We start from the raw sequence: 107,373 nt of genomic DNA, 5'->3' as shown, positions 1-107,373 counted from the left end.
ACTTCGGAGCCAATCCGGTCGGGCAGGACTTGCTCAATATCACGGCGCTGGGGATCAACAGCGCGACGTTCGCTGCCAACGTGACCATCACGGCTAACGGGGCAGACACGGTGGTAGGGATCGGGGCAGATACCATTCACCTTGTCGGTGTCAACAGCGCGGCCGTTGATCAGACGGACTTCATCCTGGCCACTTGAGGTCCTGGCCAGTACTGTCGCAGGGAGCGTGGACCATGGAGGGGAGGGCAATGGATGCCCTCCCTTTTTCCTTCCACTCAATGACCCATGGTGAATCGGGGGGCCAGCAGCGTACTGGAGCTCACTAACGCAGGTTGGAACCGGGCTCCTGGTCTGGCCCGCGCATTCCAAATTCTGGTGCCACCGTTTTACCTTCTGCTGAATGCCTACGCATTGCACATTGCGTTCAGCTGCCGCTGTGCTCAATTATAAGTTGGCGTAATACTTCGAATAATAAATAGAAAATTGACTAATCATGGTCCCGGAACGAAAAATCATCCCCAGACCGGCGCCGTCAGAGCGCCGCGGATTTGCCGTTTCCCTCCTGCCAGAAAAATAACCAAAGGAGCCCGACCCATGAAGCCTCAAGCTTCGTCCCAGCCGCGCCGTGCGGCAGCCGCTGCCTTTATTGGCACCATGATCGAGTGGTACGACTTTTACATCTACGCCACCGCCAGCCGCGCTGGTGTTCGGCGCGCTGTTCTTCCCCTCCGACGACAAACTGTTCAGCACCATGGCGGCATTCGGCACCTTTGCCGTGGGCTTCTTTGCGCGGCCGTTGGGCGGGATCGTCTTCGGCCATATCGGTGACCGCATCGGCCGCAAGAAGTCGCTGATCATCACCTTGTTGATGATGGGCGTGGTCACGGTGTGCATCGGCTTGCTGCCGACCTACGCGCAAATCGGCGCGGCGGCGCCGGTGCTCCTTATTTTGCTGCGCATCGTCCAGGGCATCGCCGTGGGTGGCGAGTGGGGCGGGGCGGTGTTGATGGCCGGCGAGCATGCGCCGAAAGGCCGGCGCAATTTCTTCGCCTCGTTTGCACAACTGGGCAGCCCGGCGGGATTGATCCTCTCGCTGCTGGCCTTCAGCGCCGTCACCCGTCTGCCGGAAGAAGACTTGATGAGCTGGGGCTGGCGCTTGCCGTTCCTCGCCAGTTCGCTGTTGCTGCTGGTGGGCCTGGCGATTCGCCTGGGGGTGAATGAGTCGCCGGAATTTCTCGCCAGCCGCGAGCAAGCCAGTAAAAACCAGCGCAAGGAACAGGCGCCGGTCATGGAAGTACTGCGTACCGCGTGGCGTCCGCTGTTGCTGTGCATCGGCGCCAACACCCTGGGGATCGCCGGGGTGTATTTCACCAACACCTTCATGATCGCCTACACCACCCAGCAACTTGAACTTCCTCGCTCGCTGATTCTGGAGTGCCTGTTCTTCGTCGCGATCATCCAGTTCTGCATTCAGCCGCTGGCGGCCTGGATCGCCGAGAAGATCGGCGCGACCCGCTTCCTGTGCCTGGTGTCGCTGCTGGCCATGGCCTCGCCATACCCGATGTTCGTGCTGGTCAGTTCGGCCCAGGCGCCGCTGATCATCCTTGGCATTGCGTTGGCCGTGGTGTGCATGGCGTCGTTCTACGCGGTGATCGCCGGCTACGTCAGCGGCATGTTCGAGACCCGCGTGCGCTACACCGCGATTTCCCTGGCATATCAGATTTGCGGTGCGCTGGCCGGTGGTCTGACACCGCTGATCGGCACCATGCTGGCGCACAGGTTCACTGGCCAATGGTGGCCGATGGCGGTGTTCTACAGCCTGATCGCCGCGACTTCGCTGCTGTGTGTCCTGTCCCTCGCCCGTCGCCATGCCAGCGCTGAACGCCTGGAACTGGCCAAGGCCTGAAACGAATATTCCTGGAGAACTCATGTTGAAGATTAATGGCGAACGCCTCTGGGCGAGTCTGATGGCAATGGCCGAAATCGGCGCCACCGCCCGTGGCGGCAGCTGCCGCCTGGCCCTGAGCGACGAGGACAAGGCCGGTCGCGAACTCTTTGCCCACTGGTGCCGCGAAGCCGGCATGACCCTGAGTGTGGATGCCATCGGCAACCTGTTCGCCCGTCGCGCCGGCACTGATCCTGACGCGGCACCGGTGATGATGGGCAGTCACCTCGACACCCAGCCCGAAGGCGGGCGGTTCGATGGCGTGTACGGCGTGCTCGCCGGCCTGGAAGTGGTGCGTTGCCTGAACGATTTGGGGATCCAGACCCGCAAGCCACTGGAAGTGGCGGTGTGGACCAACGAAGAAGGCGCACGCTTCACCCCGGCGATGTTCGGCTCGGCGGTGTTCACCGGCATCATGGCGCTGGACGCCGCGCTGGCGGTGCGCGACATCGATGGCATCAGCGTCGCCGAGGCACTGCAGCACACCGGTTATGCCGGCGAGCGCCCGCTGGGGGGCGCGGTGGATGCCTACTTTGAAGCCCACATCGAGCAAGGGCCGATCCTCGAAGACAACGCCAAGAGCATCGGCGTCGTCAGCGGCGGCCAGGCGATTCGCTGGCTCGACGTGCGGGTCGAAGGCATGGCGGCCCACGCCGGCACCACGCCTATGCCGCTGCGCAAGGATGCCTTGTACGGCGTGGCGCAGATGATCCAGGCCATCGAAGCCCTGGCGGCGGACTTCGCCCCCGAAGGCCTGACCACCGTTGGCGAGTTGAGCATCAACAAATCGTCACGCAATACCATTCCGGGGCTGGTGAATTTCACCGTCGACCTGCGTCATCACCGTGACGAAACCATCGAGGCGATGGAGCAACAGGTCCGTGCGCGGCTTCAGGCGATAGCCGACAGTCGCGGTTTGAAACTGGCGATCACCCCGCACTGGATCAGCCCGGCAACGCCGTTCGACGCGGACTGCGTGGCGGCGGTGCAACAGGCCGTGGATGGGCTGGGCTACGCTCAGCAATCGATTGTCAGCGGCGCCGGGCATGACGCGATCCACCTGGCGAGGTTCTGCCCGACGGCGATGGTGTTCATCCCGTGGGTGGGCGGATTGAGCCACAACGAAGCGGAAGACGTGTTGCCTGAGGATGTGCGGCAGGGTACGGATGTGTTGCTCAATGCGGTGCTGTCTCGTGCCGAGAAAATCGACTAAACGCAATCCCTGTGGGAGCGAGCCTGCTCGCGATAACGGTGTGTCATTCAGCAGTGATGGTGGCTGACACTCTGCATTCGCGAGCAAGCTCGCTCCCACACTGACAGGTATGCATTCCATGCGCAGTTTTTTCCACCCAGAACAATTGCTCCACCATCCACGCAGTTACTACTCCCGTGGCCAGATGCGCACGCCGCAGGAAGTGCCGGAGCGTGCGCAGCGCCTGGTGCAGGCGTCTCATGCCTTGGGTTTCAAGGTCGAGCAACCGGCCGACGCCGGGCTCGCTCCACTGCTTGCGGTGCATGGCGCACCGTACCTGCAGTTTTTGCAGGAAGCCCATCAGCGCTGGAAAGAGATTCCCGAGGATTGGGGCGATGAGGTGATGTCGAACATCTTCGTCCGCGAACCGAATGCCCTGCGCGGGATACTCGCCCAGGCTGCGCGTTATCTGGCCGATGGCAGTTGCCCGGTGGGTGAGCAGACCTGGCGTTCGGCCTACTGGTCGGCGCAAAGCGCCATCGCCGGCGCCCGGGCGTTGCTCGATGGCGAGCCGGCAGCCTATGCCTTGTGCCGTCCACCGGGCCACCACGCCCGGGCCGAAGCGGCGGGTGGTTTCTGCTATGTGAACAACGCGGCCGTGGCGGCCCAGGTATTGCGCGAAGGGTTCGCACGGGTGGCGGTGCTCGACACCGACATGCACCATGGTCAGGGCATTCAGGAGATTTTCTACGACCGTGACGACGTGCTCTACGTTTCGGTGCACGGCGATCCGACCAACTTCTATCCGGGTGTCGCAGGCTTTGCCGAAGAACGCGGTACCGGGGCGGGCGAGGGTTTCAACCTCAACCTGCCGATGGCCCATGGCGCCAGCGAGGCCGACTTTCTCGAACAACTGGAGGTAGCGCTGAAGGCGGTGACGGACTTCGGTGCCGAGGTGCTGGTGCTGTCCCTGGGCTTCGATATTTTCAAACTGGACCCGCAAAGCAAAGTGGCGGTGACCCGCGAAGGGTTTGCCGTGCTCGGCGAGCGGATCCGCAGCCTCGGGTTGCCGTGCCTGATCGTGCAGGAGGGCGGGTATCACCTGGAGAGTCTGGAGGATAATGCCAAGGCGTTTTTTGTGAGCCCTGAGGTGTGGCAGCTCTGAGTTTGTGGCGAGGGGGCTTGCCCCCGTTGGGCTGCGCAGCAGCCCTAAAACCAGCGACCTTTTGCTCACGGAAATACGACGTTCGTCGGTTTACGACTGCTGCGCAGCCGAACGGGGGCAAGCCCCCTCGCCACAGGACTTGCCATAGCCCTTACGTTAACGTAAAGATTGCGGCAGGGCGCCGACGTATGAAGGCGCAAGGGCGGACGACCCGGAGCGCTTGATGACGCTAATAAAAACAAACTCCCCCAAACTGCATCGCGAAGCCCGGCTGGCCCGGGAAAAGCTGCACCTGGAAGGCGAAGTGCCGGATGGCGTCCTGCGTGCGGAAATCGATGCCTCGTGGCGACGCAGTCTGAGCCATGGCGTGCATTTCAATGCCACGCACGAGCTGGCGCTGGAATCGAGCGCCAGCCTGGACCTGTTGTTGGCCAGCAATCGCCTGCTGATCGACGCCGCGTTGCCGGCCATCGATTACCTGGCCGAGCGTCAGGGCAAGGAAGGGCTGATCATCCTCGCCAATTCCGACGCCACCATCCTCGCCGTCGAAGGCCGCGCCGACCGCCTCAAGGGCAGTGGTCTGCAAGACATCACCCTCGGTGCCTGCTGGAGCGAAGCGGTCCGTGGCACCAACGCCCTCGGCACGGCACTGGTGGAAGCCCGGCCGACTCTGATCGATTGCGGCGAACATTATCTGGACCGTCTCAGTGATTTTTCCTGCACCTCGGTGCCGATCCATTGCCCACAAGGCGACATCCTTGGCGTTCTCGACCTGACCCGCGAAGGCCCGCTCGGCCGCGCCCACGACAGCACGGCGCTGCTGGCCATGGCCGTCAGCCAGATCGAAAGCCGGGTGTTCAACGCCAGTTATCCGGACGAAATCGTCCTCGCCTTCCACAGCCGTCGCCAATACCTCGAATCCCCGTGGCAAGGCTTGCTGGCGGTGAGCCTTGGCGGGCAGATCCTCGCGGTCAGCGCCCAGGCTTGTCAGTTGCTCCACGCCGAGCGCTCGGCCCTGGTCGGTCGGCGCTGCGAGGAGTTTCTCGGTGTCGACGGCCTGCAATTGTTGGCGCGCCTGCATCAGGGCGGCACCGGCAGCCTGCAGACCGCCAAGGGTGAATTCTTCTATAAAACCCTGCGCGCGCCACAACGCTCGATCAACGTCGGCAGCCCGCCGCGCACTGTGGCGAAACCGGCCAAGGCGCAACCGGATCTGGAAGCGCTCGCCGGCAGCAACAGCCGTTACGCCCGAGCCCTGCGCATGGCCCGTCAAGGGCTGGCCAACGAACTGCCGGTGTTGTTATTGGGCGAAACCGGCACCGGTAAAGAGGTGATCGCCCGCGCCCTGCACATGGCCGGCGCGCGCTGCGACAAACCCTTCGTAGCGGTGAACTGCGCGGCCATTCCCGAGGGCCTGATCGAGTCCGAACTGTTCGGCTACCGCGAAGGCGCGTTCACCGGTTCACGCCGGGGCGGCATGATCGGCCGCCTGCAACAGGCCCATGGCGGCACCTTGTTCCTCGATGAAATCGGCGACATGCCCTTGGCCTTGCAGGCCCGACTGTTGCGGGTGTTGCAGGATCGCAAGGTCGCGCCACTGGGCGCCGGCGAAGAGCAGGACATCGACGTCGCGCTGATCTGCGCCACCCACCGCGACCTCAAGCGGCTGGTGGAAGATAAACACTTTCGCGAGGACCTGTTCTACCGGGTCAACGGCATCAGCGTGATGCTCCCGGCCCTGCGCGAACGCGAAGATTTCGCCGCGCTGGTCAGCCGCCTGCTGGGGACACTGGGCGCACCCGCCGTGGTCCTGCACGATGATCTCGATCGCTTGCTCAGCGGCTATCACTGGCCGGGCAATATCCGCCAGCTGGAGATGGTCCTGCGCACCGCGCTGGCCATGCGCGAACCGGGTGAAACCGTGCTGACCCTCGACCACCTGCCCGACAGCATGCTCGACGAATTGACCGCCAGCGAACGGCCCCAGGCCGGCAGCATCCGGGAAAATGAACTGGAGCTGATCCGTCAGTCCCTGGACACGCATCAGGGCAACGTCTCGGCCGCCGCCGACGCCCTGGGCATCAGCCGCGCGACCCTGTATCGCAAGCTCAAACAGTTGCGCTCCTGATGCAACGCCTGATCGTCCGGCTGATCGACAGCCAGAACCCCGAGGCCTTGCAGGCGTCGCTGCGCTGGCTGTACAGCTTCGTGCGCCCCCATCGGTTGGCGATTGCCGGGCTGCTGGGCTTGTCGGTCTGCGCTTCGGCGTTGGTGCTGGTGCAACCATGGCTGACCAAGCTGTTGATCGACGACGGCCTGCTGGCGCGCAACTTCCCGATGCTGGTGCTGATCGCCGGGCTGATGATCGTTGCCGGGCTATTAGGCACGGCGCTTTCGGGCATCAACCGCTACCTGCACACGCGACTGTCCGGGCGCATGCTGTTTGCCTTGCGCGATGACCTGTACCGGCATCTGCAAACCCTGTCGCCGAGCTTTTACGGTCAGCGGCGCATCGGCGACCTGATGTCGCGCCTCGATGGCGACGTCGCGGAGATTCAGAGGTTCGCCGTGGACTCGCTGTTCTCGGCGGTGTCGAGCGTGATTGGCCTGGTGGTTGCCATCGCGATGCTGGTGACGCTGTCGTGGAAGCTCTCGCTGCTGGCCCTGGTACTGATCCCCCTCGATGTCCTCTGGCTGCGCTGGATGCGGCGCAAGGTCGAGCGCGATGTGCGGCAGTTGCGCGAGCGCTCGGCGGACATGTCGTCGTTCATGGTCGAGACCTTGCCGGTGATGAAGTTCATCCAGTCTGCCGGCCAGCAACAGCGCGAAGCGCGGCGCCTCGAAACGCTGGGGCAGGGCTACATGAGCCAGTTGCTGCGCCTGCAAGTCACCGAGTTTTTCACCCAGGCCGTGCCGGGTACGCTGACCTCGCTGTCCCGGGCCTGCGCCTTTTTGATCGGCGGATACTGGGTGGTGCAGGGCACCTGGCAGCTCGGTGCGCTGATTGCGTTTTCCACCTACCTGGGGATGGCCGTGGGGCCGGTACAGAGCCTGCTCGGGCTCTACGTGGCGATTCAGCGGATGACCGTCAGCCTCGGCCGGGTCATGGAGTTGCGCGGCGAACAGCCGACCGTGTCGACGCCTGCCAGGCCACGGCCGATGCCCGATGGCGGCGATCTCTGGTTCGACAACGTGCACTTCGCCCATCCCGGTCGCCAATCGACCCTGCGCGGTATCGAAGCGCGGATTCCCTACGGTTTGAAAGTGGCCCTCAGCGGCGGTTCGGGCGTCGGTAAATCTACCCTGATCGACCTGCTGCAACGGCATCACGATCCGCAATCGGGCCGGGTCCTGCTGGGCGACGTCGATGTGCGCGAGCTGGACCTGTTCCAGTTGCGTCGGCGCATTGCCATCGTCAGCCAGGACATCGTGCTGTTTCGCGGCAGCCTCGCCGACAACCTGGCTTATGCGGTGCCGGACGCCAGTCGCGAAGCGATTGCCGAAGTGGCGCGCCTGGCGCAACTCGACAGCCTGATCGAGTCCTTGCCCGAGGGCCTCGACAGTCCGCTGGGCGAGCGCGGCCAGCAGTTGTCCGGTGGACAGAAGCAGCGCATCGCGATTGCCCGGGCGCTGTTGCAGGACCCTTTAATTCTGGTGCTCGATGAAGCGACCTCAGCGGTGGACGAAGCCACCGAGCGCGAAGTCATCGACGCCATCGACCGCTTGTTTGCCGCACGCACGCGCATCCTGATCAGCCATCGCCCTTCAACCCTGGCCGATGCCAATCTGCGTTTCGAATTGCTCGACGGCGTGCTGACCTCGAAAACGGTGCTGCATGAAACCTGAGTTGCGCGTGGGTGTGGTGGACAGCGGCCATTCGGCGGCGCAACGGGTGCAAGTGATCGCCGGTCGGCGCTTTTCATTGCTCGAAGACGGCCTGGCCGAGGGCGACTTGCGCGAGGATCCGCTGGGGCATGGCAGTGCGGTGATCGAGGCGATTGGCCGGCGTGCACCCTCGGCGCTGTTCTGCGTGGCCCAGGTGTTCGACCAGCGCGGTGTCACCAGCGCCTTGCAGATCGCCACCGCGATTGACTGGCTGGTGGCGCAGAACGTGCGACTGATCAATCTGAGCCTCGGCCTGCGCCAGGATCGCAGCCTGTTGCGCGCGGCCTGCGCGGCAGCGGTGGCACGGGGCGTGCTGTTGTGTGCGTCGAGTCCGGCCCAGGGCGAAGGGGTGTTTCCGGCCAACTATCCGCAGGTGCTGCGGGTGACCGGCGATGCGCGCTGCTCCGAACAGGAATGGTCGTGGCTCAACAGCGCCCAGGCGGATTTCGCCGCCTGTGTGCATGGCACGTACCCGGGGCAATCCGGGGCGAGCCTCGGTTGCGCCGCGTTGAGCGGGCACATCGCCGGGTTCCTCGTCGAGCAGCCTGATGCCTGCAACGAGCAGATCATCGAGTTTCTGCGACAGAACGCACGTTATCGTGGCCCCGAACGGCGTTTCGGGCCATGACAGCGATTGTGATTCTGGGTGCGGGGCCGGCGGGCGCGGCGGTGGCCTTGGGGCTGCGGCGAATGGGTTACGCCGTGACACTGGTCAGCGAGTGGCGCCGCTTTGCTGCGCTGGAAGGCGTGTCCGTGCGGGTGTTGGAAGCGTTACGCGGCGCGGGCCTGCAACAGGCGTTAGCGCAAGCGGCGTTGCCTTCGCAGCGACAGGTGAACTGGAACGGCCAGCAGCATGCGCAGAACGTTGAATACCTGCTTGATCGCCCGACCTTTGATCGCGGCTTGCGCGAGGATTTGCGCTTGGCTGGAGTTGATCTTGTTGAAGGTCGAGTGCTGTCGGTACAGACCTGCGCAACCGGACATCAAATTGAAATCGACGGCCACGAGTCGCTGGTAGCGGACTTTCTGGTGGAGGCCCGCGGACGCCAGGCGCCGACCCTCGGTAAAGGCTTGCGCGGACCGGAGACCGTCAGCCTGCTCAATCGCTGGCAGGGCACGCCGGGCAGCACCGCCAGCGCCGTGGAAAGCCTTGCCGACGGCTGGGCATGGATGGCGCGCCGGGCCGACGGCCAGTGTTACTGGCAATGGACGGTGGATGTGGCCAGTGCCGGGTTGCCGGGCAAGGCCATGTTGCTCGATTACTGCCGGCAAAAACGTGGGGAGTCGGCAGTGGCCCGTGGTTTTTTCGGCGGCGAACCGGAGCTGGATTTGCAGCTGCATGCCCGCAGCAGCACGGCGATTCTCCACCCGCAGGTGTGCGGCGATAACTGGATTCGGGTCGGCGATGCGGCGATGGCCGTGGACCCGTTGTCGGGCAATGGCGTCTTTCAATCGCTCTCCTCGGCGTTGCAGGCACCGACGGTGATCAACACGCTGTTGTGCAAGCCTGAGCGAGCGGCACTGGCCCGGCGCTTCCACCAGCAGCGGGTGGAACAGCTGTTCCTGCGGTTCGCGCGGATCGGCCGGGATTTCTATGCCGATGAGCAGCGTTGGCTGGATCAGCCATTCTGGCAGGCCCGACGGCAATGGCCGGATGCTGAAATCGCCCATGCCGAGGCGGATTTCAATGCGCTGAGGATTGAGTGGGCGCCGGTGTTGCGTGATGGGTTGGTCGATGAGGCCGAGGTGGTGATCACGGCGGATCAGCCGTTGGGCATTTGGCATGTGCATGGGGTTGAGGTGGCGGCGTTGGTGCAGAGGTTAAAGCAGGGAGAGCCGGCGGATCAGGTACTGGCCGGGTTGACGGTGCAGCAGGGGCGGATGGTTCGCAGCTGGTTGCTGGGCCAGGGATTCAAACCTTGAATGAAGAACGTCCGGATCCGGCGAAAAAGCCTGTTCTCCCAGCACAAAGCATCGTAGTTTACGCGCCATAACGACAAGGATTTTTGGGGTGTAAGTGGGAGCCTATCGTCTGCTACTGGCCGTTCTGGTGGCCGTTTCTCATATGGGCAAGACGTTCATGGGGCTAAACCCCGGCGTGATTGCCGTGATTTCCTTCCTGATCATCAGCGGTTTCGTGATGACCTCGCTGATCGAACGCAACTACGAGGCACCGGAGAAAGTCGGCCTGTTCTACCTGGACCGTGCCCTGCGGCTCTATCCTCAATTCCTGTTTTACTTCGTGGTTTCCTGTGGGGTGATCTATTTCCTGTTGCCCGGCACGCCTCAAGCCGCCGAGTTGACGCTGCGCAACATCGCCGCAAGCCTGGCTATTGTGCCACTCGACTTCTACATGTTTGGAGCAGCGGGATCGTGGATCTTGCCGCCGGCCTGGTCTTTGGGGCTAGAGATGTGCTTCTACCTGGTGATCCCTTTCCTGATCATCTACAGGGCGCGAGGCGTTGCGTTTGCTCTATCCGTTGTGGTCTTCATGGCCGCGTGCCTGGGTTTCATCAACACCGACCTTTACGGCTACCGTCTATTGCCAGGTGTGCTGTTCATGTTCCTGTGCGGCAGCTACCTGTACAAAGCGCAGCCGAAGGCGTTAGCGATCGCTGCTGGCACCGCCGTGACGGCGGCCCTGATGTTTGTGGCCATCATGGCGGGGTGGATAGAGCGCCGACCGTTCAATGCAGAAGTGACCGCCGGCATAGCGTTGGGCGTGCCCGCCGTGTACCTGCTGACAAAGCTCAAGTTTCACCGGATTGACGAGTTCCTCGGCAATATCAGCTACGGGGTGTTCCTGAATCACTATGTGGTGATGTACTTCCTGCACGCTGTCTGGTCGGTTGCCTACGATTGGGCCATTGTTGCAACAGTGCTGTCCTTGTCGTTGCTGCTCAGCGGCGTTTCGTACTACTGCGTCGAACGGCCGGCCCTGAAGCTTCGTCACGCGCTTCGGGCCGGCGTAAAATATGGAGTGGGTCAACCGCAGGGCCGCGAAACAGCGGCGTAGTGGCTGGGGGGCGCCTTCGCGGGCAAGCCCGCTCCCACCGGGGAACACATTTCAATGTGGGAGCGGGCTTGCCCGCGAAAACGGACTAAAGAACGCCGCAAATTACAGCTTGATCAACACCGACTTCAGCTCGGTGTAATGCTCGATCGCCGCATACCCCATTTCACGCCCGACCCCGGACATCTTGTAGCCGCCGAACGGCAACGCCGGGTCCAGCGCGCTGTGGCAGTTGACCCACACCGATCCCGACTTGATGCGCGGAATCATCCGGTGCACCGCCGCCAGATCATTCGACCAGATGCTCGCCCCCAGGCCGTAGGGGCTGTCATTGGCCATGCGCAGGGCATCGGCTTCGTCATCGAAGGGAATCGCCACCAGCACCGGGCCGAAGATTTCTTCCTGCACCAATGAGTGCTTCTGATCGACATCGACAATCACAGTCGGCTTGACGAAGAACCCCGGCCCGAACTGTTCACCACCGCAGGTGATGGTCGCGCCGCTTTCCCGGCCCTTTTCGATGTACCCGTACACTCGCTCCTGCTGGCGCGCCGAGATCAAGGGGCCCATGTCGACGCTCGGGTCCAGGCCATTACCGAGTTTCATCGCGTTGGCGATGTCGCTGATATCAGCCACCACATTGTCGAAATGCTTGCGCTGCACATACAGCCGCGAACCTGCGCAGCAGACCTGGCCCTGGTTGAAGAAAATCGCGCTGGCAGCCCCGGCCGCGGCAGTTTTCAGGTCGGCGTCGGCCATGACGATGGTCGGCGACTTGCCGCCCAGTTCCAGGGTGACCCGGGTCATGGAGTCCATGGCGATCTTGCCGATCTGCTTGCCCACCGCGGTGGAGCCCGTGAAGGTCAGTTTGTCCACCAGCGGATTGTGGGTCAGGGCGGAACCTGCGGTGATGCCGGTGCCGGTGACCACGTTGAACACGCCTTCGGGATAACCGGCCTCCAGCACCAGCTCCGCGAGTTTCAGTGCGGTCAGCGGGGTTTCATCGGCGGGTTTGAGCACCACGGTACAACCGGTGGCCAGGGCCGGGCCGAGTTTCCAGCAGGCCAGCAGCAGCGGGAAGTTCCAGGCAACGATGGCACCGACCACGCCCACCGCTTCACGACGGATGAAGCTGTGGAACTGATCGTCGGGCATCAGCGGTGCCGACACGTCAACCGTCGAGCCTTCGATCTTGGTCGCCCAGCCGGCCATGTAACGCAGGAAGTCGATGGCCAGTTGCACGTCCATCACCTGGGCCACGGCCGCGCTTTTACCGTTGTTCAGGCATTCCAGTTGCGCCAGCAACTCGGCGTCGCGCTGCATCAGGTCGGCGAGTTTCCACAACAGGTTCTGCCGCTCCCGGGGGCGGGTGCGGGTCCAGGACGAATCGTCGAATGCCTGGCGTGCGGCGAGTACGGCACGATCGACATCCTCCGGCGTTGCCCGTGGCACCACGCACAGCACTTCACCGGTGGCCGGATTGTGCAGGGGCATGGTCTGGCCGTCGGCGGCCTCGACCCAGTCGCCGCCGATGAGCATGCGTGGGGCGCGCTGGATGAACGCCGAAGTGGCGGGAAGCAGGTGTGGGAGCGACATGATGAAACCTCGTCTTGTTCGTGTGGCGAGGTCTTTCGCAATGGCTGTGCCAGTTGTGCTTGTTTGATTGGAACCCTGATCGGATGGGCCTCTTGGGCTATTTGCCGATGACAGGGGAACAAGTGAGCGTCGCAAATTGCGACAGTGAGGATCAAAAGATCGCAGCCTGCGGCAGCTCCTACACTGGAATCGGCGTGCACCTGTAGGAGCTGCCGCAGGCTGCGATCTTTTGATCTTGATCCTATGCTTGTCTCAGAGTGAAACAACTGTCGCGAAATTGGACGCCTGTCGTCTGCTTCAGAAGGCGTCAATAGCCCTGTATTTCAACTAAATGCTTGATAAAGAACACTATTCATAAGCTGGCACGCTCCGTGTATTGCTCATCGCAGACGTTTCTCTTGCCTCCGTCAGCGGTTCACCGCCGGCGGCAGAAACCATAAAAACGCTAAGTCACAACAATAAGAACGCACCGTGCGAGGTTCGACGTTGATGAAGAGAAAACTCCGATCAGGCATGAGCGCCAGCCTGCTGGCCGTAGCGGCTTGCGTAGCGCTGCATTCGCCCTATAGCCTGGCAGCCCGCGACGCCCAGACCATCCTCAAGGAAACCTGTCAGGGCTGTCATACCCCCGAAACCGATAACGCCCTGAGCCGCATCAGCCACCAGCGCAAGACGCCGGAAGGCTGGCTGATGAGCATTGCCCGCATGCAGACCATGCACGGGTTGCAGATCAGCGACGACGACCGTCGCACGCTGGTCAAATACCTGGCCGATACCCAGGGCCTGGCGCCGAGCGAAACCGACGGCGTGCGTTATGCGCTGGAGCGCCGGCTCAATACCGTTGAGCAATTCGATGAGCAGACCAGCCAGATGTGCGGCCGCTGCCACTCCGGTGCGCGGGTGGCCCTGCAACGGCGTCCGGCCCAGGAATGGGAGCGCCTGGTGAACTTCCACCTCGGCCAATGGCCGTCGCTGGAATACCAGGCCATGTCCCGCGACCGCGACTGGTTCGATCTGGCCCGCAAAGAGATGGTGCCGCTGCTGGCCAAGCGTTATCCGCTGGACAACCCGGCCTGGAAAAAATGGCAGAGCGCCGCACCGAAAAGCGAAGCCCTGGCGGGTGACTGGAGCTTCAGCGGCCACTTGCCGGGCAAAGGCGAGCTGGCCGGTGTCATGAGCGTAACCGCCGACGGCAGCGACACCTTCAAGGTCAACGTCAAAGGCCAGTATGCCGACGGCACGCCATTCAACGGCGACGGCAGCGCGATTCTCTACACCGGCTATGAATGGCGCGGCAACGTGACCATCGATGGCGTGACCATGCGCCAGGTGTTCGCCGCGCAAGGCAATGCCATGCAGGGCCGGATGTTCGAGGCCGAGCACGACGAACGCGGCCTGGACTTCGTCGCCGCCAAACAGGGCTCCCAACGTTTGCTGGCGGTGCAACCGGGCTACGTGAAGGCCGGCAGCGAAACCGAAGTGACCCTGATCGGCAGTGGTCTTTCCGGCAAGCCGAATTTCGGCAAAGGCGTGGAAGTGGTCGAAGTCGTCTCGCAGAGCCCGGAGCAGATCAAGGTCAAGCTCAAGGCCGCCGCCAATGCCCAGCCGGGCGCGCGTGCAGTCACCGTCGGCACGCTGAAAGGCCCGAGCCTGTCGGTGTACAGCAAGATCGACGCAGTCAAGGTCGTGCCTGAGTTCTCGGTGGCACGGATCGGCGAGGGTGGCGGTTCGACGCCGAAAGTCCAGGGCCGTTTCGATGCTGAGGCCTGGGGCAAGGGCGCCGATGGCAAGCCGTACCGCATCGGCGTGTTCCCGGCGCAGTGGAAGGTCGAAGCCTTCGACGACCGCGCCAAGGAAGACGAAGACGTCAAGTTCGCCGGCACCATGCAGGCCGACGCGGGCGTATTCACACCGGGCGATGCCGGGCCGAACCCGGCACGCAAGATGTCCACCAACAATGCCGGCAACCTCAAGGTGATCGCCGCCGTCGACGACGCAGGGAAATCCCTGACCGGCGAAGGCCACATGATCGTGACCGTGCAACGCTGGAACAATCCACCCATTCCATGAGTTGACTGATCTCTCACGGTTTCAGACATCTTTTTGGAATGACCGCAGGCCCCGCCAAGCGGGGCCTGCACAGGAGGTTGGCAATGGGCGCTATCTTGAATCTGGTCGAACGCAACCTGCACGAAGTGCAGGTCGATGCCGACCGCATGCTGTTTCACATCCCCAGCAGTTCGCTGTTCGCCAGCGATGAACTGACGGGCACCATCATCGATACCCTGCGCGGTCCCGGCTGTTCCTCGGACGACCTGATCCAGCGCCTGGCGGCGCGCTTCAACGGCGAGGAAATCACCGAGACCCTGCGCGAACTGATGGCCCTGGAACTGGTCAGCGACGGTTCGCCGCTGACCCCGGACATCGCCACCAAACGGGTCGAGCGCACGGCGATCAACACCGTGGTGCTGAACGTCAACACCGGCTGCAACCTGAGCTGCACCTACTGCTACAAGGAAGACCTCGACAAGCCGTCGGCCGGCAAGAAGATGGACGTCGAAACGGCCATCGCCTCGGTGGAAATGCTGCTGCGCGAATCGCCGGACGAAGAGCGTTTCACCGTGGTGTTCTTCGGCGGCGAACCGCTGAGCAACCGCAAGCTGATCGAGTACATGGTCGATTACTGTGAGAAGCGTTTTCGCGAGGCCGGCAAGTTCGTCGAATTCGTCATGACCACCAACGCCACGCTGCTCACCGAAGAAACCGTGGACTACCTCAATGCCCACCGTTTCGGGCTGTCGGTGAGCATCGATGGGCCGAAGACCGTGCACGACCGCAACCGCATCACCGTGGGCGGGCAGGGCACCTATGACGTGGTGCGGCGCAAGGCCGAGATGCTGCTGTCACGCTACAACAGCCGTCCGGTGGGCGCGCGCGTGACCTTGACCACCGGCGTCACCGATGTCGAGACCATCTGGGATCACTTGTTCAACGAACTGGGTTTCGCCGAAGTCGGCTTTGCCCCGGTGACGTCGGGCGATATCAGCAGCTTCAACCTGACCAGCGACGAGTTGATCGAAGTCTTCGCCAACATGAAAAAACTCGGTCGGCGCTATCTGGAAGCGGCGCTGGAGCACCGCAACATCGGGTTCTCCAACCTGCACCAGTTGATCACTGACATCCACGAAGGCCACAAAAAGGCCCTGCCGTGCGGTGCGGGCCTGAAGATGCTGGCGGTCGATCACAAGGGCGAGTTGAACCTGTGCCACCGCTTTACCGGTTCGAGCCTGCCGACCTTCGGCAACGTGCACAGCGGCGTCAAGCAGGTGGAGTTGAACGACTTCCTGTCCCAGCGCCTGGACCGCACCAACACCGGTTGCGAAGATTGCCAGATCCGCAACCTGTGCTCCGGCGGTTGCTACCACGAGAGCTACGCCCGCTACGGCGACCCGACGCACCCGACCTATCACTACTGCGAACTGATGCGTGACTGGGTCGACTTCGGCATCGAGGTTTACACCCGGATCATGGCCCATAACCCTGCGTTCATCAGCAGTTACATCACTCCGCGCAAGGCTCACTGATATGAAACATCTCAAGGCAATCAATAACAAAGCGTTGAAGCTGGATCAGGCCGCGGACGAGAACCGCATTGAGGAAGTGGTGGCCATGAGCTCCGTGGCGGGCTGTGCCTCGACCACCGACCCGGGCTGGGAAATCGATGCGTTCGGCGGTGTGTCGTCACTGTGCCAGCCGATGGAGGCCGACCTCTACGGGTGCTCCGACCCTTGCTGGTGGCCGGCCCAGGTGCCCGACATGATGAGCACCTACCCGGACTGGAACAAGGATGCCCAGGCGTCCAACGAAAACTGGCGCAACCTCGGCACTGTCTTCCCCAAGGACAAGTGATGCCCTTGAAAGCAGCGTATAACAAGAAGGATTCCAGCATGCACAGCATCAAAGCCTGCGGCCTGGCCGCGTTTGCCGTCCTGAGCAGTTGTTCGGTCAGTGTCCTGGCCGATGAAAACACCGCGCTGCAGGACGGTCACGAATACATGTTGACCACCAACTACCCCAACAACCTGCACGTGATCGACCTGGCCACCGACACCTTGTACAAGACCTGCAAGATGCCCGATGCCTTCGGCCCCGGCACCGTGCAACTGTCGCCGGACCGCAAGACCGCCTACGTGCTGAACAACCACTACGCGGATGTCTACGGCGTCGAACTGGACAGTTGCAAACAGGTGTTCCACGCCAGCATCACCCAGAAGCCGGGTGAGAAGGCCAGGTCGATGTTCGCCTTCACCCTCAGCCACGACGGCAAGGAGCTGTTCACCATCGCCAACCCGACGCTGATGATGAACGACCGCTACGAAGTGCAGCAGCCCCGGCTCGACGTGTACAAGACCGACGCCGGCATGGATGCCAAACCGGTGCGCAGCTTCCCGGCGCCAAGGCAGCTGACCATCATGCAGAGTGGCGACGACGGCACCCTGTATGTGGCGGGGGCGGACGTCTACAAGGTCAATGTGCAGACCGGCAAGTTCGACGTGCTGATCCCCAGCCGTCACTGGAAACGCCCGAACTACAGCGCGCCGGACGTGCTCTACGTGTGGAACCAGCAGACGTATCGGCACGACTTCTCGCTGCTCTACACCGCCGCGAAATTCAAGGACAAGAAGCAGGACCCGGCCACCGCCGAATACCTGTACGGCCTGTTCAGCGTCGACCTGAAAACCGGCAAGACCGAAACCACCGACTTCGGGCCGCTGACGGAAATCTATTTCAGCGGCATGCGCTCGCCCAAGGACCCGAACCTGATGTTCGGCGTGCTCAATCGCCTGGCCAAGTACGACATCAAGGAGAAGAAAATGCTCCAGGCGGCGACGCTTGATCACTCCTACTACTGCATTTCCTTCAACAAGGACGGCAGCAAGATCTACCTGGCCGGGACGTTCAACGACGTGGCGATCTTCGATGCCGACAGCCTGAAACAGACGGGCAGCATCAAATTGCCGGGCGGGGACATGGCGATTACCACGGCGCAGATTTTCGTCCGGTAATTGCGGCGACTGAACTGACGCCTTCGCGGGCAAGCCCGCTCCCACAGTGGATTTGTGGTGTGGTCACTATTGTGTAAACACCGCTGAACCCTGTGGGAGCGGGCTTGCCCGCGAAGAGGCCCGCAAAAACACTGAAAATCTCAGCCCCCTGGCACCGGACAACTCATATCCCCCTCCTGGCATTTCAGGTAGTTCTTGAACGTCTGCACCCGCGCCTTGGTCAATTCCGTCACGCAGTTGCTGTAGATCAGCGGATACACACTCCCGCCTTCCACCCCGGACGCCGAGAACTTGCACTCGGCATCGCGGAACGCCACCCACGCCCGCTGCGCACCCACCAGCAGCTTCTTGTTGTCCGGGTTGCCCTTGAATCGCGAAGTGATCTGCTGGTACAGCGCATTCAATTCCTTGTCGGCGGCCGCATTCTGTTGCGCCGCGCACTGGTTCATCGTCGCCTGGTCGCTGGCGTTGTCGCAGTCCACGGCGACCGCCATGGAGGTGAACAGCAGAGGCGTCAATGCCAATAGTAAGCGTGGGTTCATGCCGGATTACTCGCTGTGACCGAATGTTGAGGTGCAGTGTAGCCTTGTGACGGATTCAGTCCGCTACGCTTGCCACTGCAAATGCTTTCACCAGCGATTGCCATTCGATGCTTTTCAGCAGAGAGCGTAAGCAGTTTCGAGCCTCTGACTTTGTGATTGCCCCAGAACTTATCCGCGCAAATGCAACCGAATATCTCATGCATGGTTGATTGCGCATCCCGATTGGTACAACTTTAGGGTTGGTCTTGTGGTCTTACTGACCTACTGTTCAAGTACAGGAGGTGACTTATGAACCCAGCATCTGATCGCATCGAAAGGAAAATCCTGCTCAAGGCCAAGCGTTCGCAGGTCTGGCGCGTGCTGGCCAATGCCGAAGAGTTCGGACAGTGGTTTGGCGTGGCGCTGCAAGGCAAGCGTTTTGTGGCAGGCGAGTGGACCCAGGGGCAGATTACCTACCCCGGTTATGAGCATTTGCGCTGGAATGTACTGGTGGAGCGGGTCGAGCCGGAACGGCTGTTTTCGTTTCGCTGGCACCCTTATGCGATAGAGCCGGAGTTCGATTACTCCCAGGAACCCACCACCCTGGTGAAATTCGAACTTGAAGACATGGATGAAGGCACGCTTCTCAAGGTGTCCGAGTCGGGTTTCGACCACATTCCCCAGCATCGTCGCCTCAAGGCGTTCCGTATGGACAGCCGTGGTTGGGATGAGCAGATGAGCAACATCGAACAGTTTCTTGTGGAAAAGGCCAAGGCCCACGAGCTTCAGGGTGACTGACCAGTGCCTGGCCGTCGAAAGTCAGCTGGAGGCCTTTAAGCTCGAGGCTTCCAGGCCAGGTGCCTGAGGCGTCTAAGGGTTTTCGGAAGGTGGCTTATAGCGAATGTCTTACACGCGATGGTAGTGATATCGCCTGTTACAATTTGGATCCGATGCGTATTCTGGCCTCACCCACTGAAGCACAGGATGTGCTCAGGATCACGGATGATCGACCATATGCAAGGAACGCTGCGACAAGGAGTCGTCATGGTCTTGGAAAAACCCGCTTCGGCGGGTTTTTTTGTGACCGCAGGAAAGGTCGGGGCGGCAGCAAGCGGATGTCCGCCGCCGTTTTCTTACTGACGATCGAGTTTCGCCGCTGCGCGCTCGGTGATTTCCGCCCGCAGCTTCAATGACCCCGCAGCCCGCTGGCGAGCCTCTTCCAGCACACTGGCCGGCGCCGTCTCGGGGCTGCCCGCCGTAAACGGCGGGGCCGGAGCGTATTCCAGTTGCAACTGCACCAACTTGGCGGTGGCCGGGTCGAACAGCTCGGCGGCCAGGGTCAGGGCGAAGTCGATACCGGCGGTGATCCCGCCACCGGTCAACAGATGGCCGTCGCGAACCACCCGATCCTTTACCGGGATTGCGCCCAGCGGCTTGAGCAACTCGTGATAGGCCCAGTGAGTGGTGGCGCGTTTGCCCTTGAGCAATCCCGCCGCGCCCAGTACCAGTGCGCCGGTGCACACTGAGGTGATGTACCGGGCGTTGGCGGCCTGGGCCCTGAGGAAGTCCAGGGTCTGGTCATCTTCCATCAACGGCCCCACGCCACTGCCACCGGGTACGCAGATCACGTCCAGTGCCGGGCAATCGTCGAAGGTGGTCGTCGGTTTCAACAGCAGGCCGGTGCTGGCGGTGACCGGCATCAGGTCCTTCCAGATCAGATGCACTTTCACATCCGGCAGCGAGGCCAGTACGTCATAAGGGCCGGTCAGGTCCAGTTGCTGAACCTGTGGAAACAACAGAAAGCCGATCTGCAACGTCATGGTGTTTTTCTCGTGAAGTGGGTGGACGGTTCAACTGTAGGCTCGTAGGATTTGGCGTATACGCCAATATCCCCACGAATTACGCCAAATGTCGAAAACCATCCATGTACTCGCGTTCGCCAACGTGCAATTGCTCGACGTTACCGGGCCGTTGCAGGTCTTCGCCTCGGCCAACGACATTGCCCGTCAGCAAGGCCTGCCGCCACCCTACGCGCCGACGGTGATTGCCAGCGGCGGTGGGGCGGTGATGTCGTCGGCGGGCCTGGCGCTGTTGGCCGAACCCTTACCGGATGACGGCACTGACACCCTGATCATCGCCGGTGGCTGGGGTGTCTACGCGGCGGCGCAAGATGCGCCGTTGGTCACCTGGGTGCGCGAGCATGCCCGTGGCTGCCGACGGATTTCCTCGGTGTGTACCGGTGCGTTTCTGCTGGCGGCCAGCGGCTGGCTCGATGGCCGGCGGGTGGTCACCCACTGGACCCGCTGCGAGCAACTGGCGCAACAGCACCCGCGCTTGCAGGTCGAACCCAACCCGATCTTCATCAACGACGGCCCGGTCTGGACCTCGGCCGGCGTGACGGCCGGCATCGACCTGGCGCTGGCCATGGTCGAACAGGACCTGGGGCGCAACATGGCCCTGGAAGTCGCCCGACAACTGGTGGTGTTTCTCAAGCGTCCGGGAGGCCAGTCGCAATTCAGCGTGACTTTGTCCCTGCAACAGGAAGGCCAGCGATTCGACGAACTTCACGCCTGGATCAGCGAAAACCTGACCAAGGACCTTGGTATCCCGACCCTGGCCTTGCAGGCCGGCATGAGCGAACGCAGCTTCGTGCGCCACTACCGCGCCGACACCGGCCAGACCCCGGCCCGGGCCATCGAACTGATCCGCGTCGAAACCGCACGGCGTCTGCTCAGCGATACCGGTGTGCCGATCAAACGGGTGGCGGTGCAATGCGGCTTCGGTAGCGAAGAAACCCTGCGCCGCAGCTTCCTGCGGGCCATGGGGGTGACACCGCAGGCTTATCGGGAGCGGTTTTCGGTCAGTGCCGGAGTAGATCCAGTAGTGCCTTGAGTCACTTACTGCCTGAACTCGAACATTGTTTGATCCGTACTCAAGGCTGCCAAACAACCTTCTCCCCACTCAACCTGCGATCCAGAAAACACGCCGCACTGATCAACGCCAGATGCGTCAGCGCCTGCGGCGTGTTGCCCATGTGCCGCCCATGACTGTCGAACTCTTCGGCATACAACCCCAGCGGGTTGGCGTACCTGAGCAGCTGTTCGAACTCCAGGTGGGCCTTGTCGAGCTGGCCGGCGCGGGCCAGGCATTCGACGTACCAGAACGAGCAGGCGGCGAAAGCGCCTTCGCTGCCGGGCAGGCCGTCGATCCGGCTGTCGTCGTTGCGGTAGCGGTAGATCATGCCGTCGCGCACCAGGTTCTTTTCGATGGCTTGCAGGGTCGCCAGCCAGCGCGGGTCGCGGGCGCTGACGAAGCGCACCAGCGGCATCAGCAGCATCGAACCGTCCAGGCCGGTGCCGCCGATGTGCTGGACGAAATGCCCGCGCTCCTCATTCCAGAAGTTCTCCCAGATGTCGGCATGGATCGCCTGGCGGGTCTGGTCCCAGCGGGCGAACGGGGCGGGCAGCGAGCGTTTGGACGCGAGGCGGATGGCGCGGTCCAGGGCGACCCAGCACATCAGCCGTGAATGCAGGAAGTGGTACTGCTCACCGCGCATTTCCCAGATGCCGACGTCTTTTTGCTCCCAGGTTTCGCAGACCTGGTCGATGACTTCCACCGTGTGTTTCCACCCTTCATGGGAGATGGCTTCGCCGTACTTGTTGACCAGGTAAATCGCGTCCATCAGTTCGCCAAAGATGTCGAGCTGGACCTGTTGGTACGCCTGGTTGCCGATACGCACCGGTTGTGCGCCACCATGACCCGACAGGTGCGTCAGCTCGATTTCCGGCAACTCCTGGCGACCGTCGATGGCATACAGGATGTTGAGTTTCATCGGCTTGCCCCGACAGTCGCTGACCCGCCCGCGCAACCAGCGCATGTAGGCGTTGGCCTCTTCGACGAAGCCCAGGCGCATGAACGCATAGACGGTGAACGAGGCGTCGCGGATCCAGGTGAAGCGATAGTCCCAGTTGCGCTCGCCACCGGGGCTTTCCGGCAGGCCGAAAGTAGCCGCGGCGAGAATGGCGCCGTGCTTGCGCGAGGTCAGCAGCTTCATGGCCAGTGCCGAGCGGTTGACCCTCTCGCGCCAGCGCCCGCGGTAGTTGGACTGGCCGATCCAGTCGCGCCAGAACTTCAGGGTGCGTGTCAGGCACAGATCGGCGGCACCCTCCTTGAAGCGTGGGTCGCCAGGCGCACCGAGCAGGAACTGGGCGGTCTGGTCTTGCTCAAGGGTGAACTGCGCGACCGCCCCATTGGCATCAATGTGCATGGCTTGATCGGCGCACAGGCGCAGGGACGGCTGGTCGGCAGCCGCGAAGATCACGTCATTCTTATCCATGCTCGCGCGGGTGCTGGCGCGGGCGTAGTCATGGCGCACCGCGCAACGCATGTGGAAGGTGGCGCGGCCGTTGACCACGCGGATCCGCCGCATCAGCAGTGGCAGGTCGTCTTCGGTGTCGCCGACGGGCAGCAGGTCGGTGAGCTCGACCACCGCCCGGTCACTGAGCCAGCGGGTTTGCAGCACGTTGGTGTCGGGCAGGTAAATCTGTTCGCGTCGGGCGTCGGGCAAGTCCGGTGACAACTGGAAAATCCCCGCCTCGGGGGTGTCCAGCAGCGAGCAGAAGATCGACGGACTGTCGAACTCCGGCCAACAGAAAAAATCCACGCTGCCCTTGTCGTTGACCAGCGCCGCGCTGCGCATGTCGCCGATGATGCCGTGGGCGTCGATGGGGCTTTGGCGTTCGGGGTGATCAGCCATTGTCGCGCAACTCCGGGAGTCTGGGGCCTATTTAGCTGACTGGTCCGGGTGGTCGAGAGTTCATTTGGCGGGGAATGTGAGTTGTCTGTGAGGGCCTCTTCGCGGGCAAGCCCGCTCCCACATTGGACGGCGTACACAAATCAACTGTGGGAGCGGGCTTGCTCGCGAAGGGGCCTTCACATTCAACCAACAATTCCACGCTTCCCCCGCAATCAGCCGTTATGGCAACGTGCAGTCCCCTGATGAGACCTGACCCATGGCAAACCCCTATCGCGAGTTGTTCAAAGCCCCTGGCAGCGGCGCATTCGTGCTGGCCGGCATGCTCGCGCGCATGCCGATTTCCATGACCGGCATCGGCCTGATCACCATTCTCTCGCAGTTGCAGGGTGGCTACGGTCTGGCGGGCGCGGTGGCGGCGACGTTTGCCCTGGCCACGGCCTTTTGTGCGCCGCAGGTCTCGCGGCTGGTGGATCGGTATGGCCAGGGGCGGATTCTGCCGGTGGCGGCGCTGCTCGGCGGCGGGGCGCTGTTGTTGCTGTTGCTGTGCACGCGGTTGCAGGCGCCGCACTGGACGCTGTTTGTCTTCGCCGCGCTGGCCGGTTGCATGCCGAGCATGTCGGCGATGGTGCGGGCGCGTTGGACCGAGGTGTATCGCGGTCGCCCCGAGCTGCAGACTGCCTACGCTCTGGAATCGGTACTGGATGAAGTCTGCTTCATCGTCGGGCCGCCGCTTTCCGTTGGCCTGTGTGTGGTGGCGTTTCCCGAGGCCGGGCCATTGGCGGCCTTGCTGGCGCTGGCCGTCGGCGTCACCGCGTTCGTGTTGCAGCGCAGCACGGAGCCGCCGGTACATCCCCACGAAGATCACCATCAAGGCTCGATCATTCGCTCGCGCGACATTCAATTGCTGATGCTGTTGATGGTCGCCATGGGCACCATCGTCGGCGTGGTGGACGTGGTCAGCGTCGCCTTCGCCCAGCAGCAGGGCCAACCGGCGGCGGCGAGCATCGTGCTGTCGGTCTACGCCATCGGCTCGTGCCTGGCCGGGCTGGCCTTCGGCGCACTGCGTTCGAAAGTACCGCTGGCGCGCCTGTTCCTGTACGGCGGCGTGGCAACGGCGGTGACCACCTTACCGTTGTTGCTGGCGGCGAACATTCTCGGCTTGTCGCTGGCGGTGTTTGTCGCGGGGCTGTTTTTTGCCCCGACGCTGATCGTCGCCATGGCCCTGGTGGAACAGATCGTGCCGCCGGCCAAACTCACCGAAGGCCTGACCTGGCTGGTCACCGGGCTGAGCATCGGCGTAGCGATCGGCGCCGCCGGCTCCGGCTGGCTGGTGGACGCCTTCGGCGCGCGCAGCGGGTTCTGGCTGGCGATTGCGGCGGGGGCGCTGGTACTCGGCTCCGCGATCCCGAGCTATCGCCATCTGAAGTAAGGCCAACACAGTACCTGTGGCGAGGGAGCTTGCTCCCGTCGGGTTGCGCAGCGACCCAAAACATTCGTCCAGTTACACCGGATTCGCCGGTTTTACGACTGCTTCGCAGCCGAGCGGGAGCAAGCTCCCTCGCCACAGGTCTGAGTGCAGATCGACTCCGATGGGCGACTAATTCCCCGCGTGCCTCATCCGTTCTCCATACAGACAAACTTCGAGGAAATCCCGGTGACCCCGCTGACATTGCTGTGCCTGCCCTATTCGGGCGCGAGTGCCATGGTCTATAGCCGCTGGCGCCGCAATCTGCCGGAATGGCTCAAGCTGCAACCGGTGGAATTGCCGGGGCGGGGCGCGCGCTATGGCGAGCCCCTGCACACCGACATGCACCGCCTGGCGCTGCAGCTGGCCCACGAACAGAAGGCCACGCTCAAGGCCCCGTATGCGTTGTTCGGCCACAGCATGGGGGCGTTGCTGGCCTGCGAGATGGCCCACGCGTTCCGCTCCCTGGGTTGCCCGGAACCGGTCGCGCTGTTCGCCTCGGGCACCGCCGCGCCGACCCTGCGCGCCGACTACGACCGCGACTTTGCCCAGCCGAAAACCGATGCCGAGCTGATCGAGCAATTGCGCACCCTCAACGGCACCCGCGAAGAGATCCTGGCCAATGAAGAGTTGATGAGCCTGACCCTGCCGGTGCTGCGCGCGGACTTCCTGTTGTGCGGGCGTTTCGCACCGATCCAGCGCCCGTTGCTCAAGTGCCCGGTGCACGTGCTCGGCGGCAAGGCCGACCGCGCCACCACTGAGCAGTTGATCGGCTGGAGCCAGGAAACCTGCGGCAGTTTCTCGGTGGACATGCTGGCCGGCGGGCACTTTTTCATCCATGAGCAGGAGGCCAAGGTGCTGCGGGTGATCAAGGACCAGCTTGAGGGGCATCATCGGCGGCATTCCATGGCTGCCGTGGGTTAACACCACTCCCGAACTTCACCAGCCCCCTGTGGGAGCGGGCTTGCTCGCGAAGAGGGAGTGTCAGCAACATACCCGTTGCCTGACACACCGCCTTCGCGAGCAAGCCCGCTCCCACAGGGGTATTTATCAACCTGTTTTTCCGCGCTTCGCCTTTCGCCTGATCCGCTAATTTTTCCCGCCTGCATTCGTTTTACAGGGACGACGCGCCCTTGCGCCTGCTGCCTACTGATGCGGATGCCGATAGATGAATGCTGAAGACTCCTTGAAACTTGCTCGCCGGTTTATCGGGTTGCCCCTGGAAAAACGTCAGATGTTCCTGGCGGCCTTGCACAAGGAGGGCGTGGATTTCGCCCGTTTCCCGATCCCGGCCGGCATCGAGGCCGAGGATCGCCAGGCGTTGTCGTACGCCCAGCAACGTATGTGGTTCCTCTGGCAACTGGACCCGCGCAGCGGCGCCTACAACCTGCCGGGCGCGGTGCGGCTGACCGGGCACTTGAACCTGGCGGCGCTGGAGCAGGCGTTCGCCAGCCTGGTGGCGCGGCATGAAACCCTGCGCACGGTGTTCCAGCGTCAGGTCGACGACAGCTTGCAGCAAGTTCCGGCCACGGCGCCGCTGCTGATCGAACAGGTGGATTTCAGCGCACTGCCCGCCGAGGAACGCGAACGGGCCGTGGCGCACACCGCCGAGCAGCAATCGATGCTGCCGTTCGATCTGTCGACCGGTCCGCTGCTGCGGGTCACCTTGCTCAAGCTCGCAGAACTTGAGCACGTGCTGTTGCTGACCCTGCACCACATCGTCTCCGACGGCTGGTCGATGAACGTGCTGATCGACGAATTCATCCGCTGCTACGACGCCTTCGATGCGGGCACGCAGCCGCAGCTGGCAGCGTTGCCGATCCAGTACGGCGACTACGCCCTGTGGCAGCGCCGCTGGCTGGAGGCGGGCGAGCAGGCGCGGCAACTGGCGTACTGGCAGGCGCAACTGGGCGATGAACACCCGGTGCTGGAATTGCCCCTGGATCATTCGCGCCCGGCGATGCCGAGCTATCGCGGCACCCGCTACGAATTCGCGGTCCAAGCGCAACTGGCCGAACAACTGCGCAGCACCGCGCAGAAGCACAACATCACCCTGTTCATGCTGTTGCTCGGCGCCTTCAACGCGTTGCTGCATCGCTACACCGGGCAGACCGACATCCGCGTCGGCGTGCCCATCGCCAACCGCAACCGTGCGGAAATCGAAGGCCTGATCGGTTTCTTCGTCAACACCCAGGTGCTGCGTACCCAACTGGACGGCCAGACCCGGGTCGACGACCTGCTGCGCGCCGTCAAGGAAACCGCCCTCGGCGCCCAGGCCCATCAGGACCTGCCGTTCGAGCGTCTGGTTGAAGCGTTGAAACTGGAGCGCAGCCTCAGTCACACGCCGTTGTTCCAGGTGATGTACAACCACCAGCCGCACGTGGCCGACATGGCCTCGGTCAGCACTACCTCCGGCCTGGTCCTGGGCAGCCTCGACTGGCAAAGCCGCACCACCCAGTTCGACCTCACCCTCGACACCTGGGAGAAGGGCGGCAAGCTGCACGCCGCGCTGACCTATGCCAACGACCTGTTCGAAGTCGACACCATCGCACGCATGGCCCGGCACTGGACGCGCCTGCTGCAGGCGTTAGTCGACGATTCGACGCAAAAAATCGGTGAGTTGCCGATGCTGAGCGCCGATGAGCAACAGGTGCTGGTGCAGGACTGGAACCGCACCGCCGAGGTCTATCCCGTCGAGCAGTGCATGCATCAGCTGATCCAGGCCCAGGCCCGACGCACGCCCGAGGCACCGGCGCTGGTGTTTGGCGAGCGCCAGCTGAGCTACGCGCAACTCGATGCCCGCACCAACCAACTGGCCAATTACCTGCGCGAGCAGGGCGTTGGCCCGGATGTACTGGTGGGGATCTGCGTCGAGCGTTCGCTGGACATGGTCATTGGCCTGTTGGCCATTCACAAGGCCGGGGGGGCCTACGTACCGCTGGACCCGGAGTACCCGGCCGAACGTCTGGCCTACATGATCGACGACAGCGCGATTGGACTGCTGCTCACGCAAGGCAATCTGCTCGGCGCGCTGCCCACCGACGGCGTCAAGATCATCGCCCTGGACCAGCCGCACGACTGGCTCGACGGCTACAGCGACACCTGCCCGCAGGTCGAGGTGCATCCGTTGAACCTGGCCTATGTGATCTACACCTCCGGTTCCACCGGTAAGCCCAAAGGCGCCGGCAACAGTCACGCGGCGCTGGTCAACCGCCTGTGCTGGATGCAGCAGGCCTACGGGCTCGATGGCAGCGATTCGGTATTGCAGAAAACCCCGTTCAGTTTCGACGTGTCGGTCTGGGAGTTCTTCTGGCCGCTGATGACCGGCGCGCGTCTGGTGGTGGCGCCACCGGGCGCACATCGGGAACCGGCGCAGTTGATCCGCCTCATCGCCGACCACGGCATCAGCACGCTGCACTTTGTGCCGTCGATGCTCCAGGCGTTCATCCACGAACCGGGTGTCGAGGCGTGCACCGGCCTCAAGCGCATTGCTTGCAGTGGTGAAGCCTTGCCGCTGGATGCGCAATTGCAGGTGTTCAAAAAGCTGCCGGGCGCCGGGTTGTACAACCTTTACGGCCCGACCGAGGCGGCCATCGACGTGACCCACTGGACCTGCATCGACGAAGGCGCCGACAGCGTGCCCATTGGCCGGCCCATCGCCAACCTGCGCACCCATGTGCTGGATGCGCAATTGCTCCCGGTCCCGACCGGCGTGGCGGGGGAACTGTACCTCGGCGGCGCCGGGCTGGCGCGCAGTTATCACCGGCGTCCGGCGCTCACCGCCGAGCGTTTCGTGCCGTGTCCGTTCCACGACGGCGCGCGCTTGTACCGCACCGGTGACCGTGTGCGGCAGCGCGCCGATGGCGTGATCGAATACCTCGGGCGCCTCGACCATCAAGTCAAATTGCGCGGCCTGCGCATCGAACTGGGGGAGATCGAAACCCGCCTGATGCAGCATGAGCTGGTGCGCGAGGCCGTGGTGCTGGTGCAGGGCGGCAAGCATCTGGTGGGGTATCTGGTGCTGGAAAACGCCGACGCCGATGTGCAGTGGCCGCAAACCCTCAAGGCCTGGCTGCTCGGCAGCCTGCCGGAGTACATGGTGCCCACCTACCTGATGCCGCTGGATGCCTTGCCGGTGACCGCCAACGGCAAGCTCGACCGCAAGGCCTTGCCGCCACCGGACGCCGCGCCGCAACAGGCGTTCGTCGCACCGCAGGATGCCATGCAGACCATGCTGGCGCAGATCTGGCAGGACGTATTGGGCACGCAACCGGTGGGCCTTGAAGACAACTTCTTCGAACTCGGCGGCGACTCGATCATTTCCATCCAGGTGGTCAGTCGCGCCCGTCAGGCCGGCATTCGTCTCACTCCGCGGGATCTGTTCCAGTACCAGACCGTACGCAGCCTGGCATTGGTCGCGACGTTCGACAGCCGCAGCAGCATCGATCAAGGCCCGGTCAGCGGCGAGGTGATCCTGACCCCGGCGCAGCATTACTTCTTCGAACAGGCCATCGCCCAGCGTCAGCACTGGAACCAGTCGCTGCTGCTGACGCCCCGGGAAGCGCTGGATCCGCAAGCATTGGAAAGGGCGCTGGTCGCCGTGATCAACCACCACGACGCCTTGCGCCTTCACTTCTTCGACGGTGCCCAAGGCTGGCAGCAACGCCATGGGCCGCAGGTCGAATCCGCTGGGTTGTGGCTGCGTCGGGCCTCTTCGGCCGAAGCCCTGACTGCGCTGTGCGATGAAGCGCAACGCAGCCTCGATCTGGCCAACGGGCCGCTGCTGCGCGCCTTGCTGGTCAACCTCGACGATGGCAGCCAGCGCCTGTTGCTGGTGGTCCATCACCTGGCGGTGGACGGCGTGTCGTGGCGGGTATTGCTCGAAGACTTGCAGCAGGCTTACCGGCAAGTGGCGCTGCCCGAGAAAACCAGCGCCTATCAAGCCTGGGCCGCGCACCTGCAACAGCATGCCGGCACCTTGTCTGGGCAAATGTCGTACTGGCAGGCGCAACTGGCGGATGCCCGGGACCTGCCGTGTGACCATCCGCAGGGCAGCTTGCAGCAGCGCCACGGGCACAAGATCGAATCGACACTGGATGCCGAACTGACCCGCCAATTGTTGCAACAGGCACCGGCGGCCTATCGCACCCAGGTCAATGACCTGTTGCTCACGGCGTTGGCGCGGGTCATCTGCCGCTGGAGCGGGCAGGGCTCGACGCTGATCCAGCTTGAAGGCCACGGCCGCGAAGACCTGGACGACGACCTCGACCTGAGCCGCACCGTCGGCTGGTTCACCAGCCTGTTTCCCGTGCGCCTGCAACCCGAGGCCGGGGCGGCGAATTCGATCAAGTCGATCAAGGAAAAACTGCGCGCCATTCCCGGCAAAGGCCTGGGTTATGGGTTGCTGCGCTATCTCGGCGAACCGGCGCAGCGCCAGCTTCTGCAAGACCTGCCGGCACCACGCATCACCTTCAATTACCTGGGGCAGTTCGACCGTCAGTTCGATGAGGCTGCGCTGTTCATCCCGGCCCCGGAAAGCGCTGGTCAGGCCCAGGGCGATGATGCGCCGCTGGCCAACTGGCTGACCGTGGAAGGCCAGGTGTATGGCGGACAGCTCTCGCTGCAATGGGGTTTCAGCCGTGACATGTTCGCCGAGTCCACGGTGCAGCGACTGGCCGATGCCTACACCGAAGAACTCAAGGCACTGATCGAACATTGCTGCGCGACAACGCCAGGCCAGGTCACGCCGTCGGACTTCCCGCTGGCGCGCATCACCCAGGCGCAACTCGATGCCTTGCCTGTCCCGGCACCGGCCATCGAGGACCTGTATCCGCTGACGCCGATGCAACAGGGCATGCTGTTCCACACCCTGTACGAACCCCAGGCCGAGGCTTACATCAATCAGTTGCGCCTGGACATCCAGGGACTGGAACTGGCGGCATTCGGCCGGGCCTGGCAGGCGGCGATCAACCGTCACGACATCCTGCGCAGCAGCTTCCACTGGTTGGGACTGGAATCTGCGCACCAGGTGATTCATCGCCAGATCGACCTGCAACTGCAAGTGATCGAAGCGGCCGACCTCGACCTCGATGCACTGGCCGCCGAAGAGCGCAGTCGCGGCTTCGAACTCAGCGCCGCGCCGTTGTTCCGCCTGGTGCTGGTGCGCCGAAACCCTGAAGACTGGCACCTGATCTACACCAGCCATCACATCCTCATGGACGGCTGGAGCAACGCGCAATTGCTCGGCGAAGTGATTCAGCATTACGCCGGCCAGACGCTGGCCAGGCCGTTGGGGCAATACCGCGATTATCTGGGCTGGATTCAACAGCAGCCGCTGTTGGCCGCCGAGCAGTTCTGGAAGCAAGCGCTGGCGCCACTGGAAACGCCGACGCTGCTGGCGCAAGCCTTGCCGGCACCGGTCGAAGGACGCGGCATGGGCGAGCATCAATTGACCCTTGAGAGCGCCGCGCTACAGCGCCTGGGCGATTTCGCCCGCCAACAGAAAATCACCCTCAACACCTTGCTGCAAGGCGCCTGGGGCCTGCTGTTGCAGCGCTACACCGGCCAATCCTGCGTGGCGTTCGGCGCCACCATGGCCGGACGCTCCGCGCCGCTGCCGGGCATCGAGCAGCAATTGGGGCTGTTCATCAACACCTTGCCGATCATTGCCGCGCCACCGGCAGGGCAGTCGGTGGCCCAGTGGCTCAACCACCTGCAAACGCTGAACCTGAGCCTGCGCGAGTTCGAACACGTGCCGCTGTACGACATTCAGGGCTGGGCCGGGCAACAGGGGGCGCTGTTCGACAGCCTGCTGGTGTTCGAGAACTTCCCGGTGGCCGAAGCCCTCAAGCAAGGGGCGCCGGTGGGCCTGACCTTCGGCGCGCTGCGCAATCACGAAATCACCAGCTACCCGCTGACCCTCGGCATCGAAGTCGGCGCCACCCTGCGTCTGGATTTCAGCTTCGACCGCAGCCGGTTCAGCGCGGCGCAGATCAGCCAGTTGGGCGTCAGCCTGTTGCAGGTGCTGGAGCAGTTCGTCGCACAGCCACAGCAGGCATTGGGCGCGGTCGGCTTGCTGGATGCACAGGCTCAAGCAAAGGTGTTGGCCGGTTCGCGTCCACCCGCGCCGCCATTCGACAGCCCGTTGCTGGCCCATCAGCGTTTCGAGCAACAGGCGGCACGCACGCCCGATGCACTGGCGGTGATGGTCGGCGACGAGTGCCTGACCTACGCCCAGCTCAATGCGCAAGCCAACCAGCTCGCCCATCGCCTGCGCGCCCTGGGTGTGGCACCGGGGCAGCGCGTGGGCCTGTCGGTGCGGCGCAATGCGCAGATGATCGTCAGCCTGATGGCCATCCTCAAGTCCGGCGCCGGTTATGTGCCGCTCGATCCGGATTACCCGGCCGAGCGTCTGGCCTACATGATCGAAGACAGCGGCATGGACCTGCTGCTGGCGCAACCGGGCTTGCTCGCCGATGTAGCGCTGCCGCAAGGTTTGCCGCGCCTGTCGCTGGAGGCGAGCGTTGACGGTTACTCCACTGAAAACCCGGAAAACCTCGCCAGCGCCGAAGACCTCGCCTACCTGATCTACACCTCCGGTTCCACCGGACGCCCGAAAGGCGTGTGCCTGGCCCACGCCGCGCTGCGCGAGTTTTGCGTGATCGCGGCGGACTATTCACAACTCACGGCGCAAGACCGTGTGCTGCAATTCGCCACCTTCAGCTTCGACGGCTTTGTCGAGCAGTGCTACCCGCCATTGTGCGTGGGCGCGGCGCTGGTGATGCGCGGTGATGACTTGTGGGACACCGACACGCTTTATCGGCAGATCATCGCGCACGGCGTGACCCTGGCCGACCTGCCGGCCGCCTACTGGTTCTTGCTGGCTCAAGAGTGGGCTGCGCAACCGCAGCGTGAGAAAGGGCGCTTGCGTCAGGTCCACGTCGGGGGCGAGGCCATGTCGCTGGAAGGCCTGAAGTTGTGGCATGCCGCCGGTCTGGGCGATGTGCGCCTGCTCAATACCTATGGGCCGACCGAAGCCACGGTCGTTTCCAGTACCCACGAATGCACCCTGGCCGATACCCGCAACCCCATTGGCGTGTCGATTGGCCGCGCGCTGCCGGGGCGTGCGTTGTATGTGCTGGACAGCGAAGGCCACCTGCTGCCGACCGGTTGCGTCGGCGAGTTGTGCATCGGCGGTGATGCCGGCCTCGCCCAGCGTTATCACCAGCGTCCGGGTTTGAGCGCCGAGCGTTTCATTGCCGATCCGTTCTCCGCCACACCGGGGGCGCGGCTGTACCGCAGCGGCGACCTGGCGCGCTATCGCGAGGACGGCGCACTGGAATACCTGGGGCGTATCGATCACCAGGTGAAAATTCGCGGATTCCGCGTCGAACTGGGTGAGCTCGAGGCGCACCTGCAAGGCCTGCCGATGATCAGCGAAGCCGCAGTGCTGGTGCACGAAGGCGTCGGCGGCAAGCAGTTGATCGGCTACGTGGTGCCCGCCTCGGAGGAACAGCTGGACGCCGATGCGCGGCAACTCACCGACACCGTGCGCCGCGCCTTGGGCGAGCGCCTGCCGGACTACATGCTGCCGACGCAACTGGTGGTACTGGCCGCGTTGCCCCTCAACCGCAACGGCAAACTCGACCGCGCCGCGTTGCCGGCCCCGCCAGTCTGGGAAGCCGCAACCGGTAGCGCACCGCAGGGGGCACTGGAAATCCAGCTGGCGCAGATCTGGCAGCAGGTGTTGCAGGTCAGTCGCGTCGACCGCGAGAACAGCTTCTTCGAATTGGGCGGGCACTCCTTGCTGGCGACGCAGATCGTCTCGCAGATCCGCCAGCGCATGGGCCTGTCGGTGAGCCTGCGCAGCCTGTTCGAACACCCGCGCCTTGAGGATTTCGCCGCTCAGGTACAGACCCTGCAACACCGCTGTGAACGCCCGGCGCTGGTGGCGGACACCTCTGGCGAACGCCAGCCGCTGTCCTTTGCCCAGCAGCGCCTGTGGTTCCTGTGGAACCTGGAACCGGACAGCTCGATGTACAACATGCCCGGTGCCTTGCGCCTGCGCGGCGAGCTGAACCTCGACGCCCTGCGCCAGACCTTCGAAACCCTGGTGCAACGCCACGCGGTGTTGCGCACCACCTTCTACGAAGAAGACGGCCAGACCTGGCAACGGGTACACCGGCAATTGCCGTTGAGCTTCGAGGCCGGCGACCTGCGGCATCTGCCGGCGCCGGACGTCGAGGCGCAACAGCTGGCCCGCGAGGAAGTCGCGCGACCATTCGACCTGCGCCACGGCCCGTTGCTGCGGGTGCGGGTGCTGCGGGTCGCGGATGACCAGCATGTGCTGTTGTTGACGGTGCATCACATCGTCGCCGATGACTGGTCGTTCCGCGTGCTGATCAATGAATTCGTCACGCTCTATCCAACCCTCAACCGTGGCCAGACCCCGCAATTGCCGGCGCACAGCGTGCAGTACGCCGACTTCGCCAAATGGCAGCGCCAGTGGCTGGAGCAGGGCGGCGAGTTGCAACGCCAGCTCGACTACTGGCAGCAGCGCCTTGCCGAGCCGCAAGCCGTGTTGGAGCTGCCCGCCGATGGCGACCGGCGCACGGCGCAGGAAGGTGCCAGCGCGCATTTCACCTTCAGTGCCGAACTGAGCCAGCAGTTGCGCGACTTTGCCCAACAGCGCGACCTGTCGCTGTTCATGCTGCTGCTGGCCGGTTTCACCCTGGTGTTGCGCCAGCGTACTGAGGTCGCTCGGGTGCGCATCGGCACCGATATCGCCAACCGAAATCAAGCCGAGCTTGAAGAAATGGTCGGCTTCTTCGTTAACCAACTAGTACTGCAAGTGGAAGTCGATGCCGGGCAGCCGGCCGCGCAATTGCTGGAGGCCTGTCGCCGGGCGGTGCTGGAGGCTTCGGACCATCAGGACCTGCCGTTCGAGCGCCTGGTGGAGGCTTTGCGCTTGCCGCGCCGGGCCGGACGTTCGCCGCTGTTCGACATCAAGCTGATTTACCAGGAAGGCGTCGGTCGCTTGCCCTCGATGGATGGGTTGCACGTGGAGGATTTCCCCTCCGGGCGTCAGGCCGCCGAGATCGGCATGGTCGCTGCGTTCTACAACGACGCGCAGCACATCCACCTGAGCTTCGAGACACCGGCCGGCCAGTACCTGCCAAGCACGCTGGAATGTCTGTTCGAACAGATCCGGGCGGTGCTCGAGGCGTTGGTAAGCGCTGAGCCGTTGCAGGTCGGTGAGTTGCTGAACCTGGCCAGCGATGTCCAGCGCCGTGCCGATGCGCGCTTGAACGAGCAACGCAAGGCCTTGCTCGGTGGCGCCATGGCGATCAAGCGCCGCTCGGCGAACCGGGGCGTGTCGACCGCGCCAACCGCAGCGGACTGATACAGGCGACGGCGTCCTTTAGCGCCGCCGTCAACATTTTCTGGAGGGGTTTATGACCGTTTCAACGACCAAGTCCATTCCCAAGATGGGTCGTGGTGCCCGCAAAAGCCTGTCCACCGATCCGACGCGGCTGGTGAGTTTTGCGCCGATGTTCGAAGCCCACAGCATGCCGCTGGTGTGCCGTCCGGCCGTGTCCGGCGTGAACCTGGTGGAATGGGCGAGCCAGAATCGCGCGCTGATCGAAAGCAAGCTGCTGGAGCACGCGGTGATCCTGTTCCGTGGCTTCCAGGTGGCTGATATCGGCGAGTTCAACCGTTGCGTCGATGCGATTTCCGGCGGCGCGCTGGAGTACCTGTTCCGCGCCTCGCCACGCACCCAGATCACCGGTCAGTTCAAGATCTACAGCTCCACCGATTACCCGGCGCCGGAGAAAATCTTCCCGCACAACGAACACTCGTATTCGCCGGTGTTCCCGCGTCACCTGTATTTCTACTGCGACACCCCGTCGGCCACCGGCGGCGAAACACCCTTCGGCGATACCCGCCGGATCCTCGCGCGGATCGACCCGGCGGTGCGCGAAGAATTTGCCCGTAAACGCATCATGTACGTGCGCAACTACGGCGACGGCATGGGCCTGCCGTGGCAGACCGTGTTCCAGAGCGAGGACCGCGCCGAGGTCGAAGCCTACTGCGCCAAGATCGGCATCCAGGCCGAGTGGAAGTCCGGCAACCGCCTGCGCACCCGGCAGAACGGTCCGGCCATCGTGCGCCACCCGCTGACCGGCGAGCGCATCTGGTTCAACCACGGCACCTTCTTCAACGCGCTGACCCTGCCGGACAGCATCCGCGACAACCTGTTGCGTGAGTTCGGTCCGCAAGACCTGCCGCAGAACACCTTCTTCGGCGACGGCTCGTCGATTCCCGACGACGTGATCCGTCACCTGCAAGGCATCTACCGCGAGGTGATGGTCGAGTTCGCCTGGGAGAAGGGCGACGTGGTCCTGCTCGACAACATCCTCAGCGTGCATGCGCGCAACGAATTCACCGGCTACAGAAAAATCCTCACGGCCATGGCCATCGCGCAGAAAAGCGCCGACCTGGATCAGGAATAAGGACACCCGACATGAACACCACCGCCCTCGAACCTTCGGTAGACGTCTTCCAGACTTCGGCCCAGCAGGCCTTTTATTTGCGCGTCCAGGAACTGGGCGCCCAGCCGCAGTTCGCCGCCCTGACATTGCCGGTCGCCAGGCCGGTGGATGCCCGGGCGTTGCGGGCGGTGCTGGAGACACTGGGCCAGCGTCACGAAACCCTGCGCACGGTGTACCGCCGCTTGCCGGGCATGAAGTGGCCGGTGCAGAGCCTCTGCGAGGCGCTGCCACTGACTGTGCTGGGCGACCAGCCTTCGGTGGCCGAGGCCTTGAGCCGCAGCCGTGAAGTCTTGGTTGAAGATTCGAATCAAGTGCTGGTGGTGGCACAGGTCGAGGGCGAAGCAGGGCAATCCATCGTCACTCTGCTGACCCCGGCGTGCAGCTTCGACGAGGCCTCGCTGCGGGTACTGTCGGCTGAACTCGCCAGTCTGTTGCGCGGCGAAACCCTGGTCGAAGACGAGGAGGCGCTGCAATACCTGGACTACAGCGCCTGGCAGCAAGCGCTGCGCGAAGAAGACATCGGCCACCAGGGCGACGCGTTCTGGCGCAACCTGCAACAGCAGTTCGCCATAGCCCACCGCTTGCCCTTCGAAAAAGCGCTCGATGTCACCTTGGTTCGTCGTCAGGCCACCTTGATTGACGGCCCATGGTTGGCTGGCGTGCAGCGGGCCGCTGTTGAAGCGGGCGTTGAGCCAGAGCATTTGGCGCTGTTGCTGTGGACCGCATTCGTTGCACGCATCGGCCAGCAGGAAAAACTGCTGATGGGCTGGCAGGTGGACGGTCGCAACGAGCAGACCGCCGCCACCCTCGGCCGTTTCGCCCGGCGTCTGCCGGTGGCCTTCGAGCACCGTAGCCAGCAGACACTGACGCAAGCCTTGGCCACCTTTGCGGCCAGCATTGAGCAGTCGCTGTCCTGGCTCGACTGCCTCAACGAGTTCGAACTGAGCGCCGAAGGCGCCGCGCCGCTGCGTTACGGCTTCGTCTATCAAGCCGCCATTGATGCCGACATTGAGGTGGATGACGCCAACCCCGAAGTTCTGCGCCTGCGTGTTCAGGGCGAGCAGTTGCAGCTGTCGTGTCTCGACGGTGCGCTGCCGGAGTCGATGCTGGCCGAATGGCTGGAGCAGTTTGTCGAGTTCAGCCGTCAATTGTTGGCATCGCCCGAGCTGACCCTGGCTCAGGCGAGTCTGGTCAATGCGGCACAACTGACCCGCCTGGTCGAGGGCTTCAACCCGAACGCCACCAGGCAGGCCTTGCCATGCCGTTTCCTGCAGGAATTGTTCAGCGAACAGGCGCGCCTGTATCCACAACGCATCGCCCTGAGTATCAACGGTCAGCGCCTGACCTATGCCGAGCTGGATGCGCGCTCCAACCAGGTGGCCAATATCTTGCGTGCCCAAGGCGTGGCGGCGGATGAAATCGTCGCGGTCTACGGCCAGCGCTCGCTGGAAATCGTCATTGCCTTGTTGGGTACGCTCAAGGCCGGCGCTGCGTACTTGCCGCTGGACCCGAACTACCCGATCGAGCGCCTGGCGTTCATGCTTGCCGATACCGGCGCGCGCCAGGTGCTGGCCTGCCAACCGCTGCCGGACGCATTGGGTCATGAGCGGATAATTTCCCTTATGCCGGGGGCCGAGGTCTGGGCCGCTGCGCAAACCGAACCTGCGCCTCAGGGCGACAGCGCCAACCTGGCCTACGTCATCTACACCTCCGGTTCCACTGGCAAACCCAAGGGCGTGATGATCAGTCATGCCAACGCCGTGGCCTCGACCCTGGCGCGCACGGGGTTTTATCGCCAGCCGCTGCGCGCGTTCCTGATGCTCTCGTCGTTCTCCTTCGACAGCTCGGTGGCCGGGGTGTTCTGGGCGCTGGGGCAGGGCGCGACCCTGTGCCTGCCGGACGAAGACAGCTACAAGGATCCGGCGCAACTGGCGGCACTGATCCAGCGCGAAGAGATTTCCCACTACCTGACCTTGCCGTCCTACCACGCACAGATTCTCGAACACCTCGATCAGCAGACCCTGGCCTGCGTCATCGTTGCTGGCGAAGCCTGCAGCAACGCACTGGTGCAGCGACATCGCGAGGCATTGCCGGGGGTGGCACTGGTCAACGAATACGGCCCCACCGAAGGCACCGTGTGGTGCTCGGCCTGGGAATTGCCGCTCGGTCAGGATGCCGACAGCATCCCGATCGGCCAGCCGATTGCCGGCATGCGCATTCACGTGCTCGGCCCGGACCTGCAACCGGTGGCCGTGGGCGTGGAGGGTGAACTCTACGTCGGCGGTGCCGGCATTGCCCGGGGTTACTTGCAACGTGCCACGCTGACGGCCGAGCGTTTTGTCCCCGACCTGTTCGCGAACGCGGCGGACCAACGTCTGTACCGCACCGGTGACCTGGCGCGCTATCGCGCCGATGGCGTGCTGGAGTATCTGGGCCGGGTCGATCACCAGGTGAAAATCCGCGGCTTCCGCATCGAGCTGGGCGAAATCGAAGCGGCCATGCGCAGCGCGCCGGGTATCGAGGACGCCGCCGTCATCGCCCGGGAAACCCAGACCGGCCCGCAACTGCTGGGCTTCGTGGTGTCCCCGGCGGACACCGCCGACATCCGCCTCAACGAATTGCGCAGCCATCTGGCCGAGGCGCTGCCCGAGCACATGCAGCCGGCGCGCTTGCAGGTGCTGGAAGGTTTCCCGCTGATGCCCAACGGCAAGCTCAATCGCCAGGCCTTGCTCGATCTCGATGTGCGTCGCAGCGCCTTCGTCGCGCCGCGCAACGACCTGGAAAAAACCCTGGCGGCGATCTGGGCCGAAGCGCTGCACGTCGAGCGCGTCGGCGTGCACGACAGCTTCTTCGAACTGGGCGGGCACTCGCTGCTGGCCACGCGCATTCGCGCACGGATTCAGGACGAACTGAACCTGGCGATCCCGCTCAAGCTGTTTTTCGACGGTGACACCCTGGAACGCCTGGCGGCGCAGATCGAGCAGTTCCGCCAGCAAAGTGAACACCAGGAAAACGATGTAGACGCCCTCGAAGCGTTGTTCGACGAAGTGGATGAGGAACACGCGCAATGAGTGCTGCACCGGACAGAATGATGACCCTGGCCCAGCGTTTCTGCGGCTTGAGCGCGGACGCCCGGCGTGCGTTGCAACAAAAGATGCACGCTCAGGGGCTGACCCTGGAATTGCTGCCGATCCCGCCACGGGACCGAACCATCGACACGCTGCCGGCGTCCTACGCGCAGCAGCGCTTGTGGTTCCTCTGGCAGATGCAGCCCCAGGCCACGGCCTACAACCTGACCGGTGCCTTCCGCCTCAATGGCGAGCTGAACCGCGATGCATTGGCGCAGACCCTGGCGACACTGGTGCAACGTCATGAGGTGTTGCGCACCACGTTCGTTTTCGACGAACAGCAAGTGCTGCAGCACATCCACCCGCAGATGGACACCCCGCTGGTCGAGGTCACTGCCGCCGACGACATCGAACTGCAACGCCAGATCGCTCTCAACGCCGAGCAGCCGTTCGACCTGCAGCACGGCCCGTTGATGCGCTGCCGCTTGATCCGCCTCGATGCCCGGCAACACGTGCTGGTGCTGACCTTCCACCACATCGTCACCGATGGCGGCTCGCTGCCGATCCTGTTGCAGGAATTCACCCGGGTCTACGGGCAATTGAGTGCCGGGCAGGCCGTGCAGCTAGCGGAACCGGGCATTCAATACGCCGACTTCGCACGCTGGCAGCGCCTGTGGCTGGAGGCCGGTGAAGCCGAGCGTCAGCTCGATTACTGGCGCGATCAGCTGGGCAACGAGCATCCACCGCTGAACCTGCCGACCGACCGCCGTCGCCCGGCGATCCCGAGCCAGCAGGGCGCCAGCGTCGAGCTGAAAATTCCCGCTGCGTTGACCGCTCAACTGCGCGAGCTGGCCCGCCGCGAAGGCTGCACCCTGTTCATGCTGCTGATGGCAGCGTTGCAGACTCTCTTGCATCGCTACAGTGGCGAACAGGACATCCGTGTCGGCGTGCCGATTGCCAACCGTACCCGCCAGGACGTGGAAAACCTGTTGGGCTTTTTCGTCAACACCCAGGTGCTGCGCAGCCAGCCCCGAGCCGACCAGCCGTTCGTGCAATTGCTGGCCGAGGTCAAGTCCGCGGCACTCGGCGCGCAGGCCCATCAGGACCTGCCGTTCGAGCAACTGGTCGATGGCCTGGGCGTGGAGCGCAGCCTGAGCCACACGCCGCTGTTCCAAGTGATGTTCAACCACCAGCGCGACAGTGGCGACCCGCAACGCTGGGACTTGCCGGGCCTGAGCGTCGAACCGCTGATCTGGGACGAAAAGACCACCAAGTTCGACCTGATGCTCGACACCGTCGAAAGCGACGAGGGCATCCACGCGTCGTTCGTCTACGCCACCGAACTGTTCGACGCCGCGACCATCGAGCGTCTCGGCCGCCACTGGCTGAACCTGTTGCAGGCCATCTGCAGCGACCCAGGTGTGGCCTTGGCCGACCTGGGCATGCTCGACGCTGCCGAACAGCAGGCCACCTTGCTGGACTGGAATCGCAGTGCTGAAATCAACACGACAGAAGCTGCGAATGCCCTGTGCGCCCATCAACTGATCGAAGCCCAGGCCGCCGCGCACCCGCACAACATTGCCGTGACCTGCGAGGGCATCACCCTCACTTACGCCGAACTGAATAGCCGCGCCAACCGCATTGCCCATCGTCTGCGCGAACGCGGGGTCGGCCCGGACGTGTTGGTCGGCATCGCCCTGGAGCGTTCGCTGGAGATGATCGTCAGCCTGCTGGCGATCCTCAAGGCCGGTGGCGCCTATGTGCCGCTGGACCCTGATTACCCGCAGGATCGCCTGGCCTACATGCTCGCCGACAGCGGCACACGGCTGTTGCTGACCGATTCGGCGCTGATGCCGCGCCTGCCGTTGAACGAAGGCATCGAAGTGATCTGCCTCGATCACGCCAGCGACTGGCTCGATGAGGCCAGCGCCGACAACCTGCCGAACCTGACCAGCCCGCAGAACCTGGCCTACGTCATCTACACCTCCGGCTCCACCGGCAAACCCAAGGGCACGCTGCTGCCCCACAGCAACCTGACCCGCCTGTTCAGTGCCACCGGGCACTGGTTCGGTTTCAATGCGGACGACGTCTGGAGCCTGTTCCATTCCTATGCCTTCGACTTTTCCGTATGGGAAATCTTTGGCGCGCTGTTCTACGGCGGCAAGCTGGTGGTCGTGCCGCACGCGGTCAGCCGCTCCCCGGAAGACTTCGCCCGCTTGCTCAGTGATGAAGGTGTCACGGTACTCAACCAGACCCCCTCGGCCTTCCGCCAGTTGATGCCGTTCGCCTGCGCCAACGCGCCAGGCATGGCCCTGCGTTACGTGGTGTTCGGTGGCGAGGCGCTGGAAATGGCCAGCCTGCGGCCGTGGTACGACGCTTTCGACGACCGGCAGCCATTGCTGATCAACATGTACGGCATCACCGAAACCACGGTGCACGTGACCTACCGCCCGCTGTCCCGCGCCGACCTCGATGGCACCAACAGCTCGCCGCTGGGCGAGCCGATCGCCGACCTGCGCTGGTACGTGCTCGACCCGCGCCTGAACCCGGTGGCCAAGGGTTGCGTCGGTGAGCTGTACGTCGGCGGTGCCGGTCTGGCCCGGGGTTATCATCAGCGTGCCGACCTGACCGCGACGCGCTTTGTGCCGGACCTGTTCGCCGCCGAGCCGGGCGCGCGCCTGTATCGCACCGGTGACCTGGCGCGATATTGCGCCGATGGCAGCATCGAGTACGCCGGGCGTATCGACCATCAAGTGAAGATCCGTGGCTTTCGCATCGAACTGGGGGAAATACAGGACCGCCTGCAAAGCCATCCGGCCATCGAGCAGGCGCTGGTCCTGGCACCGCAGGTCAACGGCGGCCAGCAACTGGTGGCGTGGTTCACCGCGACCAACGACCACAAGGATTTGCGCCAGTCCCTGCGCGAACATTTGCAGGGCGGTCTGCCGGACTACATGGTGCCGGCGCACCTGATCAGACTCGAGCACTGGCCGCTGACCAGCAACGGCAAGCTGGATCGCAACGCACTGCCCAAGCCTGATGCGGCCTTGGCGCAACAGGCGTACACCGCGCCAATGGATGACATGCAAACCGAGCTGGCGGCGATCTGGCAAGACGTGCTCAAGCTAGAGCGCGTAGGCATCGATGACAACTTCTTCGAGCTGGGCGGCGACTCGATCATCTCGATCCAGGTGGTCAGCCGTGCGCGTCAGGCCGGGATACGCATCACCCCGCGCGACCTGTTCCAGCACCAGACCGTGCAGAGCCTGGCGAGGGTCGCGGTGCGCAGCGCCGGGCTGGTCATCGATCAGGGGCCGGTGCGCGGTGACGTGTTGCTGACGCCGATCCAGCACTGGTTCTTCGAACAAACCATCGAGGCCCGTCATCACTGGAACCAGTCGGTCTTGCTGGAACTGCGCGAGCCGCTGGACAGCGGCTGCCTGCAACAGGCGCTGGCGGCATTGCTGGAGCATCACGACGCATTGCGCCTGCGTTTGCATCAGGTCGATGGTGTCTGGCAACAGGCGCAAGCCGAGCAATGGAGCAGCGCTGATGTGCTGTGGCAGCGCCAAGCCGCCGACGCCGAGGAACTGCTTGAACTGTGCAACGCCGCACAGGCGAGCCTGAATTTGCAGGACGGCCCGTTGCTGCGTGCCTTGCTGGTGGACATGGGCGCGGCAGGCCAGCGCCTGTTGCTGGTGGTGCATCACCTGGCGGTGGACGGCGTTTCCTGGCGTCTGCTGCTCGAAGACCTGCAAGCCGCCTACGCTCAGGCACGTCGGGCCGAGCCGCTGCGCCTGCCGGCCAAGACCAGCGCCTATCAGGCCTGGGCCGCACGTTTGCAACGCCATGCGCAAAGCCCGGCGCTGGCGCAGCAAGCCGCTTACTGGCAAGCCCAATACCAGGACGTTGCGGTGCAACTGCCGGCGGACAACCCGCAAGGCAGCCTCGCCAGCCAGCACTCCGTCAGCGTGGAAACCGTGCTCGACAGCACCTTGACCCGCCAACTGTTGCAAGAGGCCCCGGCGGCTTACCGCACCCAGGTCAACGACCTGTTGCTGACGGCACTGGTGCGGGTACTGGGCCAATGGACCGGTCAATCCTCGACCCTGGTCAAACTGGAAGGCCACGGCCGCGAAGACCTGTTCGACGACATCGACCTGACCCGCACCCTGGGCTGGTTCACCTCGATTTTCCCGGTTAAGCTCACCCCGGCCGACGACCTGGCCGCGAGCATCAAGGCGGTCAAGGAACAGTTGCGCGCCGTGCCCGACAAAGGCATCGGCTTCGGCATCCTGCGTTACCTGGCCGACGTTGGCCTTGAGGCTCTGCCGTCACCCCAGGTCACCTTCAACTACATGGGCCAGTTCGACGCCAGCTTCGACGAGCACGCGCCGTGGCGTCCGGCGAAGGAAAGCGGCGGCGCCGAGCAGGGCGCCTCGGCCGGGCTGGACCGGGGCCTGAGCATCAACGGCCAGGTCTACGCGGGACAACTGCGCTTGAGCTGGACCTTCAGTAGCGACCTGTTCAAAGCGCAAACCGTACAACACCTGGCCGATGCCTATGCCATGGAGTTGCAACGGCTGATCGAACATTGCCTGAGCGGTGCCGGTGGCCTGACCCCGAGCGACGTACCGCTGGTGTGCGTCGATCAGGCGCAGCTCGATGCCTTGCCGCTGGCGGCCAGCCGCATCGAAGACATCCTGCCGCTGTCGCCGATGCAGCAAGGCATGTTGTTCCACAGCCTGTTCGCCCCGGATGCCGGTGCCTACGTGCCGCAGATGCGCGTGGATGTGCAGGGACTGGACGTCGAGGCGTTCCGCAATGCCTGGCAGCAGACGCTGGCGCGTCATGAAGTGCTGCGCGCGGCGTTTTTCAGCGAAAGCAATGGCTCGCGGCCGCTGCAAGTGATCCTGGCCGACGCCGCGTTGCCGATGAGCCTGCTCGACTGGCGCGGCCGGCCTGATCTGCCGCACGCGCTGGAGCGACTGGCCGAGGACGATCGCCTGCGCGGTTTCGACCTGACGGCGGCGCCACTGTTGCGCCTGACCCTGGTTCAGACTGCCGATGACAGCCATCACCTGATCTTCACCAACCACCACATCCTGCTGGACGGCTGGAGCACCTCGCAGTTGTTCGGCGAAGTGCTGCAACGCTACTGCGGCGTCATGCCGGCGCCGGGTGTTGGTCGTTATCGTGATTACATGAGCTGGCTGGGTACTCGTGACCGTGCCGCGTGCGAGGCGTTCTGGCTGGAGCAATTGCAGGCGTTCACCGAGCCGACGCGACTGGCCGGTGCCTTGCCGGGGCCGGTTGCAGGGCCGGTTGCAGGACAGTGCAGCGGTCATCGCACGCTGAACCTCAACCTGGACCGCGCGGCCACCGAGCGCCTGAGCGGGTTCGCCCGCCAGGCCCGCGTCACGCCCAATACCCTGCTGCAAGCGGCATGGCTGTTGATATTGCAGCGCTACACCGGCCAGTCGACGGTGGCGTTCGGCGCCACGGTGTCGGGGCGTCCGAGTGAACTGCAAGGCATCGAGCAGCAGATCGGGTTGTTCATCAACACCTTGCCGGTGATCGCCACGCCGCACCCCGAGCGTACGGTCAGCCAATGGATCGATGAAGTCCAGGCGCTCAACCTCAGGTTGCGCGAAGTCGAGTACACGCCGCTGGCAGACGTGCAGCGCTGGGCCGGTCACTCCGGCGAGGCGCTGTTCGACACCCTGCTGGTGTTCGAAAACTACCCGGTGGCGCAAGCGTTGGAGGAGGGCAACAGCAGTGCGCTGAAATTTTCCGGCATCAGCAATCACGACCAAACCAGTTTCCCGCTGGCCATTGCTGCCGAGCTGGGCGAATGCCTGGACCTGCGTTTCAACTACGACACGGCGCTGTTCAGCGCCGAGGCTATCGAAGGTTTGAGTTCGCGGCTGGTTGCCTTGCTTGATGCCATGGTCTGCGCGCCGCAGCAGCCATTGGGGCGCTTGAGCCTGCTCGATGCGGTGCAAACGGCGCAGCAGGTCGAAGGCTTCAACCGCACCGCACAGGTCTGGGCGGATGTGCGCCCGGTCTACCAGTGCTTCGAAGCCCAGGTAATGCAAACCCCGGAGGCCCCGGCCCTGGTGTTTGCCGGCCGGACCCTCAGCTATCGAGAACTCAATCAACAGGCCAACCAACTGGCGCACCACCTGCGCAGCCAGGGCGTCAGCGCCGAAGTGTTGGTGGGCATCGCTGCCGAGCGCTCGCTGGAACTGGTGATCGGCTTGCTGGCGATCATGAAGGCCGGCGGCGCCTACGTGCCGCTGGACCCGGACTACCCGCGTGAACGCCTGGAGCACATGTTCGACGACAGTGGCGTGCACCTGCTGCTGACCCAGCGTCATTTGCTTGAGCCGTTGCCGATCCCGGCCACCACCACGGCGATCTGCCTGGACGACATGGCGCCGCTGCTCGAAGGGCTGAGCGAGGAAAACCTGCCCTGTGTGGTCGAGCTGCAATCGCTGGCTTACATGATCTACACCTCCGGCTCCACCGGCAAACCCAAGGGCGCGGCCAACCGTCACGATGCCTTGTACAACCGCCTGGCGTGGATGCAGGACGCCTATCCGCTGGACGGGCGCGACTCCGTCTTGCAGAAAACCCCGTTCAGTTTCGACGTGTCGGTCTGGGAGTTCTTCTGGCCGCTGATGACCGGCGCACGGCTGGCCGTGGCCGAGCCGGGTGCCCATCGTGATCCGGCGCAACTGGTCCGCCTGATCGAGCAGTACCGGGTCAGCACCCTGCATTTCGTACCGTCGATGTTGCAGGCGTTTGTCCAGGGCGAAGGCTTCGAGCGTTGCGCCAGCCTGCGGCAGATCATGTGCAGCGGCGAAGCCTTGTCGGCAGACTTGCAGCACAGTCTGTTCCGCGTCCTGCCGGACGTCGGCCTGTACAACCTGTACGGCCCGACCGAAGCGGCGATCGACGTGACCCACTGGACCTGTGTCGATGACGGCGGGTTCAGCGTGCCGATCGGATATCCGATTGCCAACCTGGTGACCTACATCCTCGACGACAGCCTGCAACCGCAGGTGCAGGGGTGTGTGGGCGAGCTGTACCTGGGCGGCATCGGCCTGGCCCGTGGTTATCACAACCGTCCGGACCTGACCGCCGAGCGCTTCGTCGCCAGCCCGTTCGGTGAGCAGGGCGAGCGCCTGTACCGCACCGGCGATCTGGCGCGCTACCGCGAGGACGGCGTGATCGAATACGTCGGCCGCATCGACCATCAAGTGAAGATCCGCGGCTTGCGCATAGAGCTGGGGGAAATCGAAGCCTGCCTGCTTGAGCATCCACAGGTGCGCGAAGCCGTGGTGATCGCCCTCGATGTCGGCAAGTCCAAGCAGTTGGTGGCCTACGTTGTCGGTCATGCGGACCTTGAGCCACTCAAGCAACACCTGCGCAAGGCGCTGCCCGAGCATATGCAGCCAAGCCACATACTGCTGCTCGATCAGTTGCCGGTGACACCCAACGGCAAGCTCGACCGCCGCGCATTGCCGCAGCCGGACCAGCAGGTTCGCGAGTATGTGGCGCCGCGCAGTGCCGTGGAAGCGACGCTGCAAACCGTGTGGCAGGCGTTGTTCGAAGTGCCGCAAGTGGGCATGCACGACAACTTCTTCGAACTGGGCGGCGATTCCATCGTCTCGATCCAGGCCGTCAGCCGCGCACGCAAGGCCGGCTTGAGCATTTCGCCCAAGCATGTGTTCAGCCATCCGACCCTCGCCGAACTGGCCACGGTCGCCCAACCGGTCGCGGCGGATCAAGCCGTGCCGACAGTGGTTGCACCGGCAGCAAAAATCGAACTGAGTGAAGCGCAATATCAGGCGCTGGAACTGACAGCGGACGAAGTCGAGGACGTTTATCCGCTGTCGCCGATGCAGCAAGGCATGCTCTTCCACTCGGTGCAGGACGGGGATTCTGGGCTGTACGTCAACCAGATCGAAGTGGGCGTGCGCGGCGTGGATGGCGCGCGCTTCCGCGAAGCCTGGGCCGATGCTGCCCAACGTCACGGGATTCTGCGCACCGCATTCCTCTGGGAAGGCGACAAGGAGCCGCTGCAAGTGGTGCGCCGCGACGCGCCTGCGCTGCTGACCGAGCTGGACTGGCGCGGGCTGGATGATCAGCCTGAACGCGTCCGCCAACTGGCCCTGGAGGAGCGTGAACGCGGATTCTCACTCAATCGCGCGCCCTTGTTGCGCCTGTTGCTGGTGCGTCTGGAAGACGACCGCTATCGCCTGATCTGGACGTACCACCACATCCTCATGGACGGCTGGAGCGTGTCGCGCCTGATCGGTGAAGTGCTGCGCCATTACAGCGGCGATGTGCACGAGCCGGTGGCCGCCTACCGCGACTACATCGACTGGCTCGGCCAGCAAGTCGCCGAGGCCAGCGAGGCGTTCTGGAAAGGCAAACTCGCCAACCTCGAAGGCGCCACGCACCTGGCCCGCGCCTTGCCGGTCAAGGCGCCGCAAGCGGGTTACCACGCGATCTATACGCACCTGAGTGCCGGGCAGACTGCGCGTTTGCAGGCCTTTGCCCAGCAACAGCAGGTGACGCTCAACACCCTGGTGCAAGCCGCGTGGTTGCTGCTGTTGCAGCGCTACACCGGCCAGCGCACGGTGACGTTCGGCGCCACCGTGTCCGGGCGTCCGGAAACCCTCAACGGCTCCGAGAACATGCTCGGGCTGTTCATCAACACCTTGCCGGTGGTCAACAGCGTGCCGACCGAATCCTGCGTCGGTGACTGGCTGCGCGAGATCCAGGCCTACAACCTCGACATCCGCGACTTCCAGCAAACCCCGCTGAGCGATATCCAGCGCTGGGCCGGGCAGGGCGGGCAGTCGTTGTTCGACAGCATCATCGTCTTCGAAAACCAGCCGGTGGACCGTACCCTGCGCGAATGGAACGGCGCCTCGCTGCGCTTCGAAGACGTGTCCGACTTCGGCCTGACCAGCTTCGCCATGGACCTGATGGTCAGCCTCGACGAGGGGCTGCGCATCGAGTACATGCACCAGCGCGACCAGTTCGATCTGGCGACCGTCGAAAGCCTGCGCGGCCACATGGAAAGCCTGATGCAGCGCCTGTGCGACGACGCCGGGCGTGCCGTCGGCGAGCTGGGCCTGCTGACCCTGGACGAAGGCCGGGCGCTGGACGGCGAACGGCCGGTGGTGGCGGACGGTGACGAGACACCGGTGCACGAGCTGATCCGTCAGCGTGCGCGACTGCAACCGGATCACACGGCGCTGGTGCTCAGTTATGCCGAGCGCGACGCCGAGCACCTGAGCTACGCCGAGCTGGATCGGCGCTCCGATGCGCTGGCGGTGCATCTGCTGGAACAAGGCGTACAGGCCGAAGACGTGATCGGCGTGTTCATGGAGCGTTCGCTGGAGCTGGTGGTGTCGCTGCTGGCGGTGATGAAATGCGGCGCCGCCTACGTGCCGCTGGACCCGCAATACCCGCAGGAACGCCTGCGCTACATGATGGCCGACAGCGACATGCGCCTGCTGCTGACCCAGGAACGGCTGCGCGACACCGCGCAGTTGAATCCGGGCACGGCCATGGTCGCGGTGGACCGATTGAACCTCGACGTCGAGGTGTCGGCACCGCAACGTGCTGTGCACGCCGAGCAACTGGCCTACCTGATCTACACCTCCGGTTCGACTGGCAAACCGAAGAGCGTCGCGGTCGCCCACGGCCCCCTGAGCATGCACGTACAGGCCATCGCCGAGCTGTACGAAATGGACCCGGGCAATCGCGAGCTGCACTTCATGTCGTTCGCCTTCGATGGTGCCCATGAACGCTGGATCACCGCGCTGATCAGCGGCTCGACCCTGGTCATTCGCGACAATACGTTGTGGACCGCCGAGCAGACCCTGGCCGTGCTGCACCGCCAGCGCATCAGCGTCGCCTGCTTCCCGCCGGCGTACCTGCTGCAACTGGCCGAACACGCCGAGCTGCAGGGCGGTGATCCGCCGCCGGTGCGCATCTACTGCTTCGGTGGCGATGCAGTGCCGGACGCCACGTTCGAGCGGGTCAAGCACACACTCAAGCCGCAATACCTGGTCAACGGCTACGGCCCGACGGAAACCGTGGTCACGCCGCTGCTGTGGAAGATCGCCGCCGACGGCCATTGCCAGGCGATGTACGCGCCGATTGGCCAACGCGTCGGCAGCCGCAGCCTGCACGTGCTGGACATGGACCTCAACCCGCTGCCGGTGGGCATGGTCGGTGAGCTGTACATCGGCGGACGGGGTGTCGCGCGCGGTTACCATCGTCATCCGTGGCAGAGCGCCGAGCGCTTCGTCGCCGATCCGTTCAGCCCTGAAGGCGGGCGTTTGTACCGCACCGGTGACCTGGTGCGCCGTCGCGAAGATGGCGTGTTCGACTACGTCGGGCGCATCGACCATCAGGTCAAGGTGCGCGGCTTCCGTATCGAACTGGGCGAAATCGAAGCCCGCTTGCGCGAGCAGGCCGGGGTCAATGATGCGCTGGTGGTCGTGCGGGACAACGGCCAGGGGCCGCAACTGGTGGGCTATGTGGTGGCGGCGCAAGACGATAGCCTCGGCCCGCGTTGCCAGGCGGCATTGCGCGAAAGCCTGCCCGACTACATGGTGCCGACGCAGGTCGTGGTGCTGCCGCGTTTCCCGCTGACGCCCAACGGCAAGCTCGACCGCAAGGCCCTGCCGGATCCGGCCTTCACCGGCCGCGACTACGTGGCCCCGCGCACGCCGCTGGAATGGGCGCTGGCGGACATCTGGCAACAGGTGCTGGGCATCGAGAAGGTCGGCATCACCGACAACTTCTTCGAGTTGGGCGGCGATTCGCTGCGTACCCTCAAGGTGATCTCGAAAGTGCGTGCGCTGAACGAGCCGGATTTCCAGCTCAAGCTGCGCGACATGATGACCAAGCCGACGATTGCCGGGTTGTCCGGTGTCGACGAGCAGCCCGTGCGCCAGAGTCCGCAACCGCTGTTGCTGCTCAATCAGTTGGTGGCGGATCAGCCGGCATTGTTCTGCCTGCACGCCGGTTTCGGCACGGTGTTCGACTACGAGCCGCTGGCCCGGCGCCTGGACGGTGAGCGCACGGTGTATGGCGTGCAATGCCGGATGCTGCTCGACCGGCAGTGGCACGACACTTCGCTTTCGCAGATGGCCGCCGACTACGTCGAGGCGATCCGCGCCAGACAACCCCAGGGGCCGTACCACGTATTGGGCTGGTCGCTGGGCGGGGCGTTGGCGTTGCTGGTGAGTGAGCTGTTCGAACGGCAGGGCCAGCGCGTGGCATTCGTCGGTCTGGTGGACAGCTTTGTACCGACCCAGGCCAATGCCGTTGCCAGTGCGGATGAGTGGCGTGTGGATCTGGCCGAGTTCCTCGGTGCAACCCTGGGCATGGATGGCGAGGTGATCGCCCGGGCGTTGAGTACCGAGTCGGCGGGGGACCACGATGCCGTGGCGCGGATCATTCGCGCGGTGATCGACAGCCAAAGCGATCAGGCCAGCGGTTACGCGCTGCTCGGTGCCGATGAGCTGGCCCAGACGTTCATGGTCAGCACGCGCTTGAAGGCACTGTCGCGGCAGGTCGACACCCTGCCGATTCCGCAAGCCGGGCTGCATTGCTGGTGGGCCGATGGCAACCCGACGGCCGAACGCGCCACGCTCGAACGCCAGCAACCGCGGCTGCGCGAGGTGCAAAGGGTGACGGCCGGGCACTTCGATATTCTGCAGCAGGATGAGTGCCTGGATGCCGTGGTGGCGCTGCTTGGCCGGGAGGTGGTGCCGCAGGTCTAAGCCGATCACTTGTGGAGGGTTTGCCTGTGATGTGGGGCTTGCCTGTGGTCTGGGGCTTGCCTGTGGTCTGGGGTTTACCTGTGATTTGGGGCTTGCCTGTGGCGAGGGGGCTTGCCCCCGTTGGGTCGCGAAGCGGCCCCAAAACCAGCGATCGCGGTTCTTCAGGCAAATCACGTTGTTCGGGTTTACGGCTGCTGCGCAGCCGAACGGGGGCAAGCCCCCTCGCCACAGGCAAGCCCCCTCACCACAGGGAAGTGGTCCTGGCCACAGATTGTCATGCGGTTTGAGCAGTTCTTGAGCTCCCCCTAATGAACGACCCTCCCGGTTCGTTTACCAGGGCAAGCCTGTTTATTTTTGGAGACTACCGCCCATGGCACTGCACCCGGACATCGAAGGTTTTCTGGAGCTGGCCGAGTTCGGCCGCCTCAGCGGCAAAAGCCAACCCATGCACGAGCTGACGCCTGGCGAAGCGCGGCAGCAATTCGAACAGACCTCGCAGTTGCTCGATGCCACCCCGACGGACGCGTTGACGGTGACGGCGGTCAGCCTGCCTGCGCGGGACGGGCATGTGCTCAACGCGCGGCTGTACGCCAAACCGCAACCGCACAACGAGCCACGCCCGGTGTTGTTGTACTTCCATGGCGGCGGCTACGTGGTGGGCAGCCTCGATTCCCACGACACCCTGTGCCGGCGTCTGGCGCTGGCTGGGGAATTTGCCGTGTTGTCGGCGGACTATCGACTGGCGCCGGAACATCGCTTTCCGACTGCTTACAACGATGCTGAAGACGTGGCGCGCTGGCTGGCTGTTACCGGTGCTCAAACCTTGGGCCTGGACGCGAGGCGCATTGCGCTGGCAGGGGACAGCGTCGGCGGCAGCCTGGTGGCGTCGCTGTGCATTGCCATTGCCCAGGACCCGCTGGGATGGCCGCTGGTGCCGCGCCTGCAAGTGTTGCTCTACCCGGTGATCGACGCGGTAAAAAAACGCCCGTCGCTTGAGCGATTCGCCGAAGGCTATCTGCTGGAAGCCACCACGCTGGAGTGGTTCTACCAGCAATACCAACGCAGCGAAGCGGATCGTGCCGACTGGCGTTTTTCACCGCTGTACGCGGAGCGGGTGGAAAGCCTGACGCCGACGGTGCTGTGGCTGGCCGAGTACGATCCGTTGCTCGATGAAGGCCTGGCCTGGGCCGAAAAACTGCGGACCGCGGGGCAACCCTTGGCGCTGGAGGTGAAGGCCGGCATGACCCACGACTTTGCGCGCATGGGCGAGATGGTCCAGGAAGTGCCAGGGATGCTGGTGCAATTGGCGGCGCAGATTGGCGAGAGTTTGTCCTGACATATTAGTGATCAGCGACGTCGTACCCCTGTGGGAGCGGGCTTGCTCGCGAAAGCGATATTTCAGCCGACACATAAGTTGCCTGACACACCGCCTTCGCGAGCAAGCCCGCTCCCACAGGTCTATCGGTGATCCGGAGATTGTGGTCAGGGCGGATCAAGCCGATCCAGCGCCCGATTCACCGCCAGTTCCCCCAGCATGATCACCTGCGCAATCCCCAACAATGCATTGCGACTTGTCCCCTGCAAATGATCCACCAGATCGTTGGCCATGACATTGGCCGACGCCAGTGACTCACAGGCGTGCACCAGCAGGGTTTCGGTACTGAGTTCGGGGTTGACGATGAACATCGTGCTGGGTGCGCGCGGGGTGGCCATGATGTTGGGGCCTGGATCGAAGGCGCACTCGGCGGTTTCGTGGATTTGTTTTGATTCGGAACTTTCGTGTGGGGAGGCGGGGTCGGTGTCCGGCGGATTCGGAGTAACTTTGAACATAGATACTTACCTTCAAAGAGGGCCGCACCAGTTCGCTACTAAACGAAGGGGTGGCAGCTGTGCGCAAGTTAGTAGACCGGTGAGGTAAGCAAAAACCGGCGCGCCCGAGGACGCCATGCGCACAGCCACCATCAAGCACAGGCGAATACCTGACTGATGATACTCATGCGACCGCTCTTACCTTGGCCGGGCTACTAAACCCGATCACTGGAAATCAGTGACCCGAATCAAGTTACCGACGACTCCCAAGGCGCACAAGCCGGCGGATTCTGGCGTAACTGTAGGCAACGACGCAAGGCGTTGTGGCTTTCATGAAGTAACCTGTAGGCCGCTTAAACAGGCGCTGTCGAGTGGGTCTTGACCTGTTGTTATGCCTTATCAATGAACGTTGAAATCCCCGGAGTCGGCAGGAAGAGTCCTACGGAAGTTTGCGGTTGGCCGTGGGAAGTACAGCCCTTACGATCTGAAAAAAACTGCTAAATTCACCGCCCGACTGGCACGAAAAGGATTGTTCGTTCATGAAACCTGTTGCCCGGTTGATGGCTACCCCCAGCCCATCGGTGTTCTGAAAAAAACCAAGGACGATTCAATGTCGGATCTTAGAAAAAACCTCATCAGTTGCCTGATATTCCCCATCGCCCCAGTCGCTGTCATTTATCTCACCGCCGCCCTGTGCAAGGACATCTGGATGGAAGGTTTCTACACGCCCGGCGAGGATGGCGGGGAAGTCGAACTCACGCTGACGCTCTACATCTTTCCGCTGCTGCTGATTATTTTTTCCCCCTTGCTGGCGGGGCTGACCGTGTTGACTCGTTGGGGTGCGCGGCGCTTTGTACCCGGAGCCTGGTGGCGGTGGGTAATGGCGATTCCACGCGTCATCCTGGCGGCCATTTCATTGTTTATGTTTTTGCTTTCGACCGGTTTCCTGATGGGGGATGTACTCGGCCCTTTCAGGCATTGGCAGGTGGCGTGTGCGTGGGTAGCCTGCGCGGTCACCGTGGGGGCGTTTGTGGTTCAGCAATTTTCACGCTTGAGGGAGTAGTTCTCAAGCCACGGACGGGGTTGCCGAGCTATCTTCCGCATCGTGTATCGGCTATGTAATATCGACATCGGCCCGATGCTACCCGCCGTTCACGCCCGCCGGGAAAGAGAAAAACGGCTCCTCCTTATTGATCAGCCGTTGCGATCCGCTGCGACCTGACCCGCTTTGAACCATCTGCTACTTAGGATGAACACGCCATGACCACGCAGGACATTTCGCTTCAAGACATCGCCGCGCCTGAAGGCGTTTGTTATGGCTGCGGCAGCCAGAATCCGCACGGGCTGCACATCAAGAGCTTCTGGCATGAAGACGGGGTGCATGTCATGGCCGAGCATATGCCCGATGACAAGTATTGCGGCTGGCCGGGTCTGGTTTACGGCGGTTTGATCGCGATGCTGGTCGATTGCCACTCCAACTGGGCCGCGATGGCTTATCACTACCGCGCCGAACAGCGCGAAGTGGGCAGTTTGCCCCACGTTACCTGCGTCACCGGTAACCTGGGCATCAAGTACATCAAGCCTACCCCGATGGGCGTACGTCTGACATTGCGGGCAAGAGTCGAGGGTGAGGTCGGGCGCAAAAGTCGCGTCATCTGTGAGGTGTTCGCCGGGGACGTGCTGACCGCTGTCGGGGACTCCACGTTTGTCCGCGTCGATACCGAGCAACTCCGGAGCGCCGCGCACGACAACAAGGTCGGCTCCTGACCCCGGCGCCTCACCGTTCGTCAGCGAGCCAGCACCTTTCCCGATATCGGGTCTTCCAAGGTTTATACCTCACCGGGGAGACCCAAATAATGAACAGGAAAATGCTCGCACTCATGGCTGCGGGTCTGCTGTCGACGGGCTCTTTTTTTACGCTGGTCGCCGAGAACGCGACGGCGGGTTCCGCTGTTCCGCCTGCTGCCGTGCCTGGCATCAACCAGCCGCAGGTTGCTGAAGCCAAAGACGAGAAGGCCGACAAGAAGGGCGAGGAGGCCGCGGGTTCAAACTCCGGCGCCGATTCGCAAGCGACGGAAAAGGATGCCGCGACCTCAAGTGGTTCGACGGACGAAGAAAAAGAACCCACGCGGTGACGGCCTGAATCGACCGGTTTTTCCCGGCCATCACGCGAAGTCTACGCCATCACCCGGTTGCGCCCGCTCTGCTTGGCCAGATAGAGACGCTCATCGGCCAGTTTCAGTACGCTTTCGGGCATCGGGGTGTCCGTACTCCGGCAAGCCACGCCGATGGACATCGTCAGCTTTCCAACCTGCGGCACCTCGGTCTGTGCGATGTGCTCGCGTATCCGCTCGGCAATGACCCTGGCGGTATCCAGCGGCGTATCCGGAAGGATCAGCGCGAACTCTTCACCTCCGGCGCGGCAGGCGAGGTCGCCGGTCCGGGAGTTCTGCTTGAGGATGCCGGCGACCTCTTTGAGGGCCACGTCACCGGCGTCATGCCCGAAGGTGTCGTTGACCTTTTTGAAGTGATCGATATCCAGCGCCAGCACCGAATAGGCTTGCCCGGTTTTTGCCAGCAGATCCAGTACGCCGCCCATGGCCCTTCGATTGGCCAGGCCGGTCAGGGGATCGCTTTGCGCTTCGTGGCTGAGCTGGCCAAGCTTTTGCTGGAGCAGCTGCACACCGGTCAGCATGGCCTGGCGAATGGCCGATGCGTCGCGGTACCAGGCATGGACTTGTCGCAGTTGCTCGGTCGTTTGCGGGGCGGCCAACTGGTCGGCGGCTGCCGATAACTGGCGCAACGGGCGGGCGATCAGTGCTGTCCCGAGCAAAATCAGCCCCAGCCCCAACAGCCCGGCAGGGATCATGTCCAGGACCATGTCGCGCATGAGTTGTCCCAGCGGCGCCAGGCTGAGGTCCCGGGGTTGTTGCGCGACAACCGCCCAGTTGGCGTCCGGCACCTGGGCAAAACCGGCGAGCATGGGCACACCTTTGTAGTTCGGGCCTTCAAGGGAGCCACGTTCGCCGCGCAAGGCCGCATCGACCGTCAGGCTCCAGCCCAGGACCTCACCGATGCGCTTCTGGTCCGGGTGATACAGCAGCCGCCGATTACTGTCGGCGATGAACGCAAAGGTCCCTTCGTGATGGAAGTGACGGCTGATGATCGTATGAAAGGTGCTTTGCTTGAGCAGGTAGACCGAGCCGCCGACGACGCCGAGGAATGCCCCTGACGGGTTGAAAACCGGTTGTGAAATGAACACCACCAGGTTGCCCGCCGCGGAAACGTAAGCGGCGCTGACCGCTGGACGACGTTCCTTGAGCGCCTGCTGGATGCCCTCCGACGTCAATGTGGCGCCGACAATCTGCGAGGTATCCGGATAGGCCTGCAGGACTTTGCCTGCCGCATCCACAATGGCAATGGAGTTGAAGTCGGCATCCTGGGCTTGCAGGCGGATGGCTTCTTTGCGCAGCACTTCGGGGTCGTTCCAGTGCCGGCCAAGTGTGTTGGCGCTGTAGTTCAAGCGACTGTGCGCCGAATTCAGGAACTCACCGATGCTGGAAGCGACTTTTGCGGCGTAGGCTGCGTTGGCCTCAAGCGTCGTATGGATCAGGGACTGACGCTGCACCCGGTAAGCGACGTAGAGGCTGTTGCACAGCGTCGCGAGGACCGACAGCAGGACGAAGAACAGAATCAGTCCGCGCAGGTCGATGGGCAGGGGCCTGGACAGCTTTGCGCGGCTACCTTGCTCGTTGATGGCGCTGTTGGGGTCATCAGCTGGCGTGGCCATTTTCGATCCATGAATGGTGTGTTGTGAGGGGGGCAAAGACTGCCTTGCAGGATAGGCAGAGAGCGCCGAGTTGTCACATGCACGCCATAGAAAACAGAACCGGGCCCTTGCGACTGATGCCGATCAGTCAAGTCGAGATCCTGATCCTGATCCTGGTTCTGTGGCGAGGGAGCTTGCTCCCGCTGGGCAGCGAAGCTGCCCCAACAAATGGGCCTGCTGCGCAGTCCAGCGGGAGCAAGCTCCCTCGCCACAGGTTGATCAGTGCTGGTCGACTCCTAATCAGTACTGCGCGCGCAGGCTCAGGGTCAGGGTGCGCGGGTCGCCGTAGAAGTTGGTGCCCCAGGACGCATCGACGCGATCGTAGTACTTGCGGTCGAACAGGTTGTTGGCGGTCAGTGTCGACGACAGGTTTTCGTTGAATTTGTAGCCGACCTGCGCCGTGGTGATGGCATAGCCGCCTTGCTGGAACTTCACGTCTCGCTGGTAGTAGGTGTCGCTGACCGCCCGCACGCCACCGCCGACGCTGAAGTCCTTGAGCGGACCGTCGGTGAACTCGTACTTGGTCCACAGGTTGAAGTTGTGCTTGGGCGTGATGGTGCTGAAGGTCTTGCCTTTGTTGGCCGCGTCGCCGTCCAGGAACTTGGTGGAGGTGTAGGCGTAACCGGTGACGATGCTCCAGTTTTCGGTCAGGTTGCCGCTCAGTTCGGTTTCCCAACCCTCGCTGCGTGCCTTGCCTTCGGTCATGTAGGCACCGGAGCTGTTGTCGTATTCGGCGCGGTTTTCATCGTAGATGCGAAAGGCCGCGATGCTGGCGTTCAGGCGACCGTCGTAGAACTCGCGCTTGAGGCCAATCTCGTACTGCTTGCCTTCGCGCGGGCCGACCGGCTGGCCGTCCGTGCCGATTTCGCTCTGCGGTTTGAACACGCCGGTGTAGCTGAAGTAGGTCGACAGTTCCGGGGTGATCTTGCCGATGATGGCACCGTACGGCACGACCTTGCGGTTGATGCTGGTGTGGGCTTCGCCGAAGTTGTTGAAGAAGGCATTGGCGTTCTTCGCGTCGGCTTCGTACCAGGTCACACGGCTGCCGCCGATGACATCGAGCCAGTCGGTGACGTTGAACTTGGCACGGGTATAGACACCGTATTGGTCAGACTTGGACCAGTTGCCGTTGACGTGCGCATAGTCGTTGCGGGGAATGTCGATGCTGCCCGGATCCCACACGTTGATCGGGAAGTACTCGCCGCCGCCGTAGGTGAAGTCCTTGTCCAGGTGCTGGTACTCGGCGCCCAGGGTGAACTCGTGGCGGCGATCGGCGAACTCGAAGGGCGTGGTGACGAAACTGTCGACGCCGATGGTCTTGATGTGGGTGTAGTAGTCGTAGGCCACGGCCCAGCTGTCACCGGTGGCCGGGTCGACCGCGCCGTCGGCCCAGGTGAAGTTACGCTCCGGGGTTTCGGCATCGCGGTAGGTCAGGGTGGTCTTGAATTGACCGCCGTTGTCCAGTTCGTGATCAACTTCGGCAAAGGATTCCCAGACCTTCTCGTTCAGGGTGTTCCACTTGGCGTCGACGAAGGTCGAGCGCGGAACGTCCAGCAAGGTGCCGTCGGCATAGGCCGGCAAGCCGAACGCCGGGGTGGAGTTGTTCTTCTGGTAAGCGCCGCCGACCGACAGGGTGGTGGCCGGATCGAGGTCGAATTCCAGGCGACCGTAGACCATCGGACGTTCGTTCTGCGCGTAGTCGACGAAGGACTGGTTGTTCTCGTAGGCGGTGATGAAGCGGCCGCGCACGGTGCCCTGGTCGTTCAGCGGGCCGGTGACATCGACCATGGAACGGTAGTGATCGTAGGAGCCGGCGGCCAGTTCGCCACCGAGGGCGAATTTGCCCAGGGCGCGCTTGCGCACCACGTTGATCGTACCGCCGGGTTCACCCGCGCCCTGGTACAGGCCCGACGGCCCGCGCAGCACTTCGATGCGGTCGTACATCGCCAGGTCGAAACTGGTGGCCATGTCGCCCTGGCCGGTGGGTTGCGAGACGCCGTCGACCTGCACCTGGTCGACGAGGAAGCCGCGCATGTAGACGTCGTTGAGGCTGGAGCCGGAGTTGTAGGTCTTGATGGTCACGCCGGTGACCTGGCGCATGGCGTCCTGCAGGCTGTTCATGTTCTGATCGTCCATGCGCTGGCGCGTGACGACGGACACCGACTGCGGGATGTCCTTGACCTTGATGTTGCCTTTGCCGATGGTCACTTCATCGCTGGTGTAGGAGTGCGTGCCTTCGGTGGTCGGCCCCAACGCCACGCCGGTGATGGACGTCGCACCCAGCTGCAATGCACTGGAGTCACCGACCGCTGGCACCAGCGACACGGTGTTGCCATTCAACTGAAAATTGATGCCGCTCCCCAGCAGCAAGGTTTTCAGTGCCTGTTCCGGTTCCATGTTGCCGGACACCGCCGTGGACTTGATGCCGTTGACCATGTCCTGGCTGTAGAGAATCTGCAGGTTGGTCTGCTGGCCCAGTTCGCGCAATGCACTGGCCAGCGACTGGGCCGGCACGTTGACGTTCACCGGGGCCGCCTCGACCTGGGAAGTGCCCAGCAGCAACAAGGTCAACAGCGCACCCGGCACGACCGTTCGGAATTTCTTTTGCCGATCGATGGCTAATGCCAAGGGTGCGCGGGACAGAGTAAGGCTTTGCATTGCTCGAATCGCTCCAGAAGGGTGTGTGCAGTTTTTTAGTTAATGATAATTATTATTAGACGGACCACTTTGCCTAAACCGGAAAACAAACTTCAAAAAAACAACAACCTGCGTGCAACCGCCGCTGTCAGGCAGTCGCGCGCTCAGTGATGACCCGGCCCGATTCCATGCGCACCAGTTGATCGGCCATGTCGAAATAGCGGTCGTCGTGGGAGATGACGATGATGGTCTTGCCCAGGCGCTTGAGGTCCGGCAGCAGCTCGGTGTAGAAGATGCGGCGGAAGGTCGGGTCCTGGTCGGCGGCCCATTCGTCGAACACCAGCACCGGGCGTTCTTCCAGCCAGGCATTGACCAGCGCCAGGCGCTTGCGCTGGCCGGTGGACAGGTCGGTGGTGGTGAAACTGCCGTCCCTGACGCTGACCTTGTGCGCAATTTCCAGGCGTTGCAGGTAGGCATTGGCATCTTCGGGGATTTGCTGGTCACCCTGCACCACGTCATCGAACAGGTAGTAGTCGGCAAAGATCGTGGTGAACAACTGGCGGTAGTCGTCTCGATTGTGCGCATCGATGCCTTGGCCGTTGAGCAGGATTTCGCCGTGTTGCGGGGCGTAGAGGCCCAGCAGCAACTTGATCAGCGTGGTCTTGCCGCAGCCGTTTTCGCCGACGATGAAAATGATGTCGCCTTGCGCGATGCTCAGGTTCACCGGGCCCAGGCGAAACGCGTCACTGCCCGGAGCGGCGGGGAAGGCGTAGCTGACGTTGTTCAGTTGCAGGCTGTTGACCACGGCCGGCGGGGTGCCTTGGTCGTTGAGCAGCAGGTGCGGTTCCGGCGAGGAAAACCGGCTCGACAGTTCGGCGATGCGGCGGAAGGCGATGCGCGCCCGGCTCACGATCGGCAAGGTGCTGACCAGGTGCTCGATCGGGCCTTTCATGTACAGCAGCACCAGCACGAATCCGCTCATCACCGCTTGGTCGGCACTGGGCCAGAAGGATTGCAGGGCCAGCGCCAGGCCGATGACCACGAAGAACAGCATCGAGCCGAGGGTCTTGGCGATCACGAAGGTGTTGATCGAACGTACCTGGGTGTCGCAGATGAAATCGGCGGTGCCCTGGATGCCCTTGACGAACATGCGCTGGCGGCGCGGACGGTGGATGCGCAATTCCTTGGCGCCGCCGGCAATGGCGTTGTAGTGCTTCTGCAATTCGTCTTCGGCGTCGCGGGCGGCCATGAACCCCTGGATACCCTTGCCCTGCGCGTAGAACTGGATACCGGTGCCGATGGCAATCGCCAGCACCATCATCAGGAACATCGGCCACGACAACATCGCCAGGTAACCCATGCAGCCGAGGGTTACGGTCAGGGAAATGGCGAGCGGCGCGAAGGCGAAGGCGAAGTCGCTGATGGTGTCGACGTCGTGGGTCAGCACCGGGATCAGCCGGTGGCTGCGGTAGCGCTCGATCTGTTCGATGGGCGCGGAAAGTACTTTTTCCCCCAGCTCTTTGCGCAGTTTGGCAATGATGTGCTGGCCGACGTAGTTGGTGCCGATGTCCGAGCAGATCGAACTGCCCAGGGCCAGCAGGCACAGGCCGCCGAACAGCGCGACCACGCCCTGGGTCAGGCCGTCGGGCGAATGCAGTGCGTTGTTGATGGTGGCTAGCAGCACCGTGACGCTCAGGCCGCCGACCATGCCCAGGAGGATCGACAGACTGACAACGAGCCGGAACGGTCTCAGGAGGCTGAACAATTCATGAATTGCACCGCGCGTTGGCTGGGTCATGAGCAGAGGGTTCCTTGGGTCTTGAGGCAGATACCCAGTAGAACGTCTGATGGAGGGCTTAATTTAAAGGCGGGGAGACGGGTGGCTGGGGAGTTACATAAACCCCTGTGGGAGCGGGCTTGCTCGCGAAGGCGGTGGGTCAGAAAAGTTGATGTTGGCTGACACGACGCCTTCGCGAGCAAGCCCGCTCCCACAAGGGGTAGGGGGAGGTTAGAGACTGCGTACTACACGGAATCCGATCCAGTCGCCACGGGTCTGCGGGTCGATGTCGTTGCGGTTGCCCGAACGGGAAAACACCGGTGCCTCGCCCCAGTCGTTGCCACGGATGCGCAGGGTGTCGCAGTCGGGCTCGGTCCAGGCGCTGCCGTCGGTGGGCGCGCCGACGTAGTCCGGGTGGTAGCAGTCGGCGATCCACTCGTAGACGTTGCCGTGCATGTCATATAGGCCAAAGGCATTCGCTGGGTAGCTGCCGACCGGCGAGCTGTAGCTGTAGCCGTCGGTCGGGCCGTAGGTGTTGGCGTGGGTGGCGATGCTGTACTCGGTGCCGGGGTCGAACGGGAAGGGGAACGCGCCCGTCGATCCGCCACGGGCCGCGTATTCGCGCTGGGCTTCGCTGACGATGTGGTAGTGCTGGCCGGTTTTCATCGACAGCCAGGCGACGTAGGCGCTGACCTCGGTGAAATTCATGCACACCGCCGGCTGGCGCGGGCCCTGGGGGTAGCTCGGCTTGCCGTTGGTGCACGCGCGGCCGGGGCGGGTGTCGCCATCGGGCAGGGTGATGCCGGTTTCCTTCATGTACTGGTTCCATTCGCCGGCGGTGATCTGGTAGCGGCTCATGGCGAAGGGTTGGTCGAACGTCACCTCATGCATCGGGCCTTCATCAGGCTCGCGGCCGACTTCGTCGTCCGGGGTGCCCATGGTGAAGGTGCCGGCGGGCAGCACGACCATTTCCGGGCAGTCACGACAATCCTTGAAGACTTTGCCCGGTAATGGCGCCGTATAGGCCAGGGCCAAGCCTGGCACGGTACTGCCGAGCAAACCCAGCAGGATCAGGGCGCCGATGTTTTTGAGGGGGCTTTTCATACGGGTTCTCGCTCCTTGAAAGCGGTGGGTCAGAGCCGGCTGGCCAGCAGTTCCATCAACCTGTCGATGTGCGCTTGGGTATTGAGCAACCCCGGCGACACTCGAATGATCGGCCCGACATCACGGTCCACGGCATCGCACACCACGCGCTGATCCATCAGGTAATTGGCGACTTCTTCGCAGTCGCGGTTCTTGATGCGGAAGAAGGTGAAACCGGCGGAATACTCCGGTGACAGGGGTGTGACCAGTTCCACCGACGGGTGCTGCTGCAAGCTTTTTTTCAGGTAGCTGTTGATGTCATGGATGCGTGCCGCGACCTCGGCCTTGCCCAGGTCCAGGTGCAATTTGAAGGCTTCGGTCAATGCCCAGCGGTGTTCGAACGAGTGATAGCCGCCGTAGGTCATCACCGTGGAAAACTGCGTGGCTTCGGAGAAGGTCGGGATGGTCGGGGTAACGTCCTTGAGCTCGTCGGAACGGGCGCAGATGATCCCGGTGCCCCGTGGGCCGAACATCCATTTGTGGGTGCCGGCGATGAAGAAATCGCAGTGCATGTCCGGGAAGTCGACATTCTCCACGCCGAAGCCGTGGACGCCATCGATCACGTAGAGGATGCGGTCCTTTTCCTCGCGACCACGGTTTTTCTCTTCCACCAGTTTGCCGATCTCGCCGATGGGCAGCTTCACGCCGCTGCCGGAGTGCACCCAGGTCATGCCGAGTACGCGGGTCTCGGGGCGAATGTTGCGCTCAATCGCGGCCAGCACTTCGGCGGTCGAGACCTTGTACGGGTCTTCGAACAATTTGATCTTGCGAACCTGGGTGCCGTCCTTCTGGGTACGGTATTCGAACACGCTGTTGGCGGCGTAGTGCTCGTGTTCGCTGGTGAGGATTTCCTGGTCCGGGCGCACGTGGATGCCGGCGTAGATCATCGCCAGGCCTTCGGTGGTGCTGCCGGTCAGGGCGATCTGCGACGGTTTGGCTTTCAAATAGCGCCCGGCCCAGACGCGCACCTCTTCTTCGCGGCGTTCGGTTTCGCCGCGATGCCAGTCCATGGCCAGGCCGGGGTTGCGATCGAGGTTGGCGCGGTGCATCTCGATGGCTTCACGCACCGGACGCGGGTGCGAGGTCACCAGGAAGTTGGCGAAGTGCAGGTAGTTCGGGTCCTGCGTGAACAATTGGCGCAACTGGTCCCATTTGTCCTTGGGCAAGGGTGTCGGGGCGGCGGCCAGTGCCGGCAGGTTCACGGCCGAGGCCAGGGGAATGCCGGCCGCCAGAATGCCGGCCTGCTTGAGGAATGAACGACGGTTGGTCATGGGGTCGATTCGCTTTGGCAAAAGGAGAAAATCAGTTCTGGACCACGGGCCGGGAGGACTTTTGCACCTGGTCCCAGACCCGCAGGAAATTGCCGCCCCAGAGCTTGGCGATGTCGGCCTCGCTGTACCCGCGGCTGATCAGTTCGGCGGTCACGTTGCGGGCTTCACTGACGTCTTTCCAGCCGTCGAGGCCGCCGCCATCGTTGAAGTCGGAACTGATGCCGACGTGGTCGATGCCGATTTTTTTCACGGCGTAATCGATCGCGTCGCCGTAATCCTTGAGGCTGGCCTTGGGTTCTTCGTCGAGGATCGAATAGAGCTGGCTGGCGTACTCGCCAAAACGCTGCTCGGGCCAGACGGTGATCACCGGGTCACCCGGCATCAGCGCCATCTCCAGGCCTTGCAGCGGTTGCAGGTCGAAGCGCGCGCGCAGGTCGTTGAGCTTGTCCTGGGTGGCCTGGCTCAGCGGGCGGATGTAGGTCGGGAAACCGACAATCTGCACCACGCCGCCGCTGTTCTTGATCAACTGCATTTCCCCATCGCTGAGGTTGCGCGGGATGTCCACCAGGGCGCGCGGCGCCGAGTGCGAGGCGACCATCGGCGTGCGACTCAGGTGCGCGACCTGCTCCAGGGCCTTGGTCGACATCTGCGACACATCGATGATCACGCCCAGGTCGTTGAGACGCTGCACCGCTTGCTTGCCGATGTCCGACAGCCCGCCGAGGGCGTCCCGCGAATCATTGAAGAATGGCAGGGGCCGCGACGAGTCGGCCCAGGCGTTGTTGCCCACGTAGCTGAAGCCGAACATGCGCATGCCGCGCGCCGCCCATTTGTCCAGGGCGTTGAGGTCATTGCCCAGCGGGTAGGCGTTGAGCATGCTGATGAAGATCGCGAACTTGCCTTCGCCGTGCAGGCGACGGAAGTCGTCGGGGGTGTAGGCGATGGCGACTTGATGGGGGAAGTCGCGCACCATCGCGCTGATGATCTTGTAGCGGGTTTCCTGCTCGTGCCGGGCCTCGTCGACGAATCCGGCGGTCGGGCGATGGGGCGCGTTGGGGCCGTTCCAGATTTCCGGCCAGCCGAAGATCGTCAGCGCCGCCCCGGACAGGCGCCCGCGTCCGGTCTTGACCAGGTCGAACTGGCCTTCGCCGTCCTTGTCGACTTCGTTGCCGGCGGTGCCGAAGTCCATAGGTATGGTGATGTGGCTGTCGAACGAGAGGATACGCTCCTGCAGTTGATCGGCCTGTTTCATCACCTTCACCGGGTAGCCGGGATTGTCCCTGAACCAGTAGTCCCAAACCGCGAAGCCTGCCCCCGCGCTGATCGCCAGGGCCAGCGGAAAGCCGATGAAAAGAGCCTTTTTCGAACGTGGTTTTGTCATTGCCGTCTCAGTCAGGTTCGCCGTCGGGGGGCAGGCGCGGGGGCCTTTGCTATCTGGGGGGAACGAGTGGCTGGGCTGAGAATTTAGTTGTTTGTGCCGGCCTCTTCGCGAGCAAGCCCGCTCCCACAGGTGACCGCATTCCAATGTGGGAGCGGGCTTGCTCCGGGCGGCGTTCCGACGAAGCTCTTAAATTCTGCGGCACAACAAACGTTCTAGCTTGGATAAAGCCTGCTCCATGGCTGACACAGGTAGGGCAATGACGATTTCTCGACGATGGTTCCTCGCGGGTCTGGCGCTGACCGGTGCCGCCGTGCCTGCGGCGTACTACGGGCATCGCGAACTGACCAAACCGGACCCTGCGATCACCCCGGACGAAGCCTCGTTCGACGTGGCGGACGTGGCCGGCCAGCGGTTGGCGGATGCCTTGCGCGGGGTCTGGCAGATTCGGTTCGAAGGTCGTGACGCCGGTCTCGAAGGCTTGCCCCAGGAGGGGCTGGAGGTCTTTCTCGACATCGGTCACAAAGGTCGTGGCGTGGTTGGCTTCCTCGACACCGCCGAGCGTTTGCGCTCCGCCGAGGAGCCCCGTTACCGGGTGCTCGGCGATCTGTCCGGGGCCAACCCGAAGCAACTCGGGTGGCGACTGCTGGGCGCCAGCGGCTGTTGCGAATACGAATTCGACATGACCCTGGATGAGGTCTGGGCCGGTTTCGGTAACGCCGGCAGCGGCAGTCTCAGTGGGCGCGTGCTGGACCTCAAGCGCCCGCTGATGCTGACGGCCCAGGACAATCGCTTCATTGCCGTCAAGCGGGTATTCCCTGAAGCACGTGAACGCAGCGGCCTCAATCCGACCCTGCTGGCCTGGCTGGTATCGCCGGAGCACCGTTTGTTCCACCAGCTCTGGCATGCCTCCCGGGACAAATGGCACAAGCTCTCCGAAGACCAACGCGGCGCCTTGCGCGGGCTCGGCTGGCAACCCGGTCCGCGAGACAGGGAGCGCGATGGCCGAGGTGTACGCAAGGATCGCAACGGTTCGGGCGTGGACTTTTTCTTCATGCACCGGCACATGCTTGGCACGGCGCGTTCGATGCAGGACTTGCCGTCCTGGACGCACTTCCCGTTGCCGCAGCCGGAGCTGGCGCGGGACCGGCCCGGCTTCGCCCGGTACTTCGACAACCACGACGGCACCGCGCTGCCGCCGACCTGGCTGGCCGAGGACGATGACGACTACACGCAATGGGTCAGTGACATCAAGACCGGCGAGACGTATCACAGCAATTTCCAGGTCTGGGAATCGCGCTACCGTGATCCGCGTTATCTGTCGACGCTGACCCTCGGCCAGTTCGGCTCGGAGGTTGAACTGGGCCTGCACGACTGGCTGCACATGCGCTGGGCTTCGGTGCCGCGTGATCCGTCCAACGGTCAGCCGGTGCCCTTTGCCCGGGATCCGGCAGACTTTTCCGCGCGCTGGTTCGCTGCGGAAAACGATTTCCTCGGCGACCCGTTTTCCTCCCATGTGAACCCGGTGTTCTGGCATTTCCACGGCTGGATCGACGATCGTCTGGAGGACTGGTTCCGCGCCCACGAGCGCTTCCACCCGGGGCAGGTCAGTCGGCTGCAGGTCAATGGCGTGCCCTGGTTTGCGCCGGGGCGCTGGGTCGAAATCGATGACCCGTGGCTCGGCCCGGTCACCCATGGCTGCAGCACCACGCCGGGGTTGCAGGCGGGCAAGTCAGTGGAAATGGACCCGGAAACCATGAAGCTGGCGTTGCGCATTACCTTTGGCGAGGACGAGAAGAAGCTGAAGGATTTGTTCCGCAAGGTGCCGCAGCGGCCGTGGTATGCACGCAATCTGAAGGCTAAACAGAGCCAGGCTTGATAACTGCGTTACCGTCAAATCGAGAAAGAAGGGGGATTGAAGTTGAATGTTCCTGCCCCTTCGCGAGCAAGCCCGCTCCCACATTTGATCTGGGTCGTACACAGGTTTTGTGTTCACTGAAGATCCACTGTGGGAGCGGGCTTGCTCGCGAAGGCGTCCTGACAGACACCGCGATTAAAGAACCTGCCACCCCCCACCCAACGCCTTGTACAGGGCAATACTCGCCTGCATCCGCGACAAGCGCAGTTGCACGTTCAAATCCTGCGCCGCATACAGTGTGCGTTGGGTTTCCAGGACCGTCAGCAAATCCTCGGCCCCGGCCTGGTAACGACTTTGCGCGATGTTGAACGCGGTCTGTGCCTGGCTCAGTTCTTCACTCTGCCAGCCGCGCTGTTCATCCAGCCCGCGAATGCTGTTGAGGGCTTTTTCGACGTCGGCGAAGCCGTTGATGATCGCGCCGCGATAGGTTTCCAGCAGTTCTTGCTGGCGCGCCGTGGCCTTGTCGCGCTGGGCGCCGAGGCGGCCGTTGTTGAACACCGGCGCAAGCAGCCCGGCGCTGAGGTTGTAGAAGGGACTGCGCAGGATATCGTCGGCCCGGTCGGCACCGGAGCCGATTTCGGCGGTGAGGGTCACGGTGGGCAGCATGGCGGCCCGGGCGACGGTGACGTCGGCCTGGGCGGCGGCCAGTTGCGCCTCAGCCCGGGCAATGTCCGGACGGCGGCTGAGCAATTGACTGGGCACCCCGGCGTCGATGGCCGGCCAGGTCAGTTGATCGAAGCGTTCCTGCCCCAGCGACAGTGCCTGAACCGGGCGGCCGAGCAGGGCGGCGAGGCTGATTCGCGCCTCTTCCGCCTGTTGCCGCACCAGCGGTAGCTGGCGTTGCTGCGCCGCCACCAGGCTTTTTTGCTGAGCTAGTTCAAGGGCTGTGGCCGAGCCGGAATCGAAGCGGGTCTGCACCAGTTTCAGCACGCTTTTCGCATTGGCCAGGTTCAACTCGGCGATGCGGCTCTGCTCCTGCAACGACAAGGCTTGCGCGTAACTGTTGGCCACCCCGCTGAGCAAGGTCAACTCCACGGTGGCCTGATCGAACTCGCTGGCGTTCAGACTGAATTGCGCACTGTCGCGGCTGGCCTGCTGGCCGCCCCAAAAATCGATTTCGTAGCTGGCCACCAGGTTCGCATTGAAGTAGTCGACGGCGTCGTTATCGCTGTCGGCATCGAGCTGACTGTAGCCGTTGCCCCGCATCAGCTTCTGGCGATTGGCATTGGCCCCGGCCTTGACCTCCGGCAGTTGCGAGCCGCCGGCGATGACCGTGTCGGCCTGGGCCTGGCGCACTCTGGCGATGGCGGCGGCCAAATCGTAACTGCCGAGCCGCGCCTGTTCGATCAGGCGACCCAGTTGCGGGCTGCCGAAGCGGTTCCACCATTGCTGGTTGTCATGGACAGCGCCTGCGGTGTGCGGCGATTGCCAGGCGGCCGGCGGCTGGATGCCGCTGTCGGGGCGCTGGGCCGGGGTGCCGCAGGCACTGAGCAGCAGGCACAGGGTTAATACACTGAGTGGCGGCTTCATCAATCGATCATTCACTGGTAAGGGCCGTGACCGGGTCAAGTCGGGCAGCTTTGCGGGCCGGCATAAAGCCGAAAACAACACCGGTGACCAGGGCGCAGCCGAAGGCGCCCAGCACCGCTATCAGGGAGAACGCGACAGCCACTTCGCTGAAAATCAGCACGCCACCGACGATCAGCGCCAGGGCGATGCCGGTGAGGCCGCCCACCACCGAGAGCATTACCGCCTCGGTGAGGAACTGGCGCAGGATGTCGCGCTGGCGCGCACCGGTGGCCATGCGGATACCGATCTCGCGGGTACGTTCGCGCACGGTCATGAGCATGATGTTCATCACACCGATCCCGCCCACCAACAGCGAAATGGCGGCAATCGAACCGAGCATTAGCGACAGGGTGTTTTGCGTGCGTGCCTCGGCCTGGATCATTGCGGCGTTGTTGGTCAGTTCGAAGTCGTGCTTGCCGTCGTGCAGGCGCAGCATCAATTGCTCGATGGCTTTTTCGGTTTCCTTGACCTTGCGCGCGTCGGCGGCGGCGATGGCGATGTACTCGGGATTGTGCGTGCCGAACAGGCGCACACTGGCGGCGGAGTAGGGGATGGCAATGCGGTCGTCGCTGTCGGAGTCGCCGGAGCTGGCGCCTTTTTCGGCGAGCACGCCGACCACCTGGAAGGGGACGTTTTCGATCAGGATGTACTGGCCGATCGGGTTGGCCACGTCCTTGAGCAACTTGGTCCGCACCTTGTGCCCGATCACCGCGACCGCCGCAGCGTTCTGTTCATCGGCATGGGTGAAGTAGCTGCCTTCGACCACTGGCCAGTTGAAGATCGCCGGGAAGTTGGTGTCGTTGCCACCGACATAGCTCATGTGATCCAGGTTGCCGAAGCGCACTCCGGCCTCCTGGCCGTTGACCGGCATGATCCGCATCACCTGGGGCAAGCTGGCAATCGCCGCGACCTCATCGAGGGTGATGATGCCCATCGGCGTACGCGGGTTGGGCGCCGAGCCGCTGAGGTAAATGATGTTGGAACCGAACGCGCCCATCTGCGCTATCACCTGGCGCTTGCTGCCTTCACCGACGGCCAGCATCACCACCACCGAGGCGACGCCGATGATGATCCCGAGCAGGGTCAGCGCGGTGCGGAACTTGTTGATCCACATCACCCGCCACGCCGCGTGCACGGCGTCGACCAATTCGCCCTTCCAGGCGCCGGTGGCTTCGGCGCCTTCACTCAAGCGCTTGCGCAGGTCGACGGCTTGTAGCGCACCGGGGTTGGCCGAGTTTTGCGCGGTCGGGTTTTCAGCGGCGCAGTCACTGATGATCAGGCCGTCGCGGATCTCGATGATGCGTTTGGCCCGGGCCGCCACTTCGCGGTCGTGGGTGATGAGGATCACCACGTGGCCCTGGCTCGCCAGCTCGTCGAGCAGGGCCATGACCTCGGCGCCGCTGTGGCTGTCGAGGGCGCCGGTGGGTTCATCGGCGAGAATGATGTGGCCGCCGTTCATCAGCGCACGGGCAATCGACACCCGTTGCTGCTGGCCGCCGGAAAGCTGGTGGGGGCGGTTGCCGGTGCGCGAAGCCAGGCCGAGGCGGTCGAGCAGGGCGGCGGCGCGGGCGTGGCGTTCGGCGGCCGGGGTGCCGGCATAGATCGCCGGCATCTCGACGTTTTCCTGGGCCGAACCGGATGGAATCAGGTGATAGCCCTGGAACACGAAACCGAAGGCTTCGCGCCGCAGCCAGGCCAGTTCGTCGCTGTCGAGGGCGGCGACGTTTTCCCCGGCGAAACGGTATTCGCCCGAGGTCGGACGGTCGAGGCAGCCGAGGATGTTCATCAGCGTCGACTTGCCGGAACCGGAAGCGCCGACAATCGCCACGAACTCCCCGGCATGGATCGACAGGTCGATGCCGCGCAATACGTGAACTTCAGGCGCGTCGCCACCGCCGTAGGCTTTGCGGATGTCCGAAAGTTCGATCAGGGGCGTCTGCATTCAGCCGCCACTCCCGTCGATCGGGCCGATCAACAGGTGATCGCCTTCTTGCAGGCCGTCGAGGATCTGCACCCGCAGGCGGTCACTGATGCCGGTGCGCACGTTGCGCTGTTCGATGCTGCCGTTTTTGGCGACCACTTGCGCGGTCTGCAGGTCTGGCTGCGCGCCGGTTTGCAAGGCGGCGATGGGCGCGGTGAGGACGTTCTGCGCCTGGTTGGCGACGAAGAACACCTGGGTGGTCATTTCCGCCATCAGCGCGTTGTCGGCGTTGTCGACGTCCAGCAGCACGGTGTACAGCACCACGCGGGCACTCCCGCTTTTGCTGGTGCTGGCGGGGCTGCCGCCGCCCTGGCTGGTCTGGTCCAGGGGCTTGGGCGGCACGGGGAGGATTTGCCGCACGGTGCTGGTCCAGCGCCGGGTGCCGCCGCTCAGGGTGGTGAACCAGGCGTGCATGCCGGGTTTGACGTGGCCGATGTCGGCCTCCGAGACCTCGGCCCACACGGTCATCGGCGACAGCTTGGCGATGCGCAGGATCAGCGGTGTCTGCTGTTGGGCGTTGAGGGTCTGGCCCTCGCGGGCATCCAGCGCCACCACGGTGCCGGCCATCGGTGCATAAATCCGCGTGTAGCCGAGCTCCGCCTGATCGCTGCGCAGGCTGGCTTCGGCCTGGCGGATCTGCGCCTGGAACATGTCGATGCGCGCCTGGGTCACGCGCAGTTCGGCGTGGGCGGTCTGCACGTCTTCTTCCCGGGTGGCGCCGCCGGCGGCGAGGTTCTGCTGGCGCTGGTATTTCTGCCGGGCCAGTTCGTGTTGCGCCCGCTGTTCCTGCAGCTGCGCCTTGAGGTTTTCGATGGAGAAGCGTCCGGCATCGAGTTTGGCCTGTTGCGTGGACGGGTCGATTTCCACCAGCAACTGGCCTTCCTTGACCCGGTCGCCGACTTCCACGTGGATCTTGTGGATTTGCCCGGAGGCCTGGGCGCCGACGTCGACATAGCGCCGCGGTTGCAGGGTGCCCAGGGCGGTGACGCTGCTTTCAATGTCGGCGCGGCTGACCTGGACGGTGGTGAACTGGTCGCGGCCCGGCGGGATGAACTGCCAGGCGGCTACGGCCACCACGGGGATCAGGCAAAGTGCTGCAAGCAGGGCGCGTCGGGTCTGTCGGGGGCGTTTCATGCAGGGTTCCGGCCTTGGGAAATCGGCCCGTCCGGGCAGAGACGGGGAGCTGTCCTTAGTACGATGAAAGCCCCCGGGAATTTAGCCCCGGACACACGACGTAACACCTGTAGGAGCTGCCGCAGGCTGCGATCTTTTGACCTTCGAGGTGGCTGATCACGCTGAAGATCAAAGGATCGCAGCCTGCGGCAGCTCCTACAGTGGAGGTGACTATTTACCGCGCACGGTGAAGCAGTACTTTAAATCTATATGAGAATTACTATAAATTACACTTCTCAAATTGCCACTATCGTGCCACTGCGTGTTCCAGCGGTCGCCGAAGCGGCTCAAGGACAGCAACCGCACCCCCGTGCGGACGGGAGTCATGTTGGAAAACTACTATCGCGAGCTGGTGTGTTTCCTGAACGCCAGGCTGGGCAACCGTCAGGTGGCCGAAGATGTGGTGCATGACGCTTACCTGCGGGTCCTGGAGCGTTCCAGCGATACACCGATCGAGCAGCCCCGGGCATTCCTTTATCGCACCGCTCTCAACCTGGTCGTCGATGACCATCGGCGCAACGCCTTGCGGCGCACCGAGCCACTGGACGTACTCGACAGCGAAGAAAGCAGCTTCATACCTTCACCGCACAAGGTTCTCGATCACGGCCAGCGCCTGGACATGCTCCAGCGTGCCCTGGCCGAACTGCCACGGCTGTGCCGCGAGAGTTTTCTGCTGCGCAAGATCGAGGGCCTGTCCCATCTGGAAATCGCCGGGCAACTGGGCATTTCCCGTGCGCTGGTGGAAAAGCACATCGTCAATGCCATGAAGCATTGCCGTGCGCGGATGCGTCAGTGGGAAGGCCACTGATCCTGCGGGATTCATCAAGCCCCGTTAAATTTAGTTCCATTGTCCTCGTTCCTACTCAACAGACGACCTGTTGTGCGGCCCAAGGCCTGTCAGGTCACTTAGGTTCAATGTCCCGCTGTTGCGGGGAACATCCAGAGGACACTGGAAATGACACAGGCTATTGCATCGCCCCTCGTTCACGACCTGATCGGCGTCGGTTTCGGCCCGTCGAACCTGGCACTGGCCATCGCGCTGCAAGAGCGCGGGGCGAGCCAGGGCAACCTGGATGTGCTGTTTCTCGACAAGCAGGCCGACTACCGTTGGCACGGCAACACCCTGGTGACCCAGAGCGAGTTGCAGATTTCCTTCCTCAAGGACCTGGTGACCCTGCGCAATCCGACCAGCCCTTATTCGTTCGTCAATTACCTCAAGGCCCACGGGCGCCTGGTGGACTTCATCAACCTGGGCACCTTCTATCCGTGCCGCATGGAGTACAACGATTACCTGCGCTGGGTTGCCGGGCAGTTCACGGCGCAAAGTCGCTACGGCGAAGAAGTGCTGACCATCGAGCCGGTGCTGCACAACCATCAGGTCGAGGCATTGCGGGTGATTTCCCGTGATGCGAGCGGCCATCAACAGGTACGCACCACCCGTTCGGTGGTGGTCAGCGCCGGTGGCACGCCGCGTATTCCCGAAGTGTTCAAGGCGCTCAAGGATGATGGCCGGGTGTTCCACCATTCCCAGTACCTGGCGCAGATGGCCAAGCAGCCGTGCGTGAACAACCAGCCGATGAGCATTGCGATCATCGGTGGCGGGCAGAGCGCCGCCGAGGCCTTCATCGATTTGAACGACAGCTTTCCGTCGGTGCAGGTGGACATGATCCTGCGCGGCTCGGCACTCAAGCCGGCCGACGACAGCCCCTTCGTCAACGAAGTGTTCTCGCCGGAGTTCACCGACCTGGTGTTCCAGCAGCCCGACAGCGAGCGCGAGCGCCTGGTCAACGAGTACCACAACACCAACTACTCGGTGGTGGACATCGATCTGATCGAGCGCATCTACGGCATCTTCTACCGGCAGAAGGTCTCGGGGATCGCCCGCCATGCGTTCCATACCCTGACCACGATCGAAAAGGCCATCGCCAACGAACGCGGCGTCGAACTGGTGCTGCGCAACAACGCCACCGGTGAAGTCTCGGTGCGTCACTACGATGCCGTGGTCCTGGCCACCGGTTACGAGCGGCAGATGCACCGCAAGCTGCTGGCGCCGCTGGGGGAGTACCTCGGTGACTTTGAAGTCGACCGCAACTACAAACTGATCACCGACGAGCGCTGCAAGGCCGGCCTCTATATGCAGGGCTTTTGCCAGGCCAGCCACGGGCTGAGCGACACCTTGCTGTCGATCCTGCCGATCCGTGCCGATGAGATTGCCGGTTCGTTGTATGAGCACGGCAAGCATCGCGGGCATGGGCGCTCGGTGGTGGATCTGTTGTTGGCGACCGCGAGCTAAGTTTTTCGGCGCCTGACAGGCCGCCTTCGCGAGCAAGCCCGCTCCCACATTTTGCCCTGTGTTCGCAGATCAATTGTGGGAGCGGGCTTGCTCGCGAAGGGGCCGGAAAGAACACCGCAAATATTGATTCCTGAACCCTTCCTGAAGAACCCCGCGTTTCCCCCTGCAAGACTTTGTAACGGGTTTACTCTCCAAACATCGGGGCGTAAGCTTCGCGCGTTTTCATCCATTACGGAGACCCACAGTGGGTACTTGTTCGAGTGACAGTTGTCGGCCGGTCTCGGTAACCGGCATTTTCTCGGCCAGATAACGCGCAGTCTCCTGTGCCGTTGTCTCGCCGACAAGCGAGCAGCGGCATCCTGATCATGGCCCGTCCCGGCCATGTCCCGACGTCCCTCTCATCGACGCTGAACAGTGCGTGGTTTCGACTTTTTGTCGTGGCCGCCGCTCTATCGACACGCCTGTCATTCGTGACCGGCGCGCCAGGCCTTGCCTTGCCGGTTGTTCCGGCGGCAAAGGCGTGGACCTGCCTGCTCGACGGTTTCCCGGCTGACCAAAGGGGCACCAGCCATGAAACTTACCCTCAAGGAATTCTTCGCAGGCTTCCTGCGTAACCGCCACATCGCCCGGCACTTCCGTCGCCTGGCGTTGCTGGAAACCTTCACCGACACCACGGTCAGCCGTGAAGTCCCGCCCACCTTGGCGCAAACCCTGGTAACCGCTGCCGGCAGCGACCCTGGCCAGTTGCTCAACACACTCGGCTCCCACACCGATGGCTTGAGCGAACCTGAAGCCGATGCCCTGCGCGAGCAGTTCGGCCTCAATGAAGTCGAGCACGAACAACCGCTGCCCTGGTGGACGCACCTGTGGCACTGCTACAAGAATCCGTTCAACCTGCTGCTGACGCTGCTGGCGGTCATCTCCTGGCTGACCGAAGACATGAAAGCCGCCATCGTGATTTTCTCCATGGTGGTGCTCTCGACCTTGCTGCGCTTCTGGCAGGAAACCAAATCCAACCAGGCCGCCGATGCCCTCAAGGCCATGGTCAGCAACACGGCCACCGTGATGCGCCGGGACCTTGAGGAGCACCGCGCGCAGCGCATCGAATTGCCGATCAAACAACTGGTGCCGGGCGACCTGATCGTGTTGTCTGCCGGGGACATGATTCCCGCCGATTGCCGGGTGCTCAGCGCCAAGGACCTGTTCGTCAGCCAGGCGGCCATGACCGGCGAATCGATGCCGGTGGAAAAGTTTTCCCGGCAGCAGGACCGTGACACGCTCAACCCGCTGGACCTGGACAACATCCTGTTCATGGGCACCAACGTGGTGTCCGGCACGGCCATGGCGGTGATCCTCACCACCGGCAACAGCACCTATTTCGGTGCCCTGGCCCAACGGGTCGGTGCGACGGATCGCGCGCCGACTTCGTTCCAGACCGGCGTCAACAAAGTCAGCTGGCTGTTGATCCGCTTCATGTTCGTGATGGCGCCGCTGGTGTTGTTCATCAACGGTTTCACCAAGGGCGACTGGACCGAAGCGCTGCTGTTCGCGCTGTCGATTGCCGTGGGCCTGACCCCGGAAATGCTGCCGATGATCGTCACCTCGACCCTGGCCAAGGGGGCGGTGTTCCTGTCGCGCAAGAAAGTCATCGTCAAACGCCTCGACGCGATCCAGAACTTTGGCGCCATGGACGTGCTGTGCACCGACAAGACCGGCACCCTGACCCAGGACAAGATTTTCCTGGCGCGCAACGTCGACGTCTGGGGCAACGACTCGGATGACGTGCTGGAAATGGCCTACCTCAACAGCTACTACCAGACCGGCCTGAAAAACCTGCTGGATGTGGCGGTGCTCGAACACGTTGAAATCCACCGTGAACTGAAAGTCGGCACGGCGTTTCGCAAGGTCGACGAGATTCCGTTCGACTTCACCCGCCGGCGCATGTCGGTGGTGGTCGCCGAGCGCGATCAACCGCACCTGCTGATCTGCAAGGGGGCGGTGGAAGAGGTGCTGGCGGTGTGCTCGCGGGTGCGTCACGGCGACGTCGATGAAGCCTTGAGCGAAGAACTGCTGGAACGCATCCGTCAGGTCACGGCCACCTTCAACGCCGAGGGCCTGCGGGTGGTGGCGGTTGCCGCGCGGCCGATGTTCGAATGCCGCGACACCTACAGCCTGGCCGATGAACAGGCCCTGACGCTGATCGGTTACGTAGCCTTTCTCGATCCACCGAAAGAAAGCACCGCGCCGGCCCTCAAGGCGCTGGCGGCCCACGGCGTGGCGGTGAAAGTGCTGACCGGCGACAACGAACTGGTGACGGCGAAGATCTGCCGCGAAGTCGGCCTGGAGCAGCAGGGCCTGCTGATGGGCAACGACATCGAACGCATGAGCGACACCGAGCTGGCGAAAGCCGTGGAGACCACCAACGTCTTCGCCAAACTGACGCCGTCGCACAAGGAGCGCATCGTCCGACTGCTCAAGGGCAACGGCCATGTGGTCGGTTTCATGGGCGACGGCATCAACGACGCCCCGGCCCTGCGCACGGCCGACATCGGCATTTCCGTGGACAGTGCCGTGGACATTGCCAAGGAGGCGGCCGACATCATCCTGCTGGAAAAGAGCCTGATGGTGCTGGAGGAGGGCGTGCTGGAAGGGCGCCGGACCTTCGCCAACATGCTCAAGTACATCAAGATGACCGCCAGTTCGAACTTCGGCAACGTGTTCTCGGTGCTGGTGGCCAGTGCGTTCATCCCCTTCCTGCCGATGCTGCCGATGCACCTGCTGGTGCAGAACCTGCTCTACGACATTTCGCAGATCGCCATTCCATTCGATAACGTCGATGACGAGATGCTCAAGCAACCGCAGCGCTGGCAGCCGGCGGATGTCGGGCGCTTCATGCTGTTTTTCGGGCCGATCAGTTCGATCTTCGACATCACCACGTTCGCCTTGATGTGGTACGTGTTCGATGCCAACACCCCGGATCACCAGACCCTGTTCCAGTCCGGCTGGTTCGTGGTCGGGCTGCTGACCCAGACACTGATCGTGCACATGATCCGCACGCCGAAGGTCCCGTTCCTGCAAAGCCGCGCGGCCATGCCGTTGCTGGTGATGACCGGGTTGATCATGGCCGTGGGGATTTTCCTGCCGATGGGCCCGCTGGCGCACTACTTCAAGCTGCAGGCATTGCCATCGCTGTACTTCGTGTTCCTGCCGGTGATCCTGCTGGCGTACATGGCGCTGACCCAGGCGGTGAAGGGGTTCTACATTCGGCGGTTTGGCTGGCAATAAGGAGTGTCCGCATAACCCTTGTGGCGAGGGGGCTTGCCCCCGTTCGGTTGCGCAGCAACCGCAAAACCTGAGAGCACGGTTTACTGGAAGCACCGCGTTTTTCAGTCTTGGGGTCGCTTCGCAACCCAACGGGGGCAAGCCCCCTCGCCACAGGGGATCGTGGGTTTCTTAAGGAGTTTTTATGCAAGCCATCAACAACCTCAACCTGACCTCCCTGCTCGACACCCTGGTCAGTCTCAGCGCGGCCTTCATCCTCGGAGGCCTGATCGGTTTCGAGCGCCAGTACCGGCAGCGCACCGCGGGCCTGCGCACCAACGTGCTGGTGGCGGTGGGCGCGGCGATTTTCGTCGACATGGCCAACCGGCTCGCCGGTGCTGAAGGCGCCGTGCGGGTCGTGGCGTATGTGGTTTCCGGCATCGGTTTTCTCGGTGCCGGGGTGATCATGCGCGAAGAGGGCAATGTGCGCGGCCTCAATACGGCCGCCACCCTCTGGACCTCGGCGGCGGTCGGTGCCTGCGCCGGTGCCGACCTCCTGGCCGAGGCCTTGCTCGGCACGCTGTTCGTGCTCGCGGCCAACACCTTGCTGCGGCCGATCGTAAACAACATCAACCGTCAGCCGCTGGATGTGATTTCGGCGGAAGTCACCAACATCGTCTATGTCATCGCCCGGCGTACGCAGCAGAAAACCGTGCTGGCCTTGCTCGAAGCCGAACTGGACCGCAGCAACTACCCGGCCAGCGATGTCGATGTGCATGCTTTCGGCACGGATGAAATCGAAATCGAAGCCACCCTGGCGACCACCTCGGTCGACGGTGATGAACTGGATGCTCTGGTGGCACGGATATCGACCTCCACCCTGGTGGTGCAGGCGTTCTGGAGTCCGAGTACTACGGAATGAGGACCAAGGTTTCCCTGGCAAGCGTCAGACTAACCGGCATTTATTTAGGAATATTCCTACATAAACCTAGGAGGGTCTTCCGTAGTCTTTGCGACCTCTTGAAACCGACATCCTTTTGGAGGTCACCTTGCCGGATAAATCCTTGCGCATCCTGATCGCCGATGCGCAGCACTTCAATCGCCTGCGGATCGAGCGGCTGTTCAACCAGCTCGGCTACTTTCGGGTGGCACCGGTGCACAGCCTCGACGAGCTTCTTCCTCTGGTGGAGTACGCGGGTGAGCCTCTGGACCTGGTGCTCGTCAATGGGGCGATGGCCAGCGAAGGGCTGGACCTGTTCAGTTTTCTGGCCGACAACCCGCAGGTTTATCACGGGTTTATCTTCAATGACCCGCAGGCGCGGGTGCCACCCGTCACGGGCAAGGTCCAGGTCAGCCAGGCCGCTCTGCCTGACCTGGCGTCGATTACGCAGTTGATGCGCGCCATTGATTGTGGGTTACCGTTCGTCGGAACTGTCATTTCTGTCAGGTAGTTCTTTCCAGCCTTCCATGCAAAAGTCTATGCGCAGCGTTGTGCCCATCTGCTGCGGTGCCTGGAGGGCATTTTTTGCCCGATCGTGTTGTTTTGCACGGGAGTTGTCATGAAGTCAGCACTGATTGTGGAAGATCATCCGGTGGTTCGCTCCATGATCAAACTCGTACTCAAGGGCGAAGGATTCAAGCAGATTTACGAGGCCTCCCGTGGCGACGAGGTCCTGTCGTTGATCCGGGAGCATCAACCAGATGTCGTGCTGCTTGATCTGGGCCTTCCCGGTGTGGCGGGGCTTGAGGTGATGGATCGCATCAAGGCCGAAAACACCCGATGTCGCGTGGTGGTGTTCACCTCGCTGGAGGCGCAGTTTTATCAGGATCGCTGCATGCGTGCGGGGGCTGTGGCCTATGTTTCCAAGAGCAAGGACCTGGATGACCTGAAGGCGGCGGTGAATTCGGTGATGGCCGGCTACACCTATTTCGCCCAGATCCCTTCGAGTTCCGTGGCGATGGGGGAGTTGCAACGCAGTGAAAAGCAGCTGATCGATAAGCTCTCCAATCGTGAACTGACCATTCTGCAATACCTGGCCCGGGGTTCGAAAAACCTGGAAATCGCCGAGATCATGCACCTGAGCTACAAGACTGTCAGTACCTACAAGACCCGACTCACCCTCAAGCTCAACATGAGCTCGTCGGTGCACCTGAGGGATTTCGCCCTGCGCAATCATCTGATCTGAATGAACGTATTCCGACGGCTGGCTGGTTGGGCGCTGACGGGCCTGCTTCTCTGGGCATCGACTGTCTGTGCGCAACAGTCGTTGACCTTGTTGGGACGCTCGAGTGCCGAAGGCCTGAGCGCCGGTTTGTCGGACACCGAATTGCGCTGGCTGCAGCAAAAGGGCCGATTGGTGCTGGCTGTCTCGGCGCCGGACTATCCCCCCTTCGAGTTCAATACGGCGGGCAAGGTGTTCGAAGGCCTCACAGCCGATTACGCCGGGTTGCTCGAACAATTGTTGAACGTCGTCGTAGAGGTGCAACGTTATCCGTCGCGAGCCGACGCGGTGCAGGCCATCAAGGAAGGGCGGGCGGACCTGCTGGGAACGGCCAATCGATTTGAAGCCGAAGATCCGCAGCTGCAAATGTCCAGCGCGTATGCGGTCGATCAGCCGGTGCTGGTCACGCGTACCGATTTCCCTCCTGTGCTCGACCCGACTCTGGCCGGCAAGCGGTTGGTGATGCTGTATCACTACTTGCCCGAATACAGCGTGCAACAGTTCTATTCCAGGGCGCAGGTCCAGTTGTTTCCCTCGACGCTGGCGGCGATGGGGGCCGTGGCTTTCGGCCAGGCCGATGTCTACCTGGGCGATGCGATCAATGCCCACTATCTGATCAGCAAGAACTACCTGAACAACGTGCAACTGACCGATTTCTCGCCCATGGAGTCCGGGCGTTTTGCCTTTGCGATGGCCCGTGACAACGATTCGCTGTTGCGCATCGTCAACAAGGCGCTGGCGGCCATCACCACCAATGAAAAAATGAACATCCTGCGTCGTTGGGGGGCAAACGGGGTGTCTATCCCCGGCACCCAGTCATTGCAATTGAGCGTGGCCGAACAGCTCTGGCTCGAACGCCACCCGCGCGTGAGGGTCGCGATCAACGAAAATATCCCGCCGATTTCATTTATCGACAGCGAAGGCAAGTTTCGCGGCATCGGTGTCGATGTGCTGGCGAAAATCAGTTTGCGCACCGGGCTGCAATTTGACATCCGCGGCATGAAGTCGGTGGCGGAGATGATGACCGGCATCAGGAATGGACAGATCGATGTGCTGGCCGGTATCGGCCTCAGTTCCCAGCGTGAAGATGAACTGCTGTTCACCCGGGCGTTTCTGAGCAGCCCTTCGGTACTGGTGACTCGCGTAGCCGCAGACAGCCCCAGGACGCTGGATGACATGGCGGGAAGGACGCTGGCGTTGACCCAGGGCAACATTGCCGGTGAGTATCTTCGCAAGCATTACCCGCAGATCCAGATGGTGGATGCGCCACTGTCGACGGACGCCATGGAAATGGTCGCCCAGGGCAAGGCCCACGGCGGCATCAACTCGTTGATCAGCGCCCGTTACCTGATTTCCCGTCAGTATCGCGATCGCCTGCAAGTGACCAGCACCGTGGGCACCGACCCCGCCCGCAGCACCCTGGCGACCAGTCGCGAGGCCACTGAACTGCATTCGATCCTGGACAAGGCGCTGCTCAGCATCCCGCCCGAAGAAATCGACGAGCTGACCCAGCCCTGGCGGTATGACTCGATGGTCGAGCAGAGTTACTGGCTGCGACACCGACAGGCGATCGTGCAGGCGTTTGCGCTGGCGGGTGTCTTGCTGTTGCTCGCGTTGGCCGGGATCGTCTGGCAACGGCGGCAGATTCGCCAGCGTCAGCAATTGCTCGGGCAATTGCAGGAAGCCAAGGACGCGGCGGACGACGCCAACCGGGCCAAGACCACGTTCCTGGCCACCATGAGCCATGAGATCCGCACACCGATGAACGCCTTGATCGGCATGCTCGAACTGGCGCTGAAGCGGGCCGATGAAGGGGTGATCGACCGCGCCGCCATTGAGGTGGCGTCCAACGCCGGGCAGCAGTTGCTGGATTTGATCGGCGACATTCTGGACGTCGCCCGGATCGAGTCGGGGCATTTGTCGCTGGCGCCGGAGCGGGTCAACCTGCATGCGTTGGTGGTGTCGGTCTGTCGGGTGTTCGAAGGGGTGGCGATTCAGAAGAATCTGCAATGGCGGGTCGAGCTCGCCGAACACAGTGACCGCGATGTGATGCTCGATCCCGTGCGCTTCAAACAAGTGCTGTCCAATCTGCTGAGCAACGCCATCAAGTTCACCCGTGAGGGCCAGGTGAGCCTGACACTGCGAGTGCGGCCGCAAGCTCCGGCGCATCTCGCCGTCAGCGTGCGGATCGAGGACAGCGGCATCGGCATCAGTGCTTTTGACCAGCAACGCCTGTTCAGCCCGTTCGTGCAGGCCGATAACAATCAGCAGACTGCCCGGCAAGGGTCCGGCCTGGGCCTGGTGATCAGTCGCACCCTGTGCGAAATGATGGGCGGGCAGTTGCATCTCGACAGTGAGCTTGGGCGCGGCACCCGGGTGGACATCAGCCTGGTGCTGCCCGCCCTGCAAGCGTTGCCCGCGGGGGAGATGCCCCAGGACTCGGCGCAGCTCACGACCCGGGCGTTGTCGATCCTGGTGGTCGACGATTACCCGGCCAATCGCCTGCTGCTCTCGCGGCAGCTGAGCTATCTGGGCCACAGTGTGGTGCTGGCGGAGGATGGGGCGCAGGGGCTTGAACAGTGGCGCGGACAGGGTTTCGAACAGAGTTTCGAACTGGTCATTACCGACTGCAACATGCCGGTGCTCAGCGGTTACGAGTTGGCGGGCGAGATACGTGAGCAAGAGCGGCTGCAGGGGCTGTCGCCGACGCTGATCCTGGGCTTTACCGCCAATGCGCAGGCCGAGGAGAAAGCCCGGTGTCAGGCGGCGGGCATGGACGATTGCCTGTTCAAACCCATTCGCCTGGTGGATTTGCAGGCGTGGCTGGCCCAGCGGTTTTCCAGCGCTCCCCCGGCGGCAAATGACAATCCAGGCTTGGCTGAGTTCGACTTGAGCGGGCTGGAGCGCTATGCGGAATCGGATCGTGAGCTGATCGATCAACTGTTGCACGATCTGGCGTTGACCAACCGCGAGGACCGCGTGCATTTGCTGGCCTTGCACACCAGCGGCAATCGCCCGGGTTTGCAGACGCTGGCACACCGGATCAAGGGCGGGGCGCTGATGGTGCGAGCGCTTGGCCTGGTTGACTGTTGCGAACAACTGGAGCGGGCGTGCAATGACGGCCGCGCGGCACTGATCGACGCAGCTGTCGACCAGTTGCAGCAAGCCATGGCCCGCCTGGACCAGCGTCTCGAGCAGGACTGAGGATCAATCCCAGTTCGGTGCGATGCCTTTGGGGCTGGTCAAACGGTGGCCGCGATCCAGTGTTGCGATCAAGGCCATGTCGGCCTCGCTCAAGGTCAGTTCGCGAGCCTTCAGGTTGCTTTCCAGGTTGGTCCGGCGAGTGGACGACGGGATCACCGAGTAACCCGATTGTATGGCCCACGTGAGGGTGACCTGAGCCGGCGTCGCTTGCAGGCGTTCGGCGATCTGCTGGATGAGCGGGTCCTTGAGGACTTCACCGTACGCCAGGGTCATGTAGGACGTGATGCCAATGCCCTGGCTCTGCGCGAACGCGACGACCTTGCGGTTTTGCAGGTAGGGGTGCAGTTCGATCTGGTTCGTGGCGATGTGCTCGGCGCCAATGACTGCAATCGCCTGTTTCATCAGGTCGAGGGTGAAGTTGGACACGCCGATCTGTCGGGTCAGGCCCATGCGTTTGGCTTCGAGCAGGGCGCCCATGAACTCTGCGACAGGCACTTGATCGTCCGGCGACGGCCAGTGGATCAGGGTCAGGTCCAGATAATCGGTCTGCAGTTTGTCCAGGCTTTCCTTCAGGCTGTCGATCAGTCGATCACCGGCCAGGTTGGCGACCCAGATCTTGCTGGTGATGAAAAGGTCTTCCCGGGCGATGCCGCTGGCGGCGATAGCCTCGCCGACCTCGGCTTCGTTCTCGTAGATTTGTGCGGTATCGATCACCCGATAACCGAGCGCCAGGGCGGTGCTCACCGAATCGATGAGCACCTGGCCTTGCAGGCGAAACGTACCCAGGCCGAAGGCGGGAATGGACATTGATGACTCCAGAGGTTGCAGTGGGAATGGGCGGCAGTATCCGCGCCTGCATCCGTGAGAAAAACCGCTGGATGGGCAAAGCAATGTTTACCGTAAATCAAGAATCATCGGCAGTCTGGTTGGGTTAGGGTGTCTGATCCGACGCCTTCGCGAGCAAGCCCGCTCCCACATTTGGAATGCATTTCCCTGTGGGAGCGGGCTTGCTCGCGAAAGGGGCGCCGCGGTTTTGAAACCTTACCCTTGCGCCCCAATCAACTTGCCGCTGTCATCAGGCAATATCACTGCGACTGAATTCCTCCCCGAGAAAATCGATCAAGGTGCGCACCGACGGCAGCAACCCCCGACGCGAGGGGAAGATTGCATGGATCACACCGCTCTTCGGTGCCCAGCCCGGCACCAGTTCCACCAGTTGCCCGGCAGCGATTTCATCGCGCACCACCACGCTGGGCAGGTGCACGATGCCGATCCCGGCGACCGCCGCATGGCGCAAGGCCAACAGGTCATCGGTGACCATGCGCGGTGCATGCCGGATCATCGCCGTGCTGCCATCGGCGCCGAACAGTTCCCACTGATATTCGCGTTGCGCCGCGCCCCAGTGCAGGCTCGGCATGCCGCTGAGGTCGGCCGGGGAGGCCGGTGTCGACAGGCGCGATAAAAAGGCCGGACTGCCGACCACGCTTTGGGTGCTGTTGCCCAGCACCTTCATCACCATGTCAGTGTTTTCCAGCGGTGGAAAGCGTACCCGCAGGGCAATGTCGATGCCTTCGTGAATCAGGTCGACCCGGCGGTTGGTGCTCTCGATGAACACTTCCACCAACGGGTACTTGAGCATGTAGCGGGTCAGCATCGGCCCGACCCAGGTGTTGAGCAGCGCCGTCGGGCAACTGATACGCACTATGCCCTGAGGCTCGGAGCGGTTGCGTTCGATCAGTTCGGCGGCGCTTTCCGCCTCCACCCGCATGGCCAGGCAGCGCTGGTAATACGCCTGGCCGATTTCCGTCAATGAGCAATGCCGACTGGTGCGGTGCAGCAGGCGCACGCCGAGGCGTTCTTCAAGCTCGGCAATGCGTCGGCTGAGCTTCGACTTGGGCATGTCCAGTGCCCGGCCGGCCGCAGCGAAACCGTGATGCTCCACCACCTGGGTGAAGTAGTAGAGGGTGTTGAGGTCTTCCACCATCGTTCTCCAAATAGAACGCTAAAGCTGATTTTTGCAGTCTAGCGCAGAAAAGGTCACGGTTTTAAGCTTTGTCCATGGCTTCACCCCCTCATCAGGAGACACCATGAAAAACATCATCGGTATCTACACCAGTCCACGGACCCATTGGGTTGGCGACGGTTTTCCGGTTCGCACGCTGTTTTCCTACGACAACCTGGGCAAACACATCAGCCCGTTCCTGTTGCTCGATCACGCCGGCCCCGCTGAATTCACCCCGACCACCGAGCGACGTGGCGTTGGTCAGCATCCTCATCGTGGTTTTGAAACCGTGACTATCGTTTACAAGGGCGAACTGGAGCACCGGGACTCCACCGGCAGCGGCGGCAAGATCGGCCCCGGCGATGTGCAATGGATGACCGCGGCCTCGGGGATCCTGCACGAAGAGTTTCACTCCGACGCATTCGCCAAAAGCGGCGGTACCCTGGAGATGGTGCAACTGTGGGTCAACCTGCCGGCCAGGGACAAAATGGCCGATCCCGGCTACCAGACGATTCTCGATGCTGACATCCCGAACATCGCCTTGAAAAACAACGCCGGCAGCCTGCGCCTGATCGCCGGTGAGTTCGACGGCCACAAGGGCGCGGCACGCACCTTTACCCCGGTCGACCTGTGGGACATTCGTTTGAATGCCGGCAAGTTGCTCACCCTTGACCTGCATGAAGGGCGCAACACCGCACTGGTGGTCTTGCGTGGCACGGTTCAGGTCAACGGTCTGGAATCGGTGCGCCAGGGGCAACTCGCCCTGTTCGATCGCAAGGGCGATCAGATGACCCTCGAAGCCAGCGAAGACGCGGTGGTGCTGTTGCTCAGCGGCGAGCCGATCGATGAGCCGATCGTCGGCCACGGGCCGTTCGTGATGAACACCGAGCAAGAAATCCACCAGGCCTTCGCCGACTTCCAGTCCGGCCGCTTCGGCCGGATGCACGCTTAATTCGCAGCGCTTCAACACCCGACTCTACACAGGATGAGTAGGCCGGTTTTCAGGCCAGGGATGGCTGTTGCCCAAAAGAAAGAGGAAACGCACATGAGTACTGTCTACGCGGCCAACTTCAACGGCCAGAAACCGACCATCGATCCCAATGACAGCGCGATGCTGTTGATCGATCACCAGAGCGGACTGTTCCAGATCGTCAAGGACATGGACGTGCCCCAACTGCGCGCCAACGCCATTGCCCTGGCCAAGGCCGCGACCTTGCTGAAAATGCCGGTGATTACCACTGCCTCGGTTCCGCAAGGACCGAACGGGCCGTTGATCCCGGAAATCCACGAGGCCGCACCCCATGCGCAGTACGTGGCGCGCAAAGGCGAAATCAATGCCTGGGACAACCCGGAGTTTCACGCAGCGGTCAAAGCCACCGGCAAGAAAACCCTGGTGATCGCCGGCACCCTGACCAGTGTATGCCTGGCGTTCCCGTCCATCGCCGCCGTGCATGAAGGCTACAAGGTGTTTGCGGTGGTCGACGCCTCCGGCAACCACTCGAAACTGGCCACTGACCTGACCGTTGCCCGCCTGGCCCAGGCCGGGGTGGTGCCGATCGACATCATGGCTACGCTCTCTGAGCTGCAAGGCTCGTGGAACCGCCCCGATGCTGAGCAGTGGGCCGCTGTCTACGCCCAGGCCATGCCGCATTATCAATTGCTGATCGAGAGCTATCTCAAGGCCCAGCAAGTGGCGAACGAACACGAGGCGCTGGATTCCCAGCGCTAACCGGCTGCCCCACGCCGATCTCCAATCGGCATCGATAACCTGCGAGGATTACTGCAATGACCACTTCCTACAAGCGTCTGGACAAGGAAAACGCCGCCGTTCTGCTGGTGGACCATCAGACCGGCCTGCTGTCACTGGTCCGCGACATCGATCCTGATCGCTTCAAGAACAATGTGCTGGCCCTGGCTGATCTGGCCAAGTACTTCAAGCTGCCGACCATCCTCACCACCAGTTTCGAAACCGGCCCCAACGGCCCGCTGGTGCCCGAGCTCAAGGCGCAGTTCCCCGACGCGCCGTACATCGCTCGCCCTGGCCAGATCAACGCCTGGGACAACGAAGATTTCGTCAAGGCGATCAAGGCCACTGGCAAGAAGCAACTGATCATCGCCGGCGTAGTGACCGAAGTCTGCGTGGCGTTCCCGGCACTGTCGGCGCTGGCCGAAGGTTTTGATGTGTTCGTGGTCACCGACGCGTCCGGCACCTTCAACGAACTGACCCGCGAATCGGCATGGAGCCGCATGACCGCCCAGGGCGCGCAATTGATGACCTGGTTCGGCCTGGCCTGTGAACTGCACCGCGACTGGCGTAACGATGTCGAAGGGTTGGGCACACTGTTCTCCAACCATATTCCGGACTACCGCAACCTGATGACCAGCTACAGCACGCTGACCAACAGCAAATAGTCCAGCTACGACGATCCCTGTGGGAGCGGGCTTGCTCGCGAAAGCGGTGTGTCAAACAACATAAACGTTGCCTGACACACCGCCTTCGCGAGCAAGCCCGCTCCCACAGTTTTTTTGGTGTCCATCGAGACGTGTTCATCCAGCGAAATCAATTGCTCCTACACTAGTGCCATTCCATGCGATCTTCGCGTCATTGGCCCTGGATGGAGTTGCTTGATGCTGTCATTGCTCACTGAACACCCTTTGATCTGCGCCATGGCGCTGATCCTGATCGATCTCGGGTTGTGGTATTTGCTCAGCGCCGCGGGCAGTGCCTGGCGGCTGCTGGTGCGGGTGGTGATTTTCTCGTTGTTCAGCCTCCTGTTGTTCAACGAAGGCCTGAACCCGATGGAGCCGCCGCCCTGGGCCGATAACGTGCCATTGCACCTGGCCGCCACCGGCTTGCAGATCGGCTGGTGGTTGTTCGGCGCGCGGACCCTGACCGTGCTGATCGGCGCGGTGATGATGCAACGGGTCGGGCATACCGGGCGCTTGCTCCAGGATTTGCTCGGCGCGGTGATTTTCCTGATCGCGGTGATTGCGGCCCTGGCCTATGTGCTGGAACTGCCGGTCAAGGGCGTGCTGGCCACCTCCGGCGCGTTGGCGATCATCGTCGGCCTGGCGTTGCAAAGTACTCTCAGCGACGTGTTCTCCGGGATCGTCCTCAACACCACCAAGCCCTATCAACTCGATGATTACATCTCCATCGACGGCATGGAGGGCAAGGTGACCGACATCGACTGGCGCGCCACGCGCCTGCAAACTTCCCAGGGCTGCATGGCGGTGATTCCCAACTCGTTGGCGGCCAAGGCCAAGATCATCAATTTCAGCCGGCCGAACGACATGTTCGGTATCTCCGTATCCCTGGAAGTGAGCCCCCACGCTAGGCCGAACACGGTGATCGACGCGTTGGAGCGGGCCATGCAAGGTTGCCGTGCGCTGCTGGATAAACCGTCACCCAGCGTTGGCCTGAAAACGTCCAGCAACACCGGAGCGATCTACGAAATCAGCGGGTTTGTCGCGTCGATGGATGAGAAACGCTCGGTGCGCAATCAGCTGTACGATCTGGCTTACCGGCACTTGCAGGCCTCCGGGGTCAATTTGTTGTCGAGCGTGGAGCCTAGCCCGCCGATCAACTCGACACGCAAACGTGCCTTGCTGGACAGCTCTCCGATTTTCTCCACCCTGCGTCAGGAAGAGAAAGATACGTTCAGCCAGAACATGACCCTGCAAACCTTTCGCGCCGGAGAGGTGATCCTGGAAGCGGAGGAGGTCAGCGATCACTTGTACATTATCGAATCCGGCGTGATCTCGGTGACCTTGATGCGTCACGGAACGCCCTACGAATCCGGACGCATGGGGCCGGGGGAGGTGATCGGCGAGGCGGGTATTCTCACCGACAGCGCGCTGCCTGCGCAGTTTACCGCCAAGACATTCTGTGGCCTGTACCGCATCGAAAAGTCCTACCTCAAGCCGTGCCTGGATGCCCGTCACGACATCAATAATGCAATGAAAGCCTTGCTCGATTACCGGCTGCAAAAAGCGAAAATCCTGACTCAGGAGCTGCCGGTGGCGATGGAGAAAAAGGGCTTTCTGCGGTGGTTGCGCAATCGGGTTTGAGCTCGGTGGTGAATGGCCGCTGCGCGGATCGCGAGCAAGCTCGCTCCCACATTTGAGTGCATTTCCCTGTGGGAGCGAGCTTGCTCGCGATGACGGCAGTGAATTCACCAAAAGTGAAGAGTGAAACCCATCACACCCGCGCCAATGGCCTCCTCGACTTCTGGAATATTGGCTATTTGTGCAGACCAACCGAGGGACTAACGTAGCGACACACCCACTTGCCCTGGAGCACGTCATGCAACCCCGTATCGATTTCTACACTGCCAGCCCCGACGCCCTCAAGGCGATGATCGCCCTGGAAACCGCAGTGTCGAAGCTGCCGCTGGAAAAAAACCTGATTGAACTGGTCAAGCTGCGCGCTTCGCAGATCAACGGCTGTGCCTTCTGCATCGACATGCACACCGCCGATGCGATCAAGGGTGGCGAAACCCCGCGTCGTCTGTTCGCCGTGACGGCCTGGCGCGAGGCGCCGTTTTTCACCGAGCGTGAACGTGCTGCGCTGCTGTGGACCGAATCCCTGACCCAGCTCAGCCTGACCCACGCCCCGGACGAAGACTACGAAGTGGTCAGCGCACAGTTCACGCCCAGGGAAATGGTCGACCTCACAGTCGCCATCAGCACCATCAACAGCTGGAACCGCCTGGCGGTCGGCTTCCGTAAAACGCCTCAGGCCTGATGTTCCACAAACCGCCGATGCCTCAATGGGCATCGGCACTCGGCGCGGCCGGTGGTTGCACCTTGCGCATCAAGGGCACCATCGCCGTGGCGATGACGAAACACACCCCGATCATCAGAAACGCGTCGCCATAGGTTTGTGTCTGGGCTTCGCGGTAGGTCAGCAACCATAGCTGATGCAGGCTGGCGGCGACCCCGGCGTCACCGCTCTGGCCGAGGGCGGCGAAGTTGTTGCCGACCTGGGACAGCCATTGGTTGAGGGCCTCGTTGGTGCTGTTGAGGTTTTCCGCCAGCCGGGTGAAATGCAGGTTGGTGCGGTCGTTGAGAATGGTCGCACAGGCGGCGATACCGATAGCCCCACCCAGGTTACGCATCAGGTTGAACAGCCCGGAGGCATGTTTGAGCCGCGCCGGTGCCAGGCCGCCGAGGGTCAGCGTCACCGCGGGCGGCACCGCCAGTTGCTGGGCAATCCCGCGAAAGGCTTGCGGCAACATCAACTCCCTGGCTCCCCAGTCATGGGTGATCGGGCTGAAATCCCACATCGATAACGCGAACAGCCCGAGGCCGGTCATCATGATCCAGCGCAGGTCGACGCGGTTGGCCAGAAAGGCGTACAGCGGAATCGCCATGATCTGGAACACTCCAGTGGAGAAAACCGCCAGACCAATGTCCAGCGCTCCATAGCCACGCACCCGGCCGAGGAACAGCGGTGTCAGGTAAATGGTGGCGAACAGGCCGATGCCGGTGACGAACGAGAAGAAGCAGCCCAGGGCAAAATTGCGATCCTTCAGGGCGCGCAGATCGACAATCGGATTGGCCACATGCAGGGTCCGGCCGATGAACGCCAGCCCGGCCAGGCCGCTGATCCAGGCGGTGGTCAGGATCGTGCGATCGCTGAACCAGTTCCAGCGCGGGCCTTCTTCGAGGGTGTATTCCAGGCAGCCGAGGAACAGCGCCAAAAACACCATGCTCAAGTAATCCGCGCCTTTGAGCAGCGACAGTTCCGGCTGGTCGATTTTCACCAGCATCGGCACGGCCACGGCGACAAAGATGCCGGGGACCAGGTTGATGTAGAACAGCCAGTGCCAGGACGAGATGTCGGTGATCCAGCCACCGATCACCGGCCCCAGTGTCGGCGCCAGTGACGCCACGGCGCCTATGGTCGCGGCGGCGATCACCCGTTGCTTGCCGGTGAAGAACACGAACGCCGTGGTGAACACCATCGGGATCATCGAACCGCCGAGAAAGCCTTGCAGGGCACGGAAGGCGATCATGCTCTGGATGTTCCAGGCCACGCCGCACAGCAGGCTGGTCAGGGTAAAGCCCACCGCCGATGCGCAGAACAGCCAGCGTGTGGAAAACACCCGGGACAACCAGCCCGACAGCGGAATCACGATGATCTCGGCGATCAGGTAACTGGTTTGCACCCACGCGGTTTCGTCGGTGCCGGCGGAGAGTCCGCCGCCGATGTCACGCAACGAGGCCGAGACAATCTGGATATCCAGCAGCGCAATGAACATGCCGATGCACATGCTGGCAAAGGCGAAGACCTTGGTGGCCGTCGCCATGGTCGCGGCATTGAACGGTTGCGCCGGGGCGGCGAGGGCGCGGCTCATGGCGCGCTGGCCACGGCTGGCGCATCAGGCGCCTTGCGTGTGTCCACTTCAGCGGTCACCGACAACCCTGGACGCAGGTGGCCGAGCACACTGTCGGCCGGGTCGAGGTGAATCCGCACCGGCACCCGCTGCACGATCTTGGTGAAGTTGCCGGTGGCATTTTCCGGTGGCAATACGCTGAATTGCGAACCGCTGGCGGGGGCGAGGCTGTCCAGGTGACCGTGGAATTCCTGACCCGACAGCACGTCGGCACGGATCACCACCCGTTGCCCCGGCACCATGTGCGCCAGTTGGTCTTCCTTGAAGTTGGCGTCGACCCACAGACCGCTGGCCGGCACCACCGAGAGCAATTGCGAGCCGGCCTGGGCATAGGCGCCGACCCGTGCCCGACGGTTGCCGATCACGCCGTCAACCGGTGCCTTCAGTTCGGTGTAGCCGACATTCAGTTGCGCCAGATCGCGCTCGGCCCTGGCCTGGATCAAGGCGGCCCGGGCCTGTTGTTTCTGGGTGTCGATCACATTCAACTGGCGTTGCGCGGCCAGCAATTCCGCCTGGGCGCGGTTGCTTTGCGCCTGGGCCGTCTTGAACGTGGCGTTGGCCCGCTGGGCGCTTTCCACCGAGACGGCGTTGGTGGACACCAGTTTTTTGTAGCGGGCATCGTCATCCCGCGAGCGGGTGGCTTCGGCACCGGCGGCGTCGATGCCGGCGCGGGCCTGGCCGATGACAGCCTGTTGCAGTTGTTCGGTGGCGTCGAGGTTGGCCAGCAAGGCCTCCTGGGCGGCCACTGCGCCTTCGGCCTTGGCCAGGTTGGCACGGTAGTCGCGCGAATCGAGACGGATCAGCACATCGCCGGCCTTGACCTTCTGGTTGTCGGTCACCAGCACTTCGTCGATATATCCCGCCACCTTTGGCCCGATCACCGTTACGTCACCGCCTATGTAGGCGTCGTCGGTTTCTTCGATGAAACGCCCGGCCGTCCACCAATGCGCGCCATATACACCGGCCAATACCAACGCTGCGATGCCCATTGTTGGCAGAAGCAGGCGCTTGAGCAGGGGGCGTTTTGCCGGTTTCACCGGGGCGTCCAGGTCGGGTTCTACGGTGGACATGCTGGTCATGGAGGGATACCTGTCAGGCGGCGTTTAATTATGATGACTGTAATATGATGCATGTAATATATTGTGGCAAATGGTTTTTGCTGCCGGTCGTCAGGTGCTTGGTTCAGAGAGAGAAGGAGATTCTGCGTGCGCTAGAGAACCACTGTGGGAGCGCTACTGGTTTACCGGAATGAAAGAGGCCGGTGATCTGCGCGATCACCGGCCTTTTTACGGCTATTGCTTAGACGCGTTCGAAAATCGCCGCAATCCCCTGGCCGCCGCCAATGCACATGGTCACCAGCGCGTAACGGCCGCCGGTGCGGTGCAGTTCGTGGATGGCCTTGGTGGCGATGATCGCGCCGGTCGCGCCCACCGGGTGGCCCAGGGCGATGCCCGAGCCGTTCGGGTTTACCTTGGCCGGGTCGAGGTCCAGTTCCTGGCTGACGGCGCAGGCCTGGGCGGCGAAGGCGATGTTGGCTTCGATCACGTCCAGGTCGGCGACGGTCAGGCCGGCGCGCTTGAGCGCCAGGCGGGTGGCCGGGATCGGGCCCAGGCCCATGAATTCCGGTTCGACACCGGCGTGGGCGTAGCTGACCAGGCGTGCCAGTGGCTTCAGGTTGTTGGCCTGGACCGCGTTGCCGCTGGCCATGACCAGCGCGGCGGCGCCGTCGTTCAGGCCCGAGGCGTTGCCGGCGGTGACCGAACCGTCCTTCTTGAACGCCGGCTTCATGGCTGCCAACTGCTCCAGGGACGTGGCGCGCGGGTGTTCGTCGACGCTGAACAGTTTGACGCCTTTGCGATCCTGGATTTCCACGGTCGCGATCTGCTCGCTGAAGAAGCCGTTGGCAATCGCGTGTGCCGCGCGTTTCTGGTCTTCCAGGGCCAGGGCGTCCTGCATTTCGCGGGTGATGCCGTTGCGCGCGGCGACGTTTTCGGCGGTGATGCCCATGTGGATGCCATGGAAGGGGTCATGCAGGATGCCGAGCATGTAGTCGATGACCTGGGCGTTGCCCATGCGCGAACCCCAACGGGCGGACGGCATCAGGTACGGGCCACGGCTCATGGATTCGGCGCCGGCGCCGACGACGATGTCGGCATCGCCGAGCATCAGGGTCTGGGCGGCGTTGATGATCGCTTGCAGGCCCGAACCGCACAGGCGGTTGACGTTGTAGGCCGGGGTTTCCTTCGGGATGCCGGCGTTCATCGCGGCGACGCGGGAGATGTAGGCGTCGCGGGTTTCGGTCGGGATCACGTTGCCCATCACCAGATGGCCAACGAGCGCCGGGTCCACGGCGGCTCGCTCCAGGGCGGCTTTCACGGCCGTGGTCGCGAGGTCGGCCAGGGGCACGTCCTTGAGCGAACCGCCGAACGTACCGATGGCGGTACGGGCGGCGCTGACGACGTAGATTTCTGGAGTGTTCATGGCTGGTTTCCTTTCGGTGGATTCTTGTCTGTACTGCGATTGAGCAGGGCGTTCAAGGCGTTTTTTGCCTCGTCGGTATTCAGGCGCTGGATGAACAGCGTGTTTTCTTCGCGCAGGGTGGCTTCCAGTTCCGGCAGCGTCGCCTGTTTCATCAATTGCCGGGACTGGCGCAAGGCCTCCTGGGGCAGGGCCAAAAAGCGCTGGGCGATTTTTCTGGCCGCTGCCAGGCATTGCTCGCCGTCATCGAAGGCTTCGTTGGCGATGCCCCAGTTCACCGCGTCGTTGCCGTCCAGGCCGTTGCCCAGCAGGAGCAGGCTCGCGGCGCGGGCGTGGCCGAGTAGGCGTGGAAGCAACAGGCTGGCACCGAATTCGGGGCACAGGCCGATATTGACGAACGGCATGCGCAGCTTGGCGTTGCGGGTGACCAGCACCTGATCGCAATGCAGCAGCAACGTAGTACCAATGCCGATGGCCGCCCCGCAGACTGCCGCGATCAGCGGCTTTTGCAGGTGCGTGACGACTTTCATCAGGCGAAACGCCGGGGCGTCCAGATGAGTGGGCGGATGCTGGAGGAAATCCACCAGATCATTGCCACTGGTGAAGCAGGCCGGGCCGCCGGTGAGGATGATCACGCCGGTCTGCGGGTCTTCGTCGGCGGCCAGCAACAACTCGGCCAGTTGCGTGTACATGGCGTTGTTCAGCGCGTTGAGCTTGTCCGGGCGGTCGATGGTCAGCGTCAACACGCCGTCGCGTTGCTCGTGTTTGATCAAATCTGTCATCGCAGGCTCCGCAGGGTCGGTTCAGGCTGCCACTTTAAGCGCCGGACAAATCCCGATCTATGGCAAAACGGGTCAACTGCGCTGCCGCTTTTTGCCATGCCGGTGTGCCAAAAACGACACACACCCATTCGGGGTATGGTTCCGCCCGGCCAATCGACCAATAGTGGAGGCATCCGCTCATCCAGAGCCGAACTCGCTATAAGGTGCATTTGCTATGGGCAAGACACTGCTTAAGGTGATTTCCAGTCTGTTTGTTGTACCGCTGACCTTTCATGCCTACGCCGCACAAGTGGAAGAGAGCAATACGCTGCGGCTCTATAACTGGGCGGATTACATCGGTGAAAAAACCATCGCCGATTTCGAAAAGGCCACCGGTATCAAGGTGGTCTACGACACCTTCGATTCTTATGAAACGGTGCAGGCCAAGTTGCTCACCGGCCATTCCGGTTATGACCTGATCGTGTTGAACGCCTCGCTCGCGCCACCCCTGATCAAGGCCAAGGTGTTCCAGCCACTGGACAAAAAACAGCTGCCGGGCTGGACCAACCTCGACCCGCAAATCCTCGAGGATCTACAGGGCTATGACCCCGGCACCCAGTACTCGGCGCCCTACACCTGGGGCAGCAACGGCGTGACTTACAACGTCGACAAGATCAAGGAACGCATGCCGGACGCGCCGATCGGTTCGCTGGCGATGATCTTCGATCCGAAGATCGTCTCGCGCTTCGCCGACTGTGGCGTGACCCTGCTCGATGCGCCGACCGAAGTCATCCCCATGGCCTTGACGTACCTGGGACGCGACCCGAGGAGCGCCGCGCCGGAGGATTTGAAGGCCGCCCAGGACTTGCTGTTGTCGGTGCGTCCTTACATCCGCAAATTCGACTCGGTCAACTACCTGACCAGCCTGCCCAACGGCGATGTGTGCATGGCCATGACCTGGTCCGGCGACTACGCCACGGCCATGGCCCGCGCCGCAGAAGCCAAGAAGCAGATCAACCTGGCGTACTTCATCCCCAAGGAAGGCTCGCTGATCTGGTTCGACAACCTGTACATCCCGGCCGATGCGACGCACGTCGCCAATGCGCACAAATTCCTGGAATACCTGATGCAGCCGCAGGTGATGGCGGATGTGAGTGACTACATCAATTACGCCAACAGTAACGCGGCGGCCACGCCCCTGTTGAACGCCGCAGTGCGCGACAACCCGGCGATCTACCCCGATGCACAGACCCGCAAGCGCCTGTTCCCGCAGAAGACCCAGGACGCCAAGGACATGCGGGCGATTACCCGGGTCTGGAGCACTGTGAAAAGCGGCATCTGATTTGTTCGATCGTGAGTCATTTCGGTTAGAGGTTCATTTATGGCGACGCCAACACGCAGCGTTTTCTCCCCAGCGGACGAGTCCCGGCTGGTCAAGGCCGACAAGGCCCATCACATGCACGGCTACCACATGTTCGACGAACACGCCGAACAAGGCTCGTTGAACATCGTTGCCGGCGATGGCGCCTACATCTACGACACCCAGGGCAACCGCTTTCTCGATGCGGTGGGCGGCATGTGGTGCACCAACATCGGCCTGGGCCGCGAGGAAATGGCCGAGGCCATCGCCGACCAGGTGCGCCAGCTGGCCTATTCGAATCCGTTTTCCGACATGTCGAACAACGTCGCCATCGAGCTGTGCGAAAAACTCGCCAGCCTGGCCCCCGGCGACCTCGACCATGTGTTCCTGACCACCGGCGGCTCCACCGCCGTGGACACCGCGTACCGGCTGATCCAGTACTACCAGAACTGCCGCGGCAAGCCGGAAAAGAAACACGTCATCGCCCGGTTCAACGCCTATCACGGCTCCACCACCCTGACCATGTCGATCGGCAACAAGGCTGCCGACCGGGTGCCGGAGTTCGATTACGCCAACCCGCTGATCCACCACGTCTCCAACCCCAACCCGTACCGCGCGCCGGACGGCATGGACGAGGCGCAGTTCCTCGAGTTCCTGGTCAAGGAATTCGAAGACAAGATCCTCTCGATTGGCGCGGACAAGGTCGCCGGTTTCTTTGCCGAACCGATCATGGGCTCGGGCGGGGTGATCATTCCGCCCCGGGGGTATCTCAAGCGCATGTGGGACGTCTGCCAGCGCTACGACATCCTGTTCGTCGCCGACGAAGTGGTGACCTCGTTCGGGCGCCTCGGCAAGTTCTTCGCTTCCTGGGATGTGTTCGACGTGCAGCCCGACATCACCACCACCGCCAAGGGCCTGACCTCGGCTTACCTGCCGCTGGGCGCGTGCATCTTTTCCGAGCGTATCTGGAAGATCATCGCCGAGCCGGGCAAGGGCCGCTGCTTCACCCACGGCTTCACCTACAGCGGCCATCCGGTCTGCTGCACTGCGGCGCTGAAGAACATCGAAATCATCGAGCGGGAAAACCTGCTGGCCCATGTCGACACGGTGGGCGCTTATCTGGAAGAGCGCCTGGCCACCCTGCGCGACTTGCCGCTGGTGGGGGATGTGCGCTGCCAGAAACTCATGGCCTGCGTGGAGTTCGTCGCCGATAAACGCACCAAGGCGCTGTTCCCCGACGAGATCAACATCGGCGAGAAGATCCACGTGCGGGCGCAGGCCCGGGGGTTGCTGGTGCGGCCGATCATGCACCTCAACGTGATGTCGCCACCGCTGATCCTGACGTTTGCCCAGGTCGATGAGATCGTCGAGACCTTGCGTACATGCATTCTCGAAGTGGCGGCCGAGCTTGAGCAGAGCGGCCAGTACTTCGGCCAATGAACTCGCTGAACAGGCTATTACCAAGGGCCTGCGCACCCGCTAGACTGCGGGGCATGAGCAAACCAGACGACGATACGCTGATCGCGATGCCCTTCGGGGCGTTGCACAAATGGCATGGGGGAATGCGCGAGGCATTCGCCCATGTCGATGAGCCCGACGCCCTGCAGTACCTGGCGTCAGCGTTGGCGCAGCTGGTGTCCGTGGAGTCGATGATGATCAGCCTGGAGCGCAAGGACCGCGCACCACAGCTGCTGCATCAGCGCGGGATTGCCCAGGAGTATCAGGTCTCGATTCTTGAGCGCTATTTTTCCGGGGGCTATTTGCTCGACCCGTTCTGCCTGGCGGTGGAGCAGGGGTTGGCGCAAGGCTTCTATCACCTGGAGGAAATCGCCCCGGACAACTTCTTCGACAGTGACTACTACAAATCCTATTACCTGAAGGCGGGCTGTTCGGAAGACAGCTACTACATCGTCGATACCGGCAATGACACGAAGATTTCCGTCAGCCTCTATCAGGGTTTCGGCGGTGAATGCCTGAGCGACGAACAGTTGAACCTGCTGCGAGCCGTGGAACCGCTGGTGCGTGAGTTCATCAGCGAGTTCAGCCAGCGTGGGCTGCTGCGCAGTGCCGGGATCGAGCGTGATGACGAGCAAGGACTGCGCGACGATCTCAAGCATCGGGTTCAGGCCGCGTTCGAGAACTTCGGTTGTGAACTGCTCACCGAGCGCGAGCGGGAAGTGGCGCACATGGTATTGCGTGGGCATTCGGTGAAGTCCACGGCCAGCCAGATGAACATCTCACCGGAAACCGTGCGCATGCACCGCAAGAACCTGTACCTGAAGCTGGAGGTGGGGTCGCAGTCGGAGTTGTTTGCGTTGTTTATCGAGTGGTTGCGCAGGCATTGATCACCTGACACACCGATAACCCTGTAGGAGCGAGCTTGCTCGCGAAGAACCTCCAGACGACGCGTACTGTCAGACCGCCCGCGTTATCGTTGGCCTCCATCGCGAGCAGGCTCGCTCGTACAGGGTTGGTCAGCGCGCCCGCAACCGTCGCCCGACCACATCCAGCACATCACAGCCATCGCGCAACGGGATGGCGCAGAGCAATGAAAAGTCGCTGAGGATGAAGGATTCGCACTCGATCGAGCCGCGCATGGACAGGTTTTCCAGCACTTGGGTGACGGCGCGAATTTGGTAGTTGGCGGCGTCCATCAGGATGTCGAGCGGTGCGTGGGTGTCGACGAAGAGGGTGGGCATTTCACTGCAATTGCTGGTGAGCGCCATGAAGCGGTTGTTGGGGTGTGGGGTTGGTTTTTCGTAGGGTGGATCGGGATGAATGGTTTTCATGCTTTCTAACTCTAGGAAAGGAAAATCGAAGCTACCGAAAGCCTTCCTACGGGCTAGGGTGGCAGCCATGTACGGGGTAGGAATATCGAGTCCCTAGCACCTCGACCACGCCGAAGCGTGCCCGTACATAGCCGCCGCAGCTGATCTTACGGACGCATTTCAACGGCCGCAAACCAGGTAATTGGCGCCAACGTGGTACTAGGGAAACTGGAGGTTCCTACACCCCGCCACTGAAATTCAGTGACCACCAAAGACTATCGATTGAGCACCTTTCAAACCAGTTCATGCAGATCGCCACAATTCGAAGGAAATCTCCGAAGACCTTGCCCGGAAATGTCCTAGGACCTGTGGAACTTGTATCCGCAAAACGGGGGGAGTGAGTTGTGGGTGAGGCACAACGGGCATGACCGAAGCCTAGGAAAAACAGAAATGTCCTACGCCAATTGACGCCTGGATCACCTCAGCCCTGTGGGAGCCAGTGAGCACAAAATTGAAGTTCGACAGAGAACGAACTGTGGGAGCGAGCTTGCTCGCGATGGCGGACTGTCAGGCACTATTGATGTTGACTGACACTCCCTCATCGCGAGCAAGCTCGCTCCCACAGGGGGTGGCGGTTGACCACGAGATCTGTGGTCAACCGGGGTTTCTGATCAATCTTCGCGCTTGACCACCAGGGTCAAAATGTCATAACTGGCCACCAGTTCACCCAACTGATTGGTGACCTCCACATCCCACGCCACCACCCCTTGCGGAATCCCCTGCGGGCTCTTCTTGCCCTGGTCGATCTTGCGTTTGCAGGTCAGGCGCGCCTGGATGGTGTCGCCGATGCCCACTGGGTTGATGAAGCGCAGGGTGTCCAGGCCGTAGTTGGCCAGCACCGGGCCGACGCCTGGGGATACGAACAACCCGGCCGCCGCCGACAGCACGAAGTAACCGTGGGCGATGCGCTTGCCGAATTGCGATTCCTTGGCCGCGATGTCGTCGAAGTGCATGTAGAAGTGGTCGCCCGACAGGCAGCCGAAGTTCACCAGGTCGGCTTCGGTGACGGTGCGGCGGTGAGTCAGCAGCGACTCGCCGATCTGCAGGTCCTGGAAATGGCGACGGAACGGATGCACGTCGGTTTCGATGACCTTGGCGCCACGCACGTATTCGCCGGTGACTGCTGCCAGCATGGTTGGCGAACCTTGCACCGCTGCGCGTTGCAGGTAGTGTTTCACCGCGCGCAGGCCGCCGAGTTCTTCACCGCCGCCGGCACGGCCCGGGCCGCCGTGCTTGAGTTGTGGCAGCGGCGAGCCGTGACCGGTGGATTCGCCGGCGCAGTGGCGATCCAGCACCAGCAGGCGCCCGTGCCAGGCTGCCGCCACCGGAATCGCCCTGGCAGCGATCTGCGGATCCTTGGTCACCAGGCTGGCCACCAGGCTGCCTTTGCCGCGCGCGGCCAGCGCCAGGGCTTCGTCGAGATCGTCGTAGGCCATCAGGGTGCTGACCGGGCCGAACGCTTCGATGTCATGGGCACCGCCCTCGGCATGCGGGTCACGGGCCTGCAACAGGGTCGGGGCGAAGAACGCGCCTTTGTCGACATGTTCACCACGCGGTTCGAAACCGTCACGCGCACCGAACAGCATGTCGCTGCTCTGCAACAGGGCTTCCAGGCGCTCGGCCACGTCCTTCTGCTGATCGTGGGAAGCCAGTGCGCCCATGCGCACGCCTTCCACCGACGGGTCGCCGACCACCACTTTGGCCAGGCGATCACGCAGGCGGGTAGCGACTGCGTCGATGTGTTTGGCCGGTACGATGGCGCGGCGGATGGCGGTGCATTTCTGCCCGGCCTTGGTGGTCATTTCCCGGGCGACTTCCTTGATGAACAGCTCGAACTCTTCGTCGTCCGGGGTCACGTCCGGGGCGAGGATCGCGCAGTTCAGCGAGTCAGCTTCGGCGGTGAACGGCACCGAGTTGCGGATCAGGTTCGGGTTGACCCGCAGCTTGGCTGCGGTGTCGGCGGAACCGGTGAAGGTCACCACGTCCTGGCCCTGCAGGCGGTCGAGCAGGTCGCCGGTGCCGCCGATGATCAGTTGCAGGCTGCCCGCCGGGAGCAGGCCGGATTCATCCATCAGGCGCACCACGGCTTCGGTCAGGTAGCTGGTGGCGCTGGCCGGTTTGACGATGCACGGCATGCCGGCGAGGAAGCTCGGCGCGAACTTCTCCAGCATGCCCCAGATCGGGAAATTGAAGGCATTGATGTGCACGGCCACGCCACCGCGCGGCACGAGGATGTGGGTACCGGCGAAGGTGCCCATTTTGCTCAGTTGCAGCGCCGGGCCTTCGTGGACGACGTTGCCCGACGGCAGTTCCCGCGAACCGAGGCTGGCATAGGTGAACAGCGTGCTGTTGCCGCCCTCGATGTCGATCCAGCTGTCGGCACGGGTCGCGCCGCTGTGGTGGGAGATCGCGTAGAGCTGTTCCTTGCGCTCGCTCAGGTACAGGGCCAGGGCCTTGAGACGCTGGGCGCGCTGCTGGAAGTCCAGCGCCATCAAGCCGCTGATGCCCTGGCGACGGCCGTGCTCGATGGCTTCGGCGAAGTCCGGGCGTTCTTCATGGGTACGGGCGATTTCATGGCCGTCGATGGCGCTGCGCAGGATTTGTGCGCCGTGTTGGCCGATCCAGCGACCGGCGATGAAGCTTTGCAGAGTTGCAGGTGAAGAGGGCATCACGATTGCTCCAGGTGATGAGGGGTTGTGGCGCGGCCGCGACCGCGCCCTTTCGGAATTACCAAAGCGCCAGGGTGTAGCCGACGATCAAGCGGTTTTCATCGAGGTCGGTCGTCAAGCCGTTGCCGGAACGGAAGGTCACGTTGCGCCAGCGCAGGCTGACGTTCTTGAGCACACCGCTCTGGATGACGTAGCTGATATCGGTGTCACGCTCCCATTCGCGACCGTTGTCGACGCTGCCCGCCTTGACGTGGCGGCCGTCGGTGTAGCGGGTCATGAAGGTCAGGCCGGGAATGCCTTGCGCCGCGAAGTCATAGTCGTAACGCAGCTGCCAGGAATCCTCCTCGGCGCGGGTAAAGGTGTTGAACGTCACCAGGTTGACCACATAGGGGTCACCGCCGTTGAGGAACGGAAAGGCGCTGTCGCCGGACAATTGCTGGTAGGCGGCACTGACCTTGTGGGCACCGTGGGACACCGTGAACATGCTGTTGAAGTTGCGGTTGTCGATACGCCCGGCGCGTTCGGCGCCGTCGCCCCGGCTGTCGAAGTAGCGCACATCGCTGCGCAGGTTGAAGCCGTTGCCCAGCGCTTGCGTATGCAGCAGTCCGGCGAATTGCTGGCGATAGATCTGATCGAGCTTGCCGTAGTAGTAGCTCAGGTTCAGTTGTGGACTGAACGCGTAGCTGCCGCCGCCGAAGTCGAAGTGATCGCTGGTGGCGGCGCCGTAGCCGATGTCATCGTTGCTGGAAGAGTCCCGCAGGTTGGCCTTGGTCAGGCGTCCGGCATTCACCGTCAGGCCGTCGATTTCCTGGCTGGTCAGCAAGCCACCTTCAAAGGTCGAACCCAGCAGGCGCGTGTCGTTGTAAGTCGCCACGGGCAACAAGGGTTGCAGGGTGCCGAGCTTCAACACGCTTTTGGATACTTTCAATTTGCCGGTCAGGCCCAGCTCGCTGTACTCGTCGTCGGGCTCATGGCTCTGCGGGCCAAACGGCAGCAGCCCGGTGCCACGGCGATCCGGGCTGGAGTCAAGCTTCAGCCCCAGCTCCCCCAATGCGTCGAGACCGAAACCGAAGGTGCCGTCGGTAAATCCGGATTCGACACGCGCCGTGAAACCCTGGGCCCATTCCTCGGCCCTGGATTGCGGCGCGTTGTGCTGACGGAAGTCGCGGTTGATGTAGTGGTTGCGCATATCGATGCGGGCCTTGCTGTCGCCGATGAAGTCGGCCATGGCGCTGGGGGCGAACATGGGCAGGCTTAATGCGGCGGCCAGCGAAAACAGTGATTCACGAGGTGCGTTACGTGCGGGCTTCATTATTTTTATTCCCTGCCAAAATTCAGTGTTTGGTGGCGCCGGTGGCACCGATACCGGTCATCGAGCGGATGAACTGCGCCAGATAACGACCGCGCTCGAGGGCTGCACGGGGCGAGGTGTCGGTGACGGAAAACAGCCATGCACTGAAGAACGCCAGGCTCATGGAAAACAGCGCCGGGTTGGAATACGGGAACAACGCCTTGTCGTGATGCATCACGTTGACCCACACCGCCGGGCTCAGCACCAGCAGGACAATCGCCGAGACCAGGCCGGACAGGCTGCCGAGGACGGCGCCGCGGGTGGTCAGGCCTTTCCAGTACATCGAGAGGAACAGCACCGGGAAATTCACCGATGCGGCGATGGCCAGCACCAGGCCCGAGAGAAAGGCAATGTTCTGCGACTCGAACAGCAGGCCGAGGATGATCGCCAGCACACCGATGCACAGGGTGGCGATTCGCGACACGCGCATTTCCTGCTGTTCCGTGGCCTGGCCCTTGCGCATCACGCAGGCATACAGGTCATGGGACACCGCCGAGGCGCCGGACAGTGCCAGCCCGGCAACCACCGCCAGAATGGTGGCGAAGGCGACCGCCGAGATGAAGCCGAGGAACAGGTTGCCGCCTACCGCCTGGGCCAGGTGCACGGCGATCATGTTGCCGCCGCCGATGATCGCGCCACTGGCGTCGCGGAACGCCGGATCGGTGCCGACCATGACGATGGCGCCGAAGCCGACGATGATCAGCAGCAAGTAGAAGTAGCCGATGAAACCGGTGGCGTAGAACACGCTTTTACGCGCTTCCTTGGCATCGCTGACGGTGAAGAAGCGCATCAGGATATGCGGCAGGCCGGCGGTGCCGAACATCATGCCAAGCCCTAAGGAAATCGCATCGACCGGGTTGGACAGCAAGCCGCCGGGGGCCATGATCGCGTTGCCCTTGGCATGCACGGCGGTGGCACCGGCAAACATGGCCTCGGTGCTGAAGCCGAAGTGCTTGAGCACCATGAACGCCATGAAGCTGGTGCCGAACAACAGCATCACCGCCTTGATGATCTGCACCCAGGTGGTGGCGAGCATGCCGCCGAAGGTCACGTAGAACACCATCAGCACGCCGACCAACATCACCGCATAGAGGTAGTCGATGCCGAACAGCAACTCGATCAGCTTGCCGGCGCCGACCATCTGCGCCACCAGATACATCAGCGCCACGGTCAGGGTGCCGAAGGCCGAGGTCAGGCGCACCGGGGTCTGTTCCAGGCGATAGGACACCACGTCGGCAAATGTGTACTTGCCCAGGTTGCGCAGGCGTTCGGCAATCAGGAACAGGATGATTGGCCAGCCGGCCAGCACGCCCAATGCGTAGAGCAGACCGTCGTAGCCATTGAGGAACATCATCGCGGATATGCCGAGGAACGAGGCGGCCGAGATCATGTCGCCGGCAATCGCCAGGCCGTTCTGGAAACCGGTCATGCCGCCACCGGCGGTGTAGAAGTCGGCGGCGGAGCGGGTGCGAAGTGCCGCCCAGCGCGTCACACCTAGGGTGAACAGGACGAACACCAGGAACATGCCGATGGCGTTCCAGTTCAGCGGCCGGGAGACGCCATCGGCGGCCACCGCGATATCAGTGACCACCGCCAGCGGCAGCAGGAGCAAGGCAAGAAGGCGGCTCATCGGGCGCACTCCTGCTTGAGTTTTTCATTCAAAGGATCGATCACGTTGTTGGCGCGATAGACATAAAACCCGGTCAGCGCGAAGGCCAGCCCGACGATCACGACACCCACCAGCATGCCCACGGTGGTCACGCCGCCGCTCAGGGATTGGCCGAGGGTAGAAGGGGAGAAAGCCACCAGCAGCACGAAGCCGTAATAGATCACCAGCATGGCCAGGCTCAGTGACCAGTACAGCTTCTGTTTGCGACGAACCAGCTGGATGAAGTCCGGGTGCTGGCGGATGAGTTCTATTTCTTGCGGGCTCATGGTGACTCTCCTTTGTTGTTTTTGTTGTGGGGGTGAAGCAAGTACGGCGCGACCTCTGTAGGAGCGAGCCTGCTCGCGATGAACCTGAGATCGCCGCGGGGTATCAGGCAACCCGCGTCATCGTTTACGACCATCGCGAGCAAGCTCGCTCCTACAGGGGGACGGTGCGGGCCGATCAAAGCTGATCGAAATCCAGCACCACCTTGTCGCTGATCGGGAACGCCTGGCACGACAGCACATAGCCGGCGGCCACTTCGTAGTCTTCCAGGGCGTGGTTGCTGTCCATTTCCACTTCGCCTTCGATGACCTTGCACTTGCAGGTCGAGCACACACCGGCCTTGCACGAGTAGGGCAGTTCCGCACCTTGCTCGTTACCGGCGTCGAGGATGCTCTGGCTGTTGCGCGGCAAGTCGAAGGCCAGGGCGCGGCCGTCGCTGATCACGGTGATCTGGCTGACCGCCGCATCGACCTGGCGGGCGGCTTCGCGGGCGGCGCGTTTTTGCTCGCTGCCGACAGCGGCGAACAGTTCGAAATGGATGCGCTCGGCTGGCATGCCCTTGGCCTTGAGGCTGTCGCGCACGGTCTCGGTCATTTCCTGCGGGCCGCAGATAAACGCGGCATCGAGCGCCTTGACGTCGAGCCAGCGGGTGAACAGCTGCTCGCACTTCTCGGCGTTGATCCGGCCGTTGTACAGGTCGACGTCCTGCTGCTCGCGGCTGAACACGAAGATCAGGTTCAGGCGTTGCAGGTAGCGGTTTTTCAGGTCTTCCAGCTGCTCACGAAACAGCGCGCCGGAGCTGGAGCGGTTGCCGTACAGCAGGGTGACGCGGCTGTGGGGTTCGGTTTCCAGGGTGGTCTTGATGATCGACAGGATCGGCGTGATCCCGCTGCCCGCGGCCACGGCCAGGTAGTTGCCGTGGCGAGCCGGGTCGAGTTCGACGCAGAAATGCCCGGCAGGCGGCATCACTTCCAGGGTGTGCCCGGCCTTGAGCTGTTCGTTGGCAAACGCCGAAAAGCGTCCACCGGCCACACGCTTGACCGCAATACGCAATTCACCGTCGTTGACCCCGGTGCAGATCGAATAGGAGCGGCGTACTTCTTCGCCGTCCAGTTGGGTGCGCATCACCAGGTGCTGGCCCTGGGTGAAATGAAAGCTGTCTTGCAGGTGTTGCGGAATCTCGAAGGCGATGGACACCGCGTCACGGGTCTCGGCGCGCACGTCCTTGATGGTCAGGCTGTGAAATTTGCTCATTGTTGTTCTCCAGCTGGGACGGCCGATTCGCCGCTCAGATGCACTTGAAATAGTCGAACGGTTCCCGGCAATCGACGCAGCGGTACAGCGCCTTGCAGGCAGTGGAGCCGAACTCGCTGAGCACCTCGGTGTGGGCGCTGCCGCATTGCGGGCACACAACCTGCGGGCTTTCGCCGAGCAGGCTGCGCTTGCTGGTGCTGCCCTCGGGCGGTGCGATGCCGTAGGCGCGCAGGCGTTCACGGCCGCTGGCGCTGATCCAGTCGGTGGTCCAGGCCGGGGTCAACTTGCGCTCCAGTTGCGGCGCCTTGAATCCGGCGAGTTCCAGGGCGTCACGGATGTCGCTCTCGATCACTTCGGTGGCCGGGCAACCGGAGTAGGTCGGCGTGACCACCACGTGAAGGTGGCCGGCCTGCCAGTCCAGGTCGCGGACGATGCCCAGGTCAACCACGCTGACCACCGGCACTTCCGGGTCCATGACCTCAGCCAGAATCGCCCAGGCGGCGGCCAGGTCGGTCGGCCCCACCGGCCGGGCGCCGAGGTCGCTGGCGATCAGCTCACCAGGTTGCATCGGGGTACGCTCGTGGCAGGCACTGCATTTCGGCCAGCAGGATGCCCAGGTGTTCGCTGTGCAGGCCCGTGCGGGCATTCAGGTAGAAATAGCTCGGCGCAGCGGGAACGGGCAGGGTGGCGCTGGCGAAGATCTGCTCGACTTTGGCTTGCCACTGGGCGGCCACGCTGGCGATGTCCGGGGTGATGCCGGCGTCGCACAGGCGCTGCTCGCTGTCGTCGGCGGCGATCAGCTCGACGGTGAAGCGCCAGACCTCGGGAATCGCCGCGAGCATGCGTCGATTACTTTCCTCGGTGCCGTCGCCCAGACGTTCGATCCACTCGCCGGAGCGGCGCAGGTGGTAGGTCACTTCCTTTACTGCCTTGGCGGCGATCCCGGCGATGCGTTCGTCGCTGGACTGGCTCAAGCCCTGCAACACCGGCAAGTGCCAGGCGTCGTAGAGGAACTGCTTGAGCATGGTCACCGCGAAGTCGCCGTTGGGTTGTTCCACCAGCAGCAGATTGCGGTAAGCGCGCTCGTCACGACGGAACGCCAGGTGATCGGCGTCACGGCCGTCGTCCAGCAGTTCGGCGGCGTATTCCAGCCAGTTGCGCGCCTGGCCTACCAGGTCGAGGCCGACGTTCATTAGTGCCAGCTCTTCTTCCAGTGCCGGTGCCTTGCCGCACCACTGGCACAGGCGTTGGCCCTGGATCAGGGCGCTGTCGCCGAGGCGCAGCAGGTATTCGATCAGATCAGTCTTGTTGTCCATGGTCGACCTCACATGTGCCCGACTTCGGCCGGCAGCTCGTAGAAGCTGGCGTGGCGGTAGACCTTGTCGTCCGACGGGTCGAACAGCGGGTCTTTTTCATCCGGCGACGAGGCGGTGATCAATGCCGAAGGCACCACCCACAGGCTCACGCCTTCGCTGCGACGGGTGTAGAGCTCGCGCGCGTTTTCGATGGCCATGGTGGTGTCGGCGGCATGCACGCTGCCGACGTGCTTGTGGTTCAGGCCGTGCTTGCTGCGCACGAAGACTTCGAAGAGGGTCCACTCGGACATTTCAGTTACTCCACATCTGTTCGGTTTTTGCTGGCGGGGCGGAAGATCAAAAGATCGCAGCCTGCGGCAGCTCCTGCATGGGATCGCCGGCTTCTGTAGGAGCTGCCGCAGGCTGCGATCTTTTAGCGGCTTTGAAGCCGCCGAGGATCAAGATCAAAAGATCGCAGCCTTCGGCAGCTCCTAAAGGGGCGGTTTGACTTACGCGGCGTTCTTGTTTTGTTTT

General features: G+C 62.9%; 70 protein-coding genes and 1 pseudogene (1 of these 71 cut by a window edge). 41 read left to right on the top strand and 30 right to left on the bottom strand.

The genetic code is table 11. From position 1 onward, the window contains the following. The 9 genes and pseudogenes from KW846_RS22865 to KW846_RS22825 all read left to right on the top strand — a co-directional run. On the top strand, positions 1-197 hold a 197-nt coding region (locus tag KW846_RS22865), incomplete at its 5' end, for a hypothetical protein (protein WP_218485517.1). A gap of 396 nt (positions 198-593) precedes the next feature. After that, positions 594-1,905, top strand: a pseudogene (locus KW846_RS22860) (MFS transporter). A gap of 22 nt (positions 1,906-1,927) precedes the next feature. Next, positions 1,928-3,157, top strand: coding sequence for a Zn-dependent hydrolase (locus KW846_RS22855; protein WP_218485515.1), 1,230 nt, complete (start codon positions 1,928-1,930; stop codon positions 3,155-3,157). A gap of 118 nt (positions 3,158-3,275) precedes the next feature. Further along, entirely contained in the window at positions 3,276-4,301 is a 1,026-nt protein-coding gene (locus tag KW846_RS22850) for a histone deacetylase family protein (RefSeq protein WP_218485512.1), read from the top strand. Between the two features lie 223 nt (positions 4,302-4,524). Next, positions 4,525-6,429: a sigma-54-dependent Fis family transcriptional regulator gene (locus KW846_RS22845; RefSeq protein WP_218485510.1), complete on the top strand. Its 1,905-nt coding sequence runs from the start codon at positions 4,525-4,527 to the stop codon at positions 6,427-6,429. After that, complete coding sequence (locus tag KW846_RS22840) at positions 6,429-8,147, top strand: ABC transporter ATP-binding protein (RefSeq protein ID WP_218485508.1); 1,719 nt, start codon at positions 6,429-6,431, stop codon at positions 8,145-8,147. The genes KW846_RS22845 and KW846_RS22840 overlap by 1 nt, the downstream gene beginning before the upstream one ends. Then, a complete protein-coding gene (locus KW846_RS22835; protein ID WP_218485506.1) occupies positions 8,137-8,814 on the top strand; it encodes a S8 family serine peptidase in 678 nt (225 codons plus the stop codon). The genes KW846_RS22840 and KW846_RS22835 overlap by 11 nt, the downstream gene beginning before the upstream one ends. Then, positions 8,811-10,109 (top strand): tryptophan 7-halogenase, encoded by a 1,299-nt coding sequence (locus KW846_RS22830; RefSeq protein ID WP_218485504.1) that lies wholly within the window; start codon positions 8,811-8,813, stop codon positions 10,107-10,109. Before KW846_RS22835 ends, KW846_RS22830 begins: the two co-directional genes overlap by 4 nt. Positions 10,110-10,203: 94 nt before the next feature. Further along, complete coding sequence (locus KW846_RS22825; RefSeq protein ID WP_218485502.1) at positions 10,204-11,202, top strand: acyltransferase; 999 nt, start codon at positions 10,204-10,206, stop codon at positions 11,200-11,202. Between the two features lie 102 nt (positions 11,203-11,304). Here the strand turns inward: KW846_RS22825 and KW846_RS22820 are convergent, their stop codons facing one another. Continuing rightward, complete coding sequence (locus tag KW846_RS22820) at positions 11,305-12,795, bottom strand: aldehyde dehydrogenase (RefSeq protein WP_218485500.1); 1,491 nt, start codon at positions 12,793-12,795, stop codon at positions 11,305-11,307. 489 nt (positions 12,796-13,284) lie between these two features. Between KW846_RS22820 and peaA the strand changes: the two genes are divergently transcribed. The 4 genes from peaA to peaD all read left to right on the top strand — a co-directional run bounded on the left by peaA (position 13,285) and on the right by peaD (position 17,861). Next, complete coding sequence (gene peaA / locus KW846_RS22815) at positions 13,285-14,865, top strand: quinohemoprotein amine dehydrogenase subunit alpha (RefSeq protein ID WP_218485499.1); 1,581 nt, start codon at positions 13,285-13,287, stop codon at positions 14,863-14,865. Between the two features lie 83 nt (positions 14,866-14,948). Further along, the gene (gene peaB / locus KW846_RS22810; RefSeq protein ID WP_007971077.1) at positions 14,949-16,379 is read left to right on the top strand and encodes a quinohemoprotein amine dehydrogenase maturation protein; all 1,431 of its coding nucleotides are present in this window, start codon (positions 14,949-14,951) and stop codon (positions 16,377-16,379) included. A gap of 1 nt (position 16,380) precedes the next feature. Then, a complete protein-coding gene (gene qhpC / locus KW846_RS22805; RefSeq protein WP_007971075.1) occupies positions 16,381-16,704 on the top strand; it encodes a quinohemoprotein amine dehydrogenase subunit gamma in 324 nt (107 codons plus the stop codon). 38 nt (positions 16,705-16,742) lie between these two features. Next, complete coding sequence (peaD, locus tag KW846_RS22800; RefSeq protein ID WP_116581592.1) at positions 16,743-17,861, top strand: quinohemoprotein amine dehydrogenase subunit beta; 1,119 nt, start codon at positions 16,743-16,745, stop codon at positions 17,859-17,861. A 140-nt stretch (positions 17,862-18,001) separates the two neighbouring features. Here peaD and KW846_RS22795 read toward each other — a convergent pair whose 3' ends face one another. Continuing rightward, complete coding sequence (locus tag KW846_RS22795) at positions 18,002-18,403, bottom strand: lysozyme inhibitor LprI family protein (RefSeq protein ID WP_218485496.1); 402 nt, start codon at positions 18,401-18,403, stop codon at positions 18,002-18,004. Between the two features lie 288 nt (positions 18,404-18,691). Between KW846_RS22795 and KW846_RS22790 the strand changes: the two genes are divergently transcribed. Next, the gene (locus KW846_RS22790) at positions 18,692-19,180 is read left to right on the top strand and encodes an SRPBCC family protein (protein WP_218485493.1); all 489 of its coding nucleotides are present in this window, start codon (positions 18,692-18,694) and stop codon (positions 19,178-19,180) included. A gap of 335 nt (positions 19,181-19,515) precedes the next feature. Here KW846_RS22790 and inhA read toward each other — a convergent pair whose 3' ends face one another. Beyond that, positions 19,516-20,202, bottom strand: a complete 687-nt coding sequence (inhA, locus tag KW846_RS22785) for an isonitrile hydratase (RefSeq protein WP_218485491.1) — start codon at positions 20,200-20,202, stop codon at positions 19,516-19,518. 88 nt (positions 20,203-20,290) lie between these two features. Here inhA and KW846_RS22780 point away from each other — a divergent pair, with 88 nt between their 5' ends. Further along, positions 20,291-21,274: a GlxA family transcriptional regulator gene (locus tag KW846_RS22780; protein WP_218485488.1), complete on the top strand. Its 984-nt coding sequence runs from the start codon at positions 20,291-20,293 to the stop codon at positions 21,272-21,274. 40 nt (positions 21,275-21,314) lie between these two features. On the opposite strand, the gene KW846_RS22775 is transcribed toward KW846_RS22780, so the two are convergent. Then, on the bottom strand, positions 21,315-23,138 hold the full coding sequence (locus tag KW846_RS22775; RefSeq protein WP_218485486.1) for a glycoside hydrolase family 15 protein: 1,824 nt from the start codon (positions 23,136-23,138) through the stop codon (positions 21,315-21,317). A gap of 256 nt (positions 23,139-23,394) precedes the next feature. Between KW846_RS22775 and KW846_RS22770 the strand changes: the two genes are divergently transcribed. The 7 genes from KW846_RS22770 to KW846_RS22740 all read left to right on the top strand — a co-directional run bounded on the left by KW846_RS22770 (position 23,395) and on the right by KW846_RS22740 (position 52,378). After that, a complete protein-coding gene (locus tag KW846_RS22770; RefSeq protein WP_218485484.1) occupies positions 23,395-24,567 on the top strand; it encodes an MFS transporter in 1,173 nt (390 codons plus the stop codon). Positions 24,568-24,792: 225 nt separating this feature from the next. Beyond that, positions 24,793-25,527 carry an alpha/beta fold hydrolase gene (locus tag KW846_RS22765; protein ID WP_218485481.1) on the top strand — a complete coding sequence of 245 codons (735 nt, stop codon included), beginning with the start codon at positions 24,793-24,795 and terminating at the stop codon, positions 25,525-25,527. A 244-nt stretch (positions 25,528-25,771) separates the two neighbouring features. Next, entirely contained in the window at positions 25,772-35,005 is a 9,234-nt protein-coding gene (locus KW846_RS22760) for a non-ribosomal peptide synthetase (protein WP_218485479.1), read from the top strand. Between the two features lie 52 nt (positions 35,006-35,057). Then, positions 35,058-36,116, top strand: coding sequence for a TauD/TfdA family dioxygenase (locus KW846_RS22755; RefSeq protein ID WP_116581475.1), 1,059 nt, complete (start codon positions 35,058-35,060; stop codon positions 36,114-36,116). An 11-nt stretch (positions 36,117-36,127) separates the two neighbouring features. Next, a complete protein-coding gene (locus KW846_RS22750) occupies positions 36,128-39,226 on the top strand; it encodes an amino acid adenylation domain-containing protein (RefSeq protein ID WP_218485477.1) in 3,099 nt (1,032 codons plus the stop codon). Continuing rightward, positions 39,223-51,042, top strand: a complete 11,820-nt coding sequence (locus KW846_RS22745; RefSeq protein ID WP_218485476.1) for a non-ribosomal peptide synthetase — start codon at positions 39,223-39,225, stop codon at positions 51,040-51,042. Before KW846_RS22750 ends, KW846_RS22745 begins: the two co-directional genes overlap by 4 nt. A 370-nt stretch (positions 51,043-51,412) precedes the next feature. Continuing rightward, on the top strand, positions 51,413-52,378 hold the full coding sequence (locus KW846_RS22740) for an alpha/beta hydrolase (protein WP_218485473.1): 966 nt from the start codon (positions 51,413-51,415) through the stop codon (positions 52,376-52,378). A gap of 146 nt (positions 52,379-52,524) precedes the next feature. On the opposite strand, the gene KW846_RS22735 is transcribed toward KW846_RS22740, so the two are convergent. Further along, on the bottom strand, positions 52,525-52,872 hold the full coding sequence (locus tag KW846_RS22735) for a DUF6124 family protein (protein WP_218485471.1): 348 nt from the start codon (positions 52,870-52,872) through the stop codon (positions 52,525-52,527). A 508-nt stretch (positions 52,873-53,380) separates the two neighbouring features. Here KW846_RS22735 and KW846_RS22730 point away from each other — a divergent pair. The 3 genes from KW846_RS22730 (at position 53,381) to KW846_RS22720 (ending at position 54,986) form a co-directional block, all read left to right on the top strand. Next, positions 53,381-53,914 carry a hypothetical protein gene (locus KW846_RS22730; RefSeq protein ID WP_218485468.1) on the top strand — a complete coding sequence of 178 codons (534 nt, stop codon included), beginning with the start codon at positions 53,381-53,383 and terminating at the stop codon, positions 53,912-53,914. A 197-nt stretch (positions 53,915-54,111) separates the two neighbouring features. Further along, the gene (locus tag KW846_RS22725) at positions 54,112-54,618 is read left to right on the top strand and encodes a PaaI family thioesterase (RefSeq protein WP_218485466.1); all 507 of its coding nucleotides are present in this window, start codon (positions 54,112-54,114) and stop codon (positions 54,616-54,618) included. A gap of 89 nt (positions 54,619-54,707) precedes the next feature. After that, complete coding sequence (locus tag KW846_RS22720; RefSeq protein ID WP_218485463.1) at positions 54,708-54,986, top strand: hypothetical protein; 279 nt, start codon at positions 54,708-54,710, stop codon at positions 54,984-54,986. A gap of 41 nt (positions 54,987-55,027) precedes the next feature. Here KW846_RS22720 and KW846_RS22715 read toward each other — a convergent pair whose 3' ends face one another. From KW846_RS22715 to pvdM, 6 genes are all read right to left on the bottom strand, one after another. Next, the gene (locus tag KW846_RS22715) at positions 55,028-56,641 is read right to left on the bottom strand and encodes a diguanylate cyclase (RefSeq protein WP_218485461.1); all 1,614 of its coding nucleotides are present in this window, start codon (positions 56,639-56,641) and stop codon (positions 55,028-55,030) included. 279 nt (positions 56,642-56,920) lie between these two features. Further along, positions 56,921-59,338, bottom strand: a complete 2,418-nt coding sequence (locus KW846_RS22710; protein ID WP_218485458.1) for a TonB-dependent receptor — start codon at positions 59,336-59,338, stop codon at positions 56,921-56,923. Between the two features lie 127 nt (positions 59,339-59,465). After that, complete coding sequence (locus tag KW846_RS22705; protein ID WP_218485456.1) at positions 59,466-61,115, bottom strand: cyclic peptide export ABC transporter; 1,650 nt, start codon at positions 61,113-61,115, stop codon at positions 59,466-59,468. Between the two features lie 210 nt (positions 61,116-61,325). Then, entirely contained in the window at positions 61,326-62,198 is an 873-nt protein-coding gene (locus KW846_RS22700) for a formylglycine-generating enzyme family protein (protein WP_218485454.1), read from the bottom strand. Positions 62,199-62,227: 29 nt separating this feature from the next. Next, positions 62,228-63,508: an aminotransferase class V-fold PLP-dependent enzyme gene (locus KW846_RS22695; protein ID WP_218485451.1), complete on the bottom strand. Its 1,281-nt coding sequence runs from the start codon at positions 63,506-63,508 to the stop codon at positions 62,228-62,230. A 31-nt stretch (positions 63,509-63,539) separates the two neighbouring features. Beyond that, positions 63,540-64,889: a pyoverdine-tailoring dipeptidase-like protein PvdM gene (gene pvdM / locus KW846_RS22690; RefSeq protein WP_218485450.1), complete on the bottom strand. Its 1,350-nt coding sequence runs from the start codon at positions 64,887-64,889 to the stop codon at positions 63,540-63,542. A gap of 256 nt (positions 64,890-65,145) precedes the next feature. On the opposite strand from pvdM, the gene KW846_RS22685 reads away from it, so the two are divergent. After that, positions 65,146-66,765: a PvdJ/PvdD/PvdP-like protein gene (locus KW846_RS22685; RefSeq protein ID WP_218485447.1), complete on the top strand. Its 1,620-nt coding sequence runs from the start codon at positions 65,146-65,148 to the stop codon at positions 66,763-66,765. 174 nt (positions 66,766-66,939) lie between these two features. Here the strand turns inward: KW846_RS22685 and KW846_RS22680 are convergent, their stop codons facing one another. Genes KW846_RS22680 through KW846_RS22670 form a run of 3 tightly spaced genes read right to left on the bottom strand, consistent with a single transcriptional unit; the run spans position 66,940 to position 71,488 of the window. Next, positions 66,940-68,334: an efflux transporter outer membrane subunit gene (locus KW846_RS22680; RefSeq protein WP_218485445.1), complete on the bottom strand. Its 1,395-nt coding sequence runs from the start codon at positions 68,332-68,334 to the stop codon at positions 66,940-66,942. 7 nt (positions 68,335-68,341) lie between these two features. Next, on the bottom strand, positions 68,342-70,315 hold the full coding sequence (locus KW846_RS22675; RefSeq protein ID WP_218485444.1) for a MacB family efflux pump subunit: 1,974 nt from the start codon (positions 70,313-70,315) through the stop codon (positions 68,342-68,344). Further along, positions 70,316-71,488, bottom strand: a complete 1,173-nt coding sequence (locus KW846_RS22670; protein ID WP_218485442.1) for an efflux RND transporter periplasmic adaptor subunit — start codon at positions 71,486-71,488, stop codon at positions 70,316-70,318. A 364-nt stretch (positions 71,489-71,852) separates the two neighbouring features. Here KW846_RS22670 and KW846_RS22665 point away from each other — a divergent pair, with 364 nt between their 5' ends. The 7 genes from KW846_RS22665 (at position 71,853) to KW846_RS22635 (ending at position 82,507) form a co-directional block, all read left to right on the top strand. Then, the gene (locus KW846_RS22665; RefSeq protein ID WP_007977962.1) at positions 71,853-72,335 is read left to right on the top strand and encodes a sigma-70 family RNA polymerase sigma factor; all 483 of its coding nucleotides are present in this window, start codon (positions 71,853-71,855) and stop codon (positions 72,333-72,335) included. Between the two features lie 147 nt (positions 72,336-72,482). Continuing rightward, a complete protein-coding gene (locus KW846_RS22660) occupies positions 72,483-73,820 on the top strand; it encodes a lysine N(6)-hydroxylase/L-ornithine N(5)-oxygenase family protein (protein WP_218485440.1) in 1,338 nt (445 codons plus the stop codon). A gap of 570 nt (positions 73,821-74,390) precedes the next feature. Next, positions 74,391-77,105 carry a magnesium-translocating P-type ATPase gene (mgtA, locus tag KW846_RS22655; RefSeq protein WP_218485438.1) on the top strand — a complete coding sequence of 905 codons (2,715 nt, stop codon included), beginning with the start codon at positions 74,391-74,393 and terminating at the stop codon, positions 77,103-77,105. A gap of 181 nt (positions 77,106-77,286) precedes the next feature. After that, a complete protein-coding gene (locus KW846_RS22650; protein ID WP_218485435.1) occupies positions 77,287-78,003 on the top strand; it encodes an MgtC/SapB family protein in 717 nt (238 codons plus the stop codon). Between the two features lie 127 nt (positions 78,004-78,130). Further along, complete coding sequence (locus tag KW846_RS22645; RefSeq protein WP_218485433.1) at positions 78,131-78,532, top strand: chemotaxis protein CheY; 402 nt, start codon at positions 78,131-78,133, stop codon at positions 78,530-78,532. A gap of 108 nt (positions 78,533-78,640) precedes the next feature. After that, a complete protein-coding gene (locus KW846_RS22640) occupies positions 78,641-79,267 on the top strand; it encodes a response regulator transcription factor (protein WP_218485431.1) in 627 nt (208 codons plus the stop codon). Further along, on the top strand, positions 79,268-82,507 hold the full coding sequence (locus KW846_RS22635; protein WP_218485429.1) for a transporter substrate-binding domain-containing protein: 3,240 nt from the start codon (positions 79,268-79,270) through the stop codon (positions 82,505-82,507). A 3-nt stretch (positions 82,508-82,510) separates the two neighbouring features. On the opposite strand, the gene dkgB is transcribed toward KW846_RS22635, so the two are convergent. Together dkgB and KW846_RS22625 are read right to left on the bottom strand one after the other, a co-directional pair. Further along, complete coding sequence (dkgB, locus tag KW846_RS22630) at positions 82,511-83,314, bottom strand: 2,5-didehydrogluconate reductase DkgB (RefSeq protein WP_218485426.1); 804 nt, start codon at positions 83,312-83,314, stop codon at positions 82,511-82,513. Positions 83,315-83,582: 268 nt separating this feature from the next. Next, positions 83,583-84,491 carry a LysR family transcriptional regulator gene (locus tag KW846_RS22625; protein ID WP_218485424.1) on the bottom strand — a complete coding sequence of 303 codons (909 nt, stop codon included), beginning with the start codon at positions 84,489-84,491 and terminating at the stop codon, positions 83,583-83,585. Positions 84,492-84,594: 103 nt separating this feature from the next. On the opposite strand from KW846_RS22625, the gene KW846_RS22620 reads away from it, so the two are divergent. From KW846_RS22620 to KW846_RS22600, 5 genes are all read left to right on the top strand, one after another. Further along, complete coding sequence (locus tag KW846_RS22620) at positions 84,595-85,461, top strand: pirin family protein (RefSeq protein WP_218485422.1); 867 nt, start codon at positions 84,595-84,597, stop codon at positions 85,459-85,461. 93 nt (positions 85,462-85,554) lie between these two features. After that, a complete protein-coding gene (locus KW846_RS22615) occupies positions 85,555-86,238 on the top strand; it encodes an isochorismatase family protein (RefSeq protein ID WP_007977982.1) in 684 nt (227 codons plus the stop codon). A 56-nt stretch (positions 86,239-86,294) separates the two neighbouring features. Further along, positions 86,295-86,921 (top strand): isochorismate family cysteine hydrolase YcaC, encoded by a 627-nt coding sequence (gene ycaC, locus KW846_RS22610; protein ID WP_218485420.1) that lies wholly within the window; start codon positions 86,295-86,297, stop codon positions 86,919-86,921. A gap of 216 nt (positions 86,922-87,137) precedes the next feature. Continuing rightward, entirely contained in the window at positions 87,138-88,580 is a 1,443-nt protein-coding gene (locus KW846_RS22605) for a mechanosensitive ion channel domain-containing protein (RefSeq protein WP_218485418.1), read from the top strand. A gap of 235 nt (positions 88,581-88,815) precedes the next feature. Next, positions 88,816-89,256, top strand: coding sequence for a carboxymuconolactone decarboxylase family protein (locus KW846_RS22600; protein ID WP_218485416.1), 441 nt, complete (start codon positions 88,816-88,818; stop codon positions 89,254-89,256). Positions 89,257-89,278: 22 nt separating this feature from the next. Here KW846_RS22600 and KW846_RS22595 read toward each other — a convergent pair whose 3' ends face one another. From KW846_RS22595 to KW846_RS22580, 4 genes are all read right to left on the bottom strand, one after another. After that, on the bottom strand, positions 89,279-90,871 hold the full coding sequence (locus KW846_RS22595) for a DHA2 family efflux MFS transporter permease subunit (protein ID WP_218485414.1): 1,593 nt from the start codon (positions 90,869-90,871) through the stop codon (positions 89,279-89,281). Next, positions 90,868-91,989, bottom strand: a complete 1,122-nt coding sequence (locus KW846_RS22590) for an HlyD family secretion protein (protein ID WP_218485412.1) — start codon at positions 91,987-91,989, stop codon at positions 90,868-90,870. Before KW846_RS22590 ends, KW846_RS22595 begins: the two co-directional genes overlap by 4 nt. 220 nt (positions 91,990-92,209) lie before the next feature. Beyond that, positions 92,210-93,391 (bottom strand): acetyl-CoA C-acyltransferase family protein, encoded by a 1,182-nt coding sequence (locus KW846_RS22585; protein ID WP_007977993.1) that lies wholly within the window; start codon positions 93,389-93,391, stop codon positions 92,210-92,212. Further along, entirely contained in the window at positions 93,388-94,170 is a 783-nt protein-coding gene (locus tag KW846_RS22580) for an enoyl-CoA hydratase-related protein (RefSeq protein WP_218485410.1), read from the bottom strand. The genes KW846_RS22585 and KW846_RS22580 overlap by 4 nt, the downstream gene beginning before the upstream one ends. Positions 94,171-94,384: 214 nt before the next feature. On the opposite strand from KW846_RS22580, the gene KW846_RS22575 reads away from it, so the two are divergent. From KW846_RS22575 to KW846_RS22565, 3 genes are read left to right on the top strand one after another with little or no spacing between them, the layout of a single operon-like run. Further along, on the top strand, positions 94,385-95,491 hold the full coding sequence (locus tag KW846_RS22575) for a polyamine ABC transporter substrate-binding protein (RefSeq protein ID WP_218485408.1): 1,107 nt from the start codon (positions 94,385-94,387) through the stop codon (positions 95,489-95,491). Positions 95,492-95,530: 39 nt separating this feature from the next. Next, positions 95,531-96,949 carry an aminotransferase gene (locus tag KW846_RS22570; RefSeq protein ID WP_218485406.1) on the top strand — a complete coding sequence of 473 codons (1,419 nt, stop codon included), beginning with the start codon at positions 95,531-95,533 and terminating at the stop codon, positions 96,947-96,949. After that, on the top strand, positions 96,946-97,854 hold the full coding sequence (locus tag KW846_RS22565) for a LuxR C-terminal-related transcriptional regulator (protein ID WP_218485404.1): 909 nt from the start codon (positions 96,946-96,948) through the stop codon (positions 97,852-97,854). The genes KW846_RS22570 and KW846_RS22565 overlap by 4 nt, the downstream gene beginning before the upstream one ends. 129 nt (positions 97,855-97,983) lie before the next feature. Here KW846_RS22565 and KW846_RS22560 read toward each other — a convergent pair whose 3' ends face one another. From KW846_RS22560 to paaA, 10 genes are all read right to left on the bottom strand, one after another. Next, complete coding sequence (locus KW846_RS22560) at positions 97,984-98,298, bottom strand: hypothetical protein (RefSeq protein WP_218485402.1); 315 nt, start codon at positions 98,296-98,298, stop codon at positions 97,984-97,986. Positions 98,299-98,948: 650 nt separating this feature from the next. Continuing rightward, a complete protein-coding gene (paaZ, locus tag KW846_RS22555) occupies positions 98,949-101,006 on the bottom strand; it encodes a phenylacetic acid degradation bifunctional protein PaaZ (RefSeq protein WP_218485400.1) in 2,058 nt (685 codons plus the stop codon). Positions 101,007-101,064: 58 nt separating this feature from the next. Continuing rightward, entirely contained in the window at positions 101,065-102,318 is a 1,254-nt protein-coding gene (locus KW846_RS22550) for an OprD family porin (RefSeq protein ID WP_218485398.1), read from the bottom strand. 22 nt (positions 102,319-102,340) lie between these two features. After that, the gene (locus KW846_RS22545; RefSeq protein ID WP_218485397.1) at positions 102,341-103,987 is read right to left on the bottom strand and encodes a cation acetate symporter; all 1,647 of its coding nucleotides are present in this window, start codon (positions 103,985-103,987) and stop codon (positions 102,341-102,343) included. Continuing rightward, positions 103,984-104,292: a DUF485 domain-containing protein gene (locus KW846_RS22540; protein ID WP_218485395.1), complete on the bottom strand. Its 309-nt coding sequence runs from the start codon at positions 104,290-104,292 to the stop codon at positions 103,984-103,986. The genes KW846_RS22545 and KW846_RS22540 overlap by 4 nt, the downstream gene beginning before the upstream one ends. A gap of 175 nt (positions 104,293-104,467) precedes the next feature. Then, a complete protein-coding gene (gene paaE / locus KW846_RS22535) occupies positions 104,468-105,544 on the bottom strand; it encodes a 1,2-phenylacetyl-CoA epoxidase subunit PaaE (protein ID WP_218485392.1) in 1,077 nt (358 codons plus the stop codon). Positions 105,545-105,578: 34 nt separating this feature from the next. Then, positions 105,579-106,112, bottom strand: a complete 534-nt coding sequence (gene paaD / locus KW846_RS22530) for a 1,2-phenylacetyl-CoA epoxidase subunit PaaD (RefSeq protein ID WP_218485390.1) — start codon at positions 106,110-106,112, stop codon at positions 105,579-105,581. Further along, entirely contained in the window at positions 106,099-106,860 is a 762-nt protein-coding gene (gene paaC, locus KW846_RS22525) for a 1,2-phenylacetyl-CoA epoxidase subunit PaaC (RefSeq protein WP_218485388.1), read from the bottom strand. Before paaC ends, paaD begins: the two co-directional genes overlap by 14 nt. 8 nt (positions 106,861-106,868) lie before the next feature. Then, positions 106,869-107,150, bottom strand: coding sequence for a 1,2-phenylacetyl-CoA epoxidase subunit PaaB (gene paaB / locus KW846_RS22520; protein WP_007943393.1), 282 nt, complete (start codon positions 107,148-107,150; stop codon positions 106,869-106,871). A 198-nt stretch (positions 107,151-107,348) separates the two neighbouring features. Further along, on the bottom strand, positions 107,349-107,373 hold the end of the coding sequence (gene paaA, locus KW846_RS22515) for a 1,2-phenylacetyl-CoA epoxidase subunit PaaA (RefSeq protein ID WP_007978015.1). It continues 965 nt past the right edge of the window; only the last 25 of its 990 coding nucleotides appear in the window; its start codon lies off the right edge, out of view; its stop codon occupies positions 107,349-107,351.

The organism is Pseudomonas sp. PDM32 (assembly GCF_019219225.1).
Taxonomy (GTDB): Bacteria; Pseudomonadota; Gammaproteobacteria; order Pseudomonadales; family Pseudomonadaceae; genus Aquipseudomonas; species Aquipseudomonas laurylsulfatiphila.
Note: the sequence above shows the minus strand (reverse complement) of the source record. Positions and strands in the feature narration are given on the sequence as shown.

What these genes read in the sequence shown, in the direction of transcription:
- KW846_RS22660 (WP_218485440.1), top strand. Translation starts at nt 72,483, where the DNA reads ATGACACAGGCTATTGCATCGCCCCTCGTTCACGACCTGATCGGCGTC.
- KW846_RS22855 (WP_218485515.1), top strand. Translation starts at nt 1,928, where the DNA reads ATGTTGAAGATTAATGGCGAACGCCTCTGGGCGAGTCTGATGGCAATG.
- peaB (WP_007971077.1), top strand. Translation starts at nt 14,949, where the DNA reads ATGGGCGCTATCTTGAATCTGGTCGAACGCAACCTGCACGAAGTGCAG.
- KW846_RS22795 (WP_218485496.1), bottom strand. Translation starts at nt 18,403, where the DNA reads ATGAACCCACGCTTACTATTGGCATTGACGCCTCTGCTGTTCACCTCC.
- KW846_RS22565 (WP_218485404.1), top strand. Translation starts at nt 96,946, where the DNA reads ATGAACTCGCTGAACAGGCTATTACCAAGGGCCTGCGCACCCGCTAGA.
- KW846_RS22650 (WP_218485435.1), top strand. Translation starts at nt 77,287, where the DNA reads ATGCAAGCCATCAACAACCTCAACCTGACCTCCCTGCTCGACACCCTG.
- KW846_RS22680 (WP_218485445.1), bottom strand. Translation starts at nt 68,334, where the DNA reads ATGAAGCCGCCACTCAGTGTATTAACCCTGTGCCTGCTGCTCAGTGCC.
- KW846_RS22550 (WP_218485398.1), bottom strand. Translation starts at nt 102,318, where the DNA reads ATGAAGCCCGCACGTAACGCACCTCGTGAATCACTGTTTTCGCTGGCC.
- KW846_RS22830 (WP_218485504.1), top strand. Translation starts at nt 8,811, where the DNA reads ATGACAGCGATTGTGATTCTGGGTGCGGGGCCGGCGGGCGCGGCGGTG.
- KW846_RS22585 (WP_007977993.1), bottom strand. Translation starts at nt 93,391, where the DNA reads ATGAACACTCCAGAAATCTACGTCGTCAGCGCCGCCCGTACCGCCATC.
- KW846_RS22595 (WP_218485414.1), bottom strand. Translation starts at nt 90,871, where the DNA reads ATGAGCCGCGCCCTCGCCGCCCCGGCGCAACCGTTCAATGCCGCGACC.
- KW846_RS22685 (WP_218485447.1), top strand. Translation starts at nt 65,146, where the DNA reads ATGACGATTTCTCGACGATGGTTCCTCGCGGGTCTGGCGCTGACCGGT.
- KW846_RS22545 (WP_218485397.1), bottom strand. Translation starts at nt 103,987, where the DNA reads ATGAGCCGCCTTCTTGCCTTGCTCCTGCTGCCGCTGGCGGTGGTCACT.
- KW846_RS22575 (WP_218485408.1), top strand. Translation starts at nt 94,385, where the DNA reads ATGGGCAAGACACTGCTTAAGGTGATTTCCAGTCTGTTTGTTGTACCG.
- KW846_RS22720 (WP_218485463.1), top strand. Translation starts at nt 54,708, where the DNA reads ATGAACAGGAAAATGCTCGCACTCATGGCTGCGGGTCTGCTGTCGACG.
- KW846_RS22570 (WP_218485406.1), top strand. Translation starts at nt 95,531, where the DNA reads ATGGCGACGCCAACACGCAGCGTTTTCTCCCCAGCGGACGAGTCCCGG.
- KW846_RS22775 (WP_218485486.1), bottom strand. Translation starts at nt 23,138, where the DNA reads ATGGCTGATCACCCCGAACGCCAAAGCCCCATCGACGCCCACGGCATC.
- KW846_RS22625 (WP_218485424.1), bottom strand. Translation starts at nt 84,491, where the DNA reads ATGGTGGAAGACCTCAACACCCTCTACTACTTCACCCAGGTGGTGGAG.
- KW846_RS22820 (WP_218485500.1), bottom strand. Translation starts at nt 12,795, where the DNA reads ATGTCGCTCCCACACCTGCTTCCCGCCACTTCGGCGTTCATCCAGCGC.
- KW846_RS22780 (WP_218485488.1), top strand. Translation starts at nt 20,291, where the DNA reads ATGTCGAAAACCATCCATGTACTCGCGTTCGCCAACGTGCAATTGCTC.
- paaC (WP_218485388.1), bottom strand. Translation starts at nt 106,860, where the DNA reads ATGGACAACAAGACTGATCTGATCGAATACCTGCTGCGCCTCGGCGAC.
- KW846_RS22615 (WP_007977982.1), top strand. Translation starts at nt 85,555, where the DNA reads ATGAGTACTGTCTACGCGGCCAACTTCAACGGCCAGAAACCGACCATC.
- KW846_RS22665 (WP_007977962.1), top strand. Translation starts at nt 71,853, where the DNA reads ATGTTGGAAAACTACTATCGCGAGCTGGTGTGTTTCCTGAACGCCAGG.
- KW846_RS22675 (WP_218485444.1), bottom strand. Translation starts at nt 70,315, where the DNA reads ATGCAGACGCCCCTGATCGAACTTTCGGACATCCGCAAAGCCTACGGC.
- KW846_RS22560 (WP_218485402.1), bottom strand. Translation starts at nt 98,298, where the DNA reads ATGAAAACCATTCATCCCGATCCACCCTACGAAAAACCAACCCCACAC.
- KW846_RS22605 (WP_218485418.1), top strand. Translation starts at nt 87,138, where the DNA reads ATGCTGTCATTGCTCACTGAACACCCTTTGATCTGCGCCATGGCGCTG.
- paaZ (WP_218485400.1), bottom strand. Translation starts at nt 101,006, where the DNA reads ATGCCCTCTTCACCTGCAACTCTGCAAAGCTTCATCGCCGGTCGCTGG.
- KW846_RS22600 (WP_218485416.1), top strand. Translation starts at nt 88,816, where the DNA reads ATGCAACCCCGTATCGATTTCTACACTGCCAGCCCCGACGCCCTCAAG.
- pvdM (WP_218485450.1), bottom strand. Translation starts at nt 64,889, where the DNA reads ATGACAAAACCACGTTCGAAAAAGGCTCTTTTCATCGGCTTTCCGCTG.
- qhpC (WP_007971075.1), top strand. Translation starts at nt 16,381, where the DNA reads ATGAAACATCTCAAGGCAATCAATAACAAAGCGTTGAAGCTGGATCAG.
- KW846_RS22540 (WP_218485395.1), bottom strand. Translation starts at nt 104,292, where the DNA reads ATGAGCCCGCAAGAAATAGAACTCATCCGCCAGCACCCGGACTTCATC.
- ycaC (WP_218485420.1), top strand. Translation starts at nt 86,295, where the DNA reads ATGACCACTTCCTACAAGCGTCTGGACAAGGAAAACGCCGCCGTTCTG.
- KW846_RS22845 (WP_218485510.1), top strand. Translation starts at nt 4,525, where the DNA reads ATGACGCTAATAAAAACAAACTCCCCCAAACTGCATCGCGAAGCCCGG.
- KW846_RS22580 (WP_218485410.1), bottom strand. Translation starts at nt 94,170, where the DNA reads ATGACAGATTTGATCAAACACGAGCAACGCGACGGCGTGTTGACGCTG.
- KW846_RS22725 (WP_218485466.1), top strand. Translation starts at nt 54,112, where the DNA reads ATGACCACGCAGGACATTTCGCTTCAAGACATCGCCGCGCCTGAAGGC.
- KW846_RS22695 (WP_218485451.1), bottom strand. Translation starts at nt 63,508, where the DNA reads ATGACCAACCGTCGTTCATTCCTCAAGCAGGCCGGCATTCTGGCGGCC.
- KW846_RS22670 (WP_218485442.1), bottom strand. Translation starts at nt 71,488, where the DNA reads ATGAAACGCCCCCGACAGACCCGACGCGCCCTGCTTGCAGCACTTTGC.
- KW846_RS22710 (WP_218485458.1), bottom strand. Translation starts at nt 59,338, where the DNA reads ATGCAAAGCCTTACTCTGTCCCGCGCACCCTTGGCATTAGCCATCGAT.
- KW846_RS22700 (WP_218485454.1), bottom strand. Translation starts at nt 62,198, where the DNA reads ATGAAAAGCCCCCTCAAAAACATCGGCGCCCTGATCCTGCTGGGTTTG.
- KW846_RS22745 (WP_218485476.1), top strand. Translation starts at nt 39,223, where the DNA reads ATGAGTGCTGCACCGGACAGAATGATGACCCTGGCCCAGCGTTTCTGC.
- KW846_RS22760 (WP_218485479.1), top strand. Translation starts at nt 25,772, where the DNA reads ATGAATGCTGAAGACTCCTTGAAACTTGCTCGCCGGTTTATCGGGTTG.
- KW846_RS22770 (WP_218485484.1), top strand. Translation starts at nt 23,395, where the DNA reads ATGGCAAACCCCTATCGCGAGTTGTTCAAAGCCCCTGGCAGCGGCGCA.
- KW846_RS22635 (WP_218485429.1), top strand. Translation starts at nt 79,268, where the DNA reads ATGAACGTATTCCGACGGCTGGCTGGTTGGGCGCTGACGGGCCTGCTT.
- KW846_RS22750 (WP_218485477.1), top strand. Translation starts at nt 36,128, where the DNA reads ATGAACACCACCGCCCTCGAACCTTCGGTAGACGTCTTCCAGACTTCG.
- KW846_RS22640 (WP_218485431.1), top strand. Translation starts at nt 78,641, where the DNA reads ATGAAGTCAGCACTGATTGTGGAAGATCATCCGGTGGTTCGCTCCATG.
- KW846_RS22835 (WP_218485506.1), top strand. Translation starts at nt 8,137, where the DNA reads ATGAAACCTGAGTTGCGCGTGGGTGTGGTGGACAGCGGCCATTCGGCG.
- paaE (WP_218485392.1), bottom strand. Translation starts at nt 105,544, where the DNA reads ATGAGCAAATTTCACAGCCTGACCATCAAGGACGTGCGCGCCGAGACC.
- paaD (WP_218485390.1), bottom strand. Translation starts at nt 106,112, where the DNA reads ATGCAACCTGGTGAGCTGATCGCCAGCGACCTCGGCGCCCGGCCGGTG.
- inhA (WP_218485491.1), bottom strand. Translation starts at nt 20,202, where the DNA reads ATGACGTTGCAGATCGGCTTTCTGTTGTTTCCACAGGTTCAGCAACTG.
- paaB (WP_007943393.1), bottom strand. Translation starts at nt 107,150, where the DNA reads ATGTCCGAGTGGACCCTCTTCGAAGTCTTCGTGCGCAGCAAGCACGGC.
- peaA (WP_218485499.1), top strand. Translation starts at nt 13,285, where the DNA reads ATGAAGAGAAAACTCCGATCAGGCATGAGCGCCAGCCTGCTGGCCGTA.
- KW846_RS22755 (WP_116581475.1), top strand. Translation starts at nt 35,058, where the DNA reads ATGACCGTTTCAACGACCAAGTCCATTCCCAAGATGGGTCGTGGTGCC.
- KW846_RS22840 (WP_218485508.1), top strand. Translation starts at nt 6,429, where the DNA reads ATGCAACGCCTGATCGTCCGGCTGATCGACAGCCAGAACCCCGAGGCC.
- KW846_RS22740 (WP_218485473.1), top strand. Translation starts at nt 51,413, where the DNA reads ATGGCACTGCACCCGGACATCGAAGGTTTTCTGGAGCTGGCCGAGTTC.
- KW846_RS22705 (WP_218485456.1), bottom strand. Translation starts at nt 61,115, where the DNA reads ATGACCCAGCCAACGCGCGGTGCAATTCATGAATTGTTCAGCCTCCTG.
- KW846_RS22590 (WP_218485412.1), bottom strand. Translation starts at nt 91,989, where the DNA reads ATGACCAGCATGTCCACCGTAGAACCCGACCTGGACGCCCCGGTGAAA.
- KW846_RS22850 (WP_218485512.1), top strand. Translation starts at nt 3,276, where the DNA reads ATGCGCAGTTTTTTCCACCCAGAACAATTGCTCCACCATCCACGCAGT.
- peaD (WP_116581592.1), top strand. Translation starts at nt 16,743, where the DNA reads ATGCACAGCATCAAAGCCTGCGGCCTGGCCGCGTTTGCCGTCCTGAGC.
- KW846_RS22735 (WP_218485471.1), bottom strand. Translation starts at nt 52,872, where the DNA reads ATGTTCAAAGTTACTCCGAATCCGCCGGACACCGACCCCGCCTCCCCA.
- KW846_RS22620 (WP_218485422.1), top strand. Translation starts at nt 84,595, where the DNA reads ATGAAAAACATCATCGGTATCTACACCAGTCCACGGACCCATTGGGTT.
- KW846_RS22790 (WP_218485493.1), top strand. Translation starts at nt 18,692, where the DNA reads ATGAACCCAGCATCTGATCGCATCGAAAGGAAAATCCTGCTCAAGGCC.
- mgtA (WP_218485438.1), top strand. Translation starts at nt 74,391, where the DNA reads ATGAAACTTACCCTCAAGGAATTCTTCGCAGGCTTCCTGCGTAACCGC.
- dkgB (WP_218485426.1), bottom strand. Translation starts at nt 83,314, where the DNA reads ATGTCCATTCCCGCCTTCGGCCTGGGTACGTTTCGCCTGCAAGGCCAG.
- KW846_RS22715 (WP_218485461.1), bottom strand. Translation starts at nt 56,641, where the DNA reads ATGGCCACGCCAGCTGATGACCCCAACAGCGCCATCAACGAGCAAGGT.